Below are 108,706 nucleotides of genomic sequence, written 5' to 3' on the forward strand. Positions count from 1 at the left end.
AGACAGCTCCACTTCACATCCGGAGGCCTTCACCTGTCTGCACGACAGGCCGTCACCGGTCATCTCAACTCAGGACAACGTCCCCGGACATCACACCTAGGGGACGCCCATCCCCCGATCGGTGGATGCCGGTTCGAACCGTCCTGACGATCCGCCGGGGGACCCCCGCGCGGGATTCTCGATCTGTCGGAAACGGATCGAGAAGGGGGACGGCGGCATGCCGGTCATCGAGGTCGAACACCTCCACAAGCGGTACGGGGACAAAGTCGCGGTCGACGACGTCTCGTTCGCCGTCGAGCGCGGCGAGATCTTCGGCATCCTGGGCCCGAACGGCGCGGGCAAGACCACGACCGTCGAGTGCCTCGAGGGCCTCCGCACGCCCGACGGCGGCGAGCTTTCGGTGCTGGGCCTCGACCCCCGCCGCGACCGGGCCGAGCTGCGCCAGCGCGTCGGCGTCCAGCTCCAGGAGGGCCGGCTGCAGGACAAGCTGCGCGTCGGCGAGCTGCTCGACCTCTACGCCGCCTTCTACCGGACGCCGGCCGATCCCGGCGAGCTGCTGGCCACGCTCGGCCTGACCGAGCACCGGAACACCGCGTACAAGAAGCTCTCCGGCGGCCGGCAGCAACGGCTGTCCATCGCGCTCGCGCTGGTCGGGAGCCCCGAACTCGCCTTGCTCGACGAGCTCACCACCGGCCTCGACCCGCAGGCCCGTCGCGACACGTGGGACCTCATCGAGGCCGTGCGCGCCCAGGGCGTGACGATCCTGCTGGTCACGCACTTCATGGAGGAGGCCGAACGGCTCTGCGACCGGATCGCGGTGATCGACGCCGGGCGGGTCGTCGCCGTGGACTCGCCCGCCGGGCTGGTCGCCCGGGTCACCGACGAGCAGGTCGTGCGGTTCCGGCCGTCGGCACCGCTGGACCCCGGCGTGTTCGAGGCCCTGCCCGAGGTCCGCTCGGTCGAGCGGCAGGGCGAGCGCCTCGTCGTCCGTGGCGGCGGGAACGTGCTCCACGCGGTGACGTCGCTGCTCGCACGGCTCGGCGTGATCGCCGGCGACCTGCGCGTCGAGCAGGCCGGCCTCGACGACGCCTTCGTCGCGCTCACCGGCCACCGGCCGGAGTGAAGGGGGAAACGATGACCGTCCTGACCAAGCTGACCGCCGCCGAGGCCAAGGTGTTCCTGCGCGACCCGGGCGCCCCGGCCGTCGTCGTCGGCATCCCGCTCGCCCTGCTCCTGGTGTTCGGGCTGATGCCCGGCGCGAACGAGCCCGACCCGAAGTACGGCGGGCACAGCGCGCTGGCCACGGTGATCGCGCCGATGGCCGTAACGATCCTGCTGGCCATGCTCGCCCTGACGCTGTTCCCGAACGCGATGGCCACCTACCGCGAAAAGGGCCTGCTGAAACGGCTTTCGGCGAGCCCGGTGCCGCCGAGCCGGCTGCTGGCCGCGCAACTGCTCGTCAACCTGGCGGCCGCCGTCGTCGTGGTGCTGCTCATCGCCGGGGTCGGCGGGCTCGTGCTCGGCATCCCGTTGCCGGGCAACCCGGGCGGTTTCCTGCTCTCGATCGTCCTCGGGGCGCTCGCGCTCTTCTCGGTCGGCCTGCTGATCGCGGCGCTGGCCCCGACCGGCCGCGCCGCGAGCGGCATCGGCAGCGCGGTGTTCTTCCCGATGCTGGCGCTGGGCGGGGTCTGGGTGCCGAAGGAGCAGCTGCCGGTCTTCCTGCAGCACGTCGCCGACGTCCTGCCGCTCGGGTCGACGCTCAACGCGTTGCGCGCCACCTGGGCCGGCGACTCCCCCGAGCTGCTGCAGCTCGGCGCGATGGCGGTCTTCGCCGTCGGCTGCACGGCGATCGCGGTGCGGGTGTTCCGATGGGAGTGACGACCGCGCCGGCCGTCGCCCGGCCGCTCGCGGTGAAGCCGGTGGCGGTCGTGACGGCGCTGCTGGCGATCCCGTTGCTGCTGACGGCGAACCGCTACGGCTACTTCGGCGACGAGCTGTACTTCCTCGCCGCCGGCCGGCACCTCGCCTGGGGATATGTCGACCAGCCGCCGTTGCTCCCCTTGCTGGCCCAGGCGATGGACGCGCTCGGGCACTCGCCGTTCGTGCTGCGGATCCCGGCCGTGCTGGCCGTGCTCGGCGGGGTCGCGCTCACCGCGCTGATCGCCCGCGAGCTCGGCGGCGGCGCGAAGGCGCAGACGATCGCGGCCGCCACTTTCGCCGTCTCCACGGAGTTCCTGGCGGGCGGGCACTACCTGGCGACGTCCACAGTGGACCCGTTCCTCTGGACGCTGGTGCTGTGGCTGCTGGTCCGCTGGCTGCGCACCCGCGCCGACGGCCTCCTCGTCTGGGCCGGCGTGGTGACGGCGGTCGCGCTGTACACGAAATTCCTCATCGGCGGTTTCTGGCTCGCCGCCGGGGTCGCGCTCCTCGCCTGCGGGCCGCGGGAACTGCTGCGGCGTCCCGCGTTGTGGCTCGGCGCCGGGATCGCCGCGGTGGCGCTGGTGCCGACACTGCTCTGGCAGGCCACGCACGGCTGGCCGCAGCTGGGCATGGGCGCGGCGATCTCGGCGGAGGTCGGCGGCACCTGGGGCGGCCGGCTGACGTTCCTGCCGACGGCGGTGCTCGTCGCCGGGCTCCCGGTCGGCGCGGTCCTGCTGGGCTACGGCCTGTGGCGGCTCCTGCGCAGCCGCGAACTCCGCTTCCTCGGCTGGACGACCGTGCTGCTGACCGTCGTGTTCCTCGCGGTGAACGGGCGGTTCTACTACGTCGCCGGGATGTACCCGGTGTGCTGGGCGATGGCCGCCGTCGCGCTCGAACGCCGGGAACCGGCGCGCTGGTGGCGGTGGGTCGCGACCTGGCCGTGCTACGCCCTGGCCGTGGTCCTCGTCCTGCCCATCGCCCTCCCGGTCTGGCCGCGGGCGTGGCTGACCGAACACCCGTCGCTGCCGGCGCCGTTGTTCGCCTACGCCGAAATCGGCTGGCCGGAGGGTGCCCGCTCGGTGGCCGGCGCGTTCGCGCGGCTGCCGGACCGGGACCGGACCGCGGTGGTGACCGGCACGTACTGGGAAGCGAGCGCGCTCGACCGCTACGGGCGCGACCTCGGCCTCCCCGAGCCGGCCAGCGGGAACCGCGGCTACGCGACCCTGGTCGTCCCCCCGGAAAGCACGACCGACGTGCTGTTCGTCGGCGAAGACCCGCGGCCGCTGCTCGGGCACTTCGCCGACCTGCGGCCGATCGGGAAGGTGGACACCGGCGCGGCGAAGCCGAGTGCCTTCGACGGCGTGCCGCTGTGGCTGGCGACCGGCCGCGGCGAACCGTGGGCGCGGCTGTGGCCGAAGCTGGTGAACACGCACACGTGAGCCCGGCGTCACCATCGGCACGGTGTCCGGCGGGGCCCCCACGTAGGGTGCGGGAAGGACCGGCGCCGACCACGGACAGGAGCACGATGGACGCCGTAGCCACGGCACCCGACCAGGCGAAAGCCGCGCTCGCCCCCTTCGCCCGGCTGCCGGTCGCCCTGCTCGCGCTGGGCACGGCCACCGCGTTGCTGCTGACAGCCGGCCGCTACGGCTACTTCGGCGACGAGCTGTACTTCCTCGCCGCCGGGAAGCACCTGGCGTGGGGCTACGCCGACCAGCCGCCGCTCGTTCCGTTCCTCGCGTGGGCGATGGACTCCCTGGCGCCCGGCTCGCTGGTCGTCTTCCGGCTCCCGGCGATCGCGGCGACCGCGGCCGGGGTTGTCGTCACCGCGCTGATCGCCCGCGAGCTGGGCGGGCGGCGCAAGGCGCAGGCCCGGGCCGCGGCGGCGTACGCGATCTGCGGGCAGTTCGTCGGCACCGGCCACTACCTGGCGACGTCGACGATCGACCCGCTGCTGTGGACGCTCGTGCTGTGGCTCGTGGTGCGCTGGGTCCGGACCCGCGACGACACCCTGCTGGTGTGGCTCGGCGTCGTGACGGCGGTGGCGCTCAACGACAAGCTGCTCATCGGCGCGTTCTGGGTGGTGGCCGGGCTCGCGGTGCTCGCGTTCGGCCCGCGGGAGCTGCTGCGCCGGCCGAAACTCTGGCTGGGCGCGCTGATCGCCGCCGGCTCGCTGGTGCCGACGCTGCTGTGGCAGCGCGCGAACGGCTGGCCGCAGCTCGGGATGGGCGACGCGGTCGGCGCGGAGGTCGACGCGGCGGGCGGGCGCGGGAGTTTCGTCCCGCAGCTGCTGGCCGGGGCCGGCTGGGTGATCGGCGCGCTCGGTGTCGTCTACGGCATCGCTGTGCTGCTCGGGAGCAAGCGGCTGCGGCCGTACCGGTTCCTGGGCTGGACGGCGCTGGGCGTGGTCGCGGTCTTCCTGGTCGCCAACGGGAGGTACTACTACGCGGCCGGGATGTTCGGCGTGCTGTGGGCCGCGGCGGCCGTGCACTTCGAGGCGCTCGAGCCGTCGCGCTGGTGGCGGTGGGTGCCGACCTGGCCGGTGTTCGTGCTGTCGGCCCTCTTCAGCCTCCCATTCACGTTGCCGCTCTGGCCCGCGCACTGGCTGGTCGACCACCCGGCCGCGCCGCGGCCCGCCTACGCGGCCGAAGAGATCGGCTGGCCGGACCTCGCCGACGACGTCGCCAAGCTGTACCGGACCTCGCCACCGGGCACGGCCGTCGTGACCGGCGGCTACTGGCAGGCCGGCGCGCTCGGCCGGTACGGGCCCGAGCGCGGCCTGCCCGAGGCGTACAGCCCGAGCCGCGGCTTCTGGTACTTCGGCCGTCCGGCCGACAACGCCGACACCGTGCTCTTCGTCGGCTACGACCCGTCGAAGCTCGCGAAGTACTTCGGGAACGCCCACATCGTCGGTCAGGTCGGCAACCGGCTCGGCGTCCGCAACGCGAGCGAACACATGCCCGTCTGGCAGCTCACCGGCCGGACCGCGGGCTGGGCCGAAATCTGGCCGCGGCTCAAGGACATGAGAGCGTGAGCCTCGAGGTCGACTGGAGCCGGCCGATGTGGCCCCCGGAGTCGGCGCGGACCCCGGACGGCTGGCAGCCGTGGCTGTTCCGGGTCGAACGGGTGCTGCCCGGCGCGCTGCTGGCCGTCGCGACGGTGGTCACCCTCGGCGTCGGCGGGCACGACGCCCGCTGGTGGGCCATCACCGGCGCCTTGGTCGCCGCCGCCGCGCTCTGGGTGCTCGGCACGGTGGTCCTCGCGCCGCCCCGGCTGCGCGAACAGCCGGCCTTCGCCCTGCTCACCTTCCTCGGCGTCATCGGGCTGGGCAGCGCGCTCGAGGTCCGGGACATCACGTTCCTCATCTTCATGATCTTCGCGTTCCTGGCCGCCATGCGGCTGCGGCCCACGTGGCTCGCCTTCGCCGCGCTGGCCGTGACCTCGCTGCTGATCAACACCCTCGGCAACGGCGGGCCCGTGCACGCCCTGCGGGAGCGGCCGGCCATCTGGATCACGATCATCGTCGTGCAGACCGCGGCCATCGGGGGCGGCGGCCTGCTCTCGACCGCCATCGCCCGGCAGAACGAAGAACGCCGTCGCATGCTCGACGACCTCGCGGCCGCGCACGCGGAAAACGAAGGCCTGCAACGGCAGCTGCTCAGCCAGGCTCGCGAAGCGGGGATCCTCGACGAGCGGCAGCGGCTGGCCCTGGAGATCCACGACACCCTGGCGCAGGGCTTCACCGGCATCATCACGCAGCTCGAAGCCGCCGCGCTGGCCCAGGACGAGCCGGCGGAGTGGCAGCGGCACCTGGAGTCCGCGACCGCGCTCGCGCGGGAAAACCTCACCGCGGCACGGCGTTCGGTGCACGCGCTGCACCCCGAGCACCTCGACTCCGCGACGCTGCCCGAGGCGCTCGCCGGCGTCGCGGCGCGCTGGAGCGCGCGGACCGGCGTGCCCGCCGCGGTCACCACCACCGGTGTCGCGCGGCCGCTGCACCCCGAGATCGAGTCGACCGTCCTGCGCGTCACGCAGGAAGCTTTGTCCAATGTGGACAAGCACGCCGCGGCGGACCGGGTCGGCCTCACGCTGTCCTACATGGACGCCGAAGTGACCCTGGACGTCCGCGACGACGGCGCCGGGTTCGTCCCCGGACCCGGGCCCGGCTTCGGGCTGCCCGGGATGCGGCGGCGCGTCCAGCGGCTCGCCGGTACGCTGCACGTCGAGTCCGAACCCGGCGGCGGCACCGCGATCTCGGCCGTCCTGCCCGCCGTCCCCGCCCCGCCGGAGGCTTCCGCATGACGATCACCGTGCTCATCGCCGACGACCACCCGGTCGTGCGCGACGGCCTGCGCGGCATCTTCACCGGCCGCGGCTTCGAGGTCGTCGGGGAGGCCGCGAACGGCGCCGAAGCCGTCGCCATGGCCGAGCGGCTGCGCCCCGACGTCGTGCTGATGGACCTGCGGATGCCGGGCACCGACGGCGTCGCGGCGATCACCGAGCTGGCCCGGCTGGGCAACCCGGCGCGGGTCCTGGTGCTGACGACCTACGACACGGACTCCGACGTCCTGCCGGCGGTCGAGGCCGGCGCGACCGGCTACCTGCTCAAGGACGCCCCGCGCGAGGACCTGTTCCGCGCGGTCGAGGCCGCCGCCCGCGGCGAGGCGGTGCTCTCGCCCGCCGTCGCGAGCCGGCTGCTGGGCCGGATGCGCGAGCCGGTGCGCGAACCGCTGTCCCAGCGCGAACTCGAGGTGCTCACGCTGGTGGCCCGCGGGTCGACGAACAAGGAAGCCGCGAAGAAGCTGTTCATCAGCGAGGCGACGGTCAAGACGCACCTGATCCACGTCTACGCGAAGCTCGGCGTCAACGACCGCGCGGCCGCGGTGGCGGTCGCCTTCGAACGCGGGCTGCTCGGCTCCTAGGGCGTCCAGCCGGTGGCCGCGGCCCACTTCTCGGCGCGGGCGAACACGCCGTTGACGAACTCCTGCTTCTCGTCGGCGTAGGCGGCGACGTTGCCGTCCTCGGCGTGCGCGTCGGCCAGCCGCAGCTTGACGTCGCGGTAGTCGTCGCGCTCGCCGGGGTTCGCGCGCACGTAGTCGCGGAAGAGCAGGGCGAGCCGCCACGCGGGCGTCTCCTCGGACCGGACGTGCAGGTTCACCGCGCGCTTCGGGTCCGCGCCGACGTGCAGGCGCTTCGGCCAGGTCCCGGTGCCGTCCAGGGCGTCGTCGTACCAGTCGTCGGCCAGGCGCGGGAACCCCGCGTCGGACAGCAGGTCCGCCAGCGTGTCGGCGTCGTCCAAAGTGGACACCGTGAGCTGCAGGTCGAGGACGTCCTTGGCGGGCAGGCCGGGCACGGCGGTCGAGCCGATGTGGTCGGCGCGGCGCGCGAGCTCCCCCGCCGCCGCGCGGACCCGGGCGAGCACGCGCTCGGCCTGCGCGGGCCAGGTGAGGTCGTACTCGGCGATCTTCGGGGAGACCGGCGGGCGGGGCTTGCGCAGCCGGACGTTCGCCTCGAAGGGCACCAGCCGGTCGGCCCACAGCGCGTCGACGTCGAGGAGCACGGCGTCTTCGGGACCGCCGTTGTCGAGCCAGACATCGGCGACGGCGCGGCGCTGCTCGTCGCTCGCCTGGGCCCGGATCCGCGCCCGCGCGTCGTCCTCGGCCATGCCGCGCGCCGACACGAGCCGCCGGACGCGCACCTCGACCGGCGCGTCCACGACCACGACCAGGTGGTACGCCGTCGCGAGGCCGTTTTCGACCAGCAGCGGGATGTCGTGGACGATGACGGCGTCCGGCGCGGCGGCGGCCATCAGCTCGCCGGTGCGGGCGCCGACCAGCGGGTGCACGATCGCGTTCAGGCGGCGGCGCGACTCGTCGTCGGCGAACGCCTTGGCGGCGAGGGCGGGCCGGTCGAGCGAGCCGTCCGCGGCGAGGATCTCCTCGCCGAACTCCTCGGCGAGCCGCGCGAGCCCTTCGGTGCCGGGCGCGACCACCTCGCGGGCGATCCGATCGGAGTCGATCAGCACGGCGCCGTGTTCGGCGAGCCGGTTCGCCACGGTCGACTTGCCTGCCCCGATTCCACCCGTCAACCCCACACGCAACATGCCGATCACCCTAGTCAGGCTGGTGTCCGTGCGCCCATTCGTGTGACCGGGCCCAAGCACCCGTAACGCGGGTAATCGATTACCGATGACGATGTCGTGGAGGGGGAGCCATGAGGATGACGAAGATCGGCAGGCCGGCGGCGGTCGTGCTGTGCGCGGGCGCGCTCGCGGTGGCGGTGCCCGACGTGGTGACGGCCTCGCCCGCGCCGCCGGCCCTTTGCGTGGCCGGGGTGTACCGGGTGCAGGCGTGGTTCCGGCACACGCCGTCCGCTTCCGTAAGGCGGTACACGGTGGAGCGGACGTGGATCCCGTTCGGCACGGTGACCTGCGGCGGCGCGTCCGGACCAGCGTGAGGCACACGAACGGGTGAGCCGCAAGGCGAACGTGACGCGTGACTCAACCGATATCCGGACACGCCGCGTTGCTTACCCACGTCCACCGGTCCGGTTGCGTACCGTGCGCGCGACAGGGTCGCCCACACGGAGGAACGATGGCGGACAGCAAGCACGTCGGGAGGCACCGGCTCGGCACGCCGGGGCTGGTCCACTGCGTTCTTCACCGCACCGTGGCCGAGGCGCTGGCGGACTACCGCCGGACGTGGCTGAGCGCCCTGCTGGTCCCGGCGAAGCACAGCTTCGCGGGGTTGCGCCGCAAGGCCCGCGCGGCGGCTTTGGAACGTATCTGGGTGCCGGCCGTCGTCACCCGGGCCCCGGTCGCGGTCGCCGCTCGCGCCGCCTGACGGACGGGGCTGTCGGCCGGCCGGTCCGGACCGCGAACGTTTGCGCCGCGGTTCGGCGACCGGCTTGCCGCCGCCAGGGACCTCCGGCCGCTTACCGCCGGGCGGCCGGGTTGCGGCCGCCAGGGACCGCCGGGCCGTTTACAGCCGCACGGCCGGCTTGCCGCCGCCAGGGACCGCCGGGTCGCTTACAGCCGGGCGGCCGGGTTGCAGCCACCGCGGATCGCCGGGCCGCTCACAGCCGCGCGGCCGGCTTGCTGCCCACCGCGAACCGTCCGGCGCGGCGTCACCGGCGCCAAGCCAACCGGCACCCCGCCGCGCCGACCCCGCCGACCCCGCCGTCCCCCGCGCTTACCCCGCCACCTCGCGGGTCTCGATCGCGATCTCCGACGACAGCGTCCGGTGCACCGGGCACTTGTCCGCGATCACCATCAGCTTCGCGCGCTGGTCGTCGTCCAAGTCCCCCTCCAGCGAGATCTCGCGCGTGATCCTGCTCAGCATGCCGCGCTCGGTCTCGCACTTCGCGCAGTCCTCCGCGTGGATGCGGTCGTGGCGGAGGCGGATCGTCACGCGGGTCAGCGGGATGCCCTTGCGGTTCGCGTACATCCGCAGCGTGATCGCCGTGCACGAACCCAGCGACGCCAGCAGCAGCTCGTACGGGTTCGGCCCGGCGTCCGCGCCCCCGACGGCGACCGGCTCGTCGACCAGCAGCTCGTGGGTCGCCGTCGTCACCTGCTGCGTGTAGGTGCCGTCGCCGCTCGCGGTGACGACCACCGTGCCGGGTTCGGGGTGCTCCATGCGGTCAGTCCTCCCAGGGTGAGTCCAAGATCGTGGTCACGAAGTCCGTGCGCTCGAAGCCTGGCACGAACCGGGCCAGGACGTCGGCTTTGACGTTCCCGAACGTCGTGTCGGGCCGGTCACGGATGCCTTCGGTGAACGCCGCGAGGATCCGCCGCTTGAAGTCCGGCCGCGGGTGCGCGGCCACGACCGCCGCCCGGTCCTCTTCGGACAGGTCGCCGTAGCCGATGCCCAGGACGTCGTACTCGACTCCGGCCGTCACCAGGGCGACCTCGGGTTCCATGTGCGAGGGGATGCCCGGGGTGGTGTGCAGCGCGACGGCCGTCCAGGCGATCCGGGCGCGGTCGGCGTCGACGTCGTGGTCGAGCAGGAAGCGCCGGGCCTCGTCCGCGCCGTCGAGCTCGAAGCGCCGGTCGGTGCGGTGGCCTTCGACGAGCCCGAGGTCGTGGAACAGCGCCGCGACGTAGAGCAGCTCGGCGTCGAAGGCGATGCCCCGGCGCCGGCCCTGTAGGGCGCCGAAGAGGTAGACGCGGGACGAGTGGTCGTACAGGAGCGGGCCGGCGGTGTCGCGGACGTACTCGGCGGCTTCGCGGGCCAGTGCGCTGTCGGGGACTTCGATGGTCATGACGTCGACCCTGCCCGCAGGTTCACGACTCGGACATGCGTCCGCCGGACGGAATCACCGCAGATTCGGACATCCGCCTCATTCCCAAGACGCCCGGAATATCGTATCTTCTGCTGCGGGTGGGTCACCCGGACGTCGTTGTGCGCGAAGGGGGTGCGCCGTGGCCACCAGGCACCTGTCGATGCGCCCCGCCGAACAGGGCAACCGTGAACGCTTCCTGGACGCGGCGCTCTCGGTGCTGTTCGACCGCGGCGTCTCGGGGCTGTCGGTGCGCGGCGTGGCCGAAGCGGCCGGCGCGTCGACGCTCTCGGTGTACGCCCGCTTCGGCGGCCGCGCGGGCCTGCTCGACGCGTTGTACGAGCGGACGTTCGACTCGCTGCGGGAACTCTTGGAGGGGCTGCCGCCGTCGAGCCCGGACGGCGTCGCGGACCTGCTGTACCTGGCGCTCGAGTACCGGCTGTTCGCCCGCGAAAGCCCGGTCCGCTACGCGTTGATGTTCGAACGCCCGGTGCCGGGGTTCGACCCGGACCCCGCGCTGCGGTCGGCGGTGCTGCGGACGACGTTCACGTTGTTCATCGGCCGCGTCGAGCGCGTGTGCCCGCCGGGAGCGGACCCCCGCGCGGCGGCGTACCAGCTGTGGACGGCGATGCACGGCCTGGTCGGGGCGGAGCTGATGCTGGCGTCGCGGACGCCGCTGCCGGACTGGTTCATCCCGCCGACCGCCGAGGCGAACGAAGAGATGTACTGCCGCGGCGTCACCGCGATGATGACCGGCCTCGGCCTGCGCAACCGCTGATCCCGGAACACGAAAGAACCCCCGGTCCGAAGTGGACCGGGGGTTCGTTCGTCAGCTCAGAGCGCTAGTGCTCACGCACCGCCGGAGAGCTTCTCGCGGAGCGCCGCGAGCTGCTCGTCGGAGGCGAGGGTGCCGCCGCTGCTCTTCGTGTCGGTCGAGGTCGAGCCCGAGGTGTAGCTCTCCGAGCCACCCTCGACGCCGGTCGCCGCGTCGGCCGCGGCCTCCGCGTCGGCCTCGACGGCCTTCACGACCTGCTTCATGTGGGCCTCGTAACGAGTGTGCGCCTCGGCGTACTGGCGCTCCCACTCCTCACGCTGCTTGTCGAAGCCTTCCTGCCACTCCTGGGTGTCCGGGTCGAAGCCTTCGGGGTAGATGTAGTTGCCCTCGGCGTCGTACTCGGCGGCCATGCCGTACTGGGTCGGGTCGAACTCGGTGTCCGGCGTGACACCCTCGTTCGCCTGCTTCAGCGACAGCGAGATGCGACGGCGCTCGAGGTCGATGTCGATGACCTTGACCATGACGTCGCCGTTGACCTGGACGACCTGCTCCGGGATCTCCACGTGGCGCTCGGCCAGCTCGGAGATGTGGACCAGGCCCTCGATGCCCTCTTCGACGCGCACGAACGCACCGAACGGAACCAGCTTGGTGACCTTGCCCGGCACGATCTGGCCGATCGCGTGGGTGCGGGCGAACTGGCGCCACGGGTCTTCCTGGGTCGCCTTCAGCGACAGCGAGACGCGCTCGCGGTCCATGTCGACGTCCAGGACCTCGACCGTGACCTCCTGGCCGACCTCGACGACCTCGGACGGGTGGTCGATGTGCTTCCAGGACAGCTCGGAGACGTGCACCAGGCCGTCGACGCCACCCAGGTCCACGAAGGCACCGAAGTTGACGATGGACGACACGACGCCCTTGCGGACCTGGCCCTTGGCGAGCGCGTTGAGGAACTCGCTGCGCACCTCGGACTGGGTCTGCTCCAGGTAGGCACGGCGGGACAGGACCACGTTGTTGCGGTTCTTGTCCAGCTCGATGATCTTCGCCTCGAGCTCGCGGCCGACGTACGGCTGCAGGTCGCGGACGCGGCGCATCTCGACCAGGGACGCGGGGAGGAAGCCGCGCAGGCCGATGTCCAGGATGAGGCCGCCCTTGACGACCTCGATGACGGTGCCCTTGACGGGCTCGTCCTTCTCCTTGAGCTCCTCGATCGTGCCCCAGGCGCGCTCGTACTGCGCGCGCTTCTTGGACAGGATCAGACGGCCTTCCTTGTCCTCCTTCTGGAGAACGAGGGCTTCGACCTCATCGCCGACGGTGACAACCTCAGCCGGGTCGACATCGTGCTTGATGGAGAGCTCACGCGAGGGGATGACACCCTCGGTCTTGTAGCCGATGTCGAGCAGGACCTCGTCGCGGTCGACCTTGACGATCGTGCCTTCGACGATGTCGCCATCGTTGAAGTACTTGATCGTCTTGTCGATCGCCGCGAGGAAGTCTTCCTCCGACCCGATGTCGTTGATGGCGACCTGCTGGGGCCCGGAGGGGGCGGTCGGGGCGGTGGCGGTGTCGGTGGTCATTAGGCGGGTTGCTCCGGTGGATGGGATCGAGGGTTGGCAGTTGTCGGCGCGATGGGCACTACGAGATGCGACGACCCTGCTAGCAAACGTCCACCAGTGAACGACCGCGGCATGACCCGCATAACGGTGCGCGACCCGAGCCCGACCAAGAAGCTGAGCGGAAGGCAGCGCGAACCCACTGCGCTAACACTTATCGTACGCGGCGGCCGCTAGGGGGCACAATCAGGGTCCCCCTCGATCGCTAAGGTCCTCGCGGAAGCAAACACGCAGCGGACCGGAGACCACCATCATGCCACCGGAGGAGCCGCCCGCGCCGGGGCGCCACGACGCGGCCGAGCACCGGCTGGGCACCTCGGCCGTCGCCTACCGCGAGGTCGGGGGCGCCGAAGCCGCCGCCGCGAACCTCGCCTGGTGGGACGCCGACGCCGACGACTACCAGGCCGAGCACGGCGGGTTCCTCGGCGACGCCGACTTCGTCTGGTGCCCGGAGGGCGTGCGGGAGGCGGACGCGCGGCTGCTCGGCGACGTCCGCGGGAAGCGCGTGCTGGAGGTCGGCTGCGGGCAGGCCGCCTGCGCGCGCTGGCTGACCACGGCAGGCGCGCTGGCCGTCGCGACCGACCTGTCCGCCGGCATGCTGCGCCACGCCCGCGACGGCAACGCCCGCACCGGGGTCGACGTCCCGCTGGTGCAGGCCAACGCCGAGTACCTACCGCTGGCGTCGGGCAGCTTCGACGCGGCCTGCTCGGCGTTCGGCGCGATCCCGTTCGTGGCTTCGGTGGACGCCGTCTTCGCCGAGGTGCACCGGGTGCTGCGGCCCGGCGCGCCCTGGGTGTTCTCGGTGACTCACCCGATGCGGTGGATCTTCCCGGACGACCCGGGCCCGCAGGGGCTGACCGTCACCCAGCCGTACTTCGACCGCACGCCGTACGTCGAGGTCGACGACGAAGGCACCGCGACCTACGTCGAGTACCACCACACCCTCGGCGACTACGTGCGCGCGCTGGCCGCGGCCGGGTTCACCCTGACCGACCTGGTCGAGCCGGAGTGGCCCGAGGGGCACACGCGGGTGTGGGGCCAGTGGAGCCCGCTGCGCGGCCGGCTCTTCCCGGGCACCGCGATCTTCCGCACGCACCGCTCGTGAACCCCCTCGAAGCCCAGCAGAACGCGCGGTTCGCCGCGCTCGACCCGCTCCTGCCGCCGATCGCGGCCCCGCCCGCGGCGAGCGAGCCGCTGGTCGTCGTGACCGCCGGCGGGCTCCGCGCGGGCGGGCTGCTGACGCACGTCGTGCACGCGCCGGGGTCGTGGCCCGCGCTGTGGGGACCCCTGGAGATCTCGGACCTGACCGCGGTGCCGGGCGACAGCGGCGCGGCGGGGCTGGCGGCGCTCCTCGGCGCCTGGCGCGACCGGCGGCGCGGGACGCGCCCGGAGCCGGATTCGGGCTGCAGCCTCGCCTGGCCGAGCCGGGACGCGGAGGCGTCCGCGGTCCTGCTGGCCCACGACTTCGCGCCGATGACGCACCTGGCGGTGCGCAAGCCGGAGCCGCCGGTGGAGGCCGGACCCGCGCGGGTGACCGTCCGCCGCGCGGGCGAGGGCGACGTCGAGGCGCTGACCGACCTGCGCCTGGCGGAATGGCGCTACACGACGCTGGTCGGCACCGCCCGGGAGCGGCCGGGCGCGCGGGCGCTGCTGCGCGCGGAGGTCGTCCGCGCGCTGCGGTTCAGCGGGCTGGTCTGGCTCGCCGAGGACGACGGCGTGCCGGTCGGCGTGGCCGTGTGCGCGCTGACCTCGCCCGCGCCGGGCGACGGCATCCACGGCCGGCTGCGGCCGGGCCGCTGGGGGTACGTCGACACGCTGTCGGTCGCGCCCGAGGCCCGCGGCGGCGGCGTCGGCCGGGCGCTGATGGCGGCGGCCCACGGCGACCTGCTCCGGCGGGACGTGCGCGGTACGTTCCTCTTCTACCACCCGGCGAACCCGCTCTCGCCGGTGTTCTGGCACCGGCAGGGCTATCGTCCACTGTGGACGATGTGGATCCGGCGACCCGCCTGGTCCTGACCGACGCACCAGGGGGCTCCATGGACATCGCCGAGCCGCTGCTCGCCGCCCACCGCGCGCGCTTCGCGGCGGTCGACGCGCTGCTGCCGCCCGCCGCGCCACCCGCCGACGGCGAACGCCTGGACGCGGCCACGGCGGCGGGGACGCAGGTCACCGGGGTCCTGCAGCGGCACCGGTTCGGTCCGGGCGACGTCCCGATGCTGTGGTCGGCCGCCGACACGTGGCGGCTGTTCCCGTACTTCGGCGACACCGGCACCGAAGGCGCCGACCTCCTGCTGCGCTCGCTCAAAGGCCGGCTGGAAGGGGAGCCGACCGGCGAGGATTCGGCCTGTGTCGTGCTCTGGCCCAGCCGGGACGCCGAGGCGATCCGCGCCTTCCTGGACCACGGCCTGGTGCCCCTGTCGGCGATCGGCGTGCGGACCGCTCCCCCGCCCGAACCGGAGCCGGCGGTCACCGTCCGCCGGGCCGGGCCGGCCGACTACGCCACCGCGGTGGCGCTCGCCGACGCGACCTTCGACTACACCGGTCTCGTCGCCGCACCCCGCCGTCCCAACACCGCCGAGCTGCTCGGGCCCGGCCTGCGCGCGGCCCTCGCCGAGGCCGAGCCGCCCGTCTGGCTGGCCGAAGAGGACGGCGAAGCCCGCGCGCTCGCGCACTGTGCATGGGTGGACGCGGCGCCGGGGAACGAGGCCGCCGAACTGCTCCCGCCGGGCCGGTGGGGCTACGTGAACAACGTCGTGACCCAGCCGGGCGACCGCGGCGCCGGGTTCGGGCGGGCACTGATGGCCCACGTGCACCGCGAGCTGCACCGGGGTGGCGCGACCCGGACGTACCTCTACTACAACCCGACGAACCCGCTCGCCTCGGTGTTCTGGCACCGGCAGGGTTATCGTCCACTGTGGACGAGCTGGGAGGTCCGGCCGGCTTCGGCACTGCGGTGAGCGCGCGGGACGCCCCGCGCTGCCGCGCCCGAGCAAGGCCGGCGGCGGGCCGCCCACCAGCGGCCAACGGCCACGGCACCTCGGCAACGCCGATCGGCCTCGGCGCTCCGGTGAGCGCTCCAGCCGGCCGCGGGCCGGCCTTCGGCAGCCACCACCACCCCCACCTCACCCGCTCGGGTTCGCCGAGCGCCACCGCGGCCGCCAAGGTGAGCGCGCCCGGGACGCGGAGGCGCCCGAGCAGAGCCGGCCGGACACCGGTCGACCTCCGGCCGCCGGAGGCATCGCGCGCCCGGGCGAGGCCGCACCACCCCCACACCTCACCCGCTCGGGTTCACCGAGCGGCGCCGCGGCCGCCGAGGTGCGAGCCTTCGTCAGTCACCCACGGGTGTGACGTGCGTCCGGTGATCTTGCCGCCCGCTCCGCCGAGGGCTAGTTTTTGAACTGACCGGTCAGTTCAAAAACGCTGGAGTCCCCCGTGCAGGTCCGAGCCGATCGCGTGTCCCTCGAAGGGCACCACGGCACCTTGTTACCGCCCACTTCGCTGACCGTCGGCGAGGGCGACCTGGCGATCGTGCACGGCGAGCCCGGCGTCGGCGTCACCGCGTTCGGCCTCGCGCTGGCCGGGCGGCTGAAGCCGACCACCGGCACCGTGCACGCCGAAGGCACCGACGCCGGCCTGCCCGAGCTCGTCGCGGTCGTCGACGCCCCCGGTGTCAGCGAGCCCGACGACGCCCTGGCCCTGCGCGTGGTCGTCGGCGAGGAGCTCGCGCTGGCCCACCGCCCGGCCGGCAAGGAAGACGTCGCCCAGTGGCTCGCCGCCCACGACGCCGCGCCCTTCGCCGGCACGCGGTTCGAGAACCTCGCCCCGACCCTGCGCACGCGGCTGCTCACCGAGCTGGCCGCCGAGCGCAAGGGCGTCCGGCTGCTCGTCCTCGACACGCCCGACCGGCACACCAGCGACGTCGGCAGCTGGACCGAACTCGCCCGTGAGCAGGCCGAGCGCGGGCTGGCCGTCGTCGTCCTGACCGCGACGACGCCGTTGTCCGCGCTGCCGTTCGCGCCCGCGCTCCTCGGCGCCGCCGAGCAGCCCGAGCCGCAGCACCACTCCCCCGAACCCGCCCCCACCGAAGAGCTCCCCGCGAGCACTGACGGAGTCCCCGAATGAACGCCTTCCGGATCGCGCGCAACGAGCTGCGCCGCCTCTCCACCGGCACGATGCCGAAGCTCGCGCTGGTCGCGCTCGTGCTGGTGCCGCTGCTCTACGCGTCCTTCTACCTCTACGCGAACTACGACCCCTACGGCCGGCTCGACAAGCTGCCCGCCGCCGTCTTCACCAGCGACACCGGGGCGAAGGACGCGGGCGGCCAGCAGCGCAACGTCGGCCGCGAGGTGACCGACGAGCTGGTCAAGTCCGGCACCTTCCAGTGGCACGAGGTGTCCGAGCAGGAGGCACGCGACGGCGTCCGCGACGACAAGTACTCCTTCGCGATCGGCATCCCCAGCGGCTTCTCGGCGGCGCTGCTGTCGGTCGGCAACTTCCAGCCGCAGCAGGCGACGATCACGCTGACCACCAACGACGCCAACAACTACCTGTCGGGCACCATCGCCAAGCAGGTCGCCGAGCAGGTGCGCAAGACGATCGCGGAGAAGGTCGGCAGCGAGGCCGCGGACCGGTTCCTGGTCGGCTTCTCGACGATCTACGCCAAGATCCAGGAGGCGTCGACCGGCGCGGCACAGCTCGCCGACGGCGCCACGCAGCTGAAGTCCGGTCAGCAGAAGCTGGCCGAGGGCGCCGCGAAGCTCGCGGACGGCTCGTCGACGCTGGCGACCGGCCTCGGGACGTTGAAGAGCAGTACGGCTTCGCTGCCGTCGCAGACGCAGAAGCTGGCCGACGGCGCGTCGCAGGTGGCCGCCGGGGACCAGAAGGTCGCCGACGCGGCGTCGCTGGCCGCCACGGCGTCGTCCGACATCCAGGGCAAGCTCGACTCCTACCGCACCCAGCTGGTGACGGACCTGCGCGACGCCGGCGTGCCGGAGACCGAGGTCCAGGCGATCGTCGCGCGGGCCGACCAGCTGCGCTCCCCCGTCGACCAGGCGAACAGCAAGATCCAGCAGGCCAACGGCGACCTCGCGAAGCTGGCCGACGGCGCCCGGCAGGTGTCCGACGGCGCGGGCAAGCTCGCCGCCGCGTCGCCGCAACTGGCGAACGGCATCGCGCAGGCGTCCGACGGCGCGAACCAGCTGCGTGACGGCGCTTCGCAGCTCAGCGACGGCGAGAAGACGGCGGTGAACGGGACGAACCAGCTCGCGGACGGCTCGGTCAAGCTACGCGACGGGCTGGCCGCCGGGCTCCAGCAGATCCCGAACCCGGACGACCCGACCCGCAACGCGACGGCCAACACGATCGCCGACCCGGTGGCGGTGAACGCCAACGGCGAGGCGTCGGCGGGGACGTACGGCGCGGGCCTGGCGCCGTTCTTCATCTCGCTGGCCACGTGGATCGGCGCGTTCGTGCTGTTCCTGATCCTGCGGCCGCTTTCGACGCGGGCGCTGACCGCGGGCGCGGCGCCGTTCCGGGTCGCCGTCGGCGGCTGGCTGTCCTCGGCGCTGCTGGGTATCGCGCAGGTGATCGTCCTGTTCGGCGCGGTGACGTGGCTGGTCGGCATCCACATCGCGCACCCGCTGGGCGCGATCGGGTTCGCGGTGCTGGTGTCGCTGACGTTCACTTCGGTGGTGCACGCGCTCAACGCGTTCTTCGGCGCGGTCGGCAAGTTCCTCGGGCTGGTGCTGCTGGTGCTGCAGCTGGTGAGCGCGGGCGGCACGTTCCCGTGGCAGACGATCCCGGACGCGCTGTACCCGCTGCACGTGGTGCTGCCGATGGGTTACGCGATCGACGGCTTCCGCCACCTGTTCTACAGTGGCGCCACCGTGCAGATCCTGGGGGACATCGGCGTGCTGCTGGCTTATCTGGTGGGCGGGATCCTCGTGTCGACGCTGGCCGCGCGGAAGCGTCGCGTTTGGACGGTGTCCGCGCTCAAGCCCGAGCTGAGCCTGTGAGCGGCGGGACGAAGCAGAAGCTCTTCGAGGCCACGCTGCGGCTCTCCAAGAGCCGGGGCCTGGTGGGGCTGACGGTCGACGACATCGCGGCCGAGGCGGGCGTCGCGAAGGGCACGGTCTACTACAACTTCGGCTCGAAGGACGGCCTGGTCGACGGGCTCCTGCGGTACGGCGTGGACATGCTGGCCGGGCGGCTGCGGTCGGCGGTTTCGGAGGCGGACCCCCTGGACGTGATCGAGGCGCAGGTCGACACGACGCTGGAGTTCATCGCGGCGTACCCGGGGTTTTCGCAGATCCTGGTGAGCGAGCTGTGGCGGACACCGGGCCAGTGGCACGGGACGCTTTCCCTGCTGCGCGAGGAGATCATCTCGATCGTGAAAGGGCAGCTGTCGCGGTTGGAGGCGGCGGGGCGGCTGCCGGAGGGGGTCGAGATCCCGACGGCGGCGGCGGGGTTGTTCGGGACGATGCTGGTGGTGGCGCTGGACTGGCAGGTGTTCGGGCCGCAGCGGACGCGCGCCGAGGTGCGGGAAGCGGTGATGGTGCTGATCCGCGGCCTCGGCCGGCGCTGACGCGGGCGAACGCTGAAGTCCGTGAATGGCACATCGAGGGACTAAGTGTCCGTGAATGTGCCATTCACGGACTTCGGGCCGCTCAGCCGCGGTCCTCGAGGCGGGCCCGGACCGCCGCCGCGTACGTGTCGACCGCCGTGGCCGCCGCCGTCAGCTCGCAGGGGCCGTCGATCAGCAGCCTCTTCGCCGGTACGTACGCCTGCTCCAGTTCCGGGTCGCCGTCCAAGCCGTGCTCGCGGGCCAGGCCGTTGTCCGCCGCCAGCCGCGCTCGCAGCTCCTCGCGGCGGGCCACCAGCCCGTCGAGGACCGCTCGCTGACGGCGGCCGTCCTCGACCGCCGGGGCCACCGCGTGCTCGTGGCCGTCGATGTGCTTCTCCACCCACTCCGCGTCGCCGTCGACCTCGGCCGAACGCAGCTGCTTCAGCGCCGCGCGCAGCCGCTGCGCGCGGGCCGGCAGCATCGCGACGCCGGTGAACCGCGTCGCCACCCTCAGCTGGTACGCCTCGATCTCGGCGAGCTCCTCCACCGACTGCGTCAGCACGTCGAGGCGGCCCGCGAGGTCGTCCGGTGCCGGGCGGGCGCCGAGCGTGCCCGCGCGGATCGCCGCGACCCCCGGCGAGGACTCCTCGCGGAAGCCGAGCAGCAGCCGGATGCCGAGCTCGGCCGCGCGGCCCGCGAGCGGCGCCAGCACCTCGCCGACGAGCCGGTCGGGTTCGGCGGAGTCGTCGATCGCGTCGACGACCAGCGTGCGGCCCGCGACCCCGGTCGTCAGCCGGTCGGCGATGCGGTGGCGGACGGCGTCGGCCGTGCGGCCGGTCGCGTCCACGGCGAGGTCGACGCTGCCCGCCGGCGGCATCGGCCCCAGCGCCGGCGGGAGGCCGGGCACGCCGAGGGAGCGTTCGCGGTCGGCGAGGACGATCCCGAACCGCAACGCCGCCGCGACCGGCGAGCCGGCCTCGCCGGTGTCGACCACCCAGACCGTGCCGGGTTCGGCCTTGGCGAACCAGTCGGCGACGCTCTGCACGAAGGAGACGTCGACGGCTTCGCCGACCGGGCGCGAAAAACTGGCGTCGACGGCCGGGCTGCCCGACGTCCAGATGCTCAGCTGCGGCAGGTGCCCGAGCATGGTCTCGACCGGGATCATCCACGTGCCGGTGTCCTTGCCGACCACGACGCCCACGACGTGCCCGGTCGCTTCGTCGATCACCGCCGTGCCGCCGAAGCCGGGGCCGAGCGGCTCGGCTTCGGCCGTGCGGAAGAGCCGGACCCACTCGCCGCCCGGACCGCCGGGGTGCTCGGGACCGCCGAGCCGGGCGTGGGTCCAGCGGCCGACCGAACCCGGCGGGAAGCCGAAGGCGCGGACGAGCTGGTGCTCGCCGAGCGGCATGCGGTGCAGCGGCGCGCGGAAGACGCGGGACTCGGGGCGGTCGAGGCGCAGCACGGCGAGATCGCCGCGGCCGCCGCCGTCGGAGGGCACCCAGCAGCCTTCGACGACCGACGCCGAGCCGGGCATCGCCTCGGCCAGGCCGACGAAGTCGACGCTCAGCGCGGACCGCGGACCCCCGGCGGTTTCGACGACGTGCGCGCTCGTGAGGACGTGGTACTCGTCCAGCACCGTGCCCGCACCGCACACCCGGCCGAGTTCGTCGTGCAGCCGGACCCGCCAGCGTCGTCGCTCACGCTCGAACCCCATTCGGCGGACCCTACGCCGTGATCGCTCCCGGCTGGGCGCCGACCTCCCTACCCAGCGGTAATGGCTCACCCGAACGGAGTCCTCGGTTGGTAGGAACGCCGAACGGTGTTGTGTGCCGGTGAGTATTTCCGTCAGAGCCGTCGGAAAAGTGATCGCGTTCAGACGCGGCCGAACACCCAGCTCCCGGCCGCCGCGGGGTCGTCGCCGGCCCAGAACTCGTACCAGTGACCGGTGAACTCGTCGTGGGACAGGCGGCCGTCGCCGTCGGTGTCCAGGAGCGCGAACACCTCGTCCGTCGGGACGCCGGCGCCGCTCCACGCCTCGATCATGCGCCGGTACTCGGCCGCGGAGATCGTGCCGTCGCCGTTTTCGTCCACCGCCTCGAACATCGCCGCCGCCGTGCCGGTGACCGCGGTCGGCATCGTCGGGAGCTCGTCGACGACGGAGAGGACCTCGTCGAGGGTCACCTTGCCGTCGCGGTCGCGGTCGGACGCGTCGAGCAGCGTCGCCCACCAGCCCATCATGATCGTGGCGAGCTTCTCGCCCTCGGGCGTGCCGGCGTCGGTGCCGCGCACGTCGAGCCATCTCGCCGTGAGCGCGCGGAAGTCGGACTCGGTCAGGTAGCCGTCGGCGTCGGCGTCCATCGCGCCGAACACGGTCGAGATCTTGCGTCGCTGGAAGTCAGTGGCCATGCAGGACAGCTTTGCCTCGCTGACCGGCAGCCGACGACGGCCGCCCGAGTACACCCGCGCCACGACCCGGTGATCCGGGCCGTGACGCGCAGTGAACTCAGTGGGCGGCTTCGTTCCAGGACCGCCCGTAACCGACCGAAACCTCCAACGGCACCGCGAGGTCGTAGGCCGACCCCATGCCGTCGCGCACGAGCTTCTCCAGCTGCTCGCGCTCGCCCTCGGCGACCTCGAGCACGAGTTCGTCGTGCACCTGCAGCAGGATCCGGCTCTTCAGCTTCGCCTCGACGAGCGCGCGGTGGACGTTCAGCATCGCGACCTTGATGATGTCGGCCGCGCTGCCCTGGATCGGCGCGTTCAACGCCATCCGCTCGGCCATCTCGCGGCGCTGGCGGTTGTCGCTGTTGAGGTCCGGCAGGTAGCGGCGGCGGCCGAAGATCGTCTCCGTGTAGCCGCACTTCGCCGCTTCGCCGACCACCGAGTGGAGGTAGTCGCTGATGCCGCCGAAGCGAGCGAAGTACGCCTCCATCTGGGACTTGGCGTCTTCGGTGGAGATCCGCAGCTGCTGCGAAAGCCCGTACGCCGACAACCCGTACGCGAGGCCGTACGACATCGCCTTGACGCGGTAGCGCAGCTCCGGCGTGATCTCCTCCGGCGGCAGCGAGAACGCGCGCGACGCGACGAACGTGTGCAGGTCCTCGCCGGAGTTGAACGCCTCGATGAGGCCCTCGTCCTTCGACAGGTGCGCCATGATCCGCATTTCGATCTGGCTGTAGTCCGCGGTCATCAGCTCGGTGAAGCCGTCACCGACGACGAACGCGTCGCGGATGCGGCGGCCCTCTTCGGTGCGGACCGGGATGTTCTGCAGGTTCGGCTCGGTCGACGACAGCCGCCCGGTGGCCGCGATGGTCTGCAGCAGCGTCGTGTGGATCCGGCCGTCGTCGGCGACGGACTTGATCAGGCCCTCGACCGTCGTGCGCAGCTTCGTCGCGTCCCGGTGCTCCAGCATGTGCTGCAGGAAGGGGTGCTCGGTCTTCTCGAACAGGCCCTGCAGCGCCTCGGCGTCGGTGGTGTAGCCGGTCTTGGTGCGCTTGGTCTTCGGCATGCCGAGCTCGTCGAAGAGCACGACCTGCAGCTGCTTCGGCGAGCCGAGGTTGATCTGCTTGCCGATGACTTCGTACGCCGCTTCGGCGGCCTGCGTGACGCGCGAGAGGTAGTGCGCTTCGAGCGAGGTCAGCTGCTCGAGGTCGACCGCGACACCGGCGATCTCGACCTCGGTGATGACCTCCAGCAGCGGCAGCTCCAGCTCGGCGAGCAGCCGCGCGCCGCCGATCTGCTCGAGCTCCTTCTCGAGCGCGCCGGCCAGCTCGAAGATCGCGCGGGCCTTGACCAGGTACTCCTGGATCTCCTTCTGCTCCAGGCCTTCCGCGCCGCCGTCGAGCAGGGACAGCTGCCCGTCGCCGCCGTCGGTCTCCGAGCGCAGCTCGCGGTGCAGGTAGCGCAGCGCGAGGTCGTCGAGCTCGAACGTGCGCTGTCCGGGCCGCACGAGGTAGGCGGCCAGCGCGGTGTCCATGGCGAGCCCGGCGAGCGCCCAGCCGCGGGCGCGGATCGCGTGCAGCGGGACCTTGAGGTCGTGCCCGGTCTTGCGGATCTTCGGGTCGGCGAACCACGCGGCGAGCGCGGCGTCGTCGGCCTGGTCCATCGCCGTGACGTCGACGTACGCGCCTTCGCCGTCGGCCGAGGCGAACGCGACCGCGCGCAGGTCGGACCGGACCGACGTGCCCACGGCGCGGAAGGCCAGCGCGACCGGCTCACCCGCTCCCGCGTGCGCGCTCAGCCACGCGCCGAGCGCGCCGGGCGCGAGCGCGGAACCCGAGACCTCGAAGCCTTCGTCGGCTTCCGGCTCGGCGCTCTGGAGCGTCGCGAACAGCCGATCGCGCAGCACGCGGAACTCCAGCTCGTCGAACAGCGCATGCACTGCCTCGCGGTCCCACGGGCGCAGCTCCAGCCCGGACGGCGCGATCTCCAGCTCGACGTCGCGGATCAGCTCGGTCAGCTGGCGGTTGAGCTGGACCGACGACAGGTGCGCCCGCAGTGCGTCGCCGACCTTGCCCTTGACCTCGTCGACCCGGTCGATGAGGTCGTCGAGCGAGCCGAACTGCTTGATCCACTTGGCCGCGGTCTTCTCGCCGACGCCGGGGATGCTCGGCAGGTTGTCCGAGGGGTCGCCGCGCAGCGCGGCGAAGTCGGGGTACTGCCGCGGGGTGAGCCCGTACTTCTCCTCGACGGCGTCCGGGGTGAACCGGGTCATCTCCGAGACGCCGCGCTTCGGGTACAGCACGGTGACGTGCTCGGTGACCAGCTGCAGCGCGTCGCGGTCGCCGGTACAGATGAGGACGTCGAAGCCGTCGGCCGTCGCCTGCGTCGTGAGCGTGGCGATGATGTCGTCGGCCTCGAAGTTCTCCTTCACCAGCGACGGGATCCCGAGCACCTCGAGGACCTCCTTGACCAGGTCCACCTGGCCGCGGAACTCGTCCGGCGTCGTGCTGCGGTTCGCCTTGTACTCCGCGTACGTCTCCGAGCGGAAGGTCTTGCGCGAGAGGTCGAACGCCACCGCGAGGTGGGTCGGTGTCTCGTCGCGCAGGAGGTTGATGAGCATCGAGGTGAACCCGAAGACCGCGTTCGTGACCTGCCCGGTCTTCGTCTTGAAGTTCTCCGCGGGCAGCGCGAAGAACGCGCGGTAGGCCATCGAATGGCCGTCGATCAGCAGCAGCTTCGGCCGCTCGGCGACAGCGGTGGTTCCTGTGGCGTTGGCAACGGTCGTCTTCTCACTCGGGCTCACGGGGCCGAGTCTAGGCTGAAGGTCCGACACTCTTACGTGTCGCATAGGAACAGGAGCTTTGCGTGACGGACAGCGCCGCCCCCATCGACGTGGAGCGGCTGTCGGGCATCGACCCGGCGGCAGCGGACCAGCAGCTGAACGACAAGGTCGGCATGAAGCTCCTGGAGGCGACCGCCGAACGCGTGGTCGGCACGATCCCGGTCGAGGGCAACCTCCAGCCGTACGGCCTGCTGCACGGCGGCGCCAACGCCGTGCTCGCCGAAGCGCTGGGCTCCACGGTCGCCGCGCTGAACGCGGGCCCCGGCCGCGCGGCGATGGGCCTGGAGCTGTCCTGCACGCACCACCGGGCGGTGCGCGCGGGCACGGTCACCGGCGTCGCGACGCCGCTGCACGTCGGCCGCGGCACCATCACCGCCGAGATCGTGCTGACCGACGACGAGGGCCGGCGGACCTGCACCGCCCGGCTCACCTGCGTCGTGCGGGACCGCCCGCCGGGCGCCTGAGCCGGTGGACCTCGACCTCGCCCAGGTGCGGGCGTTCGTGGTCACCGCGGAGCAGCGCCACTTCGGGCGGGCCGCCCAGGCGCTGTTCCTCACCCAGCAGGCCCTCTCGAAGCGGATCAAGAAGCTCGAGGACGCGCTCGCGACGCCGTTGTTCCTGCGCACCAACCGCTCGGTCGAGCTGACCGCCGACGGCGAGCGCTTCCTCCCGCACGCGCGCGAGCTGGTGCGGGTGGCCGACGCGGCGGTGGCCGTCATGGGTGCCGACGACCGGCCGCTGCGCCTCGACGTCGTCGACTACCGGCTCTCCCCGATCTTCCTGCTGCGCCGGCTCGCCGAACGGGACCCGGGCCTGCGGATCGACCGGGTCGCCGGCGGCGGGTTCGCGAACGCCGTCGAGCCGCTGCTGTCCGGTGAGCTCGACGTCGCCATCGGCCGGGTCAGCGGGATCGGCCGGCCGCTGCCCGACGGGCTGGAGCACCGGGTCGTCCGGCTCGAACCGCTGGTCGCGCTGCTCGCCCCGGAACACCCGCTGGCCCAGCAGGACGTCCTGCGCCTCGAAGACCTGCGTGCCGACGGGATCTGGCTGCCCGGCCTGCGCGGCCCGGCCGAGTGGCTGTCCTACCTCGAAGAGCTGTGCGGCCGGTTCGGCGTGCCGATCGACGACGCCGGCGTCAGCTTCGACCTGCGGCACACCCTGGAGCAGACGCGGTACGGCAAGCGGCGCGTCACGCTGGCCGGGGCGGACATGGAGCTCGCGCCCGACCTCAACCTCAAGGTGCTGCCGTTCGAGCCGTCGCCGCTGTTCCCGTGGTCGCTGGTCTGGCGGGGCGGCAAGGCGAGCCCGGCACTGCGGCGGCTGCTGGCGCTGGCCGGGCGCACCAGCCGTGAAGAGGACTGGTGCGCCTACGACCCCGGGCACGCGTGGCTGCCGGAGGACGACCTCAAGCTCGCAGCCGCCGCGCGAACCACCCGCTGAACGCCTCGTCGACCGCCTTGGCCTCCGGGGTCCCCGGCGGGAACTCGTGCGCCATCCCCTCGACCGTCACCAGCTCGGTCCCGAGCGTCTCGCGCAGCGCCGCGGCCGGCTCGCGCACGGCGGCGTCGTCGTCGGCCCCGGCGACCAGCAGCAGCGGCGTGGTCAGCTCCCCGGCGCGGCGCACGTAGTCGTAGCGGTCCGCGACGGCCCGGGACTTCGCCGTCCACGGGTAGGTGACGTCGAAGAGCCGCTCGTTGCGGCCGATCACCGGCGCCAGCCGGACGACCGGGCTGACCACCGCGGCGGCCTCTACCGCGATGTCCCCGCGCGCGAGCACCTCCAGCGCGACGAGCGAACCCGCCGACCCGCCGAAGACGCCGAGCGGGCCGGCCGCGCCCGGCAGGCGGTCCCGCAGCTCGGCCAGCGCCGCGGGGAACTCCGCGGCCGCCTGCTCGGTGACCGGCTCGAAGACGTTGAGCACCGCGTCCTCGCTCGCCAGCCGGAACAGCTCCGCCGGGCCGCCCTCGGGCAGCCGGGCCCCGGTCATAGGCAGGCCGAAGTACACCCGCCACGCCTGCAGCCCGGTCATCGGCACCGCTTCGGCGAACGCCCGCTCACTCGAGGGCTCCTCCATCAGGTGCCAGCCGGCCAGCAGCGCCGCCGGCGCGGCCGGGTCCGCCGGGGCCAGCGCCACGAACGGCACGCCCGCCGCGACACCCTCGATCGCTTCCCGCATCCTTCTCTCCCTGTCTCTCGGCTGCTTCCAGCGAACCGCCGGAGTGGGGTGCGGGTCCAACAGCCGTTCCGGCGGCCACGACAACCGCTGGTTGTGGTGACCGGGCCCGATGGGGCGGACTTTCGGGCACACGTCAACCGGGGGCTGGTCCGATCGGCCGCTCGAACCGGACGTAAGGTGCATCCCTACGGCGGTGCCCGCACCCGGCGACCCCCGCCAGGGTGAACAGCGGATCGGCGGGAAAGCGGCCACGCACCACCCGCCGAAATGGACGATGACATACCGCGGAAACACGGCTGTCACCCATTCGCAGAACGAGCGCCAATACTTAGCAGCGCTGCGTGACCAGCGGCGGGCCGCGGCGAAACATCACTCGCCTTTTCGTGCAATTCGTGTCGGTTGCGATCGTCACGATGTGGACACAGAGTAGTGAGGCCGCCTGTGCACATGATGGGCGAGAGGGATATCTTCCTGCCCTAACCTAGCCCCTGTGTCGGGGGCAACGCCTACCGGCGGCTGGTTGGTCATGGGAGGTAGTCGGTGTCAGGAGTGCGTTTTGGACGGGTTCTCGCCCTCGCAGCGGCGACGTCGCTCGCGCTGGCGGGCTGCGCCGGTGGCGGCTCGTCCAGCAACAGTGGTGACGGCAGCACGCTGAAGATCGGGTTCATGGGCGACCTGACCGGGGAGAACTCCGGGATCGTGATCCCGCCCAACAACGGCGCCAAGCTCGCCATCGACGAGTACAACGCCACGAACCCCAAGGTGAAGCTCGAGCTGAAGAACTACGACAGCCAGGGCAAGCCGGAGCAGGCCACCTCGCTGGTGCAGACCGCGATCGGGACGGACAAGATCACCGCCCTGATCGGCCCGGCGTTCTCGGGTGAGTCGAAGGCCGTCGGCGGTGTCCTCGAGCAGGGCAAGATCCCGAGCGTGTCGCCGTCGGCGACCAACCCGGGTCTCGCCTCGAACGGCTGGAAGTACTGGCACCGCGTCGTCGCGAACGACAACGACCAGGGCCCGGCCATCGCGAACTTCCTCATCACGGCGAAGTCGCCGAAGAACGCGTACGTCATCTCGGACGACCAGGAGTACAGCGTCGGCCTGGCGGACGCCTTCGAGAAGACCTTCAAGGAAAAGGGCATCACGACCGAGCGCGACAAGTTCGCCAAAGACGCGTCGGACTACTCGTCGACCGTGCAGAAGGTCAAGGCGGCCAACCCGGACGTCATCACCTTCGGTGGTTACTACGCGCAGGGCGGCCGGCTGCTCAAGCAGCTCCGCGACGGCGGCGTGAAGGCCATCTTCGCCACCGGTGACGGTTCGCTCGACCCGCAGCTGGTCTCGGGCGCGGGTGCCCAGGCCGCCGAGGGCGCGGTCATCGGCTGCCCGTGCAACATCCCGGACGCCGGTGCCCAGAACGAGTTCGCCACCAAGTACAAGGCCAAGTTCAACGTCGACCCGGCGATCTACGCCACCGAGGGCTACGACGCCGCGACCGCCATCATCAACGCGGTCAAGGCCGGCAACACCACCGGTGAGAAGATCAACGACTTCCTCAAGACCGAGGACTTCAAGGGCGCGTCGAAGCAGGTCAAGTTCAAGGACAACGGCGAGCCGCAGACGAACGCGATCTACGTCTACCAGGTCGTCGGCGGGGTCATCAAGAACCTCGGCGCCTCGACCGAAGCCAAGATCAACGGCTGACGGAGCTAGAAACACCTAACGGGAGCGGGGGCGCTGGCTACAGCACCCCCGCTCCCCGCCAATGTGGCGACCATCCTCGCCCCGTCAGGTAAGGCAACTACGTTATGTTCCAAGATCTGCAGAGCCAGTTTCTCGGCAGCACCATCGGCGGCCTGGTAGCCGGCTCCATCTACGCCCTCATCGCCCTCGGCTACACGATGGTCTACGGCGTGCTGAGGCTCATCAACTTCGCGCACTCCGAAATCTTCATGATCGGGACGATGACGTCCCTGTTCATCCTCGTCACCATCGCGCCGACGGCGCCGTTCACCATCTTCTCGATGATCGGCATCCTCCTCCTGCTGATCGTCGCCTCCGCCCTCGTGTCCGGCGGCTCGGCGATCGTGCTGGAACAGCTGGCCTACCGCCCGCTGCGCAAGAAGGGCGCGACGCGGCTCGCCGCCCTCATCTCGGCGATCGGCGCGTCGCTGTTCCTGCAGGAGGCGTTCGGCCTCAAGATCATCCCCTGGCTCTTCGACAAGCCGGGCCGCGTGCAGCAGCCCGCGCCGCGGTTCGTCCCGCACGAGGAGCTCTTCCGCATCGGCAACGGCGTCGTGCGCACCGACCACGTCTTCGTGATCGTCGGCGCGGTCGTCGTCATGGTGGTCCTGGACCAGCTCGTCAGCCGCACCCGGATCGGCCGCGGTATCCGCGCCACCGCGCAGGACCCCGAAGCCGCCGTCCTCATGGGCGTCAGCATCGACCGCATCGTGCGGATCACGTTCCTGCTCGGCGGGGCGATGGCCGGTGTCGCCGCCGCCCTGTTCGTCATGGAGTACGAGAACACCGACTACCGCATCGGCTTCCTGCTCGGCATCAAGGCGTTCACCGCCGCGGTGCTCGGCGGTATCGGCAACCTGCGCGGCGCCCTGCTGGGCGGCATCGTGCTGGGCCTCGTCGAGAACTGGAGCTCCATCTTCCTCGGCTCCGCCTGGAAGGACGTCACCGCGTTCGTCGTCCTGGTGCTGGTCCTGATGTTCCGGCCCACCGGCATTCTCGGTGAATCGCTGCAGCGGGCACGCGCATGAAGGGTGACGAAGTGGCTCCGAGCAACGAAACCCCGGCGCGCCGCGGGTTTCACCCCATCGACGGGATGCGCGACTGGTGGGCGGATGCGCCGCACTGGCAGCGCTATGCCCTGTACCTCGCCCTGATCGTGTTCGCGCTGATCCTGCCCGCACCGTGGGTCGGGTCGTTCATGTCGCCGGACTCGGACTGGACGACGGTGCTGATCTTCCCGGTCGGCACGTACATCCTGCTCGCCGTCGGCCTCAACATCGTGGTCGGCCACGCGGGCATGCTCGACCTCGGGTACGTCGCGTTCTTCGCGATCGGCGCCTACACGTGGGCCTCGATCGGGACGAGCTACGGCTGGTCGTTCTGGCCGACCGTGCTGCTGGGCATCTTCCTGGCCTCGGTGTCGGGCGTCATCCTCGGCGCACCGACACTGCGGCTACGGGGTGACTACCTCGCGATCGTGACCCTCGGGTTCGGTGAGATCGTCCGGATCACGGCGAACAACACCGACGCCATCGGCGGCGCGCGCGGCATCACGAACGTGCCGCACCCGGAGCCGATCTTCGGCATGGAGTTCTTCCTCGACCCGGCGCCCTACTACTACCTGATGCTGTTCGCGATCGTGCTCGTCATCGTCTTTTCGGTGCGGCTGAACAAGAGCCGCGTCGGACGGGCGTGGGCGGCGATCCGCGAGGACGAGGACGCGGCCGAGCTGATGGGCGTGCCGACGTTCAAGTTCAAGCTGCTCGCGTTCGCGATCGGCGCGATGATCGGTGGTTTCGCCGGCACGATCTACGCCAGCAAGGCGGTGTTCATCGAGCCGAACAACTTCCCGTTCATCCTGTCCGCGACCATCCTGGCCGCGGTCGTGCTCGGCGGTTCCGGCAACCTGCCGGGCGTCATCATCGGCGCGTTCGTCATCGCGTGGCTGCCCGAGCGATTCCGGTTCCTTTCGGAGTACCGCATCCTCATCTTCGGCTTCGTGCTGGTGCTGATGATGGCCCTGCGGCCGGAAGGCATCCTGCCGTCGCGGCAGCGCAAGGCCGAACTACGGGAAGGAACCGGCGGCATGGGCGCGATGGGCGCGGAAGTCGCCGGCCCGGACTCCGAGGCCTCCGCGGAGGTGACCAAGTGAGCTTGCTCGAATTCGAGAACGTGACGATGCGCTTCGGCGGCGTCACGGCGTTGCGCGAGGTCAACCTCAGCATCAACGAAGGCGAGATCTTCGCCCTGATCGGCCCGAACGGCGCGGGCAAGACCACGGTGTTCAACGTGGTCACCGGCGTCTACCGGCCGACCGAGGGCGCGGTCCGCTTCGACGGCGACCAGGTCGACGGCATGAAGCGGTTCCGCGTCACCAAGCGCGGCATCGCCCGGACGTTCCAGAACATCCGGCTGTTCCACAACATGACGGCGCTGGAGAACGTCATGGTGGGCGCGGACGCGCACCACAAGACCGGCGCGATCGGCGCGGTGCTCGGCCTGCCGGGCCACCGCCGGGAAGAGAAGCAGGGCCGGGAACGGGCGCGCGAGCTGCTCGACTTCGTCGGCATCGGCCGGGTCGAGCACAACGTCGCGAAGAACCTCTCCTACGGCGACCAGCGCCGGCTGGAGATCGCGCGGGCGCTCGCGACCGACCCGAAGCTGCTGCTGCTCGACGAGCCGGCCGCGGGCATGAACCCGGCGGAGAAGAACGCCCTGCAGGCGCTGATCCGCAAGATCCGGGACGACGGCCGCACGGTGCTGCTCATCGAGCACGACATGGGCCTGGTCATGCACATCAGCGACCGGCTCGCGGTGCTCGACTTCGGGCAGAAGATCGCAGAAGGGCTGCCGCACGAGGTGCAGAACAACCAGAAGGTGATCGAGGCGTACCTGGGGGTGTCCGAAGATGCTTCTTGAGGTCGAGGACATCAACGTCCACTACGGCAAGATCGCGGCCCTCAAGGGCATGAGCATCCAGGTCGGCGAGGGTGAGATCGTCTCCCTCATCGGGGCCAACGGCGCCGGCAAGACCACGACGCTCAAGACGATCTCCGGGCTGCGGCCGCTCACCAGCGGGCGAATCCTGTTCAACGGTCAGGACATCTCGAAGACCCCGGGGCACAAGCGCGTGCTGCTCGGGATCGGCCAGTCACCGGAAGGCCGGGGCGTGTTCCCCGGCATGACGGTGCAGGAGAACCTCCTGATGGGTGCCTACACCCGCAAGGACGACCTGAAGGCTGACCTCGACGAGGTCTACGAGCTGTTCCCGCGGCTGAACGAGCGCAAGACGCAGTTCGGCGGCACGATGTCGGGCGGCGAGCAGCAGATGATCGCCATCGGCCGCGCGCTGATGACGAAGCCGAAGGTGCTGCTCCTCGACGAGCCGTCGATGGGCCTGGCGCCGATGCTGATCGCGCAGATCTTCGACATCATCCGCGAGATCAACAAGCGCGGCACGACGGTGCTGCTGGTGGAGCAGAACGCCCAGCAGGCGCTGAAGCTGTCGGACCGGGCTTACGTGCTGGAGACGGGCCGCGTGGTGCAGAGCGCGCCCGGGGCCGAGCTGCTGAACGACCCGAAGGTGCGGGCCGCTTACCTCGGTGGCGACCTCGGGGTCTGAGTTCCGTTCGTGGAAAGGGCCCGGCCAGTTCGGCCGGGCCCTTTCTCGTGGTGCGTCAGCAGTTCACCGCCAATGCCGGGCTCACGACGGTGGTCCGGGTCCCGCCGAAGGAAACGGCGACGTTGGCGGTGATGGTGGCCGCGTTCGGCCGCGTCGCGCAGACGGTCGAACGCTTCACCGCGGTGCCGTAGCAGGCCGCCGAGTACCCGGCGGACAGGGCGCTGGCGTAGCAGGAGTCGCCCTGGATCTGCTGCGCCGGACTGGGCGTGCTCCAGATGTTGGCCACCGGCGCGGTCATCTGGTAGCCGACGGCGGTGTAGTTGTCGACGACCAGCACCGCTTTGTAGACCTGCTCGATGCCGTCGTTCGAGTTGATCAGGCACGAGTAGACCCGGCGCGACTGGTCGGCGCAGTGCCAGTTGGTGGGGAACGGAAAGGGATCCGGCGACCAGCTCCGCACCGCCGCGGAAGCCGCCGGCGCCGTCAGCATCAGCGTGAGCAGCGCCATCAGTACCGCGGTGACGACCCCGCCGCGGCGCCTCGTGAACCTCATCGATCGCATGCGTGTCTCGCTCTCGTTCTCGCGCGAGGACGACTGCCGGCGCAGTGCCCGTCGGGTCACGCCTGAACGGGAGAGCGGTTGATGGGCCGGGCGAAGCCGACCCGATTGGACCAACGAGGCGCGTAGGGAACGTTGCAGGTCAGGAGACGATCTATGGCGAACGCTGCAGCGCTCGCGGAGCCACAATGCTGATGACCAGGATTACCACAGAGAAAACGCTGAAGAGCGACAGGCCGATTGACCAAAGCCTGAAGCTGCCGATCCTTGTCCACGACGTCAACCAGCCGGCGTCGGCGTTCGTTGCATTTCGGTTCGACTGCCACGTGCGACCGTGAGCGAGACCACGGCCATAGCGCTCGATCTCGTAAGTCTCCAGCCAATGTGCGTCAGTGATCTCTCCCTGCCGATGGCGGGCGAAGAGGTGCAGGGTCAGGCCGGTGATCGTCAGCGATAGCACGCAGGCCACGATCCGGGCCAGGACCCGCGCATCTGGAGCCAAGGCGACGGAGAACAAGAACGCCTGGCCAGCCAGACTGAGGGCGGGTACCTGCCACAACAGGCTGTCGAATTGGTTGCGACGAGCAGCCACAGCCGCGTAGACCTCGGGGCCTGGCGGCAAGTCGAGGCGTTCAGGTTCCTGTTTCATGCATGAGCCTCCAGTGCGCTCGCGCACCTGAGTCGCGACATTGGGGAGTGGCGTTACGACTGGAGGGCGACGACGGCCCGGAGCGCGGGCGCATGGGGGGTGGAGGGCCGTAGACGGCCGGACAGCCCCGGACACCGCCGGACCAAACGAGATCAGCCCCTGACCGGATAACGCATGGTCAGGGGCTGTTTTCTATTGGTGCTCGCAGGTGCCCCCGGTGAGATTCGAACTCACACTGGACGGGTTTTGAATCCGTTGCCTCTGCCAGTTGGGCTACGGGGGCTCGACGACGTAACCCTACGGGATCATCGGACGCCGCCAGTGACCGGCCCCGGGGTATCGCGCCCGCCACTTCGTGGTGAACGCCATCTCTTCTTCTGGATCGTTCCCGGTAGGCTTCAGGTTCGCGGGAAGCCGCGAGACCCACCGTCCCGCCGAGTCTTCAGGAGGACCCCGGTGACCGATCAGGCTACCGAGGCCAACGTGCCGCAGCGTCGGGTGCTCGTCGCCGAGGACGAGGCTCTCATCCGGCTGGACCTCGTCGAAATGCTGCGTGAAGAGGGCTACGAGGTGGTCGGGGAGGCCGGGGATGGCGAGCAGGCCATCTCGCTCGCCACCGATCTGAAGCCCGACCTCGTGATCCTCGACGTCAAGATGCCCAAGCTCGACGGGATCGAGGCCGCGGCCAAGATCACCGGCGACCGGATCGCCCCCGTCGTCATCCTCACCGCCTTCAGCCAGCGCGACCTCGTCGAACGCGCCCGGGACGCCGGCACCATGGCCTACCTCGTCAAGCCGTTCGCCAAGCGGGACCTCGTGCCCGCCATCGAGCTCGCCGTCAGCCGGTTCTCCGAGCTGCAGGCCCTCGAGGCCGAGGTCGCCGGGCTCACCGACCGGCTCGAAACGCGCAAGGTCATCGACCGCGCCAAGGGCCTGCTCATGAGCCGGCAGGGCCTCACCGAGCCCGACGCCTTCCGCTGGATCCAGCGCACCGCCATGGACCGCCGGACCACCATGAAGGCCGTCGCCGAGGCCGTCGTCGAGAGCATCGGGAGCTAGCCGAACCCGACGGCCGGAGGCAGAATCACCAGCGTGAAACTGCTCCCGGCCGTCGTCGCTCTCGCGCTCCTGACCGGCTGTGAAGCCGCCCCGAGCACACCCGCGCCCACCACGTACGAGCTGCCGCCGCGGCAGGTGCGGCCCGACGAGACCGCTCTCAAGCTGCCGCCCGCCAAGAACGGCGACACCGAATTCGACCTGATCGGCCTCGCCGCCGGGCTGCCCAGCATCACCGGGAGCCACGCCGAAATGCTCCCCAAGGGGCAGTACGTGCGCCTGCGGCTCGTGGTCACCAACACCGGCACGTCGAGCGTCCTCTTCGACACGAAACGCCAGCTGCTGGTCGACGACCAGGGTGCCACCCACCCGTCGGACGAGCAGGCCATGCTGATCAAGCGCCAGCCCGCCCAGTTCGACCTCGGCCACGGCGTGCGCGTCGAGTTCGACCTCTATTGGGACATCCCCAAGGACCGGAAGCCGATCACGCTGCGGGCGTTCGGCGGACCGACCATCACGGACATGAAGAACGTCAACGGCACCGACATCAAGCTGTGAACGCCGCCCCGAGAGCGCGGCGCCAATACCCGGTGACGCTGCCGCGGACCCGCTCGACGTCGACACCGCCCGGATCCAACAGCCGTTGCAGGGCGATTCCGCGCAGCTGACCGACCACGGCGATGGCGACGTCCGCCGGCCTCGCTCCGGGATCGATTTCGCCGCCGGCGATGCCGGCCTCGATGTCCTCGCGCAGGTCCGCGCGGAAGGCGTCGTCGCGCTCGCGGAAGATCGCGGCCAAGTCGGGCTGGGTGGCCGACTCGGCCCACAGCAGCAGGAACGCTTGGTTGGACCGGCCGATGCGGGCCAGCTGCCCCAGGTAGCCGTCGATCAGCCGCAGGAGCCGGTCCAGCCCCGGCGGTACGTCGCCGAGACCGGGTACGAACCCCGCCTGCACCGTCCGGGCGAGCCGTTCCACCAGCGCCTGCTTGCCGCCGAAGTGGTGCGTCACGATGCCGCGGCTGTAACCGGCCCGCTCCCCGACCCGCGCGAGCGTGAGCGACCGGACGCCGTACTCGACGACCAGTTCGGCGGCGGCGGCCAGCAGGGCGGCTTCGGCCTGGTCCCGGCGTTCCTGCTGGGTGCGACGGGGAGTTGCCATGCCGTGAGAGTAGCATCGAAACTTGCGTGTCGACCAACAAGTAAGTGTAGGATCGCCACCACCGGTCGTCAGGAGGAGTCGTGAAGTTCGAAGGCGCCTTCTGGGCCCATTTCGCCCCCGGCGACCAGGTGCTGGTGTTCGGCGCGCCCGACCCGGCCGGCCGCCGGCGGGTCCGGCGCGGGACGGTGCTCGCCCCGCCCGCGCCTGACACCATCGAGATCGCTTTCGACGACGGAACCCACGAAGAGTTCTCACCGGCCGATCCGATCCGGGTCAGCCACGCGGCCGGTGCCTGCCGGTGCGTGACGGTGATCCGGTGACGCTCCCCTACGCGGCCGGCTCCAGGCGGATCCGGACGTCGAGGTTGCGTTCGACCTCGCTTCGGCTGTACAGCAAGGGAAACGATCCTCCGGAGGCCCAGAGGGCGTTCAGGTCGCTGTAGTGCGGGCTGCGCGGATCGCCGGACTGGCCGGGGGCGTTGATCGCCGCCGAGCCGTTCCAGTTGCCCACGTCCAAGGCCATCTTGAACGTCGCCCCGATGATCTGGCGGTACGTCAGCGGGTGGAAGAACGACGGGTGGATCGTGTGGTACGAGCCGCCGACCGGAGTGGGGCCCACGTTCGGGCCGCCCAGCGGGTGGCTGAACTCCTGGTAGTGCAGCGAACCCCACTTCCACGCCGACGTGTCCGGGCCGAGCTTGGCCGCCACGTCGCGGAACGCCAGTGGCAGCGTGTCCAGCATCAGCTTGTCGCGCACGGCGGCGCCGTCCGGGCCGAGCCAGCCCGCCGGATCCTTGAACGACGCGATGACCAGGGCGAAGTCGGGGTTGACGCCTTGCGACAACGCGTCCGCCGCTGCCTTCGGCAGCACCGCGTGCGCCCACGCCGAGTGCAGGTACTTCATGATCCACGTCTCGAACAGCGCCGCTCCCGCCGAATCGACCGACGCGACGCCGTAGTAGCCCCGCAGCAGCGAAAGCGCCCGCGAGGTGTCCGGGTCCGAAGAGGACAGTCGTCGCACGAACTCGAGGAGCTGCGTGGCCACCAGCGACTTTTCGTCCTTCTGCAACGCGAGCGAATCGGCGACGGTCGCGTCCGGTGTGGACTTGATCAGCTCGTCGATGCGCTGCTTGCGGAAGGGCGGCTGCCATTCGTAGTTGGACACCACCGGCCAGCCCGGCGGGATGTTGAAGTCGTTGGCCGAGGCGAAGAAGCCGGACGCCGGGTTGTACTGCCCCGGCAGCTCGTTGTTGGCGTAGAAGCCGTCCCAGTCGTAGCGCCCGTCGCCGGGGACGGGCAGCAGGCCGTCGTAGCCGGCGCCCGTGCGGCGCGGGGTCAGGCCCGCCGGGACGTAGCCGATGTTGCCCCGCACGTCGGCGTAGGCCAGGTTCGAGCCCGGCGTGCCCCAGTTCCGCATGCCCGCGGTGAACTCGCCGAAGTTCGTGGCCCGCTGGTAGTTCAGGCTGCCCAGGTACGCCGAGCTGCCCGGCTGCGTCCACACCGTGCGGATCGCGAACGCCCGGTGCGCCGCCTGGTCGACCGCGACGACGGGGCCGTGCCGCGTGAAGGACAGTTCCCCGTCGACCGGCGCGCCGCCGCGGACCGGGATGGGCTCCTTCACCGTCGTCATCCGCTCCCAGCCGCTGCCGTAGCGGTAGCGCGTGTGGTCGTTCGGGTCGAGCTCGTAGACGTAGAGGTCGGTCTGGTCGATCGGCAGGTTGGTCAGGCCGAACGCGATGCTGTCGTTGTGCCCGATGGCGATCCCGGGGTTCCACGGTTCGCCGGCGCCGGCGAGGTGCAGCCCCGGCGCCGACAGCTGCGCGACGTACCGGCCCGAGGGCAGGGCGTCCGAGCTGCGGTGCGGGTCGTTGGCCAGGATCGGCCGGCCCGACGCGGTCCGGCTCGGCGCGATCGACCAGGCGTTGCTGCCGGTCGTCGCGTCGGCGAGTTCCTTCGTCGTCCGGAAACCGCTGCCGGTGAAGGACACCGCGGTGGTCGCGAGGTAGTACACCTTGAGCACGTCGTCCGGAACCGAGCACGGGTCGAGGCCCGCGGGCACGACCGCCTCGTGCGCCGGGGAGAGGGTGCGGTAGTAGCGGCTCGCGCCGGGGCCGGCCAGGCAGACCAGTTTCGCGCGGGCGATCTCGTACATCAGGTTCTCCCCGATGGCGTGCGCGCGGATCCGCACGACGTCCTCGGGGCGCCAGCGGGCGGGCTGGTAGCCGAGCTTGCCGAACTCCGGCGGGACCGCGGCCGGGTTGCGGCCCAGCCAGTCGACGTAGGAGTTGATGCCCTCGGCGAACCGGGTGGCGGCCAGCTTGGCCTCCGGGCCGTAGGACGCCCACTCGGCGTCCATGTCGCCCCGGTAGAGGAAGAGCCGGGCGGCCTTGTCCTGCTCCACATAGGACGGTCCGAGCACCTCGCTGAGCAGGCCCAGGCCGCGGCGGCGCCAGGTGTCCACCTGGAACAGCCGGTCCCGGGCGATGTTGAAGCCCTGGGCGAAGAAGAGGTCGCTCGTGTCGGCCGCGTAGATGTGCGGCACTCCCCACTTGTCGACGAGCAGGTCGACCGGCCGGTGCAGACCGGCCGCCGCGTACTTCGGGCCGGTCACCGCCGTCGCGGCCGGCACCGGCGCCAGGCAGAGGACGACCAGGGCGAGGATCAGGCCGCGGACAACCGGCCAGCGTGGGGCCATGGTGCTCTCCTCGTTCGGGAGTCGGTACCGGGTTCGTCCGGTATGTCTACCGGCGGCGGTACCGTGCCACGAGCCCCTTAGGGGTGCGGTCAAGCGACACTTCCGGGTGCCGTCGAACAGCCGAGGCGTTTCGCCCGGTTTTCGCCGGATCGCTACTGGGGACCGTTCGTCAGCGACAAGTTGAACGTGTAGCGCGACGCCCGGTAGACGTGCCAGCCGTACTCGACCACTCGGCCCGAATCGTCGTACGTCGTGCGCTGCATCGTCAGCAGGGCCGCTCCCGGGTCCTCGCCCAGCAGCTCCGCGTCCTCTTCCGTCGCCAGCCGGGCGCCGATGTTCTGCTCCGCCGCGTGCAGGCGCACCCCCGCCGAACGCAACAACTGGTAGAGGCCCTTTTCCCGCAGTTCGGCGTCCGTCGGGTCGATGACGCCGTCGGGCAGGTAGTTGTTCATCAACGCCAGTGGCTCGCCGTCGGTGGAGCGGATGCGGGTCAGCCGCCGCACGTGGGTCAGGCCCGGCGCCTCGAGCAGCCCGGCCACCTCGGCGTCCGCTTCCTCGGTGCGGTTGGCCAGCACCACCGACTCCGGCTTGCCGCCGAGCCCGGCGAGGTCGTCGAACAGGCTGCTCAGCCGCAGCGGCCGCGCCACCTTCGTCCGGACGACCTGCGTGCCGACGCCGCGGCGCCGCACGAGCAGGCCCTGGTTGACGAGCGTCTGGATCGCCTGCCGGAGGGTGGGCCGCGACAGCCGCAGGTTCGCCGCCAGGTCCACCTCGTTGCCCAGCCGGGCCCCCGCCGGCAGCCGGCCGTCCTCGATCGCGTGCTGCAGCTGCCGGGAGACCTGGAAGTACAACGGCTCGGGGCTGCCCGGGTCCAGCACGATCTCCCGGCCGGGATCCCAGGCCGGGGGGAACGTGACGTCCACGCGGGACGACGGCGGAGGGGTGCTCATCACCGGGAGCCTACCGCCGACGGAGCGTCTGTAGCGATGACCTGATGTCCATATGTCTTGACAAAGTCCGCGCTCGCTGGCAATGTCGATCTCGTACCGGCCGAAGGGGGCACTGCTGTGACCGACGTGGTGCGACGTCTCGTCGCGAAACGGGTGCACGAACCGGAAGCGATCGCCGAAGCGGCCGCGAACCGGGTCCGGGCCGGGTCGCCGTTCAACGACAAGGGCCGGACGATGATCATCGCCGCGGACCACCCCGCCCGCGGCGCCAACGCGGTGGGCGGCAACCCGACGGCGATGGCCGACCGGGGCGAGCTGCTGGAGCGGCTGTGCCTCGCGCTGGAACGCCCGGGCGTCACCGGCGTGCTGGCCACCGCGGACGTCGTCGACGACCTGCTGCTGCTCGGCGTGCTGGACGGCAAGACCGTGCTCGGGTCGATGAACCGGACCGGGCTCGCCGGGTCGAGCTTCGAGATCGACGACCGGTTCGCCTGCTACGACGCCGAAGCGATCGAGCGGATGGGGTTCGACGGCGGCAAGACCCTCACCCGGATCTGCCTCGACGACCCGGCCACGCCGAGCGTCCTGGAGAACACCGCGAGGGCGATCAACGACCTGGCCGACCGCAAGCTGATCGCGATGGTCGAGCCGTTCCTTTCGGTCTGGGCCGACGGGCGGCTCAAGAACGACCTCTCCCCCGACGCCGTCATCAAGTCGATCACGATCGCCGCCGGGCTCGGCCGGTCGTCGGCCTACACGTGGCTCAAGCTGCCCGTGGTCGACGACATGGAACGCGTGCTCGCGTCCTCGACACTGCCGGCGGTGCTGCTCGGCGGCGAGGTCAAGGACGCGGACGCGGCGTTCGCGGCCTGGCAGCGGGCCCTGACCCAGCCGACCGTGCAGGGCCTGGTGGTCGGGCGGTCACTGCTCTACCCGCACGACGGGGACGTCGCCAAGGCCGTCGACACGGCGGTGGGGCTGCTGTGAACCCCGCACCGCGCCCAGGCAGACCCAGCACCACTGACGGCAGGAGCACCGTGAACACCATCGAACACTGGATCGACGGCACCGCGACGTCCGCGGGCTCCACCCGTACGGCGCCGGTCTTCGACCCGGCCACCGGGAAGCGGCAGTCAGACGTCCTCCTCGCCGAAGCGTCCGATGTGGACACCGCGGTCGCGGCCGCGAGCAAGGCCTTCGGGTCCTGGGGCGAATCTTCGCTGTCGCAGCGCACCAAGGTGATGTTCGCCTTCCGGGAGCTGCTGGTGACGCACGAGGACGAGCTCGCGCGGATCATCTCCAGCGAACACGGCAAGGTCGTCGACGACGCCCGCGGCGAGATCGTACGCGGCCGCGAGGTCGTCGAGTACGCCTGCGGCATCGCCGACGCCCTCAAGGGCAGCTTCTCCGGCCAGGTATCCCGCGACGTCGACGTGCACGACTTCCGGCAGCCCCTCGGCGTGGTCGCCGGGATCACGCCGTTCAACTTCCCGATCATGGTGCCGCTGTGGATGCACCCGATCGCCATCGCCACCGGCAACACGTTCGTCCTGAAGCCGAGCGAGCGCGACCCGTCGGCGTCGAACTTCGTCGCGCGGCTGTACGCCGAGGCCGGCCTGCCCGACGGCGTGTTCAACGTCGTGCACGGCGACAAGACCGCCGTCGACGCACTCCTGGACCACCCGGAGGTCGCGGCGGTGTCGTTCGTCGGCTCGACCCCGATCGCGAAGTACGTGCACGAGCGCGGCACCGCGTCCGGCAAGCGCGTCCAGGCGCTCGGCGGGGCGAAGAACCACGCGGTCGTCCTGCCCGACGCCGACCTGGAGTACGCGGCGAACCACCTGACGGCGGCCGCGTTCGGCTCGGCCGGACAGCGGTGCATGGCGATCTCGGTCGGCGTGGCCGTCGGCGCGGCGGGCGACAAGCTCGTCGAGATCCTCGAGCGCAAAGCCCGCGAAGTGAAGGTCGGCCCCGGCTCGGACCCGGCCAGCGACATGGGACCGGTCGTCACCGAGGCCGCCCGCGAGCGCGTGGTGAACGCCGTCGCCGGAGGTGCCGAGCAGGGTGCGTCGGTGGTGGTCGACGGCCGCGGCCTGCGGGTCCCCGGGCACGAGGAGGGCTTCTTCGTCGGACCGTCCCTTTTGGACAACGTGACGACCGACATGGCCGCGTACCGGGAGGAGATCTTCGGCCCGGTGCTGGCGGTCGTCCGCGCGGAAACCGTGGACGAGGCCATCGCGATCATCAACGCCAACCCGTACGGCAACGGCACGGCGATCTTCACGGGCAGCGGCGAGGCGGCGCGCAAGTTCCAGCGCGAGGTCAAGGTCGGCATGATCGGCGTCAACGTGCCGATCCCGGTCCCGATGTCGTACTACTCCTTCGGCGGCTGGAAGGACTCCCTCATCGGCGACAGCCCGATCCACGGCCCGGAGGGCGTGCGCTTCTACACGCGGGCGAAAGTGGTCACGACCCGCTGGCCGCACACGAGCACCGCGGCGGCCTTCACTTTCCCGACGTCGAGCTAAGCGGAACTACGACCTCCGGTTTTTGGTATCGTGGCCGCCATGGGTTACCGAGGTCCGCTTCCGAAGAGCGCGGTCGACCGGGTCAACACCTGCGTCGGCTCGCTCCGGACATCACCGCGCTGGGGCTCCCTGGTCCGCCGGCACCTCACGGTGGTCACGTACACGGGACGCCGGTCGGGACGCACGTTCAGCACCCCCGTCGGCTACCGGCGGGCGGGCGACGTCGTCACCATCGGCGTCCGCCTGCCGGACGCGAAGTCGTGGTGGCGCAACTTCACCGGCGACGGAGGCCCGCTGTCCCTCGAACTCGACGACACCGATCGCACCGGGCACGCCATCGCCCGCCGCGATGCCCGAGGCCGCGTCACGGTGACCGTCGAGCTGAGCTAGCGGGCCATCCCGTGCCAGAGGAGGTCGGCCAGGCTCGCCGCTTCGCCGCGCCAGTCGCCGGCCGGGTCGAGCAGGAGCAGGCCCGCCAGGCCGCGCAGCACGATCACCGGGTCGAGGTCCGGGCGCACCGTGCCGGCCGCCGCGTTCGCCTCCAGCAGTGCCGCCATCGCGCCGATCATCGCCTCGTACGCGCTCGCGGGCAGCTCGCCGCGGGACGCCGTCGCGCGGCGCAAAGCATCAGCGAGCCCCTTCTTCGTCATCATGTAGTGCGCCAGGTGGTCGGTGACCCACACCCGGAACGCCTCCGCCGGGCCGTGCTTCTCCAGCAGCACCGGCACGATGTCGACGATGTGCCGGACCTCGCGCTGGTAGACCGCGAGGATCAGCGACTCGGGTGTCGGGAAGTGCCGGTACACCGTGCCGACGCCGACTTCGGCCTGCTTCGCGATCGTGTTGAACGAGACCTCGCCCGTCCGGGCCAGCGACTCCCCCGCCGCGACGAGGATGCGCTCGTGGTTGCGCCGGGTGTCCGCGCGCCGGGGGCTGACCGAACCCGTCGTCATCGTCCTCCCGTCCACCGAAGTACCGTCCGCCGAATCTAACCCAGACCTGGAGCAACTCCAGCGTGACCGCTTCGTTGCGAAGCGGATTGTAATCCGCTAGCCTCGCGAACGGGTGAAGCGGATGACTATCCGCTCCCTCTAGTTCGCCGCCACCACCACCGTCAGGCACAGATCCGGACGAGCTGCGGAAAGAGACCTGTGGACATCTCACTCGAAGTCAACGGCAGTACCGAACACCTGGACGTCGATCCCGGTGTGACCCTCCTCGACGCGCTGCGCGAGCGGCTCGACGTCACCGGCCCGAAGAAGGGCTGCGACCGCGGCCAATGCGGCGCCTGCACCGTGCACGTCGGCGGCCGCCCCGTGCTCTCGTGCCTCACCCTCGCCGCCACCGTGAAGCAGCCGGTGACCACCGTCGAGGGGCTGGCCACCGAGGACAAGCTGCACCCGGTGCAGCAGGCCTTCGTGGACCAAGACGCCCTGCAGTGCGGGTTCTGCACCGCCGGGCAGATCATGTCGGCGGTCGCCGCCGTCGAGCAGGACGTCGAAGACGTGCGGGAGTTCATGTCCGGCAACATCTGCCGGTGCTCGGCCTACCCGAACATCGTCAAGGCCGTCGAGCAGGCGAGGCGGGCCGATGCGTCCGTTTGAGCTGACCGCGCCCACCACCGTCGAAGACGCGCTCGCGACCCCCGGCACGTTCCTGGCCGGCGGCACGACGCTGGTCGACCTCATGAAGCTCGACGTCCTCACGCCGCGGCACGTCCTGGACATCAACCAGGTCCCGCTGCTCGGCATCGACACGAGCGACGGCCTGCGCTTCGGCGCGCTGGAGCGGATGAGCGCCATCGCCGCGCACCCGCAGGTGTACCCGGCGATCTCGCGCGCCCTGCTGCTGAGCGCGTCCCAGCAGATCCGGAACATGGCCAGCATCGGCGGGAACCTGTTGCAGCGCACCCGCTGCTCGTACTTCCGCGACGTCGCGATGCCGTGCAACAAGCGCGAGCCGGGCAGCGGCTGCTCCGCGATCGAGGGCGCCAACCGGATGCACGCCATCCTCGGCACGAGCGACTCCTGCGTCGCCACGCACGCGAGTGACGTCGCCGTGGCTCTGGTCGCGCTCGACGCGCGGCTGAAGCTGGCCGACGCCGAAGGCACCCGCGAAGTGGCCTTGCGCGACTTCTACCAGCTGCCCGGCGACACCCCGGCCCTGGAGAACGACCTGCGGCCCGGCGAGCTGATCACCGAGGTGGTCGTCCCGCGGCTGGACTGGGCGGCGAACTCGACCTACGTCAAGGTGCGCGACCGGCAGTCCTACGAGTTCGCGCTGTGCTCGGCCGCCGTCGCGCTGGACGTCCGCGACGGCGTCATCGCCGACGCGCGGATCGCGGCCGGCGGCGTCGGGACCGTGCCGTGGCACCTGCCGGCCGTCGAGGACGCGCTGCGCGGTGCGCCCGCGACCCAGGCGAGCTTCGAAGCCGCCGCGGCCGTGGCCGCCGACGGCGCCCGGCCGTTGGCGCACAACGCGGTCAAGGTGCCGCTGCTGAAGCGGACGATCGTCCGCGCACTGCTCGAACTGACCGAGGAGAGCACCCGATGATCACCCGGCTGGACGCGCCGCTGAAGGTCACCGGCGAGGCGAAGTACGGCGCCGACCACACCTTCCCCGGCCAGGCCTACGGCTACGTCGTGCTCAGCACGATCGCCCACGGCGAGCTCGAGGCGATGGACTTCTCCGCCGCGCGGGAAGCGCCCGGCGTCATCGGCGTGTACTCGCCGTTCGACCCGCTGAAGCTGAAGACGGCGACCTCGCCGCTGTTCGGCGAGACGTGGGTCCCGCTGCAGACCAAGGAAGTCACCTACTACGGCCAGCCGATCGGCTTCGTCGTCGCGGAGACGTTCGAGCAGGCGCGGGACGCGGCCGGGCTCGTGAAGGTGGCCTACCGCGAGCTGCCGGCCAAGACGTCGCTCACCGACGGTCTCGCCGACGCCGAAGACGCGCCCCCGGGCCGGGACGGCGAAGGCTCGACCCTCGAAATCCTCGAGGACGGCGTCGAGTCCATCGCGGACGCGTTCGCCGCGAGCCCGGTCGTCGTCGAAGCCACCTACTCGACCGCGACGCAGAACCACGCCGCGATGGAGCCGCACTCCGCCGTGGCGGTGTGGGACGGCGGCGAAGTGACTGTCTACAGCGGCAACCAGGCGTCGAACCTGCAGGCGATGGAGCTCGCCAGCGCGCTCGACGTCCCGCTGGAGGCCGTGCACTGCGTGAACCCGTTCGTGGGCGGCGCGTTCGGCGGCAAGGGCCGCACGTCGGCGCCGGCGTTCCTGGCCGCCGCCGCGGCGCGCGACCTCGGCCGGCCGGTGAAGTCCACGCTCGCCCGCGAACAGGTCTTCACCGCGACGGCCGGCCGGGCCGCGACGGTCCAGACCATCAAGCTCGGCGCGGAACGCGACGGCTCGCTGGTCGCGCTCAGCCACGACTCGTGGTGCAGCACGGACACCGCGCGCTCGTTCGTCGAACCGACCTCGCACGGCACCTCGCGCGAGTGGTACGCGACGCGGAACCTGGCCATCAGCCAGAAGATCGTGCCGCTGAACGTCCCGCCGACGACGTTCATGCGCGCGCCCGGCGAGGCCCCCGGCTCGTTCGCGCTGGAGAGCGCGATCGACGAGCTCGCCGAAGCGCTCGGCATGGACCCGGTCGAGCTGCGGATCAAGAACAACTCGATCGCCCCGCCGGGCAAGGACCTGCAGTGGGCGAGCAAGCACCTCGACGAATGCTTCCGCGTCGGCGCGGCCCGGTTCGGCTGGCAGCACCGCCGGCCGGGCGGGCACACCGACGGCGACTGGCTCGTCGGCCTGGGCGCGGCCACCGCGATGTTCCCCGCCCTGCGGTTCCCGGCCACCGTCGGCATCACGCTCAACGCCGACGACACCGCCGAAGTCGGGACGAGCGGCGCGGACCCGGGCACCGGCCTGCTGACCGTGCTTTCGCTGATCGGCGCCGAATCGCTGGACATCCCCGCGGACCGGATCACGCCGAAGCTCGGCGACTCGGCCCTCCCGCCGGGCGGCCTGTCCGGCGGCTCGACGGCGACGGCGAGCGCGGGCACGGCGATCATGATCGCCGCGACCAAGGCGATCGACGAGCTCGTCGCCCTGGCGTCGGACCCGGGCGCGCCGTTCGAAGGCGCCGAAGTCACCTACGCCGACGGCCGCGTCTTCGCCGACGGGCGGAACATGACGTTCGGTGAGCTGCTGCGGACGCTGGGCCGCGAAAAGCTCGAGGTGACCGGCTCGTCGGCGCCCGGCGAGGAGCTGACCAAGCACTCGTTCAGCTCGTGGGGTGCCCAGTTCGTCGAGGTCCGCGTGCACAAGTGGACGCGCGAGGCCCGCGTGTCGCGGATGCTCGGCGTCTTCGACGCGGGCCGGATCATCAACGACAAGGCGGCCCGCAGCCAGCTGATGGGCGGCATGATCTGGGGCATCTCGGCGGCCCTGCACGAGGGCTTGGAGATCGAGCCGAACGGCCGGCTCGCCAACGGCGACTTCGCGAGCTACCTGCTCCCGGTGAACGCCGACATCCCGGAGGTCGACGTCCAGTTCGTCGAGTACCCGGACACGCTGCACAACGCGGTCGGCGCGCGCGGGCTCGGCGAGATCGGCACAGTCGGCATGGCCGCGGCGGTCGCCAACGCCGTGCACAACGCCACCGGCATCCGGGTCCGGCACATCCCGATCACCATCGAAGATCTGCTCGAAGACTGACCGGCCGCGCCGGTGCGTTCGGCCACCTGGCCGAACGCACCGGCGCCGTTACCCATCCGCGACAACTCCCGCGACGGTCGCCCATGACGGCGGCCCGTCCCCGGTCCTAGGCTGTCGGGCACTCTCCCCGATCTTCCCCGAAGGGACCACCCGGCATGACCGACCCCGTCGTCCCCACCACGTCCGGCGCGGTCCGCGGTCAAGTCACCGCCGCCGGCTTCGCGCTGTTCCGCGGCATCCCGTACGCCGCCGCGCCCGAGGGCGACCTGCGCTTCGCCGAACCCGTCCCGGCCCCGCCGTGGGAGGACGTGCGCGACGCGCTGAGACCGGGTCCGACCGCACCGCAACGCCGGCACGACGTACCCGGGCTCGACCTGTCGCCCCTCACCGGCGCCGGCTGGCGGCCCGGCCCCGAGTACCTGACCGTCGACGTCTGGACGCCGCGGCTCGGCGCGGCCGGCCTGCCCGTGCTGGTGTTCGTGCACGGCGGCGCGTTCCTCGGCGGCACCGGGTCGGCGCCGGTCTACGACGGCACGTCGTTCAACCACGCCGGCGCGGTCCTGGTGACCGTTCAGTACCGGCTCGGCGTCGACGGCTTCCTGCCGCTGGACGGCGGCACGACGAACCTCGGGCTGCGCGACCAGCTGGCGGCGCTGCGGTGGGTCCAGGAGAACATCGAAGGCTTCGGGGGCAACCCCGGCAACGTCACCTTCTTCGGCGCGGCCTCCGGTGCGGTGAGCGTCGCGTGCCTGCTCGCTTCCCCGCTCTCGCAAGGGCTTTTCCACAAAGCGATCGTCCAGAGTGGACACCCGGACATGGTCCGCGACTTCGTCCAGGCGCGCCGCCTCGCCCGCGTGATCGCCGACGAGCTCAAGTCCGAACCGACCGCCGAGGCGTTCCGGAAGGTGTCGACCGAGCAGCTGCTCGACGCCCAGGACGCCGTCCTGCGCCCGGGTGGCGCGCCCGACCTGCGCGACGCGCTCGGCTACGACCGCGGGTACGGGCTCAGCCCGTTCCTCCCGGTGGTCGGCGACGACGTCCTGCCGCAGCACCCGGCCAAGGCGATCAAGGCGGGCGCCGGCCGCGACGTCGACCTGGTCGTGGGCAGCTGCAGCGAAGAGATGCGGCTCTACCTGGTGCCCACCGGCGCGCTCGACGCGGTGACCGACGACCAGGCCGTGGCGTCGCTGGCGGTGTCGCACCCCGACCCGGCCGGCGTGCTCGAGCGGTACGGCCTCGGCTCGGACGCGCCGGCGGGCGACGTCCTCGTGGGGGCTCTGACCGACCTGGTCTTCCGCGACGGCGTGCGCGACCTCGCGGAAAACCACGCCGGCCGCACCTTCCGGTACGAGTTCGAATGGGGCTCACCGCTGCACGACGGCGCGCTGGGCGCGTGCCACGGGCTCGAACTGCCCTTCGTGTTCGACGCGCTCGGGCCGCTGTCCGGGCCGCGGGGCCTGCTCGGCGAAAACCCGCCGCGGGAGCTGGCCGACGACCTCAACGGCGCGTGGTACCGCTTCGCCGCCACCGGGTCGCCCGGCTGGCCGGAGTACACGGGCGAAGACACGCTGTTCCACACGTACTGACCCCACCCCGCAAGCGGTTGACGACTCCCCCGCCGCGCTGCCAGGCTCAGACCGCCCGGACGGCCGGACGAAATGGGGACCACCGATGCCCGAGGCGGGCTCCGCCGCACCGCCGCGCGCGCTCGTTCGCACGCTGCTGCGCAGCGGCACACCCCCGGAACCCGCGCAGCCCCCGGACGAGAACAGCGACCTCGCCGCCGTCGGCGACGCGACGCTCGCCCGCGCCGCGCGCTACTGGGTCGTCGTGCCGCTGACCTACCGGATCGCGGCGTTCGTCAAGGTGTTCATCGGGTTCGCCGCGGCCAACGGCAAGCTCGGGCTCGGGCCGGTGCTGGCCGCCACGGTGTTCGCCGTCGCGGCCAACACCGCCGCGGTGGCCTGGGTGCTGCGCGCGGGCGGCCTGCGGCACCGCATCACCGGGCGCGCCTTGGCCCTGGACCTGGCGGTGGGCGTGCTGCTCAACTTCGCCGTCGCCGCGACGGCCCCGGCATCGGTGCAGCCGTTCGCCGTCGACGTGTCGTGGACGTGGCTGGTCGGCGCGGTCGCCATGTGGGCGGGCACGTCCGGGCTGCCCTCGGCGTTGTGGCTGCTGGTGGCGGCCGCCCCGCTCCGGGCGCTCCTCACGCTGGCCGGCGGCCTGCCGCTGAGCGACCAGCTGTCGGTGACCCGCTCGATCGGCTGCATGGTCGCGCTGGCGGTGGCGATCGTCATCGCCGCGGGCATCCTCATCCTGCTCGGCGCCGGTACCCGGTTCGCCGTCGACATCGGGATCCGGCGCGGGCGCGAGGCCGAGCGCCGCCGGACCCGGCGGCTCATGCACGACCACGTGCTGCAGACGCTGGAAGCGCTTGCCATCTCGGCGCCCGGCGACGACACGCACGCCGTGTCCCGGCTGTCGGAGGTGCGCTCGGTGGCCAAGGCGGAGGCCGCCGAGATCCGCCGGCAGATCACCGAACCGGTGCCGAGCGGGACGACGCGCGGGTTCGCCGTCGAGCTCGCCGACGTCGCGACCGAGATGGCGCGCGACGGCCTGCGCACCCAGCTCGTCGCCGCGGACTTCGCCGACGACCACAAGCTGTCCCAGGACCGCCGCACCGCGATGTGCGAGGCGGTGCGGGAAGCGTTGCGCAACACCGTCAAGCACTCCGGGACGAAGCAGGTCGTGCTGCGCGTGGAGGAACGCGACGGCGGGATCGCGGTCGTCGCCCGCGACCAGGGCCACGGTTTCGACGTCCACGACCGGCCGCCGGGCTTCGGCATCACGCAGTCGATCAAGGCCCGCCTGGCCGAGGTCGGCGGCCACGGCACGGTCGACTCCCAGCCGGGCCGCGGCACCCGCGTGACGATGTGGGTGCCGGGCTAGGCAACGGCCGTGCGCTCGAGTCCAAGACCGCGGCCACCCCGGCGGCGCACCATGCCCGGACAAGCCACGCGGGAGGAGAATCCCCATGTCCGACGCACTGCGCCGCGACGCGCTGGGCACGCCGGGTGTCGTCTTCCTCGTGCTGGCCGCCGTCGCGCCCCTGACCGGCATCGTCGTCATCGCCGCGCTGGGCATCGCGCTCGGCAACGGCGGGGGCATGCCCGGCGCGTTCCTGCTCGCCGCCGTGATCCTGGTGCTCTTCGGCGTCGGCTACGCGCAGATGAGCAAGGTCGTCACCGGCGCGGGCGGGTTCTACGTCTACGTCACCAAAGGCCTGGGCCGCCCGATGGGCCTGGTCGCCGCGCTGATCGCGCTGCTGGGCTACAACTGCTTCGTCGCCGGCGCGGTCGGGACGAGCGGGTTCTTCACCGCGAACGTCGTCGAGCAGGTCTTCGGCTGGCACACGCCGTGGCAGCTGTGGAGCCTGCTCTCCGCCGCGGCGGTGTTCGCGCTCGGGCGGCGCGGGGTCGACGTCAGCGCGAAGGTGCTCGGCGTTTCGCTGGTCCTGGAGGTGTCGATCCTGCTCGTCCTCGACGTCGCGGTGGCCGTCCGGACCGGGCTGGACGTCCACGCGTTCGCCCCCGGCGTCGTCTTCACCGGCTCGGTCGGCGTCGCGTTCCTGTTCGCCTTCAACGCTTTCGTCGGCTTCGAGGCCACCGGGTTGTTCAGCGAGGAGGCGCGGGACCCGCTCCGGACGATCTCCCGCGCGACCTACACCGCGATCGTCCTCATCGGCGTCTTCGCCGCCTTCACGACGTGGGCGATCGTCAGCGCGACGACCGTCGCCGAGGCCGGGAAGACCGCGCAGGACCACCTCGCCACCGGGGACCTCGTCTTCTCGATCAGCCGGACCTACCTCGGCTCGTTCCTCACCGACGTGATGATGCTGCTGCTCGTCGTCAGCCTCTTCGCGGCTTTGCTGGCGCTGCACAACTCCGCGACGCGCTACCTGTTCGCGCTCGGCCGGGCCCGGGTGCTGCCTGCCGTCCTCGGCCGGACGAACGCGGGCAACGGCGCGCCGTACGTCGCCAGCGGGACGCAGATCGGGCTGGCGACGCTGATCGCGGCGGTCTACGCCCTGGCCGGGCTGGACCCGCTCGCCGACCTCACCGCCAGCATGACCGGCATCGGCACCCTCGGCGTGATCGCCCTGCAGGCGCTGGCCGGGGTCGCCGTCGTCGCGTTCTTCCGCAGGCGGCGCGACCCCCGGATCTGGCGCACCGCGGTGGCTCCCGGCCTCGGCGGGCTCGGCCTGATCGCCGTGACGACGCTGGCGTTCCTCAACTTCCCCACCCTCGCCGGGTCCGACGCGCCGGCGATCGCGCTGCTGCCGTGGCTGCTGGCCGTCGCCGTGCTCGGCGGGCTCGGGCTCGCGGCCTGGCTGCGAAGCCGTCGTCCGGACGTCTACGCGGGACTGGACGACCTCGGACTCGAAACCGAGCCCGCGACCCGTTAGGCCGCGCGCCGGGCGTCGCGCTCGGCGGCCAGGCTCGCGCGGCAGGCCGCGGTCAGCCGGGTGGTGGCGGCGCTGCCGCCGTGGCCGCAGCGCGGGCAGGTCATCGCGACCCGCCGCGTCAGCTCGTCGACGGCGACGCACAGCTCGGTGCGGCAGCCGCGGCACCAGCGGTGCCGGGTGACCGGGCTGACGTGTGCGGGCGAGGCGACGCACTGGTGGATCCACCGGCCGTGCACGTGGCAGGTCAGGCGGTCGTCCGGCGCCAGCAGGCCCATGTCCTCGGCGTCGTCTTCGGTGGCGAGCAGGACCGGCAGGCTGCGGACCCGGGTGGTGGTGCACGTCGTGGTGGTCATCGCGTTCCCCTTTCCCTACCCGTTCGTCGAAGGGAGGCACGCGGATTCGACATCCCGACATGGTTGGCCGGAACCCGGCGGTTTGTGGCATTCCAGCCACTCCCCGGCTCGCCCACGGACCACTAGCTTCGGCGCGTGTCGAAAATCCTGCTCTCGGTCCACGTCCTGGCGGCGGTGCTCGCCGTCGGCCCGGTCGCCGTCGCGGCCAGCATGTTCCCCGCCGCCGTCCGGAAGGGCGACGTCAAGGTCGCGACGATGCTGCACCGGATCTGCCGCGTGTACGCCTACGCCGCCATCGCGGTGCCCGTCTTCGGCTTCGGCGTCGCCGGCACGATGCACGTGATGGGTGACCCGTGGCTGCTCACGTCCATCGGGCTGACGGCCGTCGCGGCCGCCGTCCTCGCGTTGCTGGTGCTGCCGAGGCAGAAGCGGTTCCTGGCCGAGGAGTCCACTTCGGACAAACTGGGCCGGCTCGCGATGGTCACCGGCGTGTTCAACCTGCTGTGGGCGGCGGTGACGGTGCTGATGATCGTGCGGCCGGGCTCCTCGACCGGCGCTTAACCCGGCACGCGCACCGCGACGAAGTCCGGCCGCCGCCGCAGGGCGAACCCGAGCGAGAGGTAGAGCCGGATCGCCGAGGTGTTGCTCGCGGCGGCGTGCATCATCGGCGTCTCACCGCGCTCGCGGATGCCGGCCGCCACGGCGAGCACGAGCCGCGTCGCGAGGCCGTGCCCGCGGTGGGCCGGGTCGGTGCAGACCGCGCTGATCTCGGTGTAGCCGGGCGGGTGCAGCCGCTCCCCCGCCATCGCGACCAGCGCGCCCCCGCGCCGGATCCCCAGGTACGTTCCGAGCTCGACGGTCCGCTTGCGGAACGGCCCCGGCTTCGTCCGCTCGACGAGGTCGAGCATCTCCGGCACGTCCGCGAGCCCCAGCCGCACGGCTTCCGGTTCCGGCGCGGCCGCGACGCCCTCGTCGACCAGCTGGACACCGGGCAGCTCGTCGAGCACTTCCCAGCCGGCCGGCGGCCGCGCGGCGGTGGCGGCGAGCACGACGACCGCGCCCGGCCCGCCGAGCGCGGCGACGTCCCGCCAGTCCTGCTCGCCCGGGTCGTCGGGCAGGCCGAGGAAGGGCGCGACGTCTTCGGGGTAGCGCAGCACGCGCCCGCGTCGTTCGGCGAAGCGGGCGTGCGGGCCGTTCAGCGACGTCCACGTCGGGTTGTCCAGCGGAGAAGCCATGCGTCCAGGATGCGGAAAACGGCCGGTCGACCGGGGGTGCTCCCACATCCTGAGCAAGCGCTCAGCCGACCGTCGTCAGCTCCTCGTCCGAGAGCACGCCCGACCCGGCCGACACCACGAGCCGGCGGCCGCCGACCTGGTAGGTGTAGTCGCCGTTCTTCGCGACGAAACCGTCGCCCGAAGCCTCCGCCGGCAGCACGATGTGGGTGTCGTCCGAAGCCGCCTGCCCACGGGCCTGGCCGTCGTAGAAGATCCGGCCGTCGGGCACCCGGCAGATGGTGATCAGCGACTTCGGCGTCTGCGCCACCAACAGGGCTGTCCCGGCGCCGCCGGGCAGGTACCGGGCGGCGTCCCCGGGGCACGGCTTGCCGTCCGGCGTCGCGGAGGTCGTCGGCGGTGGGGTCAGGGGGTTCGCCGTCGTGACCACGGTTTTCGTGGTGGGCAGGGCGGGGGTCGTGTAGGACGGGAACGGCCCGGACGCGTCCGGCGACGGCTTCGAGCGCCCGGTGAACAGCAGGACCCCGCCCACCGCGACGCCGGCGACGAGCATGAGGGTCAGCAGCACCCACAGCGCCCGCGCGCGAGCCCGGCCCGGGGCCAGGCTCGCGCAGGTGCCGCACCGGCCGGCGGCGGCGTCGTTGACCGCGCCGCACTGCGCGCACGTCCAGGGGGAACCCGCCATCGGGCCTCCTTCGCCCCGGCGCGGGACCACGCCGGCCACTTCATCGTCACCGACGCGGGCGCGGGCTGCAACGCGCCGTTAGGCCTGATGGACCACGTTCACCATCCACGGGATGCCGAACTTGTCGATGCAGGAACCGAATTCGTCGCCCCACATCTGCTTTTCGAACGGAACCGTCACGGTGCCGCCGTCGCTCAGCTTGTCCCAGTAGCCGCGCAGGGTGCCGGCGTCGTCGCCGCTGAGGCTGACGGTGATGTTCGTGCCCGGGTTGTGCTCCATGCCGGCCGGGGTGTCGGACGCCATGAGCGTGTAGCCGGCGTCGGTTTCCAGCTGGGCGTGCATGACCTTGTCCGCGTCCGCCCCTTCGGGTGACCCGAATTCCCCGAACGTGTTCACCTTCAGGGTGCCGCCGAAGACGCCTTTGTAGAACTCCATCGCCTGCCGCGCCTCGGCGCGGAAGCTCAGGTACGGGTTGAGCACGGAAGCCACTGCGATCTCCTTCTCCTCGAACGAGAGCAGCATCTTCGCAGAAGCCCGTGACCTCGACAAACGCGAGAATTTCAGACGACGAACCGGCGGTGCGCGTGCGGTTCCAACGGCAGCGCGCCGTGCAGCGCGGCCCGGGCGCGCAGTTCCAGCGCGCGGTCCAGCGGCGCGGTTCCGGGCACCGCGGCGGTGTGGAACGTGCCGCGGTCGAACAGGTACACCAGCGCGAGCTTGCGGTCGCGGCGGCCGGTCGGCTCGGCGAACTCGACGGTCGCCGACCGCAGGCAGCCGCCGTAGCCCGCCCGGGCCAGCCGGTCGGCGACGTCGACCAGGTCGCCGGTCAGCACGCGCAGGTCGCGGTCGCGGCGCCAGCACCGGACCGTCGAGCGGCCGCGCAGGTCCTGCGTCACTAGCGGGTGCACCGCGAGCCGGGCCGACGTCGCGGCGATCAGCTCCGCGTCGGTGCGGGCCAGCGCGTCCCCGTCCACCTTGAAGCCGACCGTGCCGCCGCCGGTGGGCGCCAGGCCGAGCGCGGCGCGCATCCGCGGGGCGGCCGCGGCGAGGGTGTAGAGGGACTGCAGGTGCGGGCGGGACGTCCAGCACCGGACGAACTTGCTGTCCAGCAGGGTCACGGGCGTTGTGTCCTATCTCGGGTAGAGAAAGACCGCCGGGCCGGGCGCACTGGCAATGTCCACAGTGGACGTCAGGCGCGGGGACGCGGGGTCGGAAAGGACAGCATGCGCCCGCGATCGGCGGTTCCGGTCCGGAACCACGCGATCACGCGGCGAACGGCAGCACTTCGCCGCCGAACGGTCACCGCGGGTCAGGTTCAGCCGATCAGCGGTATCCCTTTCGCCTCACGCGGAGGTGAGCACGACCTTCCCGAAGTTCTCGCGGCTCCGGAACCGCTCGAGGGCCGCCGGGGCGTCGTCGAAGGCGAACACGCTGTCGACGACCGGTTCGATCGGCCGCACCGCGAGCTGACGCAGGAGGTCTTCGGTGTCCTCGCGGCTGCCGACCCAGATCTTCCGCACGGTCGCGCCGCTGCGGAACAGGTCCATGAACTCGACCGGCGGTCCTTCGGCGCCGACGAACCCGACGAGCGCGATTTCGGCGTGGTGCGTCCCGGCGGCGACGAGCGACTGCGCGAACGTGCCCGGCCCGCCGACCTCGACGATCCGGTCCGCGCCCCGGCCGCCGGTCGTGTCGAGGACCGCCTTGCCCCACTCGGGGGTCGCCCGGTAGTCGATCACGGTGTCCGCGCCGAGCTCGGTCAGCTTCGCCGCTTTCTCCGGGCTGGACGTCGTCGCGACCACCCGCGCGCCGAGCGTCTTGGCCAGCTGCAGGGCGAACAGCGACACCCCGCCGGTGCCGAGGGTGAGCACGACGTCGCCCGGCCGCACCCCGGCCAGCGACGTCCACGCGGTGACGGCGGCGCACGGCAGCGTCGCGCCTTGCTCGTAGGTGAGCGAATCCGGGAGCGCGACGAGCGCGTGCTCGGAGACGGCGCGGTACTCCGCCAGCCAGCCGTCCCGGCCGTTCCCGTAGCCGACCAGCGCGTCCGGCAGCCGGCCGGCGATCCAGTTCGAGTGGAAGGCGTTGAGCACCCGGTCTCCGGTCGCGAAGCGCGTGACGCCTTCGCCGACCGCGGCGACCTCGCCCGCGGCGTCGGACAGCGGGATGAGGGCACCGGAGGCGTTGGTGAAGTGGTCGCCGTCGAGGATGAGCAGGTCGCGGTAGTTCAGCGACGTCGCCCGGACCCGGACGAGCACCTCGCCGCGCTGCGGCTCGGGCACGGGCTCTTCCCGCCGGACCAGACGGCCGGACTCGGCACGGTGGACGCGCACCAGACCTCCTCATGTTAACCAAATGACTAACATCGACCATGGCACAGCTGCCCGCATCCCGGCAACCGGCGATACTGGGACCATGGCCAGCCGCACCGCGACCCCTCTGGAGCACCCGGCCCTCGAGGACGTCACGTTCGCCGAGGCGTGCGATGCCCTGCGCGACCCGCACCGGCTCGCCATGGTCGCCGCCCTCGCGCGCGAGCCCGGGCAGTCGTGCGGCGCGATCATGCCGCCGGTCAGCAAGCCCGCCGCGTCGCGGCACTTCAAGATCCTGCGCGCGGCCGGGTTGCTGAAGCAGTGGGACAGCGGCACCCAGCGGCTCAACGCGTTGCGCCGCGAGGAGTTCGACGCCCGCTTCCCCGGCCTGCTCGACCTCGCTCTCGCCGAAGCCACCCGCTGATCCGGGAGCTTCCTCGCCAACCAGACATTTAGCGTTGCTAATAGTTCTGGGTCAGAGCTACTTTGGCGGCATGACCGAACTCGCCGAGCGGCTCCTGGGCGCCGTGCAGGGGATCCGCCGCGTCGTGCGCCGCCGGGTGCGCGCCGACGTCCCGGGCGCGCCCCTGCCCGGTGCGCAGGTCGAAGTCCTGCGCGTGGTCGCCGACCGGCCCGGCATCGGCGTCGCCGCGGCCGCGCGCGAGCTGCACCTCGCGGCCAACTCCGTCAGCACGCTGGTCAACCAGCTGGTCGACGCCGGGCTGCTGCACCGCGAACCCGACCCCGCCGACCGGCGCGCCACCCGGCTGGAGATCACCGGCGCGGCACGCGAGCGGATGGCCGCCTGGCGGCGCGCCCGCACCGGGCTCGTCGCCGACGCGCTCGCCGGACTGTCCGAAGAGGACACCGCGGCCATCGAACAGGCGTTGCCGGCCCTGGAAAAGCTCATGGGCGTCCTGAAGGAGCAGCCATGACCGAACCCGCGGTGCGGTGCACCGGTGTCAGCCATTCGTTCGGCACGACCCGCGCGGTCGACGGCGTCGACCTGGAGATCGCGCCCGGCGAGGTGTTCGGCCTGCTCGGCCCGAACGGCGCCGGCAAGACCACGACGCTCCGGATGATCACGACACTGCTGCCGACCGCGCCGGACCACATCACGGTCTTCGGTGTCGACGTCGCACGCCGCCGGATGGCCGTGCGGCGGCTGATCGGGTACGTCCCGCAGCAGCTGTCCGCGGACGGCGCGTTGACCGGCCGCGAGAACGTCGCGTTGTTCGCCCGGCTCTTCGACGTCCCGCGGGCCCGGCGCGCCGGCGAGGTCCGCCGCGCCCTGGACCTCGTCGGGCTGGCCGACGACGCCGACCGCGTCGCGAAGGGTTATTCGGGCGGCATGATCCGCCGGCTCGAGCTCGCCCAGGCCCTGGTCAGCTCGCCGCGGCTGCTGATCCTCGACGAGCCGACGATCGGACTCGACCCCGTCGCCCGCTCGGCGGTGTGGGAGCGGATCACGCAGATCCGCACCGACACCGGCATGACCGTGCTCGTCACGACGCACTACATGGACGAGGCCGAGCAGTACTGCGACCGCGTCGCGCTCATGCACACCGGCCGGGTCCGGGCGCTGGGCACCCCCGCCGACCTCGAGACCGACCTCGGTCCGGGGTCCACATTGGACGACGTGTTCCGCGCGGTCACCGGCGACCGCCTCGAAACCGACGAAGGAGGGATCCGCAGTGTCCGTGCCGCTCGCCGCACCGCCCGCCGTCTCGGCTGACCCCGGCCCGCTGCGCCAGGCACGCATCCTCGCTGCCCGCGTCGGCGCGATGTGCCTGGTGGAGCTGCAGAAGCTGCGCCGCGACCAGACCGAGCTGCTCACCCGGGCGATCCAGCCCGCGCTGTGGCTGCTGATCTTCGGCGAGACGTTCACGCGGCTGCGGGCGATCCCGACCGGCTCGACGCCGTACCTCGACTACCTCGCGCCCGGCATCCTCGCGCAGTCGGCGTTGTTCATTTCGATCTTCTACGGCATCCAGATCATCTGGGAACGCGACGCGGGTGTGCTCGCCAAGCTCCTGGTGACGCCGACCCCGCGCGCCGCGCTCGTCGCCGGGAAGGCGTTCGCCGCCGGGGTCCGCGCGCTCGTCCAAGCCCTGATGGTGCTGATCCTGGCCGCGATCCTCGGCGTCGGGCTGACCGTGAACCCGGTGAAGCTGCTGGCGATGGCGGTCGTGCTCGTGCTCGGGTCGGCGTTCTTCTGCTGCCTGTCCATCGTGATCGCCGGGATCGTGCTGTCGCGGGAACGGCTGATGGGCATCGGGCAGGCGATCACGATGCCGCTGTTCTTCGGGTCGAACGCGTTGTACCCGGTGGACCTGATGCCGTCGTGGCTGAAGGTGCTCAGCCACGTCAACCCGCTGAGCTACCAGGTCGACGCGCTGCGCGGGCTGCTGATCGGCACGCCCGCCCACCTCGGGCTCGACTTCGGCGTGCTGGCCGCGGCGACGGTCGCCGCGATCGCCGTCGCGTCGGCGTTGCTGGGCAGGTTGGCCCGTTGAGGCACATGTCTCACCGAACGGAAGCTTCATTCCCCGATGGCTAATCTCGGTTCCGTGAATGGTCGTCCGGGCGTGGCCTCTTTTGCCGGTTTGTGCGTTCTCGCCGGAATTCTGGTGGCCGGCACGATGGCGCCCGCCGCCATCGGCGCCGGCCTGCTGTCGAATCAGGTGAGCGATTCCGTGGACGCCATTTCCGCGCAGCTCGCCGCGGCCGACCCGCCGCTGACCACGACGGTGACCGACCGCGACGGCACGCCGATCGCGACGCTCTACGCGCAGTACCGGCTCCCGGTCACCGCGGCCGGGATCGCAACGACGATGAAGGCCGCGATCGTCGCGGTCGAGGACCGCCGGTTCTACACCGAAGGCGGCGTCGACCTGCAGGGGATGCTCCGCGCGGCGGTGAACGACAGCACCGGCGGCGCGCTGCAGGGCGCGTCGACGATCCCGCAGCAGTACGTCAAGAACTACCTCATCAACGTCGTCGACCGCACCAACCCCCTGGCCCAGCAGGTCGATCGGGAGGACTCGATCGCGCGCAAGCTGCGCGAAGCGAAAATGGCCGTCCAGCTCAACGACACGATGAGCAAGGACGATCTGCTCGCCGCTTACCTGAACGTCGTGGAATTCAGCGGAACCGTGTACGGGGTCGGTTCCGCCGCGAAAGCCTACTTCGGGACGACAGCGGACAAACTGACCGTTCCGCAGGCCGCGTTGCTGGCCGGAATGGTGAACAACCCGAGCATCTACAACCCGTACACGCACGCCGCCAAAGCACTGCAGCGGCGCAACCTCGTCATCGACGACATGGTCACCAACGGGTCCATCCCCGCGTCTTACGCCGCGACGGCGAAGGCGGCTCCGCTCGGTGTGCTGCCGAACGGTCCGGTGGCCCCGTTTTCGACGTGCATGGGCGCGGCCCCGGACGCCGGGTTCTTCTGCGCCTACGCGGAAAGCTACCTCGTGCACGCCGGGTTCACCGCGGACCAGCTGGCGACCGGCGGCTACACGGTCAAGACGACGCTCGACCCCCGCGTCTCGCAGGTGGCGAAGGACTCCGTCGACGCGAACGTGCCGACCACGCAGGACGGCGTCGCCAACACCTTCGCCGTCGTGCAACCGGGCGCGACCGGCCACCAGGTGCTCGCCATGGTCGCCAACCGGAACTACGGCACGGATCCCGCGCAGGGCGAGACGTCCACGGACATCGTCGCGGACGCGAGCAACGAGTTCGGCGCCGGTTCGTCGTTCAAGATCTTCACCTCGGCCGCCGCGCTCGTCACCGGGAAGGCCGGCCTGCAGACGCCGCTGCCCAACCCGGACAGCCAGTGCTTCCCGGTGCCGGACTCGCACGCGGCCTGCTACACCGTCCACAACGACGGCCACTACGCGGATCCGATCAGCCTCGCCGACGGCCTGGCGACGTCGCCGAACGTCGCGTTCGTCGGGCTGGAGAGCCAGGTCGGGATGCCCGCCGTGCTCGACATGGCCTACAAGCTGGGGCTGCGGAACACCCTCGCGACCAACGACGCCGGGGCCGCGCCGAACCCGGCGTCCGGCAACCCGCAGTACAGCGAACCGCAGTCGAAGTACTTCCAGAACCTGCTGTCGTTCACCCTGGGCAACAGCCCGGTGAGCCCGCTGGAGATGGCGAACGTGTCGGCGACGCTGATGAGCGGCGGAGTCTGGTGCCCGCCGAACCCGATCCTGTCGGTCACCGACCGGAACGGGAACGCCGTGCCGGTGGCGCAGCAGGCTTGCGAGCAGGTCATCCCGACCGGTGTCGCGAACACCCTCGAAGCGGGCCTGAGCAAGGACACGACGAGCGGCACGTCGGCGCAGGCCGCCCACGCGGCCGGCTGGACGCGGCCCGACATCGGCAAGACGGGGACGACGCAGCAGAGCGAGTCCGTCGCGTTCGTCGGCGGCGTCGACGGCTACGCGGTGTCGTCCATGGTCTTCGCCGACGGGCCGCACCCGCGCGAAATCTGCCCGGGCACCCCGGTGCACCTGGGCAACTGCGGGCACGGGGCGTTCGGTGGCACGGTCGCCGCGCCGCCGTACTTCCACGCGATGAGCCAGCTGCTCGCGGGTGTGCCGGACCAGCCGATCCCCGGGCCGGACCCGGCGTACCTGACCGCGCGGAACTAGCGCGGTTCGAGGAAGACGAGCGGGATCTCGCGCTCGGTCTTGGTCTGGTAGCCGGCGTAGTTCTTGAACTGGCCGGAGATCTTCGGCCACAGCTTCGCGCGCTCGTCGACGTCGGCGACGCGGGCGTGCATCGGCCGCTTCGGCGCGCCCTTGAGCGACACCTCGACCTCGGGGTTGTCGCGCAGGTTGAGGAACCACGCGGGGTGCGTGTCGTCCCCGCCGCGCGAAGCCACGACGACCAGCGTGTCGCCGTCCTGGTGCGGCGAGGTCAGCAGCACGGTGCGCGGCTGACCGCTCTTGCGGCCGGTGGTGGTGAGCTCCAGCACCGGCATGCCGGCCTGCCAGCCGACCCGGCCGCCGGTGAGCTTGATCAGGCCGCGGTGCACGGCGTTCATGGTCTTCAGGGCGAAGTCGCTCGGCATGATCACAATCTAGTCCCCGAGTTCGGCGAAACCGCCACGCGGCGGCGCACCGGTGTGCGAGGCTGCCCAGCGAACGGAAGACCTGGGAGAAAGAAGTACCGATGCTGATCTGGGGCTGGCGGACACGGATTTACGTGCTGGCGATGACGACTTTCCTGTGCGGCCGGTGCGGCAACCCCGCTTCGCACGCGGTGCGCAAGGCGGTCACGAAGTTCACCCTGTTCTTCATCCCGCTCTTCCCGATCAGCGTGAAGTACTCGGCGCAGTGCACGTTCTGCGGGATCGAGAACCGGATCCCGAAGGAGGACGCCGTCCGCCTGCAGGCGCAGGAGGAGGGGCAGCAGCAGGGGGCTCAGGCGGGCTACCCGCAGCAGGCTGCGTCGGGCGGGTTCCCGCAGCAGCAGGCTTCGGGTGGGTTCCCGCAGCAAGGTTCGCAGCCGTCGTCCGGTGGGTTCCCGCAGCAGGGTTCGCAGCCGCCGCACCCCTCGCAGCCGCAGGGGTTCCCGCAGCCGCAGCACCCGTCGCAGCAGCAGTTCCCGCAGCAGGGCCAGTTCCCCCAGCAAGGCAGCTGACCCCGCCGATGCCCGGCGCCGGGCGCGTCAGCCCGGCGTCCTTTTCGGACATTCAGGTCGCAACCGGGGCAAACTCCGCCATCCGGCCCGCGATCGAGGCGGCGGTCCCGGCGAACCGCCCGCAGGCCGCGGCGAGCAGCACCACGTCGGCCGCGGCGGCCGCCCCGTGCGGCCAGCCGATCCCGCCCGTCTCGTCGCGCAGGTCCCGCTCCGCGGTGCCGGCCAGGGCGACCGCGCCGGTCATCCCGGGGCCGTCCTCGCCGGCGAGTTGACCGCGAAGCGCCCGGGCGGCGGCCACGGCGTGCCCGCCCAGCCGCCCGAGCGCGGGCCGCACCTCCACCGGCACCCGCCACCGCGCCTCCGCGACGTCCCGCGCAAGACCACCCATCCGAGTGAGATCCGCGGCGGCGTGAACGGCGGCGACGACCGCCTTCACGTCCTCTTCCCGCGGCGCGTGCAGGGCCAGCAGCGCACACGCCTGGTCCTCGCACGCGGCCCCGAGCGCGGCGGCCGCGGCGGTGTCTTCCCGCGCCCGTCCGCCCAGCGTGCGGTCACTTTCCAGGACCGAACGCGTGGCCTCTTCGAACGCGATCGCGACCAGCGCGCAGAGGTCGGCCAGCCGCTGGGCGAGCGTGCCCAGCTCCTTCTGAAACGCCGTCGGCATGGCGGCAGGTAACCAGCCCGGACGGGTGTCGGCATCTCGTCGCCCGGCCCGGAACTGTCGGACCCCCGTGCTCTCCTCATCGGCAAGAGCGGTGCACCCCGCACCCGGAGGAGAAGGAGGAGCCCGATGGCAGGCGAAACGCTGGTGACCGTGGTCGGCAACCTGACGACCGACCCCGAGCTGCGGTTCACCCCGTCCGGCGCCGCGGTCGCGAACTTCACGGTCGCGTCGACCCCCCGCACGTTCGACCGCGAATCCGGCGACTGGCGCGACGGCGACGCGATGTTCCTGCGCTGCAACGTGTGGCGCCAGTACGCGGAGAACGTCGCGGAGTCCCTGCGGCGCGGAGCCCGGGTGATGGTGCACGGCCGGCTGAGACAGCGGTCGTTCGACACGAAGGAGGGCGAGAAGCGCACGGTGACGGAGCTGGACGTCGACGAGGTGGGCCCGGTCCTGCGGTACGCGACGGCGAAGGTGACCAGGCTGAGCCGCGCCGCGAGCGGCGAGGCGACGAGTTCGTGGACCCCGGAGCCGGTCCCGGTGGCCGCCGGCGTGGACCCTCCGTTCTGAGTCGACCCGGGCTCGACCGCCGGCGGTGACGATGGAGGGAAGATTCTGTCGAAATCCCGGCAGCTGGTTCGACGCACGAGTGAGACGAGGTCGAACCACGAGCGGGAGGGACCGAGATGAACGAGCAAACCGGAACACCGGCCGCGCACCCCGTGGTGAACCACCGGATGCTGGCGATGCTGCGAGCGGTCGCGGCCGGCCGAGGCCGGGTGTCGTGCAGCAGCGAGCCGGACTTGTTCATCGACGAAGTCTCGTGCGGCGACCAGTTCGCGGCCCACGCGCTGGCCCACCAGGGCCTGGTCCGGCCGGCCAGGCCGGGCCGGCCGGGCGAGCTGGTCCCGGCGATCCTGACACCGAAGGGGCAAGCGGTGGTGGCAGCACGCCGCCAGCCCAAAGCCGCCTGAAGGGGCGGCGCGAAGCTTGACAACTCCAGAAGGCAAGAGGCGGCACCCACAGCACTCGACGGCCGCTGTCCGGCCGGCCCCGACCCGCCCGGGGCCGGCCGCACAGCCGCGGCGGGCGCCAGCCCGTCGGCGCCCACCCGCACAGCCCGGGCCACAACCCACCAGCCAGCGGCATCCGCCCGGAGCGGCCGCGGCGGGCGCCACCCAGCCCCGCCGACGCCTGCCACCGAGCCCCACCCCGGCCCGTGGCCGTTCATCCGGCCGCCCGGAACCCGACGACCCAGCCGCACCCCAACCAGCCCGCCCGTCATCTCCAAGCCCCGCGCGCCCGGCACCCAAGCCCCGCCATGCCCAAGCCCCGCCATGCCCAAGCCCCGCCATGCCCAAGCCCCGCCATGCCCCAGCCCTGCGCGGCCCGGCACCCGACGGCCGCTGCCCGGCTGGCCCCGACCCGTGCAGGGTCCGGCCGGTGCGGCCGCGGAGAGCACCAGCGGCTCCACGAGCACCCGCCACCGGGCCCCGCCCCGGCCCTCGCCCGGAACCCGGCTGCCCGCAGCACCGCCCAACGCCACCGCCGACACTGCCCGGCCAGCCCCACCGGCCAGCGACCATCCCCGCGCCGCCCGGCACCCGAGCCCCACCGGACAACGCGACTACCGTGGCGCACATGAGCAACACCGAGGCCGCCCCCGCCGAGCTCGCCTGTGGCGACCACCCCACAGCCGCCGACCCCGAGCACCCGGCCGTCGAAATCCTCACCCCGCGCGAAGTCCCCCTGGGCGGCCCGCGCGCGATGCGGGTCCGCCGGACGCTCCCCCAGCGGTCCCGGTCGCTGATCGGCGCCTGGTGCTTCGCCGACCATTACGGCCCGACCGAGGTCACCGGCGCGATGGACGTCGCCCCGCACCCGCACACCGGCCTGCAGACCGTGAGCTGGCTGTTCGCCGGCGAGATCGAGCACCGCGACAGCCTCGGCACCCACGAGCTCGTCCGCCCCGGCGAGCTCAACCTGATGACCGGCGGCCACGGCATCTGCCACTCCGAGGTCTCGACCCCGGCGGCGAAGACGCTGCACGGCGTCCAGCTCTGGGTGGCGCTGCCCGAGCGGCACCGGAACACGGCCCGTGCGTTCGACCACTACGTCCCCTCGGTGAACCGGATCGAAGGCGCGGAAATCCGGGTGTTCCTCGGGTCCCTGGCCGGACGCACCTCACCGATCCCGACCTACACCCCGCTGCTGGGCGCGGAAATCGTCCTGGGCCCGGACGCCCACATGTCCCTCGGCGTCGACCCGAGCTTCGAACACGGCGTCCTGGTCGACACCGGCGACGTCGTCGTGGCGGGCAGCCGCGTCCGCGCGGCGGAGCTGGGTTACGTCGGCACCGGCGTGCGCTCGCTGACGTTGAGCAACCGCGGCACGGAACCGGCCCGCTTCCTCCTGCTCGGTGGCACCCCGTTCGACGAAGAGATCCTGATGTGGTGGAACTTCGTCGGCCGCACGCACGAGGAGATCGCGGCCTTCCGCGAGGCGTGGGAGGCCGAATCCGACCAGTTCGGCAGCGTCACCGGCTACACGGGCACGCCGCGGCGGCTCCCGGCGCCCCAGCTGCCGGCGGTCCGCATCAAACCGCGCCGGAACCCCGCGTCACCCCAGGAAATCCGCGACAGCTGAGCCGAACCCGGCGGCGTCGTCCAGCCACGGGTAGTGCCCGGCACCGGGCAGGACGACGACCCGCCCGTCCGGGAAGAGCCCGCCGAACTCACCGGCGACGGCCGGGCTCGCGATCCAGTCCAGGTCCCCGGCGATCACCAGCACGGGAGCGTCGACGGCCCCGAGCGCGACCCGGGTGACCGAGGGCTCGAAGGCGCCTTCGGCGTTGTACAGCCGCGCGGCGACACCGTTGCGCTGCCCAGGCTCCAGAGCTTGGTGCCGCTGAGCGGCTTCGTCCCAGCGGCCGTAGTACATCGGTGCGACGGCGGCCCAGTCACCACTGGTCGCCCGCCGCTCTGCGATGGCGTCGTAGGCCGCGGCGGCGGCCTCGAACCAGGGTGCGCCGGCCCGCCGGGCCATGATCCGCCGCCGGTCGTCGACGGACAATTGCAGCCCGACGGCCCGCGGGCTCGGCGCGACGAGTACGAGCCGCCGCAACCGGCCGGGATAGCGAGCGGCGTAGAGGACGGCGAGGCTGGCCCCGGCCGAGTGCCCGAGCAGGTCGAACCGGTCGAGACCGAGGTGCTTGCGCAGCGCCTCGACGTCTTCGACCTGCCGGTCGCACCGGTAGGTGCCGGGATCGGCGGGCACGTCCGAATCCCCGGTCCCTCGCAGGTCGAGAACAGCCAAGCGGTCGAGTCCGCCGAGGTCCCCGAGGTAGGCCCCGGCACGCATGGGCCCACCGGGCAGGCAGACCACGGGCTCGCCGCCGGATCCGAGAAGGCGGAAGGAGAGCGCGGTCCCGTCCGGCGCGGAGAAGATCGGCATCCCCGACCCTGTCACTCCGAAGGCTGCGCGAGCAACCCCGTCCGCGCGAGATAAGCGTCCAACGTCGCCAACCGGTGCTCACGCGCGCACTGCTCGACCTCCGCCGGCTCACCGCCATCCTCGATCAGGGCCAGCAACCGCTCGTGCTCCTCGACCGACGCCGGCGCCCGCCCCGGGACCGACGCGAACGTGCTGTCCCGGACCGCGGCGAGCCGCGTCCAGCACCGCTGCACCAGATCCACCAGGTTCGGGTTGGGGCAGGCGCTGAACAGCACCTCGTGGAACTCGGCGTTCAGCGCGGTGAACGTCAGCGGGTCGAACTCGGCCAGGCTCCGGCGCATCCGCTCGTTCAGCGCCCGGGCCTTCGCCAGGTCCGAAGGCGTCAACAGCGGTGCGGCGAGGCCGGTCGCCGCGCCCTCGACGATCGCCACCGTCTGCATCGCGTGGCGGTACTCGGTGGGGTCGATGGCGATCACCCGGGCGCCGACGTTCCGCTCGAACTCGATCAGCTCCTCGGCCTCGAGCCGGCGCAGGGCCTCGCGGACCGGCACCGCGCTGACGTCGAGCTCGCGGCCGATCTGGTCGAGCACCAGCCGGTACCCGGGCCCGTAGCGGCCGTCGAGGATCCTGGCCTTGATCGTCTCGTAGGCCAGCTGGGACTTCGTGACCGGTCTTCCCGAGGACGCGCTGATCATGTAGGAAACCATATATGGTCCCGTCGACGGATGACGCCCAGGAGGCCGCCCCGATGCCGAGTTCCCCGTCCGCCCCCACCGCGGCCGACCTGATCGTCGACGGCCTGCGGGCCCACGGCGTCGACACCGTCTTCGGGCTGCCCGGCGTCCAGACCTACGACCTGTTCGACAGCCTGGCCCGCGCCGGCGGGGACATCCGGGTGATCGGCGCGCGGCACGAGCAGACCGTGGCCTACATGGCGTTCGGCTACGCCCAGGCGACCGGGCGCACCGGCGTCTACACGGTCGTGCCCGGCCCCGGCGTCCTGAACTCCTCGGCGGCGCTGCTCTCGGCGCACGGCGCGAGCGCTCCCGTCGTGTGCCTGACCAGCGAAATCCCCCGCGCGTACCTCGGCCGCGGGCTCGGGCACCTGCACGAAATGCCCGACCAGCTGGCCACCCTGCGAACGATGACCAAGTGGTCGGCGCTGGTCGAGCATCCGGCCGAGGTCCCGGACGCCGTGGCGACAGCCTTCCGCGAAGCCGCGGGCGGGCGGCCGAGGCCGGTTTCGCTCGCGGTGCCGTGGGACGTGCTGGGCCTGCGTGCCCCGGCCGAGCCCGTCGGGCCGCGACCGCTTCCGTGCCCGGTCGTCGACCCGGTCGCCGTGGAGCAGGCCGCCGAGCTGCTGAGCGGCGCGCGGAATCCGATGATCATGGTGGGTGGCGGCGCCCGGCACGCGGCCGCCGAGGTCCGGGCGCTGGCCGAACGGCTGCAGGCGCCGGTGGTGCCGTTCCGCGGCGGCCGGGGCATCGTCGGTGACGACCACCCGCTGGGCTTCACCTGCGTCTCCGGCTTCGAGCGGTGGGCGGAGACCGACGTCGTGATCGGCATCGGTTCGCGGATGGAGCTGTCGTGGTTCCGCTGGCCCGACAAGCCCGCCGGTCTCAAGACGATCCTGCTGGACATCGACCCGAGGCAGGCGACGCGGCTCGAAGCGGACGTCGCGATCGTGGCCGATGCGGCCGACGCCACGGCCGCGCTGACCGCGGCCACTGGTCCACAGAGGACGGACCGGACCGCGGAGTTCGCCGCGGTGAAGGCAGCGGTGGCCGAACGGTTCGCCGACGTCGGACCGGAACTGGAGTACCTGCGCGCGATCCGGGACGTGCTGCCGCGCGACGGCTTCTTCGTCGAGGAGATCTGCCAGGTCGGCTTCGCGTCCTACTTCGGGTTCGAGGTGTACTCGCCCCGCACCTTCGTCACGTGCGGCCACCAGGGCACGCTCGGCTTCGGCTACCCCACTGCCCTCGGCGTGCAGGCGGCCTTCCCCGGTCGCCCGGTGGTGTCGGTGGCCGGGGACGGCGGGTTCATGTTCGCCGCGCAGGAGCTGGCCACGGCCGTCCAATATGGACTGAACGTCGTCGCGGTCGTGTTCGACAACGGCTACTACGGCAACGTCCACCTCGACCAGGAGCGGCTGTTCGAGGGCCGCGCGCTGGGCGGGCGGCTGGGCAACCCGGACTTCGCGCGGCTCGCCGAGACGTTCGGCGCGCTCGGCCTGACCGCGCGCACCCCGGACGACCTGCGCGGCGCGCTGGACAAGGCGTTCGCCGCGGGCCGGCCGGCGCTCGTGCACGTGCCGTGCGAGCTGGGCGCCGGTGCTTCGCCGTGGAAGTACCTGATGCCGAAGTCGGACCGCAGCTAGCCGGCGGCCACGCGCTCGAGCGCGGCGAAGACGCGCTCGACGTCGGCCGCGGTCGTCCGCCAGTTGCTGAAGGCGGCGCGCAGGGCCGGGCGGCCGTCGTACACCGTCGGGGTCAGGAACGTCGTGCCGTCCTCGGCGATGGCCCGCACGAGGGCGTCGATGTCCCGGTCGACGGCCGGGGCGAAGCAGACGACGTTGAGCCGCACGGGCGCGAGCAGCCGCCAGCGCGGCGAACCGTCGAGCCGCGCGCCGAGGTCCCGGGCGAGCGTCACGCAGCGCTCGACGATCTCGCGGTGCCCGTCCCGGCCGTAGGCCACGAGCGAGAACCAGGCCGGGAGGGCCCGCAGCCGGCGGGAGTTCTCCGGGGTGAGGTGCAGGAAGTCCGGCGTCTCGCCGATCTCGCCGAGGTAGGCGGCGTTGTTGCTGAAAACGCGCAGCTGCAGGTCGCGGCGGCGGGTGAACTGGACGGCGGAGTCGTAGGGCACGTTGAGCCACTTGTGCAGGTCGACGACCACCGAGTCGGCCTGCTCGAGCCCCGCGGTCAGCGCCGCGTACTGCGGGGCGAGGGCGGCGAACCCGCCGAACGCGGCGTCGACGTGCAGCCAGAAGCCGTACCGCCGCTTGAGCGCGGCGATCGCGCGCAGGTCGTCGAAGTCGACGGTGTTCACGGTGCCGGCGTTCGCGACGACGACGGCCGGCCCGTCGAGCGTTTCGAGCACCTCGGCCAGCTTGCCGACGTCGACGGCTTCGCGGCCGGGCAGCACCGGCACCTTCCGCAGCGATGACCGGCCCATCCCCAGGAAGGACAACGCCTTGAGGACGCTCGAGTGCGCCGATCCGGACAGCACGGTGACCGGCCCGAGCGCGGCGGCGCCGTCTTCGGACACCGAAACCCCGGCGCGTTCCCCGAGCCATTCGCGGGCGATGGCCAGGCCGGTGACGGTGGACATGGTGGCCCCGGTGACGAACGCACCGGAGAACTCCGCGCCAAGGCCGAACAGCTCGGCCAGCCAGCCGACGGTCTCGCGCTCGAGGTCGGCGGCGGTGGAATCCAGGCTGCTGGCCGGGTTCTGATCGTAGGTGGCGGCGAGCCAGTCCCCGGCGAGCGCCGCCGGGGTGGCCCCACCGGTGACGAACCCGAGGTAGCGAGGCCCTGCGCTACCGGCGAAGCCGCCTTCCCAGCGCCGCGAGAACTCCTCCAGCGCACCCCGGGCCCCGGCACCTTCGAGAGGCAGAGGCGCCCGATCGACGTCCCCGGGCGGAACGGCGGCGGCCCGCTCGGCCAGGCCGGCGAGCGCCTCACCGGCGGCTTTCCGCGTGGCGTCGAGCAGATCGGGCAGGGAGTCCAGGTCTTCGGCAAGCCTCGGATGCACGTCCCCGACGCTAAGCACCGCGAACGGCGTTGTCGCGGTCCAATCCGCCGAAACTGGCCCGGCTCAGCGACGCAGGAGCCGCCGGACGCGGGCCTCGGCCGGGTCGAACGCCACCCGGCGCAACGGTCCCACCAGCAGCACCACCACCGCCATCGCCGACAGCGCGGCGAGCACCATCGCCGCGACGAACTGGGCGGCCCCGGACGTCGCCGTCCCCAGCACCAGGTATCCCACCAGCACCAGGGCCACCGGCGCGAGCAACCCGCACAGCACCGGCAGCGGCGGCACGCGGTCACCGTCGGGGCGGCGGGCGGACACCACCGCCGCCCCGGCGCAGGTGACCGCGGCGACCAGGAGGCAGCCGCCGACGGTGTCGCTCAACCGGTGCCAGCCCAGGGCCACCGTCGCGGCCGAGACCCAGGCGACGCCGACGCCGCCGAGCACCAGGGCCTGCGCGCGGTAGCGGCGCGGCAGGACGATCGCGAGCGCCACCAGCACGGCCATCGCCGCGCTGACGTGCCCGCTCGGGAAGCTGTTGTGGCTCGCGACGCCGAACCGGTCGCCCGTGGCCGGCCGGTCCAGCACGTACAGCTTGAGCAGCTGCGCCACCACCAGTGGCGCGGTGAGCAGGAACAGCGCCGTCACGCCGAGGGCGAACCGGCGCCGGACCAGGGCGATCACCACCAGCAGCACCGCCACCCCGCCGAGCAGGACGACCTGGTCGGCCTGCCGCAACGGGTCCGCCCACTCGACCGTGTTCCCCGCCGCCTGGGCGCTGCGGACGACGCCGTTCTCGACGCTGCGCCCGGCTTCGGTGCGGACGAACAGCACGTAGGCCACGACGAACGCGAGGGCGAAACCGGCCGCGCTCGCCGCGAGCACGGCGGTGCGGGACACGGCCGCGGTGACGAGCGCGTGGCGGACGGGAACGGGTCGCGTTTCGGTGAGGGTCACTGCCATGTCCCCGAGTCTGGGGACGGCATTTCGGGATCCCGTCAGCGCGATGTCATGGTTTTGCTACAAGATCCGCCCGGGTCGCCACGACGTGCGCTTTTCCGAATAATGGCGCCGTGGCCGAGGTACTGGTGGTAGAAGACGACGCGGCGGTGCGGGAAGGACTGCAGCTGGCCCTGCGCCGGCAGGGGCACGTGGTGCACACCGCCGAATCGGGTGAGCTCGGCATCGAGGTGCTGGTGCGGCACCGGCCCGACATCGTGGTACTCGACCTCATGCTGCCCGGCATGGACGGCTTCGAGACCTGCCGCCGGATGCGGGCGTCCGGGCCGATCCCGATCATCATGCTCACCGCGCGCAGCGACGACTTCGACGTCGTGGCCGGGCTCGAAGCGGGCGCGGACGACTACGTCGCCAAACCGGTCGAGCCCCGGGTGCTGGACGCGCGGATCCGGGCCGTGCTGCGGCGGGGCGTCGCCGAGCGGCCGGGCGAGCCGCCGGAACCCGAGGAGCGCCACGGCGACCTGGTGATCGACCGGGCCGGGCTCGAGGTGACCAAGCGCGGCGCCGCCGTGTCGCTGACCCCGACCGAGCTGAAGCTGCTGCTGGAGCTCTCGCGCACGCCCGGGCAGGTGTACAGCCGTCAGCAGATCCTCTCCGCCGTCTGGGACCACGACTACCTCGGGGACTCGCGGCTGGTCGACGCGTGCGTGCAGCGGCTGCGCGCGAAGATCGAAGACGTGCCGGCGAAGCCGGAGTACGTGCAGACGGTCCGCGGGTTCGGCTACCGGTTCGGCCGCTCGTGATCCGGCGGATCCGCTCGTGGCTCGCCGGGCTGCGGCCCCGGCTGGTCGCCGCGTTCGCGGTCATCATGATCGTCGGCGCCACCGCCGCGGCCGGCGCGAGCTACGTGTCCGCGCGCAACGCCATCCTGGAGGGCATCCAGGACCAGACGATGCTGAAGCTGCGCGACCAGATCGTCGCGTACCTGCCGACCGTGTCGCTGCCGCCGACCCAGGCCACGCTCGACGCGTTCGCGGCCGCGCTCAAGCCCAGCGGCGCGCTGGTCGTCTACCACGACCTGCACTCGTCGTCGGGCATGGCGCCGCAGGACGTGCCCGGGGCGCTGCGCGAGGCCGTGGCGACCAGCACGAACATCCAGTTCCAGCGGGTCGACACCCAGGGCTTCCCGATGTTCTTCGTCGGGATCCCGGTGCAGACCGGGTCGGGCCGGACGAGCGGCCTCGAGGTCTACGCGGGGACGCCGCTGGGCCAGCAGCAGGCCGCGATCGAGGACCTCTCCCGGACGGCGTGGCAGACGGCCGCGCTCGCGCTCCCGTTCGCGGTGGCGGTGGCGCTGCTGGCGGCCCGGCAGGTGCTGCGGCCGGTGCGCGCGCTGAACACCGCGGCGGACCAGCTCGGCCGCGGCCGGCTCGACGTGCGGCTGCACGTCAAGGGCTCCGACGAGCTCGCGCAGCTGGTCACGACGTTCAACAACACCGCGGCGGAGCTGGAGCGCACGGTCGGCACGCTGCGCGCGATGGAGGCCGACGCGCGGCGGTTCGTCGCCGACGTCTCGCACGAGCTGCGGACGCCGCTGGCGGCGATGAACGCGGTCACCGACGTCCTCGACGAGGACGCGGGCCAGCTGCCGGCGGACACCGCGGTGGCCGCGCGGCTGGTCTCGGCGGAGACGAAACGGCTGACGCGGCTCGTGCAGGACCTGATCGAGATCTCGCGGTTCGACGCCGGGCGGGCCGAGCTCCGCCGGGAGGAGCTGGACGTCGCCGCCGCGGTCACCGACAGCCTCACCGCACGCGGCTGGGCACCCGGCTCCGAAGACTCCGAAAACTCCACCGTCGTCGCCGACCTGCCGCCGGGGATCACGGCCGCGCTCGACCGGCGGCGGCTGGACATCGTCGTGGCGAACCTCGTCGGCAACGCGCTGCGGCACGGCGCGCCGCCGGTCGAGGTGGTGCTGCGGGCCGACGGGGGTGCCGTCGTGCTGACCGTCACCGACCACGGGCCGGGCATCCCGGCCGAGGTGCTGCCCCGGGTCTTCGACCGCTTCGCCAAGGCGGACACGTCCCGGGCGCGGTCGGAGGGCAGCGGCCTCGGGCTGTCCATCGCGCGCGAGAACGCGCGGCTGCACGGCGGCGACGTCGTCGCGGCCAACACCGGTACCGGCGCTCGGTTCGAGCTGCGCCTGCCCCGCGAAGCCCGGTTCGGGGAGGCGCGGTGAAGAAGCTCCTCGTCCTGGCCGTGGTGCTGCTGGTGAGCGCGTGCGGCGTCAAGCCGACCGGGGTCGTCCCGGCCGGACCGGCGCCGACGCTGCGCAACCCCGGCAACCCGGGCCGCGACGCCGAAATGGTGCTCTACTTCGTCCTCGACGGACGGACGGCCCCGGTGACGCGCCCGATCGTCGACGGGAGGGACGCCGAAGCGGCCTTGTCGACGCTGCTGGACGGACCGACCGAAGCCGAGCGGTCCGACGGGTACCTGACCGACCTGCCACGCCGGGCCGGATCGATCGGGCTGGCGCCCGGGACGCCCGCGACGATCACTGTTTCGTTCCCGCTGAAGCCCGTCGGCGCGCTCGGGGTCAACCAGCTGGTCTGCACGGCGTTCGCGGCGCTGGCGGCCGAGGGCCGGTACCCGGCCGAGGGCACGATCGCCGTCTCCGGGCCGGACGTCCAGCTGCCCTACCAGGCGTGCCAGGCGTCCTGACCGCTGTCTACTGTGGACGCACGGTCGCCGAGGCGACGAAGATCGGGACGGCCAGGAAGAACCGGCCGGCGCCGGCGCGCGCGGACTGCTCCCCCAGCCAGGCTTCGAGCTGGGCGTCCGTCGCGACACCGGCTTCCCGGGCCGCGGCGGCGAGGCCGTCGAGCAGGGGCCGGAAGCCGCCGTCGGTGTCGACGACCGTCCGGACTTCGACGGCGACCTCGGTGAACCCGGCGTCGACGAGCAGGGTCCGGTACTGCCGGGCCGCCCGGGGGCCGGCGATGGTGTCGGCGCGGGCGTGGACGATCGCGCGGGTCAGCGCCGGGGAGTCCGAGTCGAGGACGATCGTGTCCCAGTCCTGCCCGCACAGCACGATCCGGCCGCCGGGCGCCAGCACTCGCCGGGCTTCCGCGACGGCGGCCGCCGGATCGGCGAGTTCGTGCAGCACTTTGTCGGCGCGGTAGCCGCGGAACTCGCCGTCGGCGAACGGCAGCCGGAGCACATCGGCTTCGACGAACTCCGCCGGCGCAGCCGACCCGCGTGTCCGGGCCGCGGCGAGCATCCGCGGGTCGAGATCCGCGCCCACCGCACGCACCCCGCGGGCGCACAGCTCCGCGACCGCCCGGCCCCCGCCGCAGCCGACGTCCAGCACCCGGTCACCCGGGCCGCAGCGCAACAGCTCGTACGTCGCTTCGCGCAGCTCCCCCGCTCCCGGCAATCCATCCACCAGGTCGAGGCGAGCCAGCAGCTCGGAACTCATGCCCGCCATCGTCGGCCTTCAAGTGCACGTGAAGTCAAGCTCCGGGGTACGGCCGGACCTCCCGCGCCGCCAGCAGCGACCGCGCCCACCAGTCCAGCTGGTCGAGCATCGCCTTCGCCGCGGTTGCCGCGGCTTCGTCGGTCGGGGTGCCGTCCGGGCCGAAGCGCGTGCGGGCGCCGTGGAAGCTGACCGTCTCGCGGATCGTGACCGCGTGGAGCTCGGCGAAGACCGCCCGCAGGTGCTCGACCGCGCGCAGGCCGCCCGACATCCCGCCGTACGAAACGAACGCGACCGGCTTGGCCGCCCACTCCGTGCGGTGCCAGTCGATCGCGTTCTTCAGCGAGGCCGGGTAGCTGTGGTTGTACTCCGGGGTGACCACGACGAACGCGTCGGCCGCTGCCAGCCGCGGCGTCACCTTCGCCACCTCGGCGACGACCGCCGGGGGTGGCGTCGCGCCGAAGGCCGGCAGCACCATCGGCAGGTCGGGTTCGGCCAGGTCGACCACGTCGACGGTGAACCCGCCGTGCTCGCCCGCGACGCCGGCCAGCCAGTCCGCGACCACCGGGCCGAACCGTCCTTCCCGGACACTTCCCACGATCACCGCGACCCGCACGGGTGCTTCGCGCACACTTCCTCCTTGGCACAGCGGCGTTGTTGCCGTCCGGGCCAGGATCAGACTTCAAGCTCGCTTGAAGTCAAGCACGCGCCTGTGGTTGGCTGGGAAGCATGGTGAACGCCACAGCCCGGACGCTGCCCGACCTGAGCGTCGGCGAACTCTCGCGGCGCAGCGGGGTGCCCGCGTCGGCCCTGCGGTTCTACGAGGACGAAGGCCTCATCCGCAGCCGCCGCACCGCCGGCAACCAGCGTCGTTACTGTCGCGACGCGCTACGGCGGGTGACCTTCATCCGGATGTCGCAGCGGGTCGGCATGCCGCTGTCGGCGATCCGGGAGGTGCTCGCGCTCCTGCCCGACGACCGCACGCCGACCCGGGCCGACTGGGCGCGGATCTCCAAGTGCTGGCAGGAAGATCTCACCGCGCGGATCCGCCAGATGGAACAGCTGCGCGACCAGCTCACCGACTGCATCGGCTGCGGGTGCATGTCGCTGGCCAAGTGCCGGCTCGCCAACCCGGGCGACCAGCTCGGCGCCGACGGGCCCGGCCCGCAGCGCCTCGCCGACCACCGCGGCGACGGCTACGAGGACTAGCGGCGCTCCAGCACGCCGCGGACGAACATCGCCTGCCCGGCGTGCTGGATGTCGTCGTCGAGGACGCTCACCAGCCGCACGCCGAGGGTCACCGGCGGGTCCCACGCCTCGTCGACGACCCGGTCGAGTGCCGTGTCGTCGACGTTTTCGAGGTACCGGACGGTCTGGTCGTGCACGGCGTCGTAGTAGCCGGTGAGCAACACGGGATCGTCGACCCGGACCGCCTCGACGTCGGCCGGGCGGTGCCCGTAGCCGGTGTCGCCCGCGGGGAACGGGAGGCCGAAGCGCGAAAGCCAGTCCTGGCCGGTCCACACCTGCTCGGTCCCGGCCACGTCCGCGACGTGGTCGTCCTGGACCCGGGTCAGGTGCCACACCAGCCAGGCGATCGAGTTGGCCTCGTCGTCGAGCCGGGTCCGGAGCTGCTCGGCGGTGAGCCCTTCCACCGCCGCGTGCACGTTCTCCCGGACCCGGCCGAACCCGTCGACGAGCAGATCGGCCACGTTCATCGGCTGCCTCCCGTTGCTGAACCCGTTCACCGGCGTGCTACCCGATCATGCCCGCCGGCAAACGGGTCCCGCTAGCGGAGCCGAACCTAGCGCGGCAGCAGCTGGTCGAAGAACGAGCGGTAGCGGCGCAGCGCGATCCGCAGTTCCTCGGTGGCCGGTTCCCCTTGCTGCCACTGGGCTTCCAGGTCGCCCTTGTGCTCGGCGAACGTCGTGGCCAGCGCGCTGATCACGGCGGCGACGAGCTCGTCCGCCTGCTGCACGGCCTGCTTCGGGTCGTCGACGAAGCCGGTCTGCACGTTCTGCCAGCGGTCGCGGAACCCGGTGACCTTGTCCTCGTCGATGAGCGGCGGGGTCTCCACGTCGCCGCCCGACTGCGCCGGGGTGGTCGCCGCGGCGGTGCCGGCGGTGTCCGGTCCCGCCGAAGCGGAAGCCAGGTCGGCGGTGCTCAGGTTCTGGTCGGTGCCGTGGTCCACGCCGGTCCCGCGGTCCGTGTCGGTGCCGCGGTCCAGGTCGGTGCCGCGGTCCACGTCGGTGCCCGCCTCGCGGAACTCGGTCCGCTCCTGGTCGGGGACGTCCGCGGTGCCGTCACGGGCGTCGTCGCGGGCGAAGTCGTCGTCGTGGTCGGTGCCGTGCCGCGTCAGGTGCTCGGTCATGGTCAGCGTCCTCCGTTCCACTCGGTCCGCGGCTGCGCGGACGCCTGGTGTTCTTCCTTGACGGTGTCGCGCCGGTCGGCGACGTCGTGGTCGTGACCGTTCCGGCGGTCGTGGTGGTCCTGGTCGTGGTCGCGGTCCCGATCGTGGTCGCGGTCCCGGTCGTGGTGCTCGTCGTCGGCACCGTCGGTCAGCAAGTCCTCGAAGACCGTGCGGTAGCGCACCATCGCGTCGCGCAGGTCCTCAGTGGACGCCCCGTCCCGCTTCTGCTGCGTGGTGTGCGCGGCGCGGTAGTGCTCCAGCGTCTTCGCGTGCCGCACCGAAAGGTCGTTCACCTGCTGCTCGTAGCCCTCGGTCGGGTACCCGCGTTCACCCATCAGCGCCACGAGGAGCCGGTCGGCTTCGCTGACCGCTTCGGTCGGCTGGTCGACGAACTTTTCCTGCACCTGCGCCCATTCCCGGGCGTAGCGCTCGCGCGCCGACGCCGACAGCGGGCGGATGTCGAGCTCCTTGTGCCGGCGCTCGCGCTCGGCGAGTTCCCGTTGCGCCGCACGGGGGTTGTCACTCTCCTTGACGACCCGCTCGTACTCCGGGCCGAACCTCTGCTGCAGCCGCTTCCGCTGCATCTCTTGCGTCACAAGCCAAATCACGGCGCCGAGCACCGCGACGGCCACGACGACGATCACGACGATCAGCCATGTGGGCATTGCGCAAACTCCTTCACGGATGTCGCCCCCGACGCGACCGGGTTGCCCGCTACCCGGGAGCCGAAAACCGTGTTCATCCGCGATTCGGCCGACCGGCCGCGTGGATACCGCCGGATGCCGAGGTCGACCGGCGGTGTAACGACGATAACAAAGAATGACTAGCGACGTTACCCCGAGAGTGCTATCGTCGATAACAGCAAGGCGGAATCAGCGTTATGGAGCAGGAAGAAGGGCACCGATGAGCACCACCACACCCCGCGTCGCGATCGTCACCGGCGGCTCCCGCGGCATCGGCCGCCAGGTCGCCGAGCGCCTGGCCGCCGACGGCATGGCCGTCGTCGTCAACTACGCCGGCAACGAGAAGGAGGCCCAGGCCGCCGTCGACGCCATCACCGGTCGCGGTGGCCAGGCGATCGCCGTCCGCGCCGACGTCGCCGAACCCGCCCAGGTCGCGGAGCTGTTCGACACCGCGGAGGCCACCTACGGCGGCGTCGACGTCGTCGCCCACCTGGCCGGCGTGATGAACGCGCCGACGCCGATCGCCGACACCGACTTCGAGGTCCTCGACCGGGTGCACCGCACCAACATCCGCGGCACCTTCGCGGTCGCCCAGCAGGCCGCGAAGCGGGTGCGCGACGGCGGCGCGGTCATCACGACGTCGACCTCGGTGCTCGGCCTGAACCTGCCCGGTTACGGCATCTACAACGCCACCAAGGGTGCGGTCGAGGCGATCACCATGATCCTGGCGCGCGAGCTGCGCGGCCGCGACATCACCGTCAACACGGTCGCACCCGGCCCGACGGCGACCGCACTGTTCCTCGACGGCAAGGACGAGGAGACCATCGACCGGATGGCCAAGCAGCCGCCGCTGGAGCGGCTCGGCAAGCCGGAGGACATCGCCGAGGTCGTCGCGTTCCTCGCCGGTCCGGCCCGCTGGGTCAACGGCCAGGTGCTGCGCGCCAACGGCGGAATCGTCTGAGGGGGACGGCCATGATCATCGTCGTCACCGGCGCCTCCAGCGGGATCGGCGCCCTCTCCGCCCGGGCGCTGGCCCGCGCCGGGCACACCGTCTACGCGGGCATGCGCGCCACCACCGGCCGCAACGCGCCCCAGGTCGAAGCCGCCGCCGCGTACGCGAAGGAACACGGCGTCGACCTGCGGAGCGTCGACCTCGACGTCGCCAGTCAGGACTCGGCGGACGCCGCCATCGAGCGGATCGTGGCCGAGCAGGGCCGGCTGGACGTCGTCGTGCACAACGCCGGACACATGGTGCTCGGCCCGGCCGAGGCGTTCACGCCGGAGCAGCTCGCGCAGCTCTACGACACCAACGCGATCGGCACCCAGCGCGTCAACCGCGCCGCGCTCCCCCACCTGCGCGCCCAGGGCGACGGGCTGCTGGTGTGGGTGTCGAGCAGCAGCGTCCGCGGCGGCACCCCGCCCTACCTGGCGCCCTACTTCGCGGCGAAGGCCGCGATGGACAGCCTCGCGGTCAGCTACGCCGCCGAGGTGGCGCGCTTCGGGATCGACACCACGATCGTCGTGCCGGGCGCCTTCACCGCGGGCACCAACCACTTCCCGAACTCGGGACACCCGGCCGACGAGGCTGTCGCGAAGGCCTACGAAGAGCGCTACGCGGGCCTGACCGACCACGTCGCGGCGAAGCTGGCCGAGATCACCCCGGCGGACGCGGACGTCGCCGTCGTCGCCGACGAGCTGGCCCGGGTGGTCGACCTGCCCAAGGGGAGACGGCCGTTCCGGGTGCACGTCGACCCGGCCGACGACGGCGGGTGGCTGGTCGCCGAGGTCGGCGACCGGATCCGGAGCGAGTTCCTGCGCCGGATCGACCTGGCCGACCTGCTCAGCCCGGCGGCCGGCGGAACCGGGTGACGATCACGTGGTCCTTCGCCGGCCCGCGGACCGCCCACTCCTGCCGCCAGCGGCGCGCGTCGAGCACGCGGTAGCTCCCGCGGTAGAAGTCGTCGCGGCAGGGGTGGTCCGCGTCCCAGTGCCCGGCACGCAGGTCGACGGCGTGGAAGAACCCGCCGTGGTCGAAGTGCACGTCGGCACGGCCGGGCGCGGTGGGCCGGTAGTGCAGCTCGCGGGTGACCGGGCCGGTGTACCCGCCGAGCCGCAGTTCGCCGGCTTCGCGGTAGACGAGGACGCCGTCCTCCTCGGAGAAGACGGCGGTGCCGGTGACGTCCCCGGCCGGATCGCCTTCGGCGGTGCGGATTTCCCGGTCGAACCGCCACTCGCCCGCGAAATGCGCGGCGAGATCGGGAACCGGCCAGTACTCCACGTGCCCAGTGTGCCACCCCGCGGCGGGCCGGGCCGGAACTGTCGGACCCCCGCTCTATAGTCGGCCGGGTGGCAGACACCGACCTCGCGACCGTGTCCGACGCGCTGGAGACCCTCCAGCGCGTGTTCGGCTACGACAGCTTCCGCGGCGACCAGGCGGCGATCGTCGAGCACGTGGTCGCCGGCGGCGACGCGCTCGTGCTGATGCCCACCGGTGGCGGGAAGTCGTTGTGCTACCAGATCCCCGCGCTGGTGCGGCCCGGCGTGGGCGTGGTCGTCTCGCCGCTGATCGCGCTGATGCAGGACCAGGTCGACGCGCTGCGCAACGCCGGGGTCCGCGCCGGGTTCCTGAACTCCACGCAGGACTACGCGGCCCGGCAGGAGACGGAGGCGGCGTTCCTCGCCGGTGAGCTCGACCTGCTCTACCTGGCGCCGGAACGGCTGTCGATGGAGTCCACCGCGCGGCTGTTCGACCGCGGGAAGATCGCCTTGTTCGCGATCGACGAGGCGCACTGCGTCTCCCAGTGGGGGCACGACTTCCGGCCGGAGTACCTGGCGCTGTCGTCGCTGCACGAACGCTGGCCGGACGTGCCGCGGATCGCGCTGACCGCGACGGCGACCGAAGCGACGCACCAGGAGATCTCGGCGCGGCTGAAGCTCGACGAAGCCCGCCACTTCGTCGCCAGCTTCGACCGGCCGAACATCCAGTACCGGATCGTCGGCAAGAACTCGCCGCAGCGGCAGCTGCTCGAACTGCTGCAGACCGAACACAAGGGGGACGCCGGGATCGTCTACTGCCTGTCCCGGAACTCGGTCGAGAAGACCGCGGAGTTCCTGGTGCAGAACGGAATTCCCGCGGTGCCCTACCACGCGGGCCTCGACGCGCGCACGCGCGCGAAGCACCAGTCGCGGTTCCTGCGGGAGGACGGCCTGACGGTGGTCGCCACGATCGCGTTCGGCATGGGCATCGACAAGCCGGACGTCCGGTTCGTCGCGCACCTCGACCTGCCGAAGTCCGTCGAGGGCTACTACCAGGAAACGGGACGCGCGGGGCGGGACGGGCTGCCGTCCACCGCGTGGCTCGCGTACGGGCTGCAGGACGTCGTGCAGCAGCGCAAGATGATCGACACGTCCGAGGGCGACGAGGCGCACCGGCGCCGGCTCGGCGCGCACCTGAACGCGATGCTCGCGCTGTGCGAGACGGTCGAGTGCCGGCGCGTGCAGATCCTCAACTACTTCGGGCAGCAAGCCGAGCCCTGCGGCAACTGCGACACGTGCTTGAGCCCGCCGGAGAAGTGGAACGGCACGATCCCGGCGCAGAAGCTGCTCTCCACGATCGTGCGGCTGCGCAACGAGCGGCGCCAGAAGTTCGGCGCCGGCCAGGTGATCGACATCCTGCTCGGCAAGTCCACGCCGAAGGTCACGCAGTTCCAGCACGACACGCTCAAGACGTTCGGCATCGGCACCGAACTGCGCGAGCCGGAGTGGCGCGCGGTGGTCCGACAGCTGCTGGCCCAGGGCCTGCTGGCCGTCGAAGGCGACTACGGCTCGCTGGTGCTCACCGAAGCCAGCGCCGAGGTGCTGGGCGGCGGCCGCGAAGTACTGCTGCGCCGTGAGCCCGAGCGCGCCGCGGCTGCCCGGGTCCGCAGCGCGCGCAAGGCCGCCCCCGCGGCGGACATGCCGGCGGAGGCGGCCCCGCTGTTCGAGCGCCTGCGTGCTTGGCGGGCCGGTGTCGCGAAGGAACAGGGCGTGCCCGCGTACGTCATCTTCCACGACGCGACCTTGCGCCAGATCGCCACGCAACGGCCGTCGTCACTGGCCGACCTGGGCACGGTCAGCGGTGTCGGCGAGAACAAGCTCGCCAAGTACGGCGAAGGCGTGCTCGAGGTGCTGACGGCGGAGTGACCTACCGGGCGGCCGGGCCCGGGCGCCCGTCCGGCCCGGTCACCGAGTTGACCTTGCGGACCGCGCCGGCGATCTGCTCGTGGTACTTGCCCTTGGTCTTGTCGTCGACGAACTTGGCCGCCTTGCCGACGGCCCCGTTCACCTTTTCGGGGTTCTTCTTGGCGTACGCGCGGGCGGCGCCGGCCGCGCCGGCCAGCACGGTGAGCTTGCGCAGGAAAGCCATGGTCGTCTCCCTCGTCGGTGTGCGGTCATCCTGACAACGCGGACGAACCACCCGGAGGTTCCCCGTGTGACGGGAGCCAAACAAAATTGCCGCGCGAGCGGCGCCCGGCGGCCTCTAGGGTCGGGTCCATGCGCGACCTGGCGGCCCTGCCGAAGGCCCACCTGCACGTCCACCTGGAAAGCACGATCCGGCCGGGCACACTCCGTGAACTCGGCGAGGCGAACGGCGTCGCCGTCCCCGCCGAACCGCCGCAGTTCGACGGTTTTCGCGCGTTCGCCGACTACAACGCGCTCATCCGAGCCTGTCTCCAGCATCCCGAGGACTTCGAGCGCATCGCCCGCGAGTACTGCGAAGACGAGCTCGCCCAAGGAACGCGCTACGCCGAAGTCACGTTCACCGCGGCCTCGCACGGGGAACGGCTGGGCGACCTCGAAATGCCCCTGGAGTCCGTCCTCAAGGGACTGTCCGGACTCGAAACCCGGCTCCTGCTGGACCATTCGCGACGCCGGCCGGTCGACCGCGCCGAGCGCACCCTCGACCTCGCGCTGAAGTACGACGAAGTCTTCGCGATCGGCATGGCGGGCGAGGAAAACCACTCCCTCCGTCCTTTCGCGACGGTCTTCGACCGGGCCCGCGCGGCCGGCCTCCACCTGCTGCACCACACCGGCGAGGACGCCGGCCCGGACAGCATCCGCGAAGCCCTCGAAGTCGGCCGCACCGAGCGGCTCGGCCACGGCATCCGCGTCCTCGACGACCCGTCGCTCGTCGCCGAGGTACGCGAACGAGGACTGGCCTTGGAGGTCTGCCCGTCGTCGAACGTGACGCTCGGGCTGGTCCCGTCGCTGCCCGAGCACCCGCTCCCCCGGCTGGTCGGGGCCGGGCTGACGGTCACGCTCAACACCGACGTCCCGTCGGTCACCGGCGCGAACCTGGCCGAGGAGTACGCGCGCGTCCGCGACGCCTTCGGTTACGACGACACCGCGATGGCGGACTTCGCGCGGGCGAGCGTCACGGCGTCCTTCGCGCCCGAATCGACGAAGCAGCGGATGCTGCGGGACATCGACGCCTGGCTCACACCGGCAGCAGGCGGGTGACCAGCGTGCCGAGCTGGTGCACCGTGCGGCACTCGTGCATCTCGACGACTTCGGCGTACTCCAGCGCCGCCGAGTCGCCGGTCGACCACAGCGACCGCCGCTCCGGGTTCAGCCAGTAGACGTGCCGGGCGCGGGCCTTGATCTCGCGGACCGCGTCGAGGTTCGGGTCGCCGCCGTTGGTGCGGGCGTCGCCGAGGATCAGCACCGACGTGCGCGGGCCGACCGCGTCGAGCCAGTTCGCGGTGAACTGGCGCAGTGAGCCGCCGTAGTCGCTGTGGCCGTCCCAGCGCACCAGCGCCGCTTCGGACAGCATGCGCGCGCCCAGGTGTTCGGGATCCGCGACACCGGTGGTGACCAGGTGGGTGACCTCGTCGGCGCTGTCCACGAACGCGAACACGCGGATCTTGCTGAACTGGTCGCGCAGCGCCTGGACCAGCAGCATCGTGAAGTTCGCGAACCCTGCCACGGACCCGGAGAGGTCGCACAGCAGCACGATCTCCGGCCGGCCGGGCCGCCGGTGGCGGTAGGCCGGGCGCAGCGGCACGCCGCCGGTCGAGAGCGACCGCCGCAGCGTGCGGCGCAGGTCGATCTGCCCGCGCGTGGTGCGCTTGCGCCGGGCGGCGAGGCGCGTCGCGAGCTTGCGGGACAGCGGCTGGATCGTGCGCCGCAGCTCGGCAAGCTGGTTTCGGCTGGCGATCAGGAAGTCGACGCGGTCGGGTGCGGGCGCGATCGCGTGCTTGGCGACGCGCTCGCGGCCGCGGACCTCGGCGGCCCGGCGGCGCGCCTCGGTGCGGACCTGGCCGCGGAAGCCTTCGACGCGACGGCGGATCTCGTCGCGGTCGAGCCGGTCGGTGAACTCGCCGCGCGCGCCGCCACCGCGGACCGCGGCCAGCACGCGAGCGATGAGCGTCTGCGGCTGGAGCCGCTCCAGCGTCTGGTGGGCCGAGAACCCGCCACCCGGACCCGACGACGAGCCGTACTGGCCCAGCATCTCGACGGCCAGCCCGGCGAGCTGGGCCAGCGCCTGCTGGTCGCCGTCGGCCAGCGCCGTCGCGAGTTCCGCACGCAGCTCGTCCAGGGTCGAAGGCCGGTCTTCGCGGGCCCGCTCGGGCGTGCCGATCCCGGCCGGGAAGTACAGGTCGAACGCGGCGTCGAAGACCGCGCGCTGCCCGCCGCGCCGGACCAGCGCCGCGGCCAGCCCTTCGCGGACCAGCGAACGGTCGTCCATGCCGAGGACCTCCAGCGCGGCCGCGGCGTCGACGGTTTCGGCAGGGCCGGCCGGAATGCCCTGGGCCCGCAGGGCCCGCACGAACGACGCGAGCCGCTCGGGCACGCCGCCGGTCACGACGCGTCCAGGACCTGTTCGAGCTTCAGGCCGGCGCCGGCCTTGGCGATGTCGTCCTGGTGCTTGAGGACGACGCCGAGGCTTTCCCGCACGACCTGCTCGTCCAACGTCGACGCGCCGAGCGCGAGCAGCGTGCGCGCCCAGTCGATGGTCTCGGCGACCGACGGCAGCTTGCGCAGGTCCATCGCCCGCAGCGCGGCGATCACCCGGACGACGGAATCGGCGAGCGCGGCGTCGATGCCCGGGACCTTGAGCCGGATGATGTCGCGCTCCAGCTCTTCGTCCGGGAAGTCGATGTGCAGGAACAGGCACCGGCGGCGCAGGGCCTCGGACAGCTCGCGCGTCGCGTTGGAGGTCAGCACGGCGAACGGCGCGCGCGTGGCGGTGATCGTGCCCAGCTCCGGCACGGTCACCTGGAAGTCGCCGAGCACCTCCAGCAGCAGGCCCTCGACCTCCATGTCCGCCTTGTCGGTCTCGTCGATGAGCAGCACGGTCGGCTCGTCCGACGAGATCGCCGTCAGCAGCGGGCGGCGCAGCAGGAACTCCTCGCCGAAGATGTCGGTGCGGGCTTGCTCCCACGTCTCGTCGCGGCCGGCGGTGATCCGCAGCAGCTGCTTCGCGTGGTTCCACTCGTAAAGTGCGCGGGCCTCGTCGATGCCCTCGTAGCACTGCAGGCGCACCAGCCGCGAGCCGCTCACCTGCGCGACTGCCTTGGCGAGCTCGGTCTTGCCGACGCCGGCGGGGCCCTCGACGAGCAGCGGCTTGCCGAGCCGGTCGGCGAGGAACACCGTGGTCGCCACGGCCGTCGACGCCAGGTAGCCGGCTTCGGCCAGCTTGGCCGACACGTCGTCGACGGAGGTGAAGAATCCGGTGCCCACCACGTGCCTCCTAAGCGATCGCTCACCAGGAGCGTACCCGACGATCGGGCTAGCATCGGCCGCGTGACCTACGTTGCCGCTCCCGGCCGATACGAATCGATCCCCTACCGCCGCACCGGGCGTTCCGGGCTCAAGCTGCCCGCGATCTCGCTCGGGCTGTGGCACAACTTCGGCCACGACAAGCCGCTGCAGACCCAGCGCGACATCACCCGCCGCGCGTTCGACCTCGGCATCACGCACTTCGACCTGGCCAACAACTACGGCCCGCCCTACGGCTCGGCGGAGGAGAACTTCGGGCGGCTGCTGGCCACCGACTTCAAGCCCTACCGCGACGAGCTGGTGATCTCGACCAAGGCCGGCTACGACATGTGGCCCGGCCCGTACGGCGAGTGGGGTTCGCGCAAGTACCTGCTGTCCTCACTGGACCAGTCGCTGGGCCGCATGGGCCTGGACTATGTCGACATCTTCTATTCCCACCGCTTCGACCCCGAGACGCCCCTGGAAGAGACGGTCGGGGCGCTCGACGCCGCCGTCCGCGCCGGGAAAGCGCTTTACGTCGGGATTTCGTCCTACAGCTCGGAGCGGACCGCCGAGGCCGCGCGGCTGCTGCGTGAGCTCGGCACGCCGCTGCTGATCCACCAGCCGTCGTACTCGATGCTGAACCGCTGGATCGAAGAGGACGGGCTCCTCGACACCCTCGAGGAGGCGGGTGCCGGCTGCATCGCGTTCTCGCCGCTCGCGCAGGGACTGCTGACCGACAAGTACCTGAAGGGCGTTCCGGCGGACTCGCGGGCCGCTCAGGGCAAGTCGCTCGACCCGGGCACCCTCGACGAGAACCGCCTGAACCGCGTGCGCGCGCTCAACGACATCGCGGCCCGGCGCGGCCAGTCGCTGGCGCAGCTGGCGCTCGCGTGGGCGCTGCGCGACAGCCGCGTGACGTCGGTGCTGATCGGCGCCAGTAGCGTCAAGCAGCTCGAGGACAACGTCGGCGCGCTCGGCAACCTCGACTTCTCTTCCGAGGAGCTGACGGAGATCGACGGCCACGCGACCGACGCGGACATCAACCTCTGGAAGCGGTCCTCGGACGCCTGAGACCCGGCGGCGGGGCGCCACGCGCGTCCCGCCGTTTCTCCGGCGTGACGTTGACCAGATTGGCTTTGGTCATAGGGAGGCGGGAGTGTCGGAAGACGCCGGCGCGAGCTGGCTCTGGGTGGACGACCTGCGGCCGGCCCCGCCGGGCTGGACGTGGGCGAAGACGAGCGCGGCGGCGATCGAGCTGCTCGCCGGCGGGGAGTTCACGGCGATCTCGCTCGACCACGACCTGGGCGGCGACGACACGACCCGCCCGGTCGTGCTGTGGCTGTGCGAAAACGACCGCTGGCCACCGGAAGTGCGGGTCCACACGGCCAACCCGGTGGGCCGGGAGTGGCTCGTCGGCATGGCGCGCCGCTACGGGCCGGGCGTCCGCTAGCCGGTACCGCGGGCTCGGCGGGCCTGGATCAGGTCGTCGCGGGCGCGGGCGACCCGCGAGCGGACGGTGCCGACCGGGCAGCCGCAGACGTCGGCGGCCTCGGCGTAGGACAGGCCGAGGACCTGGGTCAGGACGAGGACCTCGCGCCGCTCCGGCTCCAGGTCGTCGAGCAGCAGGCCCAGCTCGACGAGCTCCTCGAAGCCGGCCGCGGGATCGCGGGTGCGCTCGGCGGCGGCTTCCCAGTCGGTGTCGGCGATCTTGGGCCGGGCACCGGCGGCCCGGATCTGGTCGACGACCACCCGGCGCGCGATGGACAACAGCCACGTCCGCGACGACGAGCGGCCGGCGAAGCGGCGGAGACTGCCGAAGGCGCGGAGGTAGGTCTCCTGCGTCAGGTCGTCGGCCGCGGCGGTGTCGGTGAGGTGGGCGAGGAAGCGCCAGACGTCGGCCTGGGTGGCGCGGACCCACTCCTCCAGCGCGCGCCGGTCACCCCGCCCGGCGGACAGGGCCAGGGCCGTGACGCGTTCGTCGTCCTCACGGTGGGTCATGATCCGGAACTTAGCAGTGACGAGAACCCGGCGGGATCCGCCTTCCTCACTCGATCTGCTCGACCGCCCACTGCCGCCACGTGGCTCGACCCGGTTCAGTACTGGCCGCTGTAGCACTTCGAGTCGGCGTACTCGCAGTTCGTCCAGCCGATGATGAGGTGATTGACGTCGTGCGCTTCGGCGATCATGTGGGTGATGCCGCCGGGCCGGTTCGCGGTCAGGGAGATCGTCCCGAGACCGTAGACGGCGTCGGACGACGGACACCGGTAGGGCTCGACCGGGTACCAATCGCTACCGGCCACGTTCGAGCTGCCCTGGTAGCCGTAGAACACGACGTAGGCACACTCGCCGCCCTTCATGGACACCTTGACGTTCGACAACGTGACGGTCTTCAGCGACGACGACCAGGAGATGGTGCCCGTGGCCGAAATGGCCGTGGCACCGGCCCCGCCGGCGTGCACCGCCGCGACGGAGAACCGCGTCGGGACAGCGGCCGCCGTGCCGACCGTGGCCGCCAGCAGACCGACCAGGGCTCCCAGGGTCAGGACGAGCCGGGCGATCCTTCGCATCATGGTGTGCTCCTCGCGACGGGGCGTGGCCCGGCCGGCCCGGACCGCCGTCTCCACGCGCGGCGCGTGAGAGCCGTTTAGGGCCGCGTTCCTGCTGTCACCCGTTCGGCCGATAAAGCACTGGAGTATAGGGCGTTATACGCCCCTCACTCGATCTGCTCGACCGCCCACTCGGCCCACTCCCGCTGCATCGCCGAGAAGCGCTTGCCCCACTCCAGGACGAGCCGGCCGTAGACCGACTGGTTGTCGTCGCCCCAGTCGATCGTCCCCTCCAGTTCCGCCAGCCGCTTCTCGCGCTCCGCCGCCGTCTCGCCCATCGCCGCGACGTAACCGCGAGCCTGCTCCGCGGCCACCGAGCCGAGGAAGTAGACGCGCAGCAGCCCCGCACTGCGCGGGGGGCCGCCCGGATCGACCTCGACCAGCCAGTGGCGCAGCTCCGCCAGCCCGGCGTCGGTGATCTCGTACTCCTTGCGCCCGCGCGGGCCCTCGGCGTGGACGCGGATCATGCCCGCCGCCTCCAGCTTGCCGAGCTCGCCGTAGAGCTGGCTCTGCGTCGCCGGCCAGACGTTGGCCATCGCCCGCTCGAAGCGTTTCAGCAGGTCGTAGCCGCTTCCCGGCTCGTCGGCCAGCATGCCGAGCACCGCGTGTCGAAGGCTCATGCCGTCATCATGACATTCCACTCTTGACATGTCGACTCCGGAGCTTCTAGTTTCGACATGTCAAAGTTGGAACGTCGGGAAGGGACCCGCCGTGAACTACCTGAAGAGCCTCCTGCCGTGGATCGCGTTCGCCGTGGTCGCGACGCAGTTCGACTGGCGCTGGTCAGGGCTCACCGGCCTGGCCATCTCCACCGGCCTCCTGCTGCTGGCCCGCCGTGCCGGCCGCAAGGCCGACACGCTGATCCTCGAATGGAGCGGCTTCGCGTTCTTCGCACTGCTCACGGCCGTCGCTTTCACCTTCCCGGCGTCGCCGCTGAAGACCTACACCGGCGCCCTCACCGACGCCTGGCTGGCGCTGACCGCTTGGGGCTCGCTCGCCATCGGGCAGCCGTTCACCCTCGGCATCGCCCGCACGACGACGCCCGAAACCCTCTGGGGCAACCCGATCTTCCGCCGGGTCAACGTCGTCATCACGCTCGTCTGGGCGATCAGCTTCACCGTCGGCGGCCTCGCCGGCATCGCACTGCTGAACTTCGCGCCGCACGCGACGGCGGCGTTGATCGCGCTCAAGGTCGTCTGCTTCGCGGTTCCCGTCGCCTTCACCATCCGCTACCCGCGCATCGTCCGGGCCAGGGCAGCTGCATGACCACGACCGGGTTCCACCTCACCGGCGCCTACGCGCCCGTCCACGACGAGCTGACCGCGTTCGACCTGCCGGTGACCGGCGCGCTGCCGCCCGAGCTGACCGGCTGGTACCTGCGCAACGGCCCCAACCCGCGCGAGGACAGCGCGCACTGGTTCACCGGCGACGGCATGGTCCACGGCGTCCGGCTCGAGCACGGCCGCGCCGCCTGGTACCGCAACCGCTGGGTGCGCACGGACAGCTTCGCCGACCCGGATCTCAAGCTGTACAACGAAGACGGCTCCCGGAACCTGCGCGCCAGCGTCGCCAACACGCACGTGGTGAACCACGCCGGCCGCACGCTCGCGCTCGTGGAATCCTCGCTGCCGTACGAGATCACGACGGACCTCGAAACCGTCGGCGCCTACGACTTCGGCGGCGAACTGGCCGACTCGATGACCGCGCACCCCAAGATCTGCCCGGTGACCGGGGAACTGCACTTCTTCGGCTACGGCAGCGTCACCGCGCCGCACGTGAGCTACTACCGCGCCGACGCGGCCGGGAAGCTCGTCGTCAAGCAGCCCATCGAAGTCCCGGGCCTGACGATGATGCACGACTTCGCGCTCACCGCGGGGCACGCCGTCTTCTACGACCTCCCCGTCGTGTTCGACAAGGCATCGGTCGGGAAGGGCATGCCCTACGCGTGGAACGCGGGCTACGGCGCCCGGCTCGGCGTGCTGCGGCGCGACCGGCCCGAAGCCGGCGTGCGCTGGCTGGAGATCGAGCCCTGCTACGTCTTCCACACGCTCAACGCCTTCGACGCGCCCGACGGCCGGATCGTCGTGCACGTCCTGCGCTACGACCACCAGTGGCAAGCCGGCCACGACGACCTGCCGGCGTTCCTGCACCGGTGGACGATCGACCTCGCCGCGGGCACCGTGACCGAAGACCGGCTCGACGACCGCCCGGGCGAGTTCCCCCGCATCGACGACCGGCTCGCCGGGTCCGACGCGCGCTTCGGGCACGTCACCGGCCGCGAGGTCCTGCGGCGCCACGACCTGCACACGGGAACGGCCACCGAACACGCCTTCGGGGCCGGTCACGTCCCCGGCGAAGCGGTGTTCGTCCCGGCTGACGACGGCGAAGGCTGGCTGCTCACGTACGTCTACGACGCGGCGGAAGACCGCAGCGACCTCGTCGTGCTCGACGCCGGGAACGTCGCCGCGGCGCCGGTCGCCACGGTCCACCTCCCGCGGCGCGTCCCCGCAGGCTTCCACGGGAACTGGCTGCCGGACGCTTAGGCGAACTTCGTCTTCGGCCGCTCCTGCCGCACGCCGTCGACGAAGACGTCGACCTTCTCGTCGAGGAACGCCACCAGGCCGGCGACGCGGGTGCTCTCCGGCAGCGGCGTCGGATAGCTCCACGCGAGATCGGCGTGCCCGCTCACGTCGAAGTGCTCGGCGGCGCCCTTGTACGGGCAGTGCGTCACGGTGTCGATCTTCTCGAGCAGGTCCATCCGGACGTCCACGCGGGGCAGGTAGTAGCGCGTCGGCAGGCCCGTCTCGAACAGCAGGTGCGGCCGCACGGTGTCGGCGACCGTGACGCCGTCGACCTCGATCCGCACATGGCGCGAGCTGGGCAGGACGTCGACGCGGACGCCGGGGTCGCGCGGGTGCGTGAAGATCTGTTCGTCCTCTTCGAACCAGTCGAAGACGCCGAACTCGAAGCGCACGTGGCCGCGCAGCTCCTCGATCGGCGAATCCGGGTATTCCAGCGCGCCGTCCACCGCCTCGGCTCGGCCAACCTTTATCGTCGACCGAACACCTTCTCCGCGGCTGGGCGAGTGCGACGTCCGGCCGGAGGGGGCGAGAACGCCGCTCACGACGTCCGCGCGCGGGAAGTAGTACGTGGGGTAGTACGGGACTTCCCACACCAGAAGGGGGTGCACCGTGTCCGCGACGAGCTGCCCGCCGAGGAACACGCGTACCCGCTTCGCGCCTTGTGCCACGCGGACCCGGCCGCGTACCGGAGTGCTCATGCCCCGGTCAACGGGTCCCGAACCGGGCGTATTCCGGCGAAACCGGGGCTCGGACGGCTAGCGTGGCAGGAAGCACGAGGACGAGTGGAGGCGGGCACGGGTGGCCGGCGTAGATGCTCCAACGGTCGGGACCCCCGCCGGGATGCGCAAGATCAACCAGCGGGCGGTGCTCGATCTGCTGCGCCGCAGCGGCGCGGCGACCCGGCCGCAGGTGGCGAAGGAAACCGGGCTCTCGAAGCCGACGGTGAGCCAGGCCCTGCTGGCGCTCGAAGCCGCCGGACTGGCGCGCCCGACCGGGCAGACGTCCACCGGCACCGGCCGCTCGGCCGTGCTGTACGAGGCCGACCCCACCGCGGGGTACGTGCTGGGCGTCGACATCGGGCGCGAGCACATCCGCGTCGCGGTGTCGGACCTGGGCGGCGCGATCGTGGCCCGCCGCGACGAGCGCAACAGCGCCCGCTCCGGCGCGGCCCTGGTCACGGCGGTCGGCAAGATCGCGGCTTCGGCGATCGCGGAGGCCCGGCTCTCGGCCGCCGACATCGTTGTCCGCGTGGTCGGCTCCCCCGGCGTCGCCGATCCGGAGAAGCGTTGCTTCCGGCACGCGCCGAACCTGCCGGGGTGGGGCCGGGCGGGGCTGATCGACGACCTCGAAGCCGAGCTGGGCCCGGACCTGATGGTGGAGAACGACGCGAACCTGACGGCGGTCGGCGAAGGCGAAAGCGGCGCCGCGCGCGGGGCGTCGGTGTTCGGCTGCATCACGATCGGCACGGGCGTCGGCATGGGCATGATGGTCGACGGCCGCGTGTTCCGCGGCGCGACGGGCGCGGCCGGCGAGATCGGCTACCTCCCGTACGGCCGCACGCGCTCGTCGTCGGAGGACGGCACGCCCCCGGCCCGCGGCCACCTGGAAGAGGCGACGGCGGCCCAGTCGGTGGTCCGCGGCGCCCGCGAACTCGGCCTGGGCACGGCGAAATCGGCCCGCGAGGTGTTCCGCCTGGCCCGCGAGGGCGACGAACTGGCGCGGCAGGCCCTGGAGGCCGAGGCGGATCGGCTGGCGTACACGGTGGCCTCGGTGGCGGCGGTGATCGACCCGGAGCTGATCGTCCTGGGCGGCGGCATGGGGACCGCGGCGGACCTGCTGCTGGAACCGCTGGACCGGGCGCTGCGGGCGTTCACGCCGTTGGTGCCGAAGGTGGTCCAGGGCGAACTGGGCGAAGACGCGGTGCTGACCGGCGCGATCAGCGTCGGCCTGCGGGCGGCCGAAGGGCTGGTCTTCGACCGCCGCGTCGGGGCGGCTTAAGCCGCGCGCCAGGCTTCGCCGCCCGTCGAGATCCGCCACGGGGTCAGCTTCAGCACCGTGATCTTCGGGTCGCGGTGGTCCTCGCCGCCCAGGATCTTCGGGTCGTAGCCCAGCGGCTCCGGCGCCGACGCGAACAGCTCCCACAGGTACTCGCGCGTCGGCTCGTCGTCGGCGAACTCCGCGTGGCACTCCGCCACCGCCACCTCGTGCGCGGGGTCCCAGTACGAGCACGACACGTACGGCGTCGCCGCCAGGTGCGCCACCTTCAGCGGCGTCGGGCGGGTGAACAGCCACCCCGTCAACCCGTCCGGCCCTTCCTGCCAGATCGGGTGGACCACCCGCGACCGCGGCCGGCCCCGGCCGTCGACGGTCACCAGCGTGCACCAGACGATCCGGTGCGCGACGCGCACGAACGCTCCGGCCAGCTCGGCCGGCACTCTGCTAGATTCCACAACCATGGTTGTGCATCCTAGCAGGCTCGACCTCTCGCTGGTCGCCCTCTTCGCGGGCTGGGCGATGACCGACGAGGTCCAGCGGCGGCTCGCCGATCGTGGTCTCGGCGACCTCAGGTTCAACGACGGCGTCGTCATCCAGCACGTCCTGGCCGCGCCGCTGTCCATCACCGCGCTCGCCGAACGCATGGGCGTCACGCAGCAAGCCGCGTCGAAGGCCGTCAAAGACCTCGAAAACCGTGGCCTGCTTCAGCGAATCACCGACCCGGCCGACGCGCGCACGAAACTGCTGCACCTCACCGAGCACGCGCGCCAGGCCGTCGAAGTCACCCGCGACCTCCGGCGGGACCTCGAAACCGAGCTGGAAACGGAGTTCGGCGCCGGACGCGTGGAAGACGCCCGGGCCCTGCTGGCCGCCGTCATCGGCCGCTTCGGCGGTGACGACGCAATCCGCGCCCGTCGCGTCCGGCCGCCGCGCTGATTACCCGCGACGTAATCGACGGCACAAGGACTTCGACGCCGTCGAAAACACCACTCGCCGGTGCGACCACGGAAATCAAGCACGTCGTCGCCGAGCACTGGGACGTCAAGCAACCCCTGGGCGCGTGATGACGCAGGTCCCCGACGCCGTGGCCAGCAGCTTGCCCTCGGCGTCGCGGATCTCCCCTTCGGCGAACGCGATCCGCGAGCCCTCCTTGACGACCCGCCCGGTCGCGCGGATCTCACCGCGGCCCGCGTGGATCGCGCGCAGGTAGCTCACCTTCAGCTCCACCGACGAGTAGCCGACGCCGGCCGGCAGCGTCGTGTGCACCGCGCAGCCGACCACCGAGTCCAGCATCGTGGCCGCGACCCCGCCATGGACCATCCCGATCGGGTTGTACAGCGACTCGTCCGGCTCGGCGACCGCGACGACCTCGCCGTGGCCGATGTGTTCCCAGCGCAGCCCGAAGTGCGCGGCGATCGGCGGGCCGGGGACGCGCCCCTCGGCGACCGCCGTCAGGTAGTCGAACCCGGACATGGTGGCGCCGAACCGAGCCGTCGCCAAGGGGTCCTGCCACGTGATGGTCTTCGAACGGACCTGCGCTTCGACGTCGGTCATCCCGGCTCCTCGACTATGACAACTGTCTTAACCGCAGCTTCGCCCGCGCGCCCGCCGTCGTCAAGCGCCGCGTGACCGAGGCCACCGGTGGTCCGGCCGCGGGGCGGGTGGAATCATCCGGGGGTGAGCACCGACCGCAAGCTGATCGACCCGGAACGCGTCGCGGCGGCGGTCGACGGGCTGGGCGACCGCGCCGTCATCGACGAATGGGCCCAGCGCTTCTCCGTCGTCGCCGACCCGTCCCGGCTGGCGCTGCTCGTCTCGATCCACTACGCCCGCGAAATCAGCGTCACCGACCTCGCCGCGGTCACCGGCATGACCGACACCGCGGTTTCGCAGGCCCTGCGGCTGCTGCGCGCGCACGGGCTGGTCACCACACAGCGCACCGGGCGCGTCGTGCGGTACCGGCTCGCGGACGCGACCGTGCACGAACTCATCCATCGGGTGCGGCCGCACCCCCAGGAGCCCACACCCGATCGGGGTGACCGGTAGCGTGCGGGCATGACGGGATTGCCCGAGACCATCACCGCGTGCCTGTTCGACCTCGACGGAGTGCTTACCGGTACGGCCGTACTCCACAGTGAAGCCTGGAAACGGACTTTCGACGAGTTCCTGCGCGCCCGCGACGGCGAAGACTTCCGCGAATTCACCGCCCAGGACTACGCGACCTATGTGGACGGCCGGCCGCGCGCCGACGGTGTCCGTGAATTCCTGCGCTCGCGCGGGATCGAGCTGCCCGAAGGCACGCCCGACGACCCGGTGGACGCCCCGACCGTCAACGGCGTCGGCAACCGCAAGAACGAACTGGTCCTGAAGATCATCGACGAACGCGGCGTCAACCCCTACCTCGGCTCGGTGCGCTACCTCGAAGCGGTCAAGGCGGCCGGCCTGCGGATCGCCGTGGTGACGTCGTCCGCGAACGGCGCGAAGGTCCTCGACGGCGCCGACCTGAGCAAGTACGTCGAAGCCCGCGTCGACGGGCTCGTCATCCGCGAGCGCGGGCTCAAGGGCAAGCCCGCGCCGGACTCGTTCCTGGCCGGCGCCGCGGAACTGGGCGTCGAACCCGCGCACGCGGCCGTGTTCGAGGACGCCCAGTCCGGCGTCCAGGCGGGGAAGGCCGGCGGCTTCGGCTACGTCGTGGGCGTGAACCGGGCCGACCAGGCCGCCGAGCTCAAGGCGCACGGGGCCGACATCGTCGTCGACGACCTCGCCGACCTCCTGGAGGATTGATGACCGAAGAAGAACCCCGCGGCTACGAGTGCTCGCCGTGGGAGCTGCGCTGGCGCGGCATGGACGTCGACGCGCTGCAGCGCACCGAATCCGCGTTCGCCGTGTCGAACGGGCACATCGGGCTGCGCGGCACGCTCGAGGAAGCCGAGCCGCGCGGGCTGCCCGGTACCTACCTCAACGGTTTCTACGAGCAGCACGAACTCCCCTACGCCGAAGCGGGCTACGGCTACCCCGAAGAGGGCCAGACCGTCGTCAACGTGACCGACGGCAAGATCATCCGGCTGCTGGTCGAGGACGAGCCGCTGGACATGCGCTACGGCGCGGCCACCGCGCACGACCGCGTGCTCGACTTCCGCAAGGGCACGCTGAGCCGGACCACCGAGTGGTCGTCGCCGACCGGGCGGCGCGTGCGCGTGCGCACCGAGCGGCTGGTGTCGTTCACCCAGCGCGCGATCGCCGCGATCCGGTACGAGGTCGAGCCGCTCGACGAGGACCTGCAGCTGGTCGTCCAGTCCGACCTGCTGGCCAACGAGCCGATCGAGTCCGACACCAGCGACCCGCGCGTGGCCGCCGCGCTGAACTCGCCGCTGGTCGGCGAGTTCCACCGCGCGTCGGACTACAACGCCGTGCTGGTGCACCAGACCCGCCGCTCCGGGCTGCGGATGGCCGCGGCGATGGACCACAAGATCGAGGTGGACGACGGGATCCGCGCCCGCATCCACTCCGAGGAGGACCTCGCGCGGCTCACCGTCGCGGTCGACGTGCCGAAGGGCGGCCGGCTGCGCATCACGAAGTTCCTCGCCTACGGCTGGTCCGCGCAGCGTTCGGTGCCCGCCCTGCGTTCGCAGGTCGAAGCCGCGCTCGCGGGCGCGCGCCAGACCGGCTGGAAGGGCCTGATCACCGAGCAGCGCGCGTTCCTCGACGACTACTGGGCCACCTCGGACATCGAGATCGACGGCGATCCCGAGCTGCAGCAGGCCGTCCGCTTCGCGCTGTTCCACCTCCTCCAGGCCGGTGCCCGCGGGGAGAGCCGCGCCATCGCGGGCAAGGGCCTGACCGGCCCCGGGTACGACGGGCACGCCTTCTGGGACACCGAATCGTTCGTCCTGCCGGTGCTCACCTACACGATCCCGGACGCGGCGCGCGACGCCCTGCGCTGGCGTCACTCCACAATGGACAAAGCGCGGGAACGCGCGCACCAGCTGGGGTTGCGCGGCGCGGCGTTCCCGTGGCGGTCGATCAACGGCGCCGAGTGCTCGGCGTACTGGCCGGCGGGCACGGCCGCCTTCCACGTCAGCGCGGACATCGCCGACGCCGTCCTGCGCTACCTCAACGCGACCGGCGACGAGGAGTTCGAGCGCGACTACGGCACCGAACTGCTGCTGGAAACCGCGCGGCTGTGGGCGTCGCTCGGGCACCACGACCGGCACGGCGACTTCCGCATCGACGGCGTCACCGGGCCGGACGAGTACTCGGCCGTGGCGGACAACAACGTCTACACGAACCTGATGGCGCGCCGGAACCTGCTGGCCGCCGCGGAATCGTGCGAGCGGCACCCGGACGTGGCGGCGCACTTCGGCGTCGACACGGTCGAGCTGGACTCGTGGCGCGCGGCCGCCGCGGCGATGTACCTGCCCTACGACCCGGAGCTCGGCGTGCACCCGCAGTCGGAGGGGTTCCTCGACCACGACGAATGGGACTACGAGAACACCGACCTCGCGCACTACCCGCTGCTGCTGCACTTCCCGTACTTCGACCTCTACCGCAAGCAGGTCGTGAAGCAGGCGGACCTGGTGCTGGCGCTGCACCTGTGCGGCGACTCGTTCAGCCCCGAGGAGAAGGCCCGCGACTTCGCCTACTACGAGGCGAGGACCGTGCGCGACTCCTCGCTGTCGGCGGGGACGCAAGCGGTGGTCGCGGCCGAGGTCGGGCACCTCGACCTGGCCTACGACTACCTCGCCGAAGCGGCGCTGACCGACCTGCACGACGTGCACAACAACGTGCGCAACGGTTTGCACATGGCGTCGCTGGCCGGGGCGTGGCAGGGCGCGGTGGCCGGCTTCGGCGGCCTGCGCGACCACGGCGGGACGCTCGCGTTCGCGCCGCGGCTGCCGGCGCAGCTGGACCGGATCACCTTCCGGCTGATGTTCCGCGGCACGCGGTTCCAGGTCGAGATCGACCGCGACCAGGCGACTTACCACGTGCTGGACGGCGACCCGCTCGAAGTGCTGCACCACGGCGAGCGCATCACGGTCGCCGCGGAGCCGCAGCGCTTCGCGATCCCGAAGATCGACGCGGGCGAGCCGCCGGTGCAGCCGCCGGGGCGCGCCCCCATGCGGCGCGACTCGGAAAAGCTGCGTCAGTACGCCGAACCGGCGAACCCGATCAGCGAGGTCTACTCCGACTGAGGCGTCACCCCGGGAGGTCGTCCGCGGCCTCCCGGCCGGGTGGGGCCGGGATCTCCTCGGTCCCACCCGGGTTGACGTCCGGGTCCGGCGCGGTCGGCACGTCGTGCGTCAGCTGGCCGGGCGTGGGCAGCTTCGGGAGTTCGTCGTCTTCGTCGTCCAAGGCGTGGATGCGCTGCTGCTCGCTCATGCTTTCCGGAATACCCGGTTTCGGCGGCGACGGCCAGCGCTCAGGCGGCGGCGCCCGCTTTTTCCCGCGCGCGGTCCTGCAGGGTGAGCAGCAGGCCGTCGCGGGTCGACCAGGGGCAGATCGCCACCTTGCCGCCGGCGACGGTGAGCAGCGCTTCCGCCACGATCGCCCCCGCCAGCGCCTGGTGCGCGCGGCTGCGGGAGATACCGGGCAGTTTCGCGCGCTTGGCCGGCGGCAGCGCGGCGAGCCGCGGGATCCAGGCCCGCAGGTCGTCGAGCCGCAGCTCCTTGCACTTGTTCGGCCGCGCCCCGGCCAGCCGCGCGAGCTGCTGCAGCACCTTCGAGCAGCCGACGACCGTCGGGTCGTCGACTTCGGCGGCGCCGAGCGTGGTGGTCACGACGTCGAGGGCGTGCGCGCGCAACGCCTTGACCTGCTTGGTCGACACCCGTTCGGTCGGCAGCCAGTCGCGGGTCATCGACCGCGCGCCCAGCGGGAGCGATCGCGCGAAGGTGGCCTGGTCGCCGCGGCCGGCGGCGAGCTCGACCGTGCCACCGCCGATGTCGAGCACCAGCAGCGGGCCGGCCTCGGCGCCGTACCAGCGGCGGGTGGCCAGGTAGGTCAGCTCGGCTTCGCAGCGGCCGGAGAGGAATCGCAGCTCGACGCCGGTTTCGCCGGCGACGTGCCGGACGACGTCGGCCGCGTTGACGGCGTCGCGGATCGAGGACGTCGCGAAGGGGTAGACGTCGCGGACGCCGTGGCGGTAGGCGGCGGTCATGCCCGCGGCGACGGCGGCCGTGATGTCGGCGATGCCGCGGGCGGTGAGCGCGCCGCGGTCGTCGAGCGCGCGGTCGAGGCGCAACCGCGTCTGGTGGTTCAGCACCGGCTCGCGCGGTGAGCCGTTCACCGGCACCACGACGAGGCGGGCACTGAACGATCCGACGTCCAGCACGCCCACCGCGGGTTCTTCGATTTTTCGCACGACTCGGCGCACCTCGCTTCCGCCCCGGCTGGATATCCCCAGTTCGACAGTTCGAAACCAGCGATTGTGCCCGAATTCGCGCGAGTTCGCCGGGAATTGTCGGGTTCACCTCGTCCGTACGTGCCTTTTTGACGTGAAGGTCACAACGGGATAACCCGATCGAGTGAACCAGAGCACCCCTGGACACGATTCGGTAACGCCCGTTCCGGCGTCGGCGACTTACCGGCGTGCGGCAGGAAAAGCTCGTCGGGCCGGCCGCCGCCGTGCTCGCGGTGGTGGCCGGGCTCGGTTGTGTCCTGCTCGGCGTCACGACGGTGCTGGCGCCGGGCACCTCGATGACCGCCGGTGCGGCGCCGCGGGAGCGGCCCGCGACGGGTGTCCTGCCGGCCGCGCTGGTGATCCCCGCGCTGGACCTCGTCGTGAACCACCTCGTCGACCTCGGCCACATCGCCGGCCGCCGCGAACAGCCCGGCACGGCGGACGGCGTCGGCTGGTTCGCCGACGGGCCGGCCCCGGGCGCCCCGGGGGTCGCGGTGCTGTCGGGGCACACGGGGTTCGGCTTTTCGAGGGGCGCGTTCGCCCGCCTCGGCACGCTGCAGCCCGGCTCGGCGGTCATGGTCCGCGACGACGAAGGCCGCGAAGCCCGCTTCACGGTCCGCCGGACGGAGACGTTCGCACCGGACGAGCCGGACAGCACGCTGGTCGCCCCGGAGGGGCCGGGCCCCGAGCTGCGGCTGATCACCAGCGACGGGAGCCACGACACCGCCGGGATGAACGGCCCGCGGGTCGCCGTGTACGCGACGCCGGTCTAGTGCTCAGCCGAGCAGCTCGCGCAACTGGGACACCGCCGCCACGCGGGCCTCGCGGCCCGGCAGCATCGGGTTGACCACCAGCGTCGTCGCGCCCGCCTCCTTGAACGCCGCCAGGCGCTCCTTCACGTACCCGGCCGGGCCGACCAGCGAGATCGAGCGCAGCAGCTCGACCGGAACCGCCGCCGCGGCCTCCTCCTTCTTGCCGTCGAGGTACAGGTCCTGGATCAGCTTCGCCTCGGCCTCGTAGCCGTAGCGGCAGGCGAGGTCGTTGTAGAAGTTCTTGCCGCGCGCGCCCATGCCGCCGACGTACAGCGCCACGATCGGGCGCAGGTGGTCGAGCAGCGGCTCGACGTCGTCGCCGATCGCCAGGGCCGCGCTGACGAAGGTGTCCAGCTCGCCCAGTTCCGGGTCGCGCTTGGCCTTGCCCGCCGCGAGGGACTCGCCCCAGACGTCGGCCGCCTTCTCCGGGTGGAAGAAGATCGGCTGCCAGCCCTCGGCGATTTCCGCGGTGAGCGCGACGTTCTTCGGCCCGAGCGAGGCCAGCAGCACCGGGATGCGTTCGCGCACCGGGTGGTTGATCAGCTTCAGCGGCTTGCCGAGGCCGGTGCCCTGCTCGGGCGGCAGCGGAATCGTGTAGTGCTTGCCGTCGTGGACGACGCGTTCGCGCCGCCACACCTGCCGGCAGATCTCGACGATCTCCCGCGTGCGGGCCAGCGGCGCGTCGTACTTCACGCCGTGGAACCCCTCGATGACCTGCGGCCCGGACGCCCCGAGCCCGAGGATGAACCGCCCGTCGGAGACGAAGTCGAGCCCGGCGGCGGTCATCGCGGTCAGCGTCGGCGTGCGCGTGTAGATCTGGAAGATCCCCGACGCGAGCTGGACGCGTTCGGTCTTCGCGGCCAGGTAGCCGAGCTGGCTGACGGCGTCGAAGGAGTAGGCCTCGGGAACGAACGCGACGTCGAGCCCCACCTTCTCCAGCTCGACGATGTCCGCCACGCTGTCGGCGAAGCCTCCGGCGTAGTTGATCGCGGTCCCGATCCGCATGGCCACCTCCGTTGCTGAGCAAGCGCTAAGTCGCGCTTTTACGTGATACCTCACGCACGAGCTGCCGCTCCCTGTGACCCGCTGATTGCAATGCGTGTCACACCTCTGAAGCTCTCTGACGAGTGGGGTTGGTCACGTGCCTGAGCAGGTAGTGCCCCCTTGGTTCTTTCCGACGCCCGAGTGCCCCGCCCGAGTCAGCACGCCAAGACTGCCTCGACGAGCTGTGCGCCGAGCTCTTGCTCCGGGCCGCGAAATGCGCGCCAGGCCGGTCACCTGGCCAAAGAGGGGTTGCCCGCACTGTCGACCAGATGTATACATGTTGCCTATGAGCAGTCCACTGAATGTCGGCACGCGCGGTCCGTCCGCGCAGGACGTCACGTACGGCTGGTTGAAGAAGCACATCTCCGAGCTGTCCCGCGATGGCGGCGTCTTCCTGAGCGAATCCGAAGTCGCCAAGCAGGCCGGCACCTCGCGCACCCCCGTGCGGGAGGCGCTGCTGCGGCTCGAGGCCGAAGGGTTCCTCCAGATCGTCCCCAAGAAGGGCGCCTTCATCCCGCCGATCTCCGACAGCGAGATCGAAGCCGTCATGCAAGCGCGTGCCCTCGTCGAGGACTGGTGCATCCAGCGGATCGTGCCCGCCGACGCCGCGTTCGTCGCCGCGCTCGAAGGCCTCATCGCCGAGCAGGAGGCGGTGATCGACGACCCCGCCGCGTTCATCGAGCTCGACCGGGCCTTCCACCGCCTGCTCGTGCGCCAGGCGGGCAACCCGGTGCTCGCCGAGTTCTACGAATCCCTGCGGGAACGCCAGATCCGGATGGGGATCCGCGCCGTCGCCAGCGGGGAAAACCGCGCGCGCAACGTCCTCGAAGAGCACACCGCGATCGTGCGGGCCCTCGCCGACGGCGACGCCGGGGACGCCCTCGCGGCCCATCTTTCGAGTACCCTCGCCGTCCTGCGCCTCCCGATCCGCGGCGACCACGCCGGCGAGCACTCCGTGCGAGGCCTCTCGTGAAGGTCGCACTCGTCCAGGTCGCCAGCCCGGCCGACGAACCGGCCGCGGACCGCCGCGCCCGGGTCGGCGAGCTGGTGCGCTCGGCCGCCACAGCGGATCTGGTCGTACTGCCCGAGCTGTGGGCGGCGGGCTACTTCGCTTTCGACGCCTACGAAACCGAGGCCGAGCCGTTCGAGGGCCCGACGCTGAGCGCCGCCAAGACCTGGGCGCGGGAGCTGGGCGCGCACATCCACCTCGGCAGCTTCGTCGAGCGCGACACCGATGGCCGGCTCTTCAACACCGCCGTGCTGGTGTCGCCGGCGGGCGAGGTCGAGCACGTCTACCGCAAGATCCACGTCTTCGGCTACCGGTCACGGGAAGCCGAGCTGCTCACCCCCGGCGACGGCATCAGCGTCGCCACGACGGAACTCGGCCCAGTCGCCGCGACGACGTGCTACGACCTCCGGTTCCCCGAGCTCTGGCGCGGCCTCGCCGACGGCGGCGCGCACCTGATCGTCGTCCCGGCCGCCTGGCCGGCCGCGCGGCGCGAACACTGGCGGCTGTTCACTTCCTGCCGGGCGGTCGAGGAACAGGTCCTGCTCGTCGCGTGCAACGCCGTGGGAGTGCAAGACGGCGTCGAGCTCGGCGGGCACAGCCGCGTCGTCGACCCGTGGGGCACCGTGCTCGCCGAAGCCGGCACCGAACCCGGAATCACCTGGTGCGATGTCGATCCCGGCGTCGTCGAGCGGGCACGGGCGGAGTTCCCCGTGCTCGCCGACCGGCGCACCGATCTCCCCTTCACCGCTCGAACAGCGAGGACACCCGTATGACGACGTTGGACCTCACCGTGGCCGGCAGCGGAAAGCGCTTACCTGTCCGGCCCGGAAAACTGATCGTCGCCGGTTACACCGCCCGCGACGAAGCCGCCGTGGCGCGGCACATCGAGGAGCTGGCCGCCATCGGCGTCCCGCCGCCGCCCGCGGTGCCGATGTTCTACGACCTCGACCCCGCGCTGCTCAGCACCGAAGCCCGCGTGGCGGTCGACGGCCAAGCGACGTCCGGCGAGGTCGAACCGGTGCTGATCCGCCACGACGGCACGTACTACCTCGGCGTCGGCTCCGACCACACCGACCGCGAGCTGGAACGCGACGACATCGCCGCGTCGAAGGCCGCCTGCCCCAAGCCGGTCGGCGGCGAAGTCGTCGAACTCGGCCCGACACCGTCCTTCCCGGACTGGGACCGGGCCGAGGCGACGTCCGAAGTGGACGGACAGCCGTACCAGGCCGGCGCCGTCTCGACCCTGCGGCACCCGGCGGAGCTGCTCGAGCGGATGACCGCGACCCTCGGCGACATCGCGGGCGACTTCGTGCTGTTCTGCGGGACGCTCGCGCTGATCGGCGGGAAGTTCGTCCACGGCGACACGTGGTCGCTGAGCCTGACGCTGCCCGCGACCGCCCCCCTCACCCACACCTACACGACCACGCGGTAGGAGCCACCATGAGCAAGCCGGAACACGAGTTCTTCCCCGTCACCGACGTCGGGTTCACCGTCTGCCCCGGCGGCGACCCGAAGATCACCGAGCGGATCCTGGCCGCCGACCCGGACAGCGGCGTCGCGACGCGGATCCTGCGCTACGAGCCGGGCGCCGACTCCACCCCGATGGGTGTGCAGAAGCACGACTTCTGGGAGGAGGTCTACATCGTCGAAGGCTCGTTCACCGACCTCTCCCTGAACAAGACCTTCAGCGCCGGCGAGTACGCCTGCCGTCCGCCGGGCATGCCGCACGGCCCGTGGAAGACCGACGAAGGCGTGCTGACGTTCGAAGTCCGCTACCGGGTGCAACCGTGAAACGCCGGCTGCTCCCGCTGGTCCTCGCCGCCGTGCTGGCGGCCGCCGTCGCGTGCGGGACGGCGGCCGGCGACCAGAGCACCTGGAAGGTCGGGGTCCTGCAGTGCTCGACCGACTGCGGCTTCCTGCGGATGGCCGAGGAAAAGGGCTTCTTCGGGAAGTACGGCGTCAACGTCGAGTTCGTGACGCTGCAAAGCGCGTCGCAAGCCCTGCCCGCGCTGGCTTCCGGCGAGGTCGACGCCGTCGAGCAGAACGCCGGCGCGTTCTTCATCGCCTCCGAACGGGGAAACCTGAACGCGTCGATCATCGGCTCGACGATGATCGGGCTCCCGTGGGCGATCTACGCGAAGAAGGACATCACCAGCCTCGGCCAGCTCAAGGGCAAGAGCATCGCGATCTCGTCGCCGACGGCGTTGCCGGCGGTGATCGCGAAGGTGATGCTGGCTCGCGCGGGCGTCTCGCCGCAGTCCATGCCACAGCTCAATGGCGGTGGCAACGCCGACCGCTACCGGGCGGTCGTCGCCGGGACCGTCGACAGCGCGTCGTCGCCCGCCGACTACGTGCCCCGGGCCGCGAAGGACGGCGTCAACGTGCTGGCGCTGGCCTCGGACGTCGTGCCGGACTACCCGCGGTACTCCATCATCGCCCGCAACGACCGGCTGGCCGCGAAGCCCCAGGCCGCCGCCCGTTACCTGGCCGGGCTGATGGACGGGTTCCGCTACGCCTACGCCCACCCGGACGAGGCGCTGGCGCTCGCGGCGAAGGAAGCCGGGACCACGGCGGACGACCCCTACGTCACGTACATGCAGGACCTGATCGCCGGCAAAAAGCTCGTGGACCCCGACGCGGGCGTCGCGATGCCGCGGTTGACCTACCTGTCGACCTTGCTCGCGAAGTCCAGCCAGCTCGCCAAGCCCGCCGACCTCGCGAAGCTCGTCAACGACCGCCCGCAGCGCGAGGCCCTCGCGATGCCGCGCCCCTGAAGGAGAATCCCATGGCCGGAAGCCGAGCGGGCGTGTCGATCGAAGACGTGTCCAAGACCTTCACCGTCCGCGTGGGCAAGCAGGTGCAGGAAGTCCCCGTGCTGGACCGCATCTCCCTGCACATCGAACCGGGCGAGATCATCGCCCTGACCGGGCTGAGCGGCTGCGGCAAGACGACGTTGCTGCGCATCCTGCTCGGCCTCGAAAAGGCGGACTCGGGCCGCGTCCTCGTGGACGGCGCCGAGATCAAGGGCTGCGGCGAAGACCGCAGCATGGTCTTCCAGAACGCCCAGCTCTTCCCCTGGCGCACCGCGCTGGAGAACGTCGAGTTCGGCCTGGAGGCCCGCGGTGTGCCGAAAGCCGAGCGGCGCCGGATCGCGCTGGAGAAGCTGGAGCTCGTCGGGCTCGGGCACGCCGTCGACCGGCGACCCGACCAGCTCTCGGGCGGCATGCAGCAGCGCGTCGGGCTGGCGCGGGCGTTGAGCGTCGACCCCGCCGTGCTGCTCATGGACGAACCGTTCGGTGCGCTCGACGCGCAGACGCGTGAAGGCCTGCAGGCCGAAGTGCTGCGCATCCACGCCGAGACCGGCAAGACGATCGTCTTCGTCACCCACGACCTCGACGAAGCCGTCCTGCTCGCCGACCGCGTCGTCCTGCTGGTGCCCGGCCCCGGCCGGATCGAAGAGGTCTTCCCGATCGACCTGCCGAAGCCGCGCACCGACCTGGTGACCGTGCGCGGGCTCACCGAGTTCGGCACCCAGCGCTACGAGATCTGGCGCCGCCTGATGACCGGGGCACCCGCGCCGGCCGTCGCGAGCTAGCCCCCTTCCGGACGGAGCAACAGACGTGACCACCATCCAAACCACCGCCGCGCCCCCGGCCGCGGCCACGCGCACCCGGCCGTCGTTCCCCCGGCGGCACCGCGCCGGCCTCATCACCACCGCGTCGATCCTCGTCGTGCTGGTGTTCTGGGAGGTCGTCGGGCGGCAGATGAACCCGATCTTCGCCTCCTACCCCACCGCCATCGTGCGGCAGTTCGGCGTCCAGCTGAAGTCCGGGCTGCTCATCGAGGCGCTCTTCGACAGCCTCCAGCCGCTGCTGCTCGGATTCTTCGTCGCGGCGCTGATCGGCGTCCCGGTCGGGCTCCTGGTCGGCCGCTACCGCGCCGCCGACGCCGCGCTCGGCGTCTACGTCACCGCCGGCTACGCGATGCCGCTGGTCGCCCTCATCCCGTTGTTCATGCTGTGGTTCGGGCTCGGCTTCACGGTGAAGGTCGTCATCGTCGTGGTGATGACGGTGTTCCCGGTCGTGATCAACACCCGCGCCGGCGTCCGCGCGGTGCCGCGCGCGATGACCGAGGTCGGCACGTCGTTCATGGCGACCGAGTTCGCCGTCATGCGCAAGATCATCCTCCCGGCCACCGTGCCGCACATCATGACCGGCCTGCGCCTGGGCATCGGCCGCGCGGTGATCGCCATCGTCATCGCCGAGTTCTTCACCGCGATCGGCGGGCTCGGCGGCCAGATCATCCTGGCCGGCCAGCGCTTCGACACCGCCGGGCTGTTCGTGCCGGTGATCGTGCTCATGGCGCTCGGCGTCGGGCTCACCCGGCTCGTCGGCTGGCTGGAGACGAAGGTCGCGCCGTGGGCCGACCCCGCCGACCCGAACCGCGACTGACCACCCCTCCCCCGAAAGCGGAACCATGACCGACCGAGGACACATCATCGTCGCCGGCGCGGGCCCGGTGGGCGCCGTCGCCGCGCTCGCCGCCGCCCAGCGCGGCTTCCGCGTGACGCTCGTCGAGCGCAACGCCGAAATCGACCACGCGCCGCGCGCGGCGACCTTCCACCCTTCGACGCTCGAGCTGATCGACGAGATCGGCGTCATCGACGAGTTCGTCTCGGTGGGCCTGGTCTGCCGGTACTTCGACTTCTGGGACAAGACCACCGAAACTCTGGTGGCCCGCATGGACCACGACAACCTGCGCGACGACACGAAGTTCCCGTACGTGGTGCAGACCGAGCAGCACAAGCTCGTCCGGATCGTGCTCGACCGGCTCGAGAAGATGTCCGATGTGGACGTCCGGCTCGGCTGGAGCATCGACACGATTTCCCAGGACGCCGACCGCGTCACGGTGTCGATATCTTCGGGTGACGAGACCGAGGTCCTGACCGGTGACTGGCTCTTCGGCTGCGACGGCGGCCGCAGCACCGTGCGCAAGGCCCTCGGCATCGAGTTCGACGGCTACACCTGGCCCGAGCGGTTCGCGGTGCTCACGACGTCGTACGACTTCGGCACGGAGATGGGCTGCGCCACCCGCAGCTACTTCGCCGACCCGGACCAGTGGGTGAACCTCTTCAAGGTGGCCGGTGACGACCTGCGTGGCCGCTGGCGCGTCGTGTTCGCCGCACGTCCGGACCAGACCGACGAGGAAGCGCTGGGCGACGAGCACGCCGAGCGGGTGATGACGGCGATCCACCCGGACGACCGGCCACGGGAACTGCTGCACCGCAACATCTACAACGTCCACCAGCGAGTAGCGGCGCAGTTCCGGCGCGGCCGGGTGCTCCTCGCCGGCGACGCGGCCCACGTCAACAACCCGATCGGCGGTCTCGGGCTGAACTGCGGTGTCCACGACGCGCTGGAACTGGTGCGCACCCTGGACACCGCCCCCTCCCTGCTGGACCGCTACGAACGGCGCCGGCGCACCATCAACATCGAGTTCGTCCAGCAGCAGACCGTCGACAACAAGAAGCGGCTCGAAGAGAAAGACCCCGAGGTCCGGAAGGCCCGCCTCGATCGGCTGACCGAAATCAGCGCGGACCAGCAGCTGCAGCGGCAGTTCCTGCGCCGGACGTCCCTGCTCGACTCCGTCGTCCGCGCGAACGAAATCGACTGAAGGAGCCTTTGTGCGACTCGCCGTACCCGATCTGGTTTCCCCGTCGTACTTCCCCGCCATCGCGGCCATCGATCTCGGTCTGGCCCGCGAGGAAGGCCTCGACGTCGAGCTTGAACTGCTCTACCCCGTGACCGACGCGGCCGAGGCGCTGCGCACGGGAAAGATCGACTTCCTGGCCGGCGCCGCGCACGCCCCGATGCACGTCTTCCCGGACTGGCATGGCGCGAAACTGGTCACCGCGCTGTCGCAGAACATGTACTGGTTCCTGGTGGTCCGGCCGGACCTGGAAGTCGACCGCGGCGACGTGCAGGCGCTGCGCGGCATCCGGATCGGGGCGGCGCCCGGACCCGACCTGGGACTGCGCCGCCTGCTCGCCGCGGCGGGCGTCGAAGCCGGGCAGATCGAAATCGGACCGGTGCCGGCGACCGAGGGCGCGGGGACGTCGTTCGGCCTGGCGGCCGCCCAGGCGCTCGCCGAAGGCCTGATCGACGGGTTCTGGGCCAACGGAATGGGCGCGGAGATCGCGGTCCTCGACGGCACGGGCAAGGTGGTGCTCGACGCCCGCCGCGGCAACGGTCCACCAGGGACGGAGGCCTACACCTTCCCGGCGTTGGCCGTCACGGACGAGACGATCGCCCGGAATCCCGATGCGGTTGCGGCGATGACGCGCGCCGTCGTCCGCGCGCAGCAGGCGCTGAAGGCCGACCCGGACCGGGCCACCGACGTGGGCGAGCGCCTGTTCCCGGCACGCGAAGCGACGTTGATCGCGGAACTGGTGCGCCGGGACGCGCCGTTCTACGACCCCCGCATCACCGCGGAAACCGCGGCGGCTCTGGTGGCATTCGGGCGGGACTCCGGGCTGCTCGAAGAGCCCGTCGGCTACGAATCCGTGGTGTCGGAACGCTTCCGGGACCTCTGGCACGCCTAGAGCGCGCGTCGTGGAGACCGCTGAAGTCGTCATCGCCGGCGGCGGCCCGGTCGGCCTGACCGTTGCCCACGAACTCGGCTCCGGAGAGTTTCCGGCGCCTGGACATGCCGACGCGGTACGTGCCAACGCCCGCTTGCCCTTCGGCTGGGCCGACTCGGCCGTTTTCTGCCTTGGCCATCGACGCGTCCAACGAGTTCGGCCGGGCGTTGTCGGCCATCCATGCGACTTCCAGGGTCAGCAGGTAGGAAGCCTCGTAGTCCGCTTCCAGCGCGATGAACACCGCGACGGCCGCGGGCCGGCGCAGGCCCGTGCGGTCGTAGTCGATGGTCAGGCCCGCATCCGTGAGCAGCCGGCGGGTCTCGTCCCGCGCGGCCCTCGCCAAGCCGGACCGAGGATTCAGACGAGCACGCCACGGTGGCGACATCGACCGCGCGTAGGTCGCGGTACCAGCGTTCGACCGGGTGTGTTCCCGGACGTAGCCGTGTCCGCCGAGCAGTTGCACGTCGTCGCTGCCGATGCGCGCACCCCTTCCCACGCACAGCCGGTGGGCCAGCGCGGCCTCCCGGGTGAACGGGAGACCTGCGTCGGCGCGGTAGGTGGCCAGCCGCATGGCTTCCAGCTCGATGGCGATGTCGGCGACGGTGAACGAGCACGGCCTGGGCGGTACCGACGGCCAGCCCGCACCAGGCCAGCCGGGACAGACGCACACATTCGACGTCGCCGAGGAGAGCCGACTCGGGCACGAGGACGTCAGTCAGGTCCATCCGGCCCAGGCCGGCGGCCGGACTCCCATCGCGGGATCGGCCGTCACGGTCAGCCCGCTCGCGTTCGCCTCGACCACGAACAGGGCGAGCCCACGGCCTTCGAGGTACCCCGCGATCACGAACAACTCGGCCGGCGCCGCACGGGCGATCATCGACTTGGCGCCGTCGAGGACGAATCCGCCCGGGACGCGCCGAGCCACCGTGCGCGGCTCGAACGGGTCGGCGAAGGCGTGCAGCTCCGCGATCGCGAGGGCCGCGGCAGGCCCGGCGGCACCGACGAATCGCGGAAGGCACGTGGCCTGGGCGTCGCTGCTGCCCCACAATGCGAGCGCGGTGCTGTCGGCGGCGGAGGCGAAGCAGGCGACGGCGAGGACGCCCGCGTCGACAGCGTCCCGGACGCGCCGGACGAAGATCTTGCGCACCTTGACGCCGCCCTTGTCCTCGCCCCGGTGGATCGAAGTCGACGAACGGGCGGGAGAACATGATCTTGGCCGGCCGCACATCTCCTCGTGCGGCCCAGTCCTGCTCGCCTACGCCCCCGGCCGACGTCCGCGAGCGCGTGCTGCAGCGCCCGATGCGGCACTACACCTTGGCGGCGATCACCGCTCCCGACCAGTTCGAACACGCCACGGAAGCCGTGTGGGACCTCGGCAACGCACTGGCTGCGGGCCTCGTCCACGAGGACGCGACCGGCATCGCCGTTCCGATCCGCAACGCGCTGAACGACGTAGTCGCCGCACTGTCGATCATCGTGCCCGA

The 108,706-nt window shown here is 71.8% G+C and carries 118 protein-coding genes, 1 tRNA gene and 2 pseudogenes (1 of these 121 cut by a window edge); 73 read left to right on the plus strand and 48 right to left on the minus strand.

Annotation, left to right across the window (positions count from 1 at the left end):
• Positions 1-217: 217 nt before the first annotated feature.
• From BLV96_RS25900 to BLV96_RS25925, 6 genes are all read left to right on the plus strand, one after another.
• The gene (locus tag BLV96_RS25900; protein ID WP_086675357.1) at positions 218-1,123 is read left to right on the plus strand and encodes an ABC transporter ATP-binding protein; all 906 of its coding nucleotides are present in this window, start codon (positions 218-220) and stop codon (positions 1,121-1,123) included.
• Positions 1,124-1,134: 11 nt separating this feature from the next.
• Entirely contained in the window at positions 1,135-1,878 is a 744-nt protein-coding gene (locus tag BLV96_RS25905; RefSeq protein WP_086675356.1) for an ABC transporter permease, read from the plus strand.
• Positions 1,869-3,359 carry an ArnT family glycosyltransferase gene (locus tag BLV96_RS25910; RefSeq protein ID WP_086675355.1) on the plus strand — a complete coding sequence of 497 codons (1,491 nt, stop codon included), beginning with the start codon at positions 1,869-1,871 and terminating at the stop codon, positions 3,357-3,359. Before BLV96_RS25905 ends, BLV96_RS25910 begins: the two co-directional genes overlap by 10 nt.
• An 86-nt stretch (positions 3,360-3,445) precedes the next feature.
• Entirely contained in the window at positions 3,446-4,954 is a 1,509-nt protein-coding gene (locus BLV96_RS25915) for an ArnT family glycosyltransferase (RefSeq protein ID WP_086675354.1), read from the plus strand.
• Complete coding sequence (locus tag BLV96_RS25920; protein ID WP_244180477.1) at positions 4,951-6,222, plus strand: sensor histidine kinase; 1,272 nt, start codon at positions 4,951-4,953, stop codon at positions 6,220-6,222. The genes BLV96_RS25915 and BLV96_RS25920 overlap by 4 nt, the downstream gene beginning before the upstream one ends.
• Positions 6,219-6,842, plus strand: a complete 624-nt coding sequence (locus BLV96_RS25925; RefSeq protein ID WP_086675353.1) for a response regulator — start codon at positions 6,219-6,221, stop codon at positions 6,840-6,842. Before BLV96_RS25920 ends, BLV96_RS25925 begins: the two co-directional genes overlap by 4 nt.
• On the opposite strand, the gene coaE is transcribed toward BLV96_RS25925, so the two are convergent.
• Positions 6,839-8,023, minus strand: coding sequence for a dephospho-CoA kinase (gene coaE / locus BLV96_RS25930; RefSeq protein ID WP_086675358.1), 1,185 nt, complete (start codon positions 8,021-8,023; stop codon positions 6,839-6,841). The genes BLV96_RS25925 and coaE overlap by 4 nt on opposite strands.
• Positions 8,024-8,133: 110 nt before the next feature.
• Here coaE and BLV96_RS25935 point away from each other — a divergent pair, with 110 nt between their 5' ends.
• Positions 8,134-8,376, plus strand: coding sequence for a hypothetical protein (locus BLV96_RS25935; RefSeq protein WP_143051023.1), 243 nt, complete (start codon positions 8,134-8,136; stop codon positions 8,374-8,376).
• Between the two features lie 137 nt (positions 8,377-8,513).
• Positions 8,514-8,762 carry a hypothetical protein gene (locus tag BLV96_RS25940; RefSeq protein ID WP_086675351.1) on the plus strand — a complete coding sequence of 83 codons (249 nt, stop codon included), beginning with the start codon at positions 8,514-8,516 and terminating at the stop codon, positions 8,760-8,762.
• A 348-nt stretch (positions 8,763-9,110) separates the two neighbouring features.
• Here BLV96_RS25940 and BLV96_RS25945 read toward each other — a convergent pair whose 3' ends face one another.
• Both BLV96_RS25945 and BLV96_RS25950 read right to left on the minus strand, forming a co-directional pair.
• Positions 9,111-9,557, minus strand: a complete 447-nt coding sequence (locus BLV96_RS25945) for an OsmC family protein (RefSeq protein ID WP_091389530.1) — start codon at positions 9,555-9,557, stop codon at positions 9,111-9,113.
• A 4-nt stretch (positions 9,558-9,561) separates the two neighbouring features.
• The gene (locus tag BLV96_RS25950) at positions 9,562-10,182 is read right to left on the minus strand and encodes an HD domain-containing protein (protein WP_086677810.1); all 621 of its coding nucleotides are present in this window, start codon (positions 10,180-10,182) and stop codon (positions 9,562-9,564) included.
• A gap of 181 nt (positions 10,183-10,363) precedes the next feature.
• Here BLV96_RS25950 and BLV96_RS25955 point away from each other — a divergent pair, with 181 nt between their 5' ends.
• Positions 10,364-10,978 carry a TetR/AcrR family transcriptional regulator gene (locus tag BLV96_RS25955; RefSeq protein WP_086677812.1) on the plus strand — a complete coding sequence of 205 codons (615 nt, stop codon included), beginning with the start codon at positions 10,364-10,366 and terminating at the stop codon, positions 10,976-10,978.
• A gap of 71 nt (positions 10,979-11,049) precedes the next feature.
• On the opposite strand, the gene rpsA is transcribed toward BLV96_RS25955, so the two are convergent.
• Positions 11,050-12,549 (minus strand): 30S ribosomal protein S1, encoded by a 1,500-nt coding sequence (rpsA, locus tag BLV96_RS25960; RefSeq protein ID WP_086677809.1) that lies wholly within the window; start codon positions 12,547-12,549, stop codon positions 11,050-11,052.
• Positions 12,550-12,838: 289 nt separating this feature from the next.
• Between rpsA and BLV96_RS25965 the strand changes: the two genes are divergently transcribed.
• From BLV96_RS25965 to BLV96_RS25990, 6 genes are all read left to right on the plus strand, one after another.
• Positions 12,839-13,690: a class I SAM-dependent methyltransferase gene (locus BLV96_RS25965; protein ID WP_086677808.1), complete on the plus strand. Its 852-nt coding sequence runs from the start codon at positions 12,839-12,841 to the stop codon at positions 13,688-13,690.
• Positions 13,687-14,601 carry a GNAT family N-acetyltransferase gene (locus BLV96_RS25970; RefSeq protein ID WP_086677807.1) on the plus strand — a complete coding sequence of 305 codons (915 nt, stop codon included), beginning with the start codon at positions 13,687-13,689 and terminating at the stop codon, positions 14,599-14,601. The genes BLV96_RS25965 and BLV96_RS25970 overlap by 4 nt, the downstream gene beginning before the upstream one ends.
• Before the next feature lie 20 nt (positions 14,602-14,621).
• Positions 14,622-15,542 (plus strand): GNAT family N-acetyltransferase, encoded by a 921-nt coding sequence (locus tag BLV96_RS25975; RefSeq protein ID WP_086677811.1) that lies wholly within the window; start codon positions 14,622-14,624, stop codon positions 15,540-15,542.
• Between the two features lie 475 nt (positions 15,543-16,017).
• A complete protein-coding gene (locus tag BLV96_RS25980; RefSeq protein ID WP_091389533.1) occupies positions 16,018-16,707 on the plus strand; it encodes an ABC transporter ATP-binding protein in 690 nt (229 codons plus the stop codon).
• Positions 16,704-18,599, plus strand: coding sequence for a YhgE/Pip domain-containing protein (locus BLV96_RS25985; protein ID WP_091389536.1), 1,896 nt, complete (start codon positions 16,704-16,706; stop codon positions 18,597-18,599). The genes BLV96_RS25980 and BLV96_RS25985 overlap by 4 nt, the downstream gene beginning before the upstream one ends.
• On the plus strand, positions 18,596-19,168 hold the full coding sequence (locus tag BLV96_RS25990; protein WP_086678969.1) for a TetR/AcrR family transcriptional regulator: 573 nt from the start codon (positions 18,596-18,598) through the stop codon (positions 19,166-19,168). Before BLV96_RS25985 ends, BLV96_RS25990 begins: the two co-directional genes overlap by 4 nt.
• Before the next feature lie 82 nt (positions 19,169-19,250).
• Here the strand turns inward: BLV96_RS25990 and BLV96_RS25995 are convergent, their stop codons facing one another.
• The 3 genes from BLV96_RS25995 to polA all read right to left on the minus strand — a co-directional run bounded on the left by BLV96_RS25995 (position 19,251) and on the right by polA (position 24,392).
• Entirely contained in the window at positions 19,251-20,861 is a 1,611-nt protein-coding gene (locus tag BLV96_RS25995) for a trypsin-like peptidase domain-containing protein (protein ID WP_086678970.1), read from the minus strand.
• A gap of 158 nt (positions 20,862-21,019) precedes the next feature.
• On the minus strand, positions 21,020-21,553 hold the full coding sequence (locus tag BLV96_RS26000) for an EF-hand domain-containing protein (RefSeq protein ID WP_086678971.1): 534 nt from the start codon (positions 21,551-21,553) through the stop codon (positions 21,020-21,022).
• A gap of 97 nt (positions 21,554-21,650) precedes the next feature.
• Positions 21,651-24,392: a DNA polymerase I gene (gene polA / locus BLV96_RS26005; protein ID WP_086678972.1), complete on the minus strand. Its 2,742-nt coding sequence runs from the start codon at positions 24,390-24,392 to the stop codon at positions 21,651-21,653.
• A gap of 62 nt (positions 24,393-24,454) precedes the next feature.
• Between polA and BLV96_RS26010 the strand changes: the two genes are divergently transcribed.
• Together BLV96_RS26010 and BLV96_RS26015 are read left to right on the plus strand one after the other, a co-directional pair.
• Positions 24,455-24,895, plus strand: coding sequence for a hotdog fold thioesterase (locus BLV96_RS26010; protein ID WP_086678973.1), 441 nt, complete (start codon positions 24,455-24,457; stop codon positions 24,893-24,895).
• Between the two features lie 4 nt (positions 24,896-24,899).
• Positions 24,900-25,871, plus strand: a complete 972-nt coding sequence (locus BLV96_RS26015; protein WP_086678974.1) for a LysR family transcriptional regulator — start codon at positions 24,900-24,902, stop codon at positions 25,869-25,871.
• On the opposite strand, the gene BLV96_RS26020 is transcribed toward BLV96_RS26015, so the two are convergent.
• Complete coding sequence (locus tag BLV96_RS26020) at positions 25,837-26,607, minus strand: alpha/beta hydrolase family protein (RefSeq protein ID WP_086678975.1); 771 nt, start codon at positions 26,605-26,607, stop codon at positions 25,837-25,839. The two genes, BLV96_RS26015 and BLV96_RS26020, sit on opposite strands and share 35 nt — an antisense overlap.
• Positions 26,608-27,156: 549 nt before the next feature.
• Between BLV96_RS26020 and BLV96_RS26025 the strand changes: the two genes are divergently transcribed.
• From BLV96_RS26025 to BLV96_RS26045, 5 genes are all read left to right on the plus strand, one after another.
• On the plus strand, positions 27,157-28,311 hold the full coding sequence (locus BLV96_RS26025; protein WP_086678976.1) for a branched-chain amino acid ABC transporter substrate-binding protein: 1,155 nt from the start codon (positions 27,157-27,159) through the stop codon (positions 28,309-28,311).
• A 104-nt stretch (positions 28,312-28,415) separates the two neighbouring features.
• Complete coding sequence (locus tag BLV96_RS26030) at positions 28,416-29,378, plus strand: branched-chain amino acid ABC transporter permease (protein WP_086678977.1); 963 nt, start codon at positions 28,416-28,418, stop codon at positions 29,376-29,378.
• On the plus strand, positions 29,375-30,502 hold the full coding sequence (locus tag BLV96_RS26035) for a branched-chain amino acid ABC transporter permease (RefSeq protein WP_086678978.1): 1,128 nt from the start codon (positions 29,375-29,377) through the stop codon (positions 30,500-30,502). The genes BLV96_RS26030 and BLV96_RS26035 overlap by 4 nt, the downstream gene beginning before the upstream one ends.
• Positions 30,503-30,528: 26 nt before the next feature.
• On the plus strand, positions 30,529-31,269 hold the full coding sequence (locus BLV96_RS26040) for an ATP-binding cassette domain-containing protein (protein ID WP_086678982.1): 741 nt from the start codon (positions 30,529-30,531) through the stop codon (positions 31,267-31,269).
• Positions 31,259-31,972 (plus strand): ABC transporter ATP-binding protein, encoded by a 714-nt coding sequence (locus BLV96_RS26045; RefSeq protein WP_086678979.1) that lies wholly within the window; start codon positions 31,259-31,261, stop codon positions 31,970-31,972. Before BLV96_RS26040 ends, BLV96_RS26045 begins: the two co-directional genes overlap by 11 nt.
• Positions 31,973-32,027: 55 nt before the next feature.
• On the opposite strand, the gene BLV96_RS26050 is transcribed toward BLV96_RS26045, so the two are convergent.
• From BLV96_RS26050 to BLV96_RS26060, 3 genes are all read right to left on the minus strand, one after another.
• Positions 32,028-32,525 carry a hypothetical protein gene (locus BLV96_RS26050; protein WP_086678980.1) on the minus strand — a complete coding sequence of 166 codons (498 nt, stop codon included), beginning with the start codon at positions 32,523-32,525 and terminating at the stop codon, positions 32,028-32,030.
• Between the two features lie 160 nt (positions 32,526-32,685).
• The gene (locus BLV96_RS26055; protein WP_086678981.1) at positions 32,686-33,180 is read right to left on the minus strand and encodes a hypothetical protein; all 495 of its coding nucleotides are present in this window, start codon (positions 33,178-33,180) and stop codon (positions 32,686-32,688) included.
• A gap of 209 nt (positions 33,181-33,389) precedes the next feature.
• A tRNA-Leu gene (locus tag BLV96_RS26060) sits at positions 33,390-33,463 on the minus strand.
• 173 nt (positions 33,464-33,636) lie between these two features.
• On the opposite strand from BLV96_RS26060, the gene BLV96_RS26065 reads away from it, so the two are divergent.
• Entirely contained in the window at positions 33,637-34,239 is a 603-nt protein-coding gene (locus tag BLV96_RS26065) for an ANTAR domain-containing response regulator (RefSeq protein ID WP_004559041.1), read from the plus strand.
• A 33-nt stretch (positions 34,240-34,272) separates the two neighbouring features.
• Positions 34,273-34,794 carry a DUF4352 domain-containing protein gene (locus BLV96_RS26070; protein WP_091389539.1) on the plus strand — a complete coding sequence of 174 codons (522 nt, stop codon included), beginning with the start codon at positions 34,273-34,275 and terminating at the stop codon, positions 34,792-34,794.
• On the opposite strand, the gene BLV96_RS26075 is transcribed toward BLV96_RS26070, so the two are convergent.
• The gene (locus tag BLV96_RS26075) at positions 34,784-35,395 is read right to left on the minus strand and encodes a TetR/AcrR family transcriptional regulator (RefSeq protein WP_086683203.1); all 612 of its coding nucleotides are present in this window, start codon (positions 35,393-35,395) and stop codon (positions 34,784-34,786) included. The two genes, BLV96_RS26070 and BLV96_RS26075, sit on opposite strands and share 11 nt — an antisense overlap.
• A gap of 80 nt (positions 35,396-35,475) precedes the next feature.
• Here BLV96_RS26075 and BLV96_RS26080 point away from each other — a divergent pair, with 80 nt between their 5' ends.
• Positions 35,476-35,715 (plus strand): hypothetical protein, encoded by a 240-nt coding sequence (locus tag BLV96_RS26080; RefSeq protein ID WP_086683200.1) that lies wholly within the window; start codon positions 35,476-35,478, stop codon positions 35,713-35,715.
• 7 nt (positions 35,716-35,722) lie between these two features.
• On the opposite strand, the gene BLV96_RS26085 is transcribed toward BLV96_RS26080, so the two are convergent.
• On the minus strand, positions 35,723-38,089 hold the full coding sequence (locus tag BLV96_RS26085; protein ID WP_086683197.1) for a penicillin acylase family protein: 2,367 nt from the start codon (positions 38,087-38,089) through the stop codon (positions 35,723-35,725).
• A 152-nt stretch (positions 38,090-38,241) separates the two neighbouring features.
• Positions 38,242-39,039 (minus strand): GntR family transcriptional regulator, encoded by a 798-nt coding sequence (locus tag BLV96_RS26090; protein WP_086683193.1) that lies wholly within the window; start codon positions 39,037-39,039, stop codon positions 38,242-38,244.
• A gap of 117 nt (positions 39,040-39,156) precedes the next feature.
• On the opposite strand from BLV96_RS26090, the gene BLV96_RS26095 reads away from it, so the two are divergent.
• The 3 genes from BLV96_RS26095 to BLV96_RS26105 are packed head-to-tail and all read left to right on the plus strand — an operon-like array spanning position 39,157 to position 41,957.
• Entirely contained in the window at positions 39,157-40,026 is an 870-nt protein-coding gene (locus BLV96_RS26095; RefSeq protein WP_086683190.1) for a Cgl0159 family (beta/alpha)8-fold protein, read from the plus strand.
• A gap of 50 nt (positions 40,027-40,076) precedes the next feature.
• On the plus strand, positions 40,077-41,567 hold the full coding sequence (locus BLV96_RS26100; RefSeq protein WP_086683186.1) for a CoA-acylating methylmalonate-semialdehyde dehydrogenase: 1,491 nt from the start codon (positions 40,077-40,079) through the stop codon (positions 41,565-41,567).
• A 39-nt stretch (positions 41,568-41,606) separates the two neighbouring features.
• The gene (locus tag BLV96_RS26105) at positions 41,607-41,957 is read left to right on the plus strand and encodes a hypothetical protein (protein WP_086683184.1); all 351 of its coding nucleotides are present in this window, start codon (positions 41,607-41,609) and stop codon (positions 41,955-41,957) included.
• Here BLV96_RS26105 and BLV96_RS26110 read toward each other — a convergent pair.
• Entirely contained in the window at positions 41,954-42,520 is a 567-nt protein-coding gene (locus tag BLV96_RS26110; protein ID WP_086683181.1) for a TetR/AcrR family transcriptional regulator, read from the minus strand. The two genes, BLV96_RS26105 and BLV96_RS26110, sit on opposite strands and share 4 nt — an antisense overlap.
• A gap of 198 nt (positions 42,521-42,718) precedes the next feature.
• Between BLV96_RS26110 and BLV96_RS26115 the strand changes: the two genes are divergently transcribed.
• The 6 genes from BLV96_RS26115 to BLV96_RS26140 all read left to right on the plus strand — a co-directional run bounded on the left by BLV96_RS26115 (position 42,719) and on the right by BLV96_RS26140 (position 50,756).
• Positions 42,719-43,171, plus strand: a complete 453-nt coding sequence (locus BLV96_RS26115) for a (2Fe-2S)-binding protein (protein ID WP_086683179.1) — start codon at positions 42,719-42,721, stop codon at positions 43,169-43,171.
• Positions 43,158-44,120: an FAD binding domain-containing protein gene (locus BLV96_RS26120; RefSeq protein ID WP_086683176.1), complete on the plus strand. Its 963-nt coding sequence runs from the start codon at positions 43,158-43,160 to the stop codon at positions 44,118-44,120. Before BLV96_RS26115 ends, BLV96_RS26120 begins: the two co-directional genes overlap by 14 nt.
• Positions 44,117-46,291, plus strand: coding sequence for a xanthine dehydrogenase family protein molybdopterin-binding subunit (locus BLV96_RS26125; RefSeq protein ID WP_086683173.1), 2,175 nt, complete (start codon positions 44,117-44,119; stop codon positions 46,289-46,291). Before BLV96_RS26120 ends, BLV96_RS26125 begins: the two co-directional genes overlap by 4 nt.
• 155 nt (positions 46,292-46,446) lie before the next feature.
• Positions 46,447-47,877, plus strand: a complete 1,431-nt coding sequence (locus tag BLV96_RS26130) for a carboxylesterase/lipase family protein (RefSeq protein WP_086683170.1) — start codon at positions 46,447-46,449, stop codon at positions 47,875-47,877.
• 85 nt (positions 47,878-47,962) lie between these two features.
• Positions 47,963-49,240, plus strand: a complete 1,278-nt coding sequence (locus BLV96_RS26135; protein ID WP_086683167.1) for a sensor histidine kinase — start codon at positions 47,963-47,965, stop codon at positions 49,238-49,240.
• Between the two features lie 85 nt (positions 49,241-49,325).
• Positions 49,326-50,756, plus strand: a complete 1,431-nt coding sequence (locus BLV96_RS26140; protein WP_086683164.1) for an APC family permease — start codon at positions 49,326-49,328, stop codon at positions 50,754-50,756.
• Here the strand turns inward: BLV96_RS26140 and BLV96_RS26145 are convergent.
• Positions 50,753-51,109, minus strand: coding sequence for a hypothetical protein (locus BLV96_RS26145; protein WP_086683162.1), 357 nt, complete (start codon positions 51,107-51,109; stop codon positions 50,753-50,755). The genes BLV96_RS26140 and BLV96_RS26145 overlap by 4 nt on opposite strands.
• 135 nt (positions 51,110-51,244) lie before the next feature.
• On the opposite strand from BLV96_RS26145, the gene BLV96_RS26150 reads away from it, so the two are divergent.
• Complete coding sequence (locus BLV96_RS26150; RefSeq protein WP_086683159.1) at positions 51,245-51,670, plus strand: DUF2269 family protein; 426 nt, start codon at positions 51,245-51,247, stop codon at positions 51,668-51,670.
• On the opposite strand, the gene BLV96_RS26155 is transcribed toward BLV96_RS26150, so the two are convergent.
• From BLV96_RS26155 to BLV96_RS26175, 5 genes are all read right to left on the minus strand, one after another.
• Positions 51,667-52,344 (minus strand): GNAT family N-acetyltransferase, encoded by a 678-nt coding sequence (locus BLV96_RS26155; protein ID WP_086683156.1) that lies wholly within the window; start codon positions 52,342-52,344, stop codon positions 51,667-51,669. The genes BLV96_RS26150 and BLV96_RS26155 overlap by 4 nt on opposite strands.
• A gap of 61 nt (positions 52,345-52,405) precedes the next feature.
• Positions 52,406-53,026: a hypothetical protein gene (locus BLV96_RS26160; RefSeq protein WP_086683154.1), complete on the minus strand. Its 621-nt coding sequence runs from the start codon at positions 53,024-53,026 to the stop codon at positions 52,406-52,408.
• A gap of 78 nt (positions 53,027-53,104) precedes the next feature.
• Positions 53,105-53,515, minus strand: a complete 411-nt coding sequence (locus BLV96_RS26165; RefSeq protein WP_086683206.1) for a VOC family protein — start codon at positions 53,513-53,515, stop codon at positions 53,105-53,107.
• Between the two features lie 71 nt (positions 53,516-53,586).
• Positions 53,587-54,144 (minus strand): PspA-associated protein PspAB, encoded by a 558-nt coding sequence (pspAB, locus tag BLV96_RS26170; protein WP_091389542.1) that lies wholly within the window; start codon positions 54,142-54,144, stop codon positions 53,587-53,589.
• Positions 54,145-54,369: 225 nt separating this feature from the next.
• Positions 54,370-55,359 carry a zinc-dependent alcohol dehydrogenase family protein gene (locus BLV96_RS26175; protein ID WP_086684366.1) on the minus strand — a complete coding sequence of 330 codons (990 nt, stop codon included), beginning with the start codon at positions 55,357-55,359 and terminating at the stop codon, positions 54,370-54,372.
• Positions 55,360-55,441: 82 nt separating this feature from the next.
• On the opposite strand from BLV96_RS26175, the gene BLV96_RS26180 reads away from it, so the two are divergent.
• The 5 genes from BLV96_RS26180 to BLV96_RS26200 all read left to right on the plus strand — a co-directional run bounded on the left by BLV96_RS26180 (position 55,442) and on the right by BLV96_RS26200 (position 60,005).
• Entirely contained in the window at positions 55,442-55,762 is a 321-nt protein-coding gene (locus BLV96_RS26180; protein WP_086684369.1) for an ArsR/SmtB family transcription factor, read from the plus strand.
• A 70-nt stretch (positions 55,763-55,832) separates the two neighbouring features.
• The gene (locus BLV96_RS26185; protein WP_086684372.1) at positions 55,833-56,273 is read left to right on the plus strand and encodes a MarR family winged helix-turn-helix transcriptional regulator; all 441 of its coding nucleotides are present in this window, start codon (positions 55,833-55,835) and stop codon (positions 56,271-56,273) included.
• Positions 56,270-57,073, plus strand: a complete 804-nt coding sequence (locus tag BLV96_RS26190; RefSeq protein ID WP_167379741.1) for an ABC transporter ATP-binding protein — start codon at positions 56,270-56,272, stop codon at positions 57,071-57,073. Before BLV96_RS26185 ends, BLV96_RS26190 begins: the two co-directional genes overlap by 4 nt.
• Complete coding sequence (locus tag BLV96_RS26195; RefSeq protein WP_086684375.1) at positions 57,033-57,854, plus strand: ABC transporter permease; 822 nt, start codon at positions 57,033-57,035, stop codon at positions 57,852-57,854. Before BLV96_RS26190 ends, BLV96_RS26195 begins: the two co-directional genes overlap by 41 nt.
• Before the next feature lie 36 nt (positions 57,855-57,890).
• Positions 57,891-60,005, plus strand: a complete 2,115-nt coding sequence (locus BLV96_RS26200; protein WP_086684378.1) for a transglycosylase domain-containing protein — start codon at positions 57,891-57,893, stop codon at positions 60,003-60,005.
• Here BLV96_RS26200 and BLV96_RS26205 read toward each other — a convergent pair.
• Positions 60,002-60,427, minus strand: a complete 426-nt coding sequence (locus tag BLV96_RS26205) for a nitroreductase/quinone reductase family protein (protein ID WP_086684399.1) — start codon at positions 60,425-60,427, stop codon at positions 60,002-60,004. The two genes, BLV96_RS26200 and BLV96_RS26205, sit on opposite strands and share 4 nt — an antisense overlap.
• Before the next feature lie 101 nt (positions 60,428-60,528).
• Between BLV96_RS26205 and BLV96_RS26210 the strand changes: the two genes are divergently transcribed.
• Complete coding sequence (locus BLV96_RS26210; RefSeq protein ID WP_086684382.1) at positions 60,529-60,999, plus strand: zinc ribbon domain-containing protein; 471 nt, start codon at positions 60,529-60,531, stop codon at positions 60,997-60,999.
• Between the two features lie 52 nt (positions 61,000-61,051).
• On the opposite strand, the gene BLV96_RS26215 is transcribed toward BLV96_RS26210, so the two are convergent.
• Positions 61,052-61,663: a PhoU domain-containing protein gene (locus tag BLV96_RS26215; protein WP_086684385.1), complete on the minus strand. Its 612-nt coding sequence runs from the start codon at positions 61,661-61,663 to the stop codon at positions 61,052-61,054.
• Between the two features lie 126 nt (positions 61,664-61,789).
• Here BLV96_RS26215 and BLV96_RS26220 point away from each other — a divergent pair, with 126 nt between their 5' ends.
• The 3 genes from BLV96_RS26220 (at position 61,790) to BLV96_RS26230 (ending at position 64,309) form a co-directional block, all read left to right on the plus strand.
• Positions 61,790-62,233: a single-stranded DNA-binding protein gene (locus BLV96_RS26220; RefSeq protein ID WP_086684388.1), complete on the plus strand. Its 444-nt coding sequence runs from the start codon at positions 61,790-61,792 to the stop codon at positions 62,231-62,233.
• A gap of 116 nt (positions 62,234-62,349) precedes the next feature.
• Positions 62,350-62,637, plus strand: a complete 288-nt coding sequence (locus BLV96_RS26225) for a hypothetical protein (protein ID WP_086684391.1) — start codon at positions 62,350-62,352, stop codon at positions 62,635-62,637.
• 667 nt (positions 62,638-63,304) lie between these two features.
• Positions 63,305-64,309, plus strand: a complete 1,005-nt coding sequence (locus BLV96_RS26230) for a pirin family protein (RefSeq protein ID WP_086673338.1) — start codon at positions 63,305-63,307, stop codon at positions 64,307-64,309.
• Here the strand turns inward: BLV96_RS26230 and BLV96_RS26235 are convergent.
• Both BLV96_RS26235 and BLV96_RS26240 read right to left on the minus strand, forming a co-directional pair.
• A complete protein-coding gene (locus BLV96_RS26235) occupies positions 64,283-65,116 on the minus strand; it encodes an alpha/beta fold hydrolase (RefSeq protein ID WP_086673336.1) in 834 nt (277 codons plus the stop codon). The genes BLV96_RS26230 and BLV96_RS26235 overlap by 27 nt on opposite strands.
• An 11-nt stretch (positions 65,117-65,127) precedes the next feature.
• The gene (locus tag BLV96_RS26240) at positions 65,128-65,823 is read right to left on the minus strand and encodes a GntR family transcriptional regulator (protein WP_086673334.1); all 696 of its coding nucleotides are present in this window, start codon (positions 65,821-65,823) and stop codon (positions 65,128-65,130) included.
• A gap of 41 nt (positions 65,824-65,864) precedes the next feature.
• On the opposite strand from BLV96_RS26240, the gene BLV96_RS26245 reads away from it, so the two are divergent.
• Positions 65,865-67,496 (plus strand): thiamine pyrophosphate-dependent enzyme, encoded by a 1,632-nt coding sequence (locus BLV96_RS26245; RefSeq protein WP_086673342.1) that lies wholly within the window; start codon positions 65,865-65,867, stop codon positions 67,494-67,496.
• On the opposite strand, the gene BLV96_RS26250 is transcribed toward BLV96_RS26245, so the two are convergent.
• Both BLV96_RS26250 and BLV96_RS26255 read right to left on the minus strand, forming a co-directional pair.
• Positions 67,493-68,869 carry a pyridoxal phosphate-dependent decarboxylase family protein gene (locus BLV96_RS26250; protein ID WP_086673332.1) on the minus strand — a complete coding sequence of 459 codons (1,377 nt, stop codon included), beginning with the start codon at positions 68,867-68,869 and terminating at the stop codon, positions 67,493-67,495. The two genes, BLV96_RS26245 and BLV96_RS26250, sit on opposite strands and share 4 nt — an antisense overlap.
• A 63-nt stretch (positions 68,870-68,932) precedes the next feature.
• Positions 68,933-69,829: a phosphatase PAP2 family protein gene (locus BLV96_RS26255; RefSeq protein ID WP_086673329.1), complete on the minus strand. Its 897-nt coding sequence runs from the start codon at positions 69,827-69,829 to the stop codon at positions 68,933-68,935.
• 110 nt (positions 69,830-69,939) lie between these two features.
• On the opposite strand from BLV96_RS26255, the gene BLV96_RS26260 reads away from it, so the two are divergent.
• The 3 genes from BLV96_RS26260 to BLV96_RS26270 all read left to right on the plus strand — a co-directional run bounded on the left by BLV96_RS26260 (position 69,940) and on the right by BLV96_RS26270 (position 72,550).
• On the plus strand, positions 69,940-70,629 hold the full coding sequence (locus BLV96_RS26260; RefSeq protein ID WP_086673327.1) for a response regulator transcription factor: 690 nt from the start codon (positions 69,940-69,942) through the stop codon (positions 70,627-70,629).
• Positions 70,630-70,694: 65 nt separating this feature from the next.
• A complete protein-coding gene (locus tag BLV96_RS26265) occupies positions 70,695-72,065 on the plus strand; it encodes an ATP-binding protein (protein ID WP_425266199.1) in 1,371 nt (456 codons plus the stop codon).
• Positions 72,062-72,550, plus strand: coding sequence for a hypothetical protein (locus tag BLV96_RS26270; RefSeq protein ID WP_086673324.1), 489 nt, complete (start codon positions 72,062-72,064; stop codon positions 72,548-72,550). Before BLV96_RS26265 ends, BLV96_RS26270 begins: the two co-directional genes overlap by 4 nt.
• A gap of 7 nt (positions 72,551-72,557) precedes the next feature.
• On the opposite strand, the gene BLV96_RS26275 is transcribed toward BLV96_RS26270, so the two are convergent.
• Together BLV96_RS26275 and BLV96_RS26280 are read right to left on the minus strand one after the other, a co-directional pair.
• Positions 72,558-73,307 carry a methyltransferase domain-containing protein gene (locus BLV96_RS26275; RefSeq protein WP_244180483.1) on the minus strand — a complete coding sequence of 250 codons (750 nt, stop codon included), beginning with the start codon at positions 73,305-73,307 and terminating at the stop codon, positions 72,558-72,560.
• A 34-nt stretch (positions 73,308-73,341) separates the two neighbouring features.
• Positions 73,342-73,935: an NADPH-dependent FMN reductase gene (locus BLV96_RS26280; protein WP_086673320.1), complete on the minus strand. Its 594-nt coding sequence runs from the start codon at positions 73,933-73,935 to the stop codon at positions 73,342-73,344.
• Between the two features lie 98 nt (positions 73,936-74,033).
• On the opposite strand from BLV96_RS26280, the gene soxR reads away from it, so the two are divergent.
• Entirely contained in the window at positions 74,034-74,513 is a 480-nt protein-coding gene (soxR, locus tag BLV96_RS26285) for a redox-sensitive transcriptional activator SoxR (protein ID WP_167379742.1), read from the plus strand.
• Here the strand turns inward: soxR and BLV96_RS26290 are convergent.
• The 3 genes from BLV96_RS26290 to BLV96_RS26300 form a co-directional block, all read right to left on the minus strand.
• The gene (locus tag BLV96_RS26290; RefSeq protein ID WP_086673318.1) at positions 74,510-75,019 is read right to left on the minus strand and encodes a mycothiol transferase; all 510 of its coding nucleotides are present in this window, start codon (positions 75,017-75,019) and stop codon (positions 74,510-74,512) included. The two genes, soxR and BLV96_RS26290, sit on opposite strands and share 4 nt — an antisense overlap.
• Before the next feature lie 86 nt (positions 75,020-75,105).
• Positions 75,106-75,672, minus strand: coding sequence for a hypothetical protein (locus BLV96_RS26295; RefSeq protein ID WP_091389545.1), 567 nt, complete (start codon positions 75,670-75,672; stop codon positions 75,106-75,108).
• Positions 75,673-75,674: 2 nt separating this feature from the next.
• Complete coding sequence (locus BLV96_RS26300) at positions 75,675-76,376, minus strand: hypothetical protein (protein WP_086673317.1); 702 nt, start codon at positions 76,374-76,376, stop codon at positions 75,675-75,677.
• 238 nt (positions 76,377-76,614) lie between these two features.
• Here BLV96_RS26300 and BLV96_RS26305 point away from each other — a divergent pair, with 238 nt between their 5' ends.
• Both BLV96_RS26305 and BLV96_RS26310 read left to right on the plus strand, forming a co-directional pair.
• Entirely contained in the window at positions 76,615-77,355 is a 741-nt protein-coding gene (locus BLV96_RS26305; RefSeq protein ID WP_086673315.1) for an SDR family oxidoreductase, read from the plus strand.
• A gap of 11 nt (positions 77,356-77,366) precedes the next feature.
• Complete coding sequence (locus BLV96_RS26310) at positions 77,367-78,263, plus strand: SDR family NAD(P)-dependent oxidoreductase (protein WP_091389548.1); 897 nt, start codon at positions 77,367-77,369, stop codon at positions 78,261-78,263.
• Here BLV96_RS26310 and BLV96_RS26315 read toward each other — a convergent pair.
• Positions 78,235-78,672, minus strand: coding sequence for a DUF6314 family protein (locus BLV96_RS26315; protein WP_091389552.1), 438 nt, complete (start codon positions 78,670-78,672; stop codon positions 78,235-78,237). The genes BLV96_RS26310 and BLV96_RS26315 overlap by 29 nt on opposite strands.
• Before the next feature lie 68 nt (positions 78,673-78,740).
• On the opposite strand from BLV96_RS26315, the gene recQ reads away from it, so the two are divergent.
• Entirely contained in the window at positions 78,741-80,576 is a 1,836-nt protein-coding gene (gene recQ / locus BLV96_RS26320) for a DNA helicase RecQ (protein WP_086672872.1), read from the plus strand.
• Between the two features lies 1 nt (position 80,577).
• On the opposite strand, the gene BLV96_RS26325 is transcribed toward recQ, so the two are convergent.
• The gene (locus tag BLV96_RS26325; RefSeq protein ID WP_086672874.1) at positions 80,578-80,799 is read right to left on the minus strand and encodes an antitoxin; all 222 of its coding nucleotides are present in this window, start codon (positions 80,797-80,799) and stop codon (positions 80,578-80,580) included.
• A gap of 128 nt (positions 80,800-80,927) precedes the next feature.
• Between BLV96_RS26325 and add the strand changes: the two genes are divergently transcribed.
• On the plus strand, positions 80,928-81,893 hold the full coding sequence (gene add / locus BLV96_RS26330; protein ID WP_086672876.1) for an adenosine deaminase: 966 nt from the start codon (positions 80,928-80,930) through the stop codon (positions 81,891-81,893).
• Here the strand turns inward: add and BLV96_RS26335 are convergent.
• Together BLV96_RS26335 and BLV96_RS26340 are read right to left on the minus strand one after the other, a co-directional pair.
• On the minus strand, positions 81,871-83,238 hold the full coding sequence (locus tag BLV96_RS26335) for a vWA domain-containing protein (protein ID WP_086672878.1): 1,368 nt from the start codon (positions 83,236-83,238) through the stop codon (positions 81,871-81,873). The genes add and BLV96_RS26335 overlap by 23 nt on opposite strands.
• Positions 83,235-84,116 (minus strand): AAA family ATPase, encoded by an 882-nt coding sequence (locus tag BLV96_RS26340; RefSeq protein ID WP_086672880.1) that lies wholly within the window; start codon positions 84,114-84,116, stop codon positions 83,235-83,237. The genes BLV96_RS26335 and BLV96_RS26340 overlap by 4 nt, the downstream gene beginning before the upstream one ends.
• A gap of 63 nt (positions 84,117-84,179) precedes the next feature.
• On the opposite strand from BLV96_RS26340, the gene mgrA reads away from it, so the two are divergent.
• Together mgrA and BLV96_RS26350 are read left to right on the plus strand one after the other, a co-directional pair.
• Complete coding sequence (gene mgrA / locus BLV96_RS26345) at positions 84,180-85,208, plus strand: L-glyceraldehyde 3-phosphate reductase (protein ID WP_086672883.1); 1,029 nt, start codon at positions 84,180-84,182, stop codon at positions 85,206-85,208.
• Positions 85,209-85,293: 85 nt separating this feature from the next.
• The gene (locus tag BLV96_RS26350; protein WP_086672885.1) at positions 85,294-85,587 is read left to right on the plus strand and encodes a cyclic-phosphate processing receiver domain-containing protein; all 294 of its coding nucleotides are present in this window, start codon (positions 85,294-85,296) and stop codon (positions 85,585-85,587) included.
• Here the strand turns inward: BLV96_RS26350 and sigC are convergent.
• From sigC to BLV96_RS26365, 3 genes are all read right to left on the minus strand, one after another.
• Positions 85,584-86,135 (minus strand): RNA polymerase sigma factor SigC, encoded by a 552-nt coding sequence (sigC, locus tag BLV96_RS26355; RefSeq protein ID WP_086672887.1) that lies wholly within the window; start codon positions 86,133-86,135, stop codon positions 85,584-85,586. The two genes, BLV96_RS26350 and sigC, sit on opposite strands and share 4 nt — an antisense overlap.
• Positions 86,136-86,230: 95 nt before the next feature.
• On the minus strand, positions 86,231-86,707 hold the full coding sequence (locus BLV96_RS26360; protein ID WP_143051024.1) for a hypothetical protein: 477 nt from the start codon (positions 86,705-86,707) through the stop codon (positions 86,231-86,233).
• 143 nt (positions 86,708-86,850) lie between these two features.
• Positions 86,851-87,363, minus strand: coding sequence for a PadR family transcriptional regulator (locus BLV96_RS26365; protein ID WP_086672891.1), 513 nt, complete (start codon positions 87,361-87,363; stop codon positions 86,851-86,853).
• A 91-nt stretch (positions 87,364-87,454) separates the two neighbouring features.
• On the opposite strand from BLV96_RS26365, the gene BLV96_RS26370 reads away from it, so the two are divergent.
• Both BLV96_RS26370 and BLV96_RS26375 read left to right on the plus strand, forming a co-directional pair.
• Positions 87,455-88,009, plus strand: a complete 555-nt coding sequence (locus BLV96_RS26370) for a hypothetical protein (RefSeq protein ID WP_086672893.1) — start codon at positions 87,455-87,457, stop codon at positions 88,007-88,009.
• The gene (locus tag BLV96_RS26375; RefSeq protein WP_086672895.1) at positions 88,006-89,286 is read left to right on the plus strand and encodes a carotenoid oxygenase family protein; all 1,281 of its coding nucleotides are present in this window, start codon (positions 88,006-88,008) and stop codon (positions 89,284-89,286) included. Before BLV96_RS26370 ends, BLV96_RS26375 begins: the two co-directional genes overlap by 4 nt.
• Here BLV96_RS26375 and BLV96_RS26380 read toward each other — a convergent pair.
• Positions 89,283-90,023: a DUF427 domain-containing protein gene (locus BLV96_RS26380; RefSeq protein ID WP_208608322.1), complete on the minus strand. Its 741-nt coding sequence runs from the start codon at positions 90,021-90,023 to the stop codon at positions 89,283-89,285. The two genes, BLV96_RS26375 and BLV96_RS26380, sit on opposite strands and share 4 nt — an antisense overlap.
• Positions 90,024-90,165: 142 nt before the next feature.
• Between BLV96_RS26380 and BLV96_RS26385 the strand changes: the two genes are divergently transcribed.
• Positions 90,166-91,323, plus strand: coding sequence for an ROK family transcriptional regulator (locus tag BLV96_RS26385; RefSeq protein WP_425266196.1), 1,158 nt, complete (start codon positions 90,166-90,168; stop codon positions 91,321-91,323).
• On the opposite strand, the gene BLV96_RS26390 is transcribed toward BLV96_RS26385, so the two are convergent.
• Positions 91,320-91,781 (minus strand): pyridoxamine 5'-phosphate oxidase family protein, encoded by a 462-nt coding sequence (locus BLV96_RS26390; RefSeq protein ID WP_086672899.1) that lies wholly within the window; start codon positions 91,779-91,781, stop codon positions 91,320-91,322. The two genes, BLV96_RS26385 and BLV96_RS26390, sit on opposite strands and share 4 nt — an antisense overlap.
• Here BLV96_RS26390 and BLV96_RS26395 point away from each other — a divergent pair.
• Positions 91,780-92,256 (plus strand): MarR family winged helix-turn-helix transcriptional regulator, encoded by a 477-nt coding sequence (locus tag BLV96_RS26395; protein ID WP_086672901.1) that lies wholly within the window; start codon positions 91,780-91,782, stop codon positions 92,254-92,256. The two genes, BLV96_RS26390 and BLV96_RS26395, sit on opposite strands and share 2 nt — an antisense overlap.
• A 105-nt stretch (positions 92,257-92,361) precedes the next feature.
• Here BLV96_RS26395 and BLV96_RS26400 read toward each other — a convergent pair whose 3' ends face one another.
• Positions 92,362-92,874, minus strand: coding sequence for a PaaI family thioesterase (locus tag BLV96_RS26400; protein WP_086672903.1), 513 nt, complete (start codon positions 92,872-92,874; stop codon positions 92,362-92,364).
• Between the two features lie 123 nt (positions 92,875-92,997).
• On the opposite strand from BLV96_RS26400, the gene BLV96_RS26405 reads away from it, so the two are divergent.
• Genes BLV96_RS26405 through BLV96_RS26415 form a run of 3 tightly spaced genes read left to right on the plus strand, consistent with a single transcriptional unit; the run spans position 92,998 to position 96,512 of the window.
• Positions 92,998-93,366 carry an ArsR/SmtB family transcription factor gene (locus BLV96_RS26405; RefSeq protein WP_086672905.1) on the plus strand — a complete coding sequence of 123 codons (369 nt, stop codon included), beginning with the start codon at positions 92,998-93,000 and terminating at the stop codon, positions 93,364-93,366.
• Positions 93,367-93,375: 9 nt separating this feature from the next.
• Positions 93,376-94,104: an HAD family hydrolase gene (locus tag BLV96_RS26410; protein ID WP_086672907.1), complete on the plus strand. Its 729-nt coding sequence runs from the start codon at positions 93,376-93,378 to the stop codon at positions 94,102-94,104.
• Positions 94,104-96,512, plus strand: a complete 2,409-nt coding sequence (locus BLV96_RS26415; RefSeq protein WP_086672909.1) for a glycoside hydrolase family 65 protein — start codon at positions 94,104-94,106, stop codon at positions 96,510-96,512. The genes BLV96_RS26410 and BLV96_RS26415 overlap by 1 nt, the downstream gene beginning before the upstream one ends.
• 4 nt (positions 96,513-96,516) lie before the next feature.
• Here BLV96_RS26415 and BLV96_RS26420 read toward each other — a convergent pair whose 3' ends face one another.
• Together BLV96_RS26420 and BLV96_RS26425 are read right to left on the minus strand one after the other, a co-directional pair.
• The gene (locus tag BLV96_RS26420; protein WP_086672911.1) at positions 96,517-96,699 is read right to left on the minus strand and encodes a hypothetical protein; all 183 of its coding nucleotides are present in this window, start codon (positions 96,697-96,699) and stop codon (positions 96,517-96,519) included.
• A gap of 40 nt (positions 96,700-96,739) precedes the next feature.
• Positions 96,740-97,678 (minus strand): Ppx/GppA phosphatase family protein, encoded by a 939-nt coding sequence (locus tag BLV96_RS26425; RefSeq protein ID WP_244180485.1) that lies wholly within the window; start codon positions 97,676-97,678, stop codon positions 96,740-96,742.
• Between the two features lie 227 nt (positions 97,679-97,905).
• Between BLV96_RS26425 and BLV96_RS26430 the strand changes: the two genes are divergently transcribed.
• The gene (locus BLV96_RS26430; protein ID WP_086672915.1) at positions 97,906-98,490 is read left to right on the plus strand and encodes a class F sortase; all 585 of its coding nucleotides are present in this window, start codon (positions 97,906-97,908) and stop codon (positions 98,488-98,490) included.
• 3 nt (positions 98,491-98,493) lie between these two features.
• Here the strand turns inward: BLV96_RS26430 and BLV96_RS26435 are convergent, their stop codons facing one another.
• Entirely contained in the window at positions 98,494-99,534 is a 1,041-nt protein-coding gene (locus BLV96_RS26435; RefSeq protein ID WP_091389555.1) for an LLM class F420-dependent oxidoreductase, read from the minus strand.
• Positions 99,535-99,859: 325 nt separating this feature from the next.
• Here BLV96_RS26435 and BLV96_RS26440 point away from each other — a divergent pair, with 325 nt between their 5' ends.
• The 9 genes from BLV96_RS26440 to BLV96_RS26480 are packed head-to-tail and all read left to right on the plus strand — an operon-like array spanning position 99,860 to position 107,183.
• On the plus strand, positions 99,860-100,546 hold the full coding sequence (locus BLV96_RS26440; protein ID WP_086678780.1) for a GntR family transcriptional regulator: 687 nt from the start codon (positions 99,860-99,862) through the stop codon (positions 100,544-100,546).
• The gene (locus BLV96_RS26445) at positions 100,543-101,355 is read left to right on the plus strand and encodes a carbon-nitrogen family hydrolase (protein WP_086678781.1); all 813 of its coding nucleotides are present in this window, start codon (positions 100,543-100,545) and stop codon (positions 101,353-101,355) included. Before BLV96_RS26440 ends, BLV96_RS26445 begins: the two co-directional genes overlap by 4 nt.
• A complete protein-coding gene (locus BLV96_RS26450; protein ID WP_086678782.1) occupies positions 101,352-102,014 on the plus strand; it encodes a DUF2848 family protein in 663 nt (220 codons plus the stop codon). Before BLV96_RS26445 ends, BLV96_RS26450 begins: the two co-directional genes overlap by 4 nt.
• 8 nt (positions 102,015-102,022) lie before the next feature.
• The gene (locus BLV96_RS26455; protein ID WP_086678783.1) at positions 102,023-102,373 is read left to right on the plus strand and encodes a cupin domain-containing protein; all 351 of its coding nucleotides are present in this window, start codon (positions 102,023-102,025) and stop codon (positions 102,371-102,373) included.
• On the plus strand, positions 102,370-103,356 hold the full coding sequence (locus tag BLV96_RS26460) for an ABC transporter substrate-binding protein (protein WP_086678784.1): 987 nt from the start codon (positions 102,370-102,372) through the stop codon (positions 103,354-103,356). Before BLV96_RS26455 ends, BLV96_RS26460 begins: the two co-directional genes overlap by 4 nt.
• Before the next feature lie 11 nt (positions 103,357-103,367).
• On the plus strand, positions 103,368-104,177 hold the full coding sequence (locus BLV96_RS26465; RefSeq protein WP_086678785.1) for an ABC transporter ATP-binding protein: 810 nt from the start codon (positions 103,368-103,370) through the stop codon (positions 104,175-104,177).
• A gap of 25 nt (positions 104,178-104,202) precedes the next feature.
• Positions 104,203-105,033, plus strand: a complete 831-nt coding sequence (locus tag BLV96_RS26470) for an ABC transporter permease (protein ID WP_086678786.1) — start codon at positions 104,203-104,205, stop codon at positions 105,031-105,033.
• Positions 105,034-105,058: 25 nt separating this feature from the next.
• The gene (locus BLV96_RS26475; protein WP_086678787.1) at positions 105,059-106,255 is read left to right on the plus strand and encodes an FAD-dependent oxidoreductase; all 1,197 of its coding nucleotides are present in this window, start codon (positions 105,059-105,061) and stop codon (positions 106,253-106,255) included.
• A gap of 10 nt (positions 106,256-106,265) precedes the next feature.
• Positions 106,266-107,183, plus strand: coding sequence for an ABC transporter substrate-binding protein (locus BLV96_RS26480; RefSeq protein ID WP_086678788.1), 918 nt, complete (start codon positions 106,266-106,268; stop codon positions 107,181-107,183).
• A gap of 154 nt (positions 107,184-107,337) precedes the next feature.
• Here BLV96_RS26480 and BLV96_RS50800 read toward each other — a convergent pair.
• The 3 genes and pseudogenes from BLV96_RS50800 to BLV96_RS50805 form a co-directional block, all read right to left on the minus strand.
• A pseudogene (locus tag BLV96_RS50800) lies at positions 107,338-107,568 on the minus strand (acyl-CoA dehydrogenase family protein); the annotation flags it as partial.
• A 135-nt stretch (positions 107,569-107,703) separates the two neighbouring features.
• Positions 107,704-107,793 (minus strand): annotated as a pseudogene (locus BLV96_RS51455) (hypothetical protein); the annotation flags it as partial.
• A 144-nt stretch (positions 107,794-107,937) separates the two neighbouring features.
• Positions 107,938-108,369, minus strand: a complete 432-nt coding sequence (locus BLV96_RS50805; protein WP_086678789.1) for an acyl-CoA dehydrogenase family protein — start codon at positions 108,367-108,369, stop codon at positions 107,938-107,940.
• A 59-nt stretch (positions 108,370-108,428) separates the two neighbouring features.
• Here BLV96_RS50805 and BLV96_RS26495 point away from each other — a divergent pair, with 59 nt between their 5' ends.
• Positions 108,429-108,706: the 5' portion of an IclR family transcriptional regulator domain-containing protein gene (locus tag BLV96_RS26495; protein ID WP_086678790.1), read on the plus strand. The gene runs 88 nt beyond the window's last position; only the first 278 of its 366 coding nucleotides appear in the window; it begins with the start codon at positions 108,429-108,431; its stop codon lies beyond the right edge, outside the window.

Origin of the sequence: Amycolatopsis pretoriensis (genome assembly GCF_900107925.1) — a bacterium.
GTDB classification, from domain to species: domain Bacteria; phylum Actinomycetota; class Actinomycetes; order Mycobacteriales; family Pseudonocardiaceae; genus Amycolatopsis; species Amycolatopsis pretoriensis.

Excerpts from the sequence above, each read along its gene's own strand:
- BLV96_RS25900 (WP_086675357.1), top strand. The coding sequence starts at position 218 with ATGCCGGTCATCGAGGTCGAACACCTCCACAAGCGGTACGGGGACAAA.
- BLV96_RS26365 (WP_086672891.1), bottom strand. The coding sequence starts at position 87,363 with ATGAGCCTTCGACACGCGGTGCTCGGCATGCTGGCCGACGAGCCGGGA.
- BLV96_RS26245 (WP_086673342.1), top strand. The coding sequence starts at position 65,865 with ATGCCGAGTTCCCCGTCCGCCCCCACCGCGGCCGACCTGATCGTCGAC.
- BLV96_RS25915 (WP_086675354.1), top strand. The coding sequence starts at position 3,446 with ATGGACGCCGTAGCCACGGCACCCGACCAGGCGAAAGCCGCGCTCGCC.
- BLV96_RS25985 (WP_091389536.1), top strand. The coding sequence starts at position 16,704 with ATGAACGCCTTCCGGATCGCGCGCAACGAGCTGCGCCGCCTCTCCACC.
- BLV96_RS26190 (WP_167379741.1), top strand. The coding sequence starts at position 56,270 with ATGACCGAACCCGCGGTGCGGTGCACCGGTGTCAGCCATTCGTTCGGC.
- BLV96_RS26475 (WP_086678787.1), top strand. The coding sequence starts at position 105,059 with ATGACCGACCGAGGACACATCATCGTCGCCGGCGCGGGCCCGGTGGGC.
- BLV96_RS26275 (WP_244180483.1), bottom strand. The coding sequence starts at position 73,307 with ATGAGTTCCGAGCTGCTGGCTCGCCTCGACCTGGTGGATGGATTGCCG.
- BLV96_RS26130 (WP_086683170.1), top strand. The coding sequence starts at position 46,447 with ATGACCGACCCCGTCGTCCCCACCACGTCCGGCGCGGTCCGCGGTCAA.
- BLV96_RS26305 (WP_086673315.1), top strand. The coding sequence starts at position 76,615 with ATGAGCACCACCACACCCCGCGTCGCGATCGTCACCGGCGGCTCCCGC.
- BLV96_RS26295 (WP_091389545.1), bottom strand. The coding sequence starts at position 75,672 with ATGACCGAGCACCTGACGCGGCACGGCACCGACCACGACGACGACTTC.
- BLV96_RS26325 (WP_086672874.1), bottom strand. The coding sequence starts at position 80,799 with ATGGCTTTCCTGCGCAAGCTCACCGTGCTGGCCGGCGCGGCCGGCGCC.
- BLV96_RS26120 (WP_086683176.1), top strand. The coding sequence starts at position 43,158 with ATGCGTCCGTTTGAGCTGACCGCGCCCACCACCGTCGAAGACGCGCTC.
- BLV96_RS26385 (WP_425266196.1), top strand. The coding sequence starts at position 90,166 with ATGCGCAAGATCAACCAGCGGGCGGTGCTCGATCTGCTGCGCCGCAGC.
- BLV96_RS25910 (WP_086675355.1), top strand. The coding sequence starts at position 1,869 with ATGGGAGTGACGACCGCGCCGGCCGTCGCCCGGCCGCTCGCGGTGAAG.
- BLV96_RS25940 (WP_086675351.1), top strand. The coding sequence starts at position 8,514 with ATGGCGGACAGCAAGCACGTCGGGAGGCACCGGCTCGGCACGCCGGGG.
- BLV96_RS26465 (WP_086678785.1), top strand. The coding sequence starts at position 103,368 with ATGGCCGGAAGCCGAGCGGGCGTGTCGATCGAAGACGTGTCCAAGACC.
- BLV96_RS26055 (WP_086678981.1), bottom strand. The coding sequence starts at position 33,180 with ATGAAACAGGAACCTGAACGCCTCGACTTGCCGCCAGGCCCCGAGGTC.
- BLV96_RS26215 (WP_086684385.1), bottom strand. The coding sequence starts at position 61,663 with ATGCCGACGGCGTTTCAGAAGGAGCTGGGCACGCTCGCCCAGCGGCTG.
- BLV96_RS26220 (WP_086684388.1), top strand. The coding sequence starts at position 61,790 with ATGGCAGGCGAAACGCTGGTGACCGTGGTCGGCAACCTGACGACCGAC.
- BLV96_RS25995 (WP_086678970.1), bottom strand. The coding sequence starts at position 20,861 with ATGGGGTTCGAGCGTGAGCGACGACGCTGGCGGGTCCGGCTGCACGAC.
- BLV96_RS26400 (WP_086672903.1), bottom strand. The coding sequence starts at position 92,874 with ATGACCGACGTCGAAGCGCAGGTCCGTTCGAAGACCATCACGTGGCAG.
- BLV96_RS25945 (WP_091389530.1), bottom strand. The coding sequence starts at position 9,557 with ATGGAGCACCCCGAACCCGGCACGGTGGTCGTCACCGCGAGCGGCGAC.
- rpsA (WP_086677809.1), bottom strand. The coding sequence starts at position 12,549 with ATGACCACCGACACCGCCACCGCCCCGACCGCCCCCTCCGGGCCCCAG.
- BLV96_RS26140 (WP_086683164.1), top strand. The coding sequence starts at position 49,326 with ATGTCCGACGCACTGCGCCGCGACGCGCTGGGCACGCCGGGTGTCGTC.
- BLV96_RS26040 (WP_086678982.1), top strand. The coding sequence starts at position 30,529 with ATGCGCTTCGGCGGCGTCACGGCGTTGCGCGAGGTCAACCTCAGCATC.
- BLV96_RS25905 (WP_086675356.1), top strand. The coding sequence starts at position 1,135 with ATGACCGTCCTGACCAAGCTGACCGCCGCCGAGGCCAAGGTGTTCCTG.
- BLV96_RS26180 (WP_086684369.1), top strand. The coding sequence starts at position 55,442 with ATGGCCAGCCGCACCGCGACCCCTCTGGAGCACCCGGCCCTCGAGGAC.
- BLV96_RS25975 (WP_086677811.1), top strand. The coding sequence starts at position 14,622 with ATGGACATCGCCGAGCCGCTGCTCGCCGCCCACCGCGCGCGCTTCGCG.
- BLV96_RS26290 (WP_086673318.1), bottom strand. The coding sequence starts at position 75,019 with ATGAACGTGGCCGATCTGCTCGTCGACGGGTTCGGCCGGGTCCGGGAG.
- BLV96_RS26105 (WP_086683184.1), top strand. The coding sequence starts at position 41,607 with ATGGGTTACCGAGGTCCGCTTCCGAAGAGCGCGGTCGACCGGGTCAAC.
- BLV96_RS26085 (WP_086683197.1), bottom strand. The coding sequence starts at position 38,089 with ATGGCCCCACGCTGGCCGGTTGTCCGCGGCCTGATCCTCGCCCTGGTC.
- BLV96_RS26035 (WP_086678978.1), top strand. The coding sequence starts at position 29,375 with ATGAAGGGTGACGAAGTGGCTCCGAGCAACGAAACCCCGGCGCGCCGC.
- sigC (WP_086672887.1), bottom strand. The coding sequence starts at position 86,135 with ATGACCCACCGTGAGGACGACGAACGCGTCACGGCCCTGGCCCTGTCC.
- BLV96_RS25935 (WP_143051023.1), top strand. The coding sequence starts at position 8,134 with ATGAGGATGACGAAGATCGGCAGGCCGGCGGCGGTCGTGCTGTGCGCG.
- coaE (WP_086675358.1), bottom strand. The coding sequence starts at position 8,023 with ATGTTGCGTGTGGGGTTGACGGGTGGAATCGGGGCAGGCAAGTCGACC.
- BLV96_RS26050 (WP_086678980.1), bottom strand. The coding sequence starts at position 32,525 with ATGAGGTTCACGAGGCGCCGCGGCGGGGTCGTCACCGCGGTACTGATG.
- BLV96_RS25965 (WP_086677808.1), top strand. The coding sequence starts at position 12,839 with ATGCCACCGGAGGAGCCGCCCGCGCCGGGGCGCCACGACGCGGCCGAG.
- BLV96_RS26160 (WP_086683154.1), bottom strand. The coding sequence starts at position 53,026 with ATGGCGGGTTCCCCCTGGACGTGCGCGCAGTGCGGCGCGGTCAACGAC.
- BLV96_RS26000 (WP_086678971.1), bottom strand. The coding sequence starts at position 21,553 with ATGGCCACTGACTTCCAGCGACGCAAGATCTCGACCGTGTTCGGCGCG.
- BLV96_RS25955 (WP_086677812.1), top strand. The coding sequence starts at position 10,364 with ATGCGCCCCGCCGAACAGGGCAACCGTGAACGCTTCCTGGACGCGGCG.
- BLV96_RS26455 (WP_086678783.1), top strand. The coding sequence starts at position 102,023 with ATGAGCAAGCCGGAACACGAGTTCTTCCCCGTCACCGACGTCGGGTTC.
- BLV96_RS26300 (WP_086673317.1), bottom strand. The coding sequence starts at position 76,376 with ATGCCCACATGGCTGATCGTCGTGATCGTCGTCGTGGCCGTCGCGGTG.
- BLV96_RS26230 (WP_086673338.1), top strand. The coding sequence starts at position 63,305 with ATGAGCAACACCGAGGCCGCCCCCGCCGAGCTCGCCTGTGGCGACCAC.
- BLV96_RS26210 (WP_086684382.1), top strand. The coding sequence starts at position 60,529 with ATGCTGATCTGGGGCTGGCGGACACGGATTTACGTGCTGGCGATGACG.
- BLV96_RS26235 (WP_086673336.1), bottom strand. The coding sequence starts at position 65,116 with ATGCCGATCTTCTCCGCGCCGGACGGGACCGCGCTCTCCTTCCGCCTT.
- BLV96_RS26030 (WP_086678977.1), top strand. The coding sequence starts at position 28,416 with ATGTTCCAAGATCTGCAGAGCCAGTTTCTCGGCAGCACCATCGGCGGC.
- BLV96_RS26450 (WP_086678782.1), top strand. The coding sequence starts at position 101,352 with ATGACGACGTTGGACCTCACCGTGGCCGGCAGCGGAAAGCGCTTACCT.
- soxR (WP_167379742.1), top strand. The coding sequence starts at position 74,034 with ATGGTGAACGCCACAGCCCGGACGCTGCCCGACCTGAGCGTCGGCGAA.
- BLV96_RS26135 (WP_086683167.1), top strand. The coding sequence starts at position 47,963 with ATGCCCGAGGCGGGCTCCGCCGCACCGCCGCGCGCGCTCGTTCGCACG.
- BLV96_RS25925 (WP_086675353.1), top strand. The coding sequence starts at position 6,219 with ATGACGATCACCGTGCTCATCGCCGACGACCACCCGGTCGTGCGCGAC.
- BLV96_RS26380 (WP_208608322.1), bottom strand. The coding sequence starts at position 90,023 with ATGAGCACTCCGGTACGCGGCCGGGTCCGCGTGGCACAAGGCGCGAAG.
- BLV96_RS26075 (WP_086683203.1), bottom strand. The coding sequence starts at position 35,395 with ATGGCAACTCCCCGTCGCACCCAGCAGGAACGCCGGGACCAGGCCGAA.
- BLV96_RS26090 (WP_086683193.1), bottom strand. The coding sequence starts at position 39,039 with ATGAGCACCCCTCCGCCGTCGTCCCGCGTGGACGTCACGTTCCCCCCG.
- BLV96_RS26255 (WP_086673329.1), bottom strand. The coding sequence starts at position 69,829 with ATGGCAGTGACCCTCACCGAAACGCGACCCGTTCCCGTCCGCCACGCG.
- BLV96_RS26375 (WP_086672895.1), top strand. The coding sequence starts at position 88,006 with ATGACCACGACCGGGTTCCACCTCACCGGCGCCTACGCGCCCGTCCAC.
- BLV96_RS25950 (WP_086677810.1), bottom strand. The coding sequence starts at position 10,182 with ATGACCATCGAAGTCCCCGACAGCGCACTGGCCCGCGAAGCCGCCGAG.
- add (WP_086672876.1), top strand. The coding sequence starts at position 80,928 with ATGCGCGACCTGGCGGCCCTGCCGAAGGCCCACCTGCACGTCCACCTG.
- BLV96_RS26200 (WP_086684378.1), top strand. The coding sequence starts at position 57,891 with ATGGCTAATCTCGGTTCCGTGAATGGTCGTCCGGGCGTGGCCTCTTTT.
- BLV96_RS26240 (WP_086673334.1), bottom strand. The coding sequence starts at position 65,823 with ATGGTTTCCTACATGATCAGCGCGTCCTCGGGAAGACCGGTCACGAAG.
- BLV96_RS26435 (WP_091389555.1), bottom strand. The coding sequence starts at position 99,534 with ATGCGGATCGGGACCGCGATCAACTACGCCGGAGGCTTCGCCGACAGC.
- BLV96_RS26410 (WP_086672907.1), top strand. The coding sequence starts at position 93,376 with ATGACGGGATTGCCCGAGACCATCACCGCGTGCCTGTTCGACCTCGAC.
- BLV96_RS26395 (WP_086672901.1), top strand. The coding sequence starts at position 91,780 with ATGGTTGTGCATCCTAGCAGGCTCGACCTCTCGCTGGTCGCCCTCTTC.
- BLV96_RS26125 (WP_086683173.1), top strand. The coding sequence starts at position 44,117 with ATGATCACCCGGCTGGACGCGCCGCTGAAGGTCACCGGCGAGGCGAAG.
- BLV96_RS26155 (WP_086683156.1), bottom strand. The coding sequence starts at position 52,344 with ATGGCTTCTCCGCTGGACAACCCGACGTGGACGTCGCTGAACGGCCCG.
- BLV96_RS26360 (WP_143051024.1), bottom strand. The coding sequence starts at position 86,707 with ATGATGCGAAGGATCGCCCGGCTCGTCCTGACCCTGGGAGCCCTGGTC.
- BLV96_RS26205 (WP_086684399.1), bottom strand. The coding sequence starts at position 60,427 with ATGCCGAGCGACTTCGCCCTGAAGACCATGAACGCCGTGCACCGCGGC.
- BLV96_RS26020 (WP_086678975.1), bottom strand. The coding sequence starts at position 26,607 with ATGCGGGAAGCGATCGAGGGTGTCGCGGCGGGCGTGCCGTTCGTGGCG.
- BLV96_RS26390 (WP_086672899.1), bottom strand. The coding sequence starts at position 91,781 with ATGGTTGTGGAATCTAGCAGAGTGCCGGCCGAGCTGGCCGGAGCGTTC.
- BLV96_RS26145 (WP_086683162.1), bottom strand. The coding sequence starts at position 51,109 with ATGACCACCACGACGTGCACCACCACCCGGGTCCGCAGCCTGCCGGTC.
- BLV96_RS26265 (WP_425266199.1), top strand. The coding sequence starts at position 70,695 with ATGATCGTCGGCGCCACCGCCGCGGCCGGCGCGAGCTACGTGTCCGCG.
- BLV96_RS26225 (WP_086684391.1), top strand. The coding sequence starts at position 62,350 with ATGAACGAGCAAACCGGAACACCGGCCGCGCACCCCGTGGTGAACCAC.
- BLV96_RS26415 (WP_086672909.1), top strand. The coding sequence starts at position 94,104 with ATGACCGAAGAAGAACCCCGCGGCTACGAGTGCTCGCCGTGGGAGCTG.
- BLV96_RS26110 (WP_086683181.1), bottom strand. The coding sequence starts at position 42,520 with ATGACGACGGGTTCGGTCAGCCCCCGGCGCGCGGACACCCGGCGCAAC.
- BLV96_RS26310 (WP_091389548.1), top strand. The coding sequence starts at position 77,367 with ATGATCATCGTCGTCACCGGCGCCTCCAGCGGGATCGGCGCCCTCTCC.
- BLV96_RS26440 (WP_086678780.1), top strand. The coding sequence starts at position 99,860 with ATGAGCAGTCCACTGAATGTCGGCACGCGCGGTCCGTCCGCGCAGGAC.
- BLV96_RS26045 (WP_086678979.1), top strand. The coding sequence starts at position 31,259 with ATGCTTCTTGAGGTCGAGGACATCAACGTCCACTACGGCAAGATCGCG.
- BLV96_RS26185 (WP_086684372.1), top strand. The coding sequence starts at position 55,833 with ATGACCGAACTCGCCGAGCGGCTCCTGGGCGCCGTGCAGGGGATCCGC.
- BLV96_RS26420 (WP_086672911.1), bottom strand. The coding sequence starts at position 96,699 with ATGAGCGAGCAGCAGCGCATCCACGCCTTGGACGACGAAGACGACGAA.